Source organism: Caulobacter sp. Root343, assembly GCF_001425745.1.
In the GTDB taxonomy this organism is placed as follows: Bacteria; Pseudomonadota; Alphaproteobacteria; order Caulobacterales; family Caulobacteraceae; genus Caulobacter.
Map to the genome: position 1 here is coordinate 54,400 of NZ_LMDF01000005.1, position 109,988 is coordinate 164,387.

Sequence of the window (109,988 nt, forward strand, 5' to 3'; positions counted from 1 at the left end):
GGTCCTCGGTCTTGACCCGCTCGCCGACGTATTCGGCCAGGTGCCGGGTCTGGGTGTCGGCGGCGCTCTCGCGCACGAACACGAAGGCCGCCGCGGTGGCGACGCCGGTCACGGCGATCGACAGGATCGCCACCATGGTCAGCAGTCGCCGCGCCAACGGCGCGGTCACCCCAGCGATCGCTTCGGGATTGTTGTTCAAATCCACTCCCTGGCCGCCGCCCTCGCGGCCATCGTCCCCAAAACCTCGAACTCAAAAAGCTAAGTTACCGACAACGTCCCAACCGATCGGCTTTTCCGCCGCGACGCAACAGTCTATAGCCTGCCGGTCCGCGCCGCTTCCTGGCCCTGTGCGCCAGATCGCCACAGGCGCGCCACCGCCAGAGGAACATCCCCGAAATGGCCAAGATTAAAGTCGCCAACCCCGTCGTCGACATGGACGGGGACGAAATGACCCGGATCATCTGGAAGCTCATCAAGGATAAGCTGATCTTCCCGTACCTGGATCTCGAACTCGACTACTACGACCTGTCGGTCGAGAATCGCGACGCCACCAACGACCAGGTGACGATCGACGCCGCCGAGGCGACCAAGAAGCACGGCGTCGCCGTCAAGTGCGCGACCATCACGCCGGACGAACAGCGCGTCACCGAGTTCAATCTCAAGAAGATGTGGAAGTCGCCGAACGGCACGATCCGCAACATCCTGGGCGGCGTGATCTTCCGCGAACCGATCATCTGCCAGAACGTGCCGCGCCTGGTGCCGGGCTGGACCCAGCCGATCATCGTCGGCCGTCACGCCTTTGGCGACCAGTACAAGGCCACCGACTTCCTGTTCCCGGGCAAGGGCACGCTGTCGATCAAGTTCGTCGGCGAAGACGGCCAGACCATCGAGCACGAAGTGTTCAAGGCTCCCGGCTCGGGCGTCGCCATGGGCATGTACAACCTGGATGAGTCGATCCGCGACTTCGCCCACGCCTCGTTCGCCTACGGCCTGAACCGCAACTATCCGGTCTATCTCTCGACGAAGAATACGATCCTCAAGGCCTATGACGGCCGCTTCAAGGACATCTTCCAGGAGATCTTCGACGCCGAGTACGCCGACAAGTTCAAGGCAGCCGGCATCCACTACGAGCACCGCCTGATCGACGACATGGTCGCCTCGGCGCTGAAGTGGTCGGGCGGTTACGTCTGGGCCTGCAAGAACTACGACGGCGACGTGCAGTCGGACATCGTCGCCCAGGGCTTCGGCTCGCTGGGCCTGATGACCTCGGTGCTGATGACCCCGGACGGCAAAACGGTGGAAGCCGAGGCCGCCCACGGCACCGTCACCCGCCACTACCGCCAGCACCAGAAGGGCGAGAGCACCTCGACCAACTCGATCGCCTCGATCTTCGCCTGGACCCGCGGCCTGGCTCACCGCGCCAAGCTGGACAACAACCAGGCGCTGGCCGACTTCGCCCACACCCTGGAAAAGGTCTGCGTCGACACCGTCGAGAGCGGCTTCATGACCAAGGACCTGGCCCTGCTGGTCGGCGACAAGCAAGGCTGGCTGACCACCGAGGGCTTCCTCGACAAGATCGACGAGAACCTGAAGAAGGCGATGGCCGCCTAAGGCGACCTACCGCTCGGAATCGAGAACGCCCCCGGGGATGACCCCCGGGGGCGTTTTTCGTTCAGGGGCTCAGCGCTGGACCATGGCTCCGGCGAAATCGATCACGCACATCGAGCCCCATTGGCGGTGCTCGCCGCAAGCGACCCCGGCGGCGCTGTAGCCCGACGAGAAGATGTTGCGTCGGTGACCCCGGCCGGCGACGCGGCTGTCGATGACCAGTTGGCGGACGATCGCTCGCGCATCGTCGTGGCCGTACGAGATATTCTCGGCGCAAAGGCCGGCGTACACGCCGTTCTCCCGCAGCCTCGCGCCCAGGCCGCCAGCCGGGCCGTGGCCGACATCGCCCCGGGCGCCTTGCGCCTGGGCGTGCTGGCGCGCGGCGGCGTCGAGACGGCGGTCCGCCTTCAGTGGAGCCAAGCTCTGCTGGCGCTCCAGGAAGTCGATCGCCTCCTCCACCGCCCCCGACTCCTCCTGCTCGATCACCCAGTCGGGCGCGCGGCGCAGTTCGCGGGCGTAGTCGTCGGGATGGGCGCGGACATGGTTGATCTCGGCCAGGACGGCCTCGTCCAGACTGCCGGCGTGGGCGATGGCGGGGATCAGAAAAGCGGCCAAAACGGCGGCGGCGCGCGACAGCGCCTGGGGACGGCACAACACGTGTCGTTACTCTCGATACTGACGTCCCCCGAGGATCGCCAATACCAGTCCGAGGCCAACCGCGCGAGGCGCGCGTTGTCGCGGCGGAACAATCGCCAGGCGATAATTGACAAATACAACCGTGAAGCGTTCAATCGCACGCAAGTCGACGTCGCTTCCGCGAGGTCGCCTTCCCTGATCCGCCGTCGAGAACTCCTCCCCGACCGGATCCCCTTCCACGCCGCCTCCGCCCCCGGAGGCGGCGTTCTTTTTGGGGCCACGCCCCTACCGCCCCCAACGCGCGAGCGCCCTTGCGGCGTGCGGGCGAATGCTTGATCTATGGCCGCGTTAACCTTTCGGAGGCGGCATGACCCTGCAGAAGCGGATCTGGGACCTGATCGTTCTGGCGATCTTCGTCTTCGCCGCCGCTTTCGCGACGGCGCCCTGGTTCGCCTTCCGGGCCCTGAAGGCCGCCGCCCAGTACGAGGACGTGCAAGCGATCGGCGAGCTGGTCGACTTTCCGGCCGTGCGTCGCAGCCTGACCGGCCAATTGATCGCCGACGCTCCGGCCGCTCGCCCGGAATCGCCCTCGATCTGGCGCGACCCCCTCAGCGTGTTCAAGAAGGCCATCGAGCCGATCGCCCCGCCCGAGCCCAAGGTCGACCGCTACCTGACCGTGGCCGGGGTCTCGGCCCTGACCCGCGGCTACGCCCCCGGCAAGGCCCCGCCGGCGATGACCCGCGACGGCTCGCTGACCGGTCAGGTCAGGGACACGATCAAGGGCCCCTATCCCGGTATCGCTTATTGGGACCCGAACCGCGTGCGCATTTCGGTCAAGCGTCCGGACGGCAGCGGCAAGGTCACGATCTTCACCTTCGAGCGCAAGGCGCTGTTCACCTGGAAGCTGGTGCACATCCGCTTGCCGGGCGACGAGCGGCAGGGCTAAAGCCCACCGCGTGACCACTCTCGTTCTCGACGTCCTCTCCCGGGTCTGGCCGTTCTTCCTGCTGGTCGGGGCGGGCCTGGCGCTGACGCGTCTGCGCCTGCTGGATGCGCGGATGACCCAGGGCCTGTCGGCCTATGTCTACTGGGTCGGCTTTCCGGCGCTGCTGATCCATTCGCTGTCGCGGCTGGGACGTCCTGGCCCGGAGCTCCTGACGGGCCTGGCCGCCTATACGGGCGCGGGCTTGGCCGTGATGGCCGTGATCGTCGCGGCCGGGCGCCTGCTGGGCTGGAACAAGGCCGAGCGGGCCGGAGCCGGCATGGCGTCCGGCGTCGGCAACAGCGCCTTCCTGGCCCTGCCGATCACCGCCGCCGTCCTGGGGGCCGAGACCGCCCGCCTGGTGGCCGGCGTCGTCGCCATCGACTTCGTGGTCATGGCCGCCACCGGCGTGGGCCTGCTGGGCTGGGCGGCGGGCCGCTCGGTCTGGCGCTCGACCCTGCAGGCGTTCCGCAACCCCGTGGTCGCCGCCGCCCTCGCGGGCCTTGCCCTCGCCCTGCTGGATCTGGCCTTGCCCGAGCCCCTGGACCGCGCTGTCGGCATGGCCGCCGCCTCGGGCAGCCCGGTCGGCTTGGTCGCGCTGGGCGCGGCCCTGGGCCTGCGCGAGACCGAGGGCGAGGCCTCGCCCGCCGCCGGACCGGTCGTCGTGGCCGCCGTCGCCAAGCTGATCGCGTTCCCGTTGCTGGCCTGGCTGGCCATCGGCCTCACTCCGGCGCCGATCGCCTTCCGCGCCGGCGCGACCCTGCTGGCCGCCGCGCCCACCGCCGTGAACGTCTTCATCCAGACCCGCGCCTACGGCGTCTTCGCCCGAGGCGCGGCGCGCACCGTGGCCCTGACCACCGCCCTGTCGCTGGTCACCCTGGCCGTGGCGGCGCTGCTGCTGCGTCCCCTCATCCGCTAAATCGCCACCCCAAGTTGTCCGCGCGTTTGACACCGCTTCCCTCGGCCGATAGATGCGTTTGCGAGTCATTCGCGTTCGCATAGAGGCCTTGCATGTCCCCCTCCTTCCGCGCTCTCCTGCTGGCCGGCGCCGCCCTCGCCGCCGCCGGTGTTTCCAGCCTCGCCCAGGCGGAGGAAATCGGCGCGGACACCGCGGAGGCCAATCAGGTGGACCACGTGGTGATCACCGGCGCGCGCACCCGCACCTCGGCGGTCACGGGCCTGGACATGAGCCTGCGCGAGACGCCGCAGTCGGTGACCATCATCAATCAGGACCGGATCCGCGACTTCGCCCTGACCGACGTGAATCAGCTCTTGGCCCAGGTCACCGGCGTCAATGTCGAGAAGGTCGAGACCGACCGCACCTATTACAACTCGCGCGGCTTCGACATCACCAACTTCCAGGCCGACGGCATTGGCCTGCCGCTGATCTGGGGCATCCAGTTCGGCGACCTCGACACGGTGCTGTTCGAGCGGGTCGAGACGGTGCGCGGCGCCAACAGCATGATGACCGGGACCGGCAATCCGTCGGCGACGATCAACTATGTCCGCAAGCGCCCGACCAACACCTTCCAGGCCTCGGCGGCGGCGCAGTACGGCTCGTGGAACGATTACCGGCTCGAGGCCGACATCTCGGGCCCGCTGAACGCCTCGGGGACCCTGGCCGGCCGGGTGATCTACGCCAACCAGGACCGCGACAGCTATCTGGACCACTACAAGGTCAACCGGAACGTCTACGGCGCCCTGCTGGCCTGGGACGCGACGCCGAAGCTGACCGCCACGGTCGGCTGGTCGATGCAGGACAACCGCGCGCGCGGCAACAACTGGGGCGCCCTGCCGCTGGTCTACAGCGACGGCGCGCGGATCGACTATCCGCGCTCGGCCTCGACCGGGGCCGACTGGACCCACTGGAACGTCCGCGATCAGACCGCCTTCGCCGAGCTGGCCTGGCGCTTCGACAACGGCTGGCAGGTCAAGACGATCGGCACGTTCAAGCGGTTCGAGGAGAACGCCAAGCTGCTCTACGCCTACGGCAATCCCGACAGGACAACCGGCCTCGGCGTCAGCGGCATGGCCGGCGTCTATCCGTCGATCTACGAGAACTACATCCTCGACGCCTACGCCTCGGGCCCGTTCCAGCTGTTCGGCCGCACCCACCAGCTGGTGATCGGCGGCCAGACCTCACGCTCGCATGGCTTCGAGTACGAGGACTTCTCGGCCGACGCGATCGTCTATCCCGCCGTGCAGGACTGGGGCCGCGTCCAGGTGGCCGAGCCGACCTTCCCCGGCGCCTATCTGGCCTCCAACCAGGTGGACCGCCTGAGCCGCTTCTACGCCGCCGCCCATCTCTCCGTGACCGACAAGCTGAAGGTCGTGGCCGGTTTCAACGCCCTGAAGCTGAAGTCCAAGGGCTTCTCGTACGGCGTCGACACGCCGCGCGACGAAGACAAGGTCAGCCCTTATGTCGGCGCGGTCTACGACCTGAACGCCAACGTCTCGCTCTATGCGAACTACACCGACATCTTCAATCCGCAGTCGGAGATCGACGTCAACCACCAGACCCTGGCCGCCGCCCATGGCAAGAGCTACGAGGCCGGTTTCAAGAGCGAGTGGTTCGACAAGCGCCTCTACGTGACCGGCGCGGTGTTCACCTCGCGCCAGGACGGCTTGGCCGAATACGCCGGGACCTTCCCCGACACGCTGAAGAACTACTATGCGGGCGTCGACACCAAGGCCAAGGGCTACGAGTTGGAGGCGGTCGGCGCGATCAACGACCAGTGGCGCGTCAGCCTGGGCTGGACCGACCTGTCGATCAAGGACGACGAGGGGAACAAGGCCCGCGTCTACACCCCGCGCAAGACGCTGAAGGCCTCGACCACCTACACCATTCCGTCGCTGCGCAACCTGACCCTGGGCGCCCAGCTGCGCTGGCAGGACGCGGTCGAGACCCAGGACATCGTGGTGATCCGGCAGAAGGCCTATGGCGTGCTGGACCTGATGGCGGGCGTCGACGTGACCGACCAGGTGCGCGCGTCGCTGAACGTCAAGAACGCCACCGACAAGACCTACCTGACCAGCCTGATGTGGACCCAGTCGTACTACGCCGCGCCGCGCAGCGTGTCGGTGCGCCTGGATTACGCCTTCTAGGAGCCGGCCATGGACGCGCGCATCCCGCCCGCCCTCGCCAGCCAGACTCGCCCGGCCGCGCCCCGGCGGGTTGTCCGGCCGCTACTGGGCATTCTCCACCGCTGGGTGGGACTGCTGATCGCCGGCTTCCTGTTCGTCTCGGGCGTCACGGGCGCGGTCATCTCGTGGGACCACGAGCTGGACGACCGGCTCAATCCCCACCTGATGCACGCCCGCACCGACGGCCCGCGCCTGCCGCCGCTGGAGCTGGCCAAGCGCATCGAGGCCCGCGACCCGCGCGTCCAGGTCACCTACATCCCACTGGATCCCGAGCCCGGCGAGACCTACGCCTTCGGGGTCGAGCCCAAACGCGATCCGGCCACCGGCAAGCTGTTCGCCCCGGGCTACAACCAGGTGTTCCTCGATCCGGTCACCGGGGTCGAGCAAGGCCGGCGGCAGTGGGGCGCGGCCTGGCCGATCACCTCCGAGACCTTCGTCTCGTTCCTCTATGTGCTGCACTACACCCTGCACATCCCGGCCATGTGGGGCATCGACCGCTGGGGCGTCTGGCTGATGGGCGTGATCGCCGTCCTCTGGACGATCGACTGCTTCGTCGGCTTCTACCTGACCCTGCCCTCGCGGGCGTCGGCCCAAAGCGGCAAGAGTGGCAAGTCGGGCAAGAGCTTCGTCAGCCGCTGGAAACCGGCCTGGCAGATCAAGACCAAGGCCAGCGCCTATCGGATCAATTTCGACATCCATCGCGCCTTCGGCCTGTGGATCTGGGGCGTGCTGTTCACCGTGGCCTTCACCGCCTTCTCGCTGAACCTTTACAGCGAGGTGTTCTATCCGGTGTTGTCCAAGGTCTCGAAGACCACCCCGGGCCCGTTCGAGCTGCGCACGCCCGCGCCGCTGGACCAGCCGATCCTGGCCAAGAAGACCTATGCCGAGGTGATCGCGACGGCCAAGGCCGAGGCGGCCAAGCGCGGCTGGACCACCCCGGCCGGCGGGGCCTTTTACTCGCCCGCTTACGGTATCTACGGTGTTGGCTTCTTCGAGCCGGGCGGCGACCACGGCGCGGCCGGCGTCGGCCCGCCCTATCTCTATTTCGACGGCCAGACCGGGCAGTTGGCGGGCCAGCGCCTGCCCTGGGTGGGCACGGCCGCCGACATCTTCGTCCAGGCCCAGTTCCCGCTGCACTCAGGCCGGATCCTGGGCCTGCCCGGCCGGATCCTCATTTCACTGACCGGCCTGGTCGTCGCCGCGCTCAGCGTCACCGGCGTGGTGATCTGGTGGAAGAAACGCAAGGCGCGGGTGGGGCGGGGCGCGAGGGGCTGACAACCGCCGGCGACTGCTGACAGCTTTCGCCGGCGGCCGGCTTAGGGTGGCGTCCGGAGGAAACGCCCATGATCAGCTACATCACCATCGGCGCCAGCGATCTCGACCGCGCGGGCGCGTTCTATGACGCGGTGCTGGGCGCCTTGGGCTGCCCGCGCCTGTGGCGGCAAGGCGACTGGATCGGCTACGGCCCCGACGCGGACCACGCCACCGTCATGATCTGCGCGCCCGAGAACGGCCTGCCAGCCAAGGCGGGCAACGGCATCATGGTTGGGCTGAAGGCCGAAACGTCGGAACAGGTCGACGCCTTTTACGCGGCGGCGATGGCCCAGGGCGGCGCCTGCGCCGGCCCGCCTGGGCCGCGCCCGGCCTATGGCGAGGGCTATTACCTCGCCTATGTCCGCGATCCGGACGGCAACAAGCTGTCGGCATTCCTGAAAAGCTGAGGCTGCATCAAATCCACCTGTCATCCCGGAAGCCACGCAGAGGCTATCCGGGACCGCCGGAAGCTCAGAGCTTGTTGCGGTCCGGGCTCTCCGTTCCGCTGCGGCCGGGATGACAGGTGAGGCCAGCGAAGCGCCCTATCGCGTCGCCGGCCCTTGTCCCGTCAGCAGGCTGGAGCTCGGCGCGCCGCCGGCCTTGCCCTGGTCGCCGGCCTTCCAACCCGCCGGGCACGCGCCCAGGCGGTGATAACGGCGAGCCTGAACCACCTTGCCGCCGGCGGCCTGCAACGGCTGCAGGGCGAAGCGGACGGTGAAGTCGTCGGGCGTCTTGCGCGTCGTCGTCACATAGAGGCCGTAGCGCGCGCCACCGGCCTCGCAGCGGCTGACATGCTCGTCGGCGCTGTCCTTGGCGGCCTTGCCATAGGGCCGGCAGTCCTCGCCGTTCACCCGCGGCTCGACGCGCGAGAAGGAGCTGATCAGTTCCGGGTGCGCGCAGATGTCGATCGCGCCCGTCTTGCCGCCGGAGTCCTCGACGACCTCGACCCGCCACAGCGACGGCGGCGCCAGCGACTGGTCCTTCAAGGACGGCGCCTTGGCTTCGCCGTCCTTCGGTCCGCAGCCGGCGACGGCCAGCAATAGACCGGCGGCCAGGAGCGCCCTGCTCCATTGGCGAGTCGTCGAGATCATGCGCCCCTCCCACAAATGAACTACATTTGTAATTCAATAGAGGCGCAAGCCGGGGCTACGTCAAGCCAGCGCGTCACGACCATCGACGCGCGGGCGATGGACCGCCAAGACGAACACTTGCTGGTGGTCAAAATCTAGGCCGATGCGGCGCGTCAGCTATGGGTGGTCGGCTGCCGTTCGCGCGGACATCAAGCCCGCGGGGTCTGGGCCAGATACGCCGCCATCGCACGGGTGGTCTCCTCGGCGAGGCCTTTGTCGTCCAGCGGCAACATGCGTCGCCAGAGCAACGGGTTATAGAGCTTGTGCGCTTCGACGATCGTCACGCCGCTCAAGAGGGCGAAGGTGATGGCCCGTTCTGGATCCGCCGCGTCGATGCTGTCGCCGAACGGAGCCAGCGCGCCCACCAGGAGGCGCAGGTTGGCTTCGATCAGGTCGAGGGCGCGCTCTGAAAAGTCCGTGCCGCTCTGCGCCTCAAGGTATTGATCCAAGGCCCTCAGGAGCTTGGCGCGCCCGTTGTACTGGGCGACTAGCGCGCGCGCGACCGCGCCGAGCGCGATGTCCAGGGTCAATCCCGAAAGTCGTTCCGGTGAAAGTCCCGCCTGGTTCGCCTCGTGAGAGGCTTTCAGCAACTTCAGGAAGGCCGCGCGCAGCAGCGCGTCCTTGTCGGTGAACCGACGGTAGACGCTCCCCGTCGCCACACCCGCCCGTGCGGCGACCTCGGGCATGGTCACGGCCGCGAGCCCCCCCTCCTCCAGAAGGGCGAGGGTCGCGGCCAAAAGGCGTTCCATGGTTTCCCGACTGCGCGCCTGCTTTGGCGGTACGGAGCTCGAGATCATGCGGTTCCTGTTTCCGGCTTCCAGGCGGCGCCGCCTCGAGGCTTGCACTACACCTTGAAAAATGTGAAAGCAAATTCGCATTCATATTTTCGAGGCTCACTTGGAATCTTCAGGCGCCGTCGTCGCTCTCTCCGTCGTCATCGCCATGGCCGGCGTCGTAACCAGTCCGATCGAACGAAGGATTTTCGGAAGAGCGCTGTCCACGCGCCACAAGCTCCTCGCCTATGGCGGGACCATGGTGATGCTTTGGGCGCCGACCTTGGCCGCCATCTCGATCCGCGGCTGGCCGGCCTTGGCGGTTCCCGCCAGCCCGGCGACATGGCTTCCCGCGCGTCAGATAACGGAACCGGCGATAGGCGCCCTCGTGGCCGGCTACTTCGTTCTGGGCCTGTGGCCTCTGCTGCAAAGTCTGAGAGGCGAGCGCTGGCGCGGCGCCTATGCGGCGGCCATCCGCAAGCAGGGGGCGGCGTTTCCTGGAATCTTGCCGAACACCGGGTTGGAGTGCGCCGTCTTCGCCGTGCTGAGCCTGACGGCGGGCTTTTGCGAAGAGATCCTGTTCCGAGGCTTCATGATACGTTTCCTCGTTCAAGGCCCACCGCAGTTCGGCATGCTCGCCGCTCTGGTCCTCTCAAGCGCGGTATTCGGCTTGAACCACGCCTATCAGGGCGCCAAGGGCGTGGTCGGCACGGCGATCTCGGGTTTGGGCTTTGGCCTGGTGTTCGCGCTGAGCGGCGCCCTCCTGCCGAGTATCCTGCTGCATGCCCTGGTCAACCTGCAGGTCGCCTATGTATTGCGCCCGTCAAAGACGCTTAAGGCCGCCGTCGTCTCCAAGACGCTCGGCTGAAGTTCCGCTCAGGGTGGAAAGCGGAGCTCGGCGCTCCGCCCTTCTTACGGCTCGTGCTTTCTCCTCAAAATCAACCGTTACGATTGATCCGAAGTGTAATAGTTACGATTTGGAGGCGAAGATGCCTCAATGAACACCTTTGGCCGTCGCGCCCCTGCCGCTCCGCGCCGCGCCCCGGAACAAGCGACGTCCGGCGTTCTTGCTTCTTTTTTTTATTCGGTTGGATTGTTGCTGCTCGTCATACTCAGCAGCGCGATATTCTATTGGCAATTGACTGATCTAAGTTGGCTGGAAAAGTCGCCTTGGGATCTCAACCCTGGGGCCGCCTATGACATCGGAGCCTTCGACGCGCCCAAAGGGTGCGAGCCGGTTAGATGGACCGGCGGCGACTATATCGCGCGGGCGTGTGTCGCGAGTCGCCCCTTCTCCGATCCCAACCGCTTTGGCCTGTTTGAACCGCCCGTCGCAAGTCACCCGCCGCTGCACTATTATTGGATCGACAACGGGCCGAACGCCCTTCTGGTCGCTTGTCCAATGTGGGCCGCTTGCAAAGTCATACGGGTTGCAGAGCAGCGCTTTTCCCGGCGCGGGACTGCCGAGGTCCGCACGCCCGCCGCCCAGGCCGCCGCTCGCCGTCCCCCGCTGAGCTACATCATCGCACTCTCCGTCGAGGTCGGCGCCAGGGCATTGGTGGTCGGCCTCATCGCTTTTGCGGTCGTGGCCCGCGCCTTCAGGCTAGCCATATCCCACCGGTTCAGCGGACGTGGCGCCTGAGCTCTCAACATGGCCGCAGTGAGCTTAACCGAGCCTAACAGCATGGCGTCGCGTCTGCTCCCCACCGACAGACGGTAGACCAGCCGCGCATCACCGGATGCGTGAAGAGTCCAACTGGGATCGTTCGCGGACATTGTCGGTAGCGACGCTCCGGCCATTTCGGATGTGAAAAGGGGACGCCCTTCGGCGTCCCCTCGTCATTCCAAGACCCGGCGTCCAGCTCAGCCGGCCAGCGCCGCCTTGACCGCCGCCAGGCCTTCCTGGGCCTTGCTGTCGTCCGGGGCGCCGCCCTGGGCGAAGTCGGCCTTGCCGCCCGCGCCCTGGCCGCCCATAGCCAGCACGGCGGCCTTGGCCAGCTCGGCGGCGCTGAACTTGCCCGTCAGGTCGGCGGTGACGGCCACGGTGACGGCGGCCTTGCCGTCCGACGTGCCGACCAGGGCCACGACGCCCGAGGTCAGCTGCTTCTTGAACTCCTCGGCCACGCCGCGCAGCTCCTTGCCGCCGACGCCGTCCAGGACGCGGGCGATCAGGGCCACGCCATTGACGTCCTCGGGACCCGAGGCCGCGCCGCCGCCGCCCAGAGCCAGCTGCTTCTTGGCCTCGGCCAGTTCCTTCTCGAGCTTCTTACGTTCGGCGACCAGGGCGTCGACGCGCGACAGGACCTCGGCGACGGGGGTCTTGAACTGGTCGGCCAAAGCCTTGGCGACGCCGGCCTGGTCCAGCAGGAAGCGGCGAGCCGCCTCGCCGGTCAGGGCCTCGATGCGGCGGACGCCGGCGGCGACGCCCTGCTCCGAGACGATCTTGAACAGGGCGATGTCGCCGGTGCGGGCCACGTGAGTGCCGCCGCACAGCTCGACCGAATAGGCCTTGGCCTCGTCGTTCAGCGCCTTGCCCAGGGTCAGCACCCGGACGCTGTCGCCGTACTTCTCGCCGAACAGGGCCACGGCGCCGGCCTCGATGGCCTCCTGCGGGGCCATTTCCTTGGTCTCGGCCGGGACGTTCTGGCGGATCACCGCATTGACCTCGGCCTCGATGCGGTCGAGCTCCTCGGCCGTCAGCGGGCCGCCGTGGCTGAAGTCGAAGCGCATGCGCTCGCCGTCGACCAGCTGGCCCTTCTGGGCGACGTGCGGGCCCAGCACATGGTGCAGGGCGGCGTGCACCAGGTGGGCGGCCGAGTGGTTGGAGCGGGTGGTGTGGCGGCGCTCGGCGTCGACCGAGGCCACGACCTGGTCACCGACCTTGAGGTCGCCCGACAGCTCGACGCGGTGCACGTGCAGCTCGCCGGCCTGCTTCTGGGTGTCGATCACCCGGTTCTCGCGGCCGTTGGCCTCGATCACGCCGGTGTCGCCGGCCTGGCCGCCGCTCTCGGCGTAGAAGCTGGTGCGGTCCAGCAGCACCTCGACGGTCTGGCCAGCGCGGGCCGACTCGACCTCGACGCCGCCGTCGACGATCGCCTTCACGACGCCCGTGGTCTCGGTGTTCTCATAGCCGACGAAGGCGGTGGCGCCGGCCTTTTCCTTGATCGCGAACCAGGCGGCCGCGCCGGCCTGCTGGCCCGAACCGGCCCAGTTGGCGCGCGCCATCTGGCGCTGCTTTTCCATGGCCGCGTCGAAGGCGTCGGTATCGACGGTCAGGCCCTTGGCGCGCACGGCGTCCTGGGTCAGGTCCAGCGGGAAGCCGTAGGTGTCGTAGAGCTTGAAGGCGGTGTCGCCGTCCAGCACGCCGCCTTCCGACAGGTTGGCGGTCGCCTCGTCCAGCAGACCCATGCCGCGGCCCAGGGTGACGCGGAAGCGCTCTTCCTCCTGGCGCAGGGTCTCGACGATCGAGGCCTCGGCGCGGCGCAGTTCCGGATAGGCCTGGCCCATCTCGGCCACCAGGGTCGGGGCCAGGCGGTGCATCAGGGGCTCATTGGCGCCCAGCAGATAGGCGTGGCGCATGGCCCGGCGCATGATCCGGCGCAGCACGTAGCCGCGGCCTTCGTTCGACGGCGTCACGCCATCAGCCAGCAGGAACGAGGACGAACGCAGGTGGTCGGCGATCACCCGGTGCGACGGGGCCTCGGCTCCTTCGGCCTTGACGCCGGTCAGCTCGACGCTGGCGGCGATCAGCGCCTTGAACAGGTCGACGTCGTAGTTGTTATGCACGCCCTGCAGCACGGCCGCGACGCGCTCCAGGCCCATGCCGGTGTCGATCGAGGGCTTGGGCAGCGAGACGCGCTCGCCGCCGGCCAGCTGCTCGAACTGCATGAAGACGAGGTTCCAGATCTCGATGAAACGATCGCCGTCCTCGTCGGGGCTGCCCGGAGGGCCGCCAGCGATATGGGGGCCGTGGTCGAAGAAGATTTCCGAGCACGGGCCGCACGGGCCGGTGTCCCCCATGGACCAGAAGTTGTCGCTGGTCGGGATGCGGATGATCCGGTCGTCCGACAAGCCGGCGATCTTCTTCCACAGGTCCGCCGCCTCGTCGTCGGTGTGGTAGACCGTGACCAGCAGCTTGTCCTTGGGCAGGGCGAAGTCGCGGGTCAGCAGGGTCCAGGCGTGGTGTATCGCCTGTTCCTTGAAATAGTCGCCGAACGAGAAGTTGCCCAGCATCTCGAAGAAGGTGTGGTGACGCGCCGTGTAGCCGACATTGTCCAGGTCGTTGTGCTTGCCGCCGGCGCGGACGCACTTCTGCGAGCTGGCCGCGCGCGGATGCGGCGGGGTCTCGGCGCCGGTGAAGACGTTCTTGAACGGCACCATGCCGGCATTGACGAACAGCAGGGTCGGATCGTTCTGCGGCACCAGCGGCGCCGACGGCGTCACGGCGTGGTCGGCCTTGCCGAAGTAGTCGAGGAAGGTGCTGCGGATCTCGTTCAGGCTGGGCATGAGCGTCTCAAGTCTAGGCGCCGGCGAAGGGCCGGAAGTCGGGCGCTGCATAGCGCGGTTTTTCGCGAAGGGGAAACCGACTCGCAGATGGGGGCCCGGGATGGGGAGGAAAAGGGCGGCGGGCGCTACTCTGCTGTCATCCCGGACGGCCTGAAGGTCGATCCGGATCGCCACGAGCGCGGCGCTTCCGGCGGTCCCGGCTCTCCGCTTCGCTTCGGCCGGGATGACAGGGTCGGTTCACGCCTTCCCGCCCCTTCGGCCTCGCCCCCCACGAGTAAGACCCCACAAAAGAGTAGGCCGCCTGGCATGGGGTCCAGGCGGCCTGAAATCGCGGCCCCCGCGGCGGTCCGGCCGCGGGCGTGTTGAAGGCGGGGAACGCCCCGTGGTCGGGCGAAGGCCGCGAAACCCTTTGAAGAGGACTATTCCTCTTCGCCGTCCTCGGGGCCGCCGACCAGGAGCTCTTCCTCGATCTTCTGCGACGACTTGCGGACGGCGGCCTCGATGTCCTTGGCCACGTCGGGATTGCCCTTCAGGAACTCGCGGACATTGTCACGGCCCTGGCCGATGCGTTGGCTACCGTACGAGAACCACGAGCCGGCCTTGTCGATGATCCCGGCCTTGACGCCCAGGTCGATGACTTCGCCCAGCTTGGAGATGCCCTCGCCGTACATGATGTCGAACTCGACCTCGCGGAACGGCGGAGCCACCTTGTTCTTGACCACCTTCACGCGGACGTTGTTGCCGATGATCTCGTCCCGAACCTTCACCGAGCCGGTGCGGCGGATGTCCAGACGCACCGAGGCGTAGAACTTCAGCGCGTTGCCGCCCGTGGTGGTTTCCGGGCTGCCATACATCACGCCGATCTTGTGACGGATCTGGTTGATGAAGATGACGATGGTGTTGGCCTTGTTGATCGAGGCGGTCAGCTTGCGCAACGCCTGGCTCATCAGACGGGCTTGCAGGCCCGGCAGGCTATCGCCCATCTCGCCTTCGATTTCGGCCTTCGGCGTCAGGGCGGCGACCGAGTCGATCACCACGATGTCGACGGCGCCCGAGCGCACCAGAGTGTCGGTGATCTCCAGGGCCTGTTCGCCGTTGTCGGGCTGCGACACCAGCAGGTGGTCGAGATTGACGCCCAGCTTGAACGCATAGCCCGGATCCAGGGCGTGCTCGGCGTCGACGAAGGCGGCGGTGCCGCCGGCCTTCTGGACCTCGGCCACCACGTGCAGGGCCAGGGTCGTCTTGCCCGAGCTTTCCGGACCATAGATCTCGATGATCCGGCCCTTGGGCAGGCCGCCGATGCCGAGAGCGATGTCCAGGCCGAGCGAACCGGTGGAAACCGACTCCATCTCGACCTTGCCCTTTTCGCCCAGCTTCATCACCGAGCCCTTGCCGAACGCGCGGTCGATCTGGGCGAGAGCCGCCTCTAGCGCGCGTTGCTTGTCGCCTTCATCCTTGCCCACGAGTTTCAAAGCCGCCTGACTGGTCATTGTTGTCCGCCCTCTATCCCATGATTCCGGCCGTCCGATCGGCGCTTCCCGCGCCGCGTCCCAACGACCTGTGAACATGTTTAGGCGTACATGCTTTGTTCTAAGTTCGCAAGATGTTCTCACCCCCAGAAACGACCGTTTTTGTCGTAGGCCAAAAAGCCGCGAGGCACGGGCCGATATCGGCGCGCCCCGCAACTGCTCCTTAAGCCCGTTCGTGCCAGCGTGGCCGCGTCTTGGGGGACACCATCTTGTCGATCGATCCGCGTCGCCTTCTCGGCCTGGCGTTCGCCAGCGCCGACCTTCTCGTTGAGCTGCAGAGCGGCCGCGTGCGCCTGGCGCTGGGCGCGGCCCAGAAGGTCATGGGCCTGAACGAGGCGGGCCTGATGGGCCAGGCCTGGTCCGACCTGTTCCATCCCGACGATCGATCGCTGATGGACGCCATGGTGAGCTGCGCCGACGACGGCGTGCGGCGCGGGCCCGTGGTGCTGCGCCTGGCCGGCCAGGAGGAGCGCCACGTCCGCATCATCCTGCGCGCCCTGCCGGAGAACGACGGCCGCGTCTCGTGCGCCGCCACCGCCGCCCAGCCCACGGGCCCGTCCCTGCCCGCCGGCCGCCTGCCGCCGCGCGAGTCGTTCGACGACATCGCCAGGGGCCTGTTCGAGGCCGCCCGCGTCACCGGCCTGGAGCTTGAACTGGCCATGGTCGAGTTCGCCGGCCTCGGAGCCATGCGCGAAGGCCTGACACCCGGCGAGGCCGCCGCCCTGGACATCCGCGTCGCCAGCGCCATCCGCGCCGAGTCGCACGGCGGTTCGGCCGCCACCCGCCTGTCGTCCGACCGCTTCGCCCTGCTGCGGGCCAAGGACGACCGGCCCGAGAACATGATCAAGCGCCTGACCCGCATGGTCGCCGCCGAGGCCAGCGCCCATGTCGTGCCGCTGGAAGGCGGCGCCAGTTCGGCGCGCGCCATGCGGGCCCTGCGCTACGCCCTCGACGACTTCCTGCGCGAGGGCCTGAAGGACATGCCGCCGATGACGCTGTCGGAGGCGATGAACCGCTCCGTCAAGCGGACCCTGGCCCGCGCCGGCGCGCTGGGCGTGGCGGTCAGCCAGCGGCGCTTCACCCTGGCCTACCAGCCGGTGGTGTCGCTGACGACGGGGCTGGCCCATCACCACGAGGCGCTTGTCCGCTTCGAAGATGGCGGCAGCCCCTTCGCCCTGATCCGCATGGCCGAGGAATTCGACCTGATCGAGGAGCTGGACCACGCGATCGTCGAGCAGGTGGTCAAGAAGCTGGCCAACGATCCCGACGGCAAGCTGAGGCTGGCGGTCAACGTCTCGGGCCGCACGATCGGCAACGAGACCTTCGTCGACCATGTCGCCCGGCTGCTGGCCAAGCACGACGAGGCCAAGGGCCGGCTGATCTTCGAGATCACCGAGACCTGCGCGATCGACAACCTGGCCGTCGCCAACCAGCATATCCAGAGCTTGCGGGCGATGGGCTCGCTGGTCTGTCTGGACGATTTCGGCGCGGGCTCTTCGTCGTTCGCCTATCTGCAGCAATTGCAGCTGGACATCGTCAAGATCGACGGCCGCTATGTCCGCGAGCTGGCCGACAACGGCCGCGACGGGGCGCTGGTGCGGCGGCTCGTGGAGCTGTGCCGCGATCTGAAGATTCGCACGGTGGCCGAAATGGTCGAAACCATCGAGGTCGAGGAAATCGTCCGCCAGGCCGGCGTCGACTTCGCCCAGGGCTGGCTCTACGGCAAACCGGCCGACAAGCCCGGCCCCGCCCTGCGGCCCGGCCCGCCGGTCAAACCCGTGGCCCGCCGAGCGGGGGCTTCGGAGAGCTGGGGGTAAACGGATCTCTCCTCCCCATTAGGGGGAGGTGGATCGGCGCGAATACGCGCCGAGACGGAGGGGGTCGCGAAGCGCGCCGAGCTTGCGGCTGGCCCCTCCACCGGCGTTCGCCGGTCCCCCTCCCCCAGAGGGGGGGAGGAGAAACACTTTTTTGTATCCGCTAACTCAGGCCTTGCCGCCCTTGCCGACGATGTAGTCGTCGATCACCCGCTCCAGCGCCGTCAGCGGGGTCATGCCCGAGAGCAGGCCCGCGTCATGGAACTCGCGGATGTCGAACTTCTTGCCCAGGGCCTTCTGGGCCTTGGCGCGAGCCCGCAGCCAGGTGATCTTGCCGATCATGTAGCTGCAGGCCTGGCCCGGCCACACGACGTAGCGCTCGATCTCGGTGGTCGCGCCGCTCTCCTCGTCGCCCATGGTCTCGGCCATGTACTTGATGGCCTGCTCGCGGCTCCATTTCTTGTAGTGCATGCCGGTGTCGACCACGAGGCGGACGGCGCGGAACAGGGCGTCGTGCAGCATGCCCAGGTGACCGCGCGGGTCGGTCTTGTAGATGCCCATCTCGACGGCCAGCTGCTCGGCATAGAGCGCCCAGCCCTCGGTGTAGCCCGAGAAGCCGATGACCTTGCGGATCATCGGCAGGCCCTTGGCCTCGTTCGAGATCGACAGCTGCAGGTGGTGGCCCGGGACGCCCTCGTGGACCGTCAGGGTAGTTAGGGTGAACTTGGCCTGTTCCTTGGTGTCACGCAGGTTGATCCAGTAGATGCCCGGGCGCTTTCCATCCAGCGACGGCGAGTTGTAGTAGCCGCCCGGCGCGCCGGCCTCGATGGCCTTGGGCACGCGGCGGATCTCCAGCGAGGCCTTGGGCAGGACCCCGAAATAGGCGGGCAGCTGCTTCTGGATCCAGGCCGCCTTGACGTTCAGGTCCTTGATCAGCTGTTCCTTGGCCGCGTCGGTATTGTCGTAGACGTCCTTGCCCAGCTCGGCCATGCGCTCGCCGACGCTGCCCTTGGCCATGCCGATGCTCTTGAACAGCTTGTCGGCCTCGACCGAGATCGACTTCACCAGGTCGAGGCCCAGCTGGTGGATCTCGTCGGGGGTCATGGTCGAGGTCGTGTAGTTCTTCAACGACACGGCGTAGTAGTCGCCGCCGTCCTTCAGGCGCCAGCAGCCGGCGTCGTGCACGGCCTTGCCGCGGACGCTCTCCATCAGCGCGATCTGGCGCTTCAGGGCCGGCAGGACCGAGTTCTCGTAGACCTTCGAGGCCTCGCCCGCCCAGTCGCCGGCGATGTTCTTTTCCTTGGTCCGGCGGGCGATCGACTTGACCAGCGGCGCGTCGGCCGTGGGCGTGTCGGCGAAGGCCTTCATCTGGATCAGGGTCTTGTCGATGATGAAGTCGGGCGGGATCACGCCGTCGGCCATGTCCTGCTTGGCCAGGGCCGTCTCCTGGTCCATCAGACGGGCGAAGCCCTCCATCCGCGTCAGATAGGCGTCGGCGTCGGTCTTGGTCTCGATGCTGTGCTGGGTGTCCAGGAAGTCCGGCATCTGCTGATACGAGCCGGTCAGCTGGCTGAGCACGTAGGGCGCGCCCGAACCGCCGCCGCCGTAGGTGAACTTCTTGTTGCCCTCGTCCTGGACGGCCAGCACGAACTCGACGGTGTCGTAGTTGGCCGCGTCCATGCCCTTGAAGGCCCGGCGGTCGATGCTGTGCAAGGCGGCCAGCTGGCGGGCGGTCTCGACCTTGCCGGCCTCGACGGCGGCGAACGAGCGGTCGGTCAGCAGGCTCTTGGTCCAGGCCAGGTCGCCGCTGTCGAGGCCGAGGCCGGTCGCCGTCTCGGGCGACTGGCGCAGCTGCTTGGCCATGATCTCGTCGAACAGGGCGTTCAGCTTGGCGACCTCGCCTTCGCGGGCCAGGGCCAGCGAGGGCAGACCGCCCGCGGCGGCGAAACCCGCGGCGGCGGTGGCGAACATCATATGGCGGCGATTGAGCAAGGCTTTCCCTCCCAGGAGCCAAAACGGAGGACGAAGGCGTAAGGCCGTCACCCGAGTTGGCGAAATTAATTCCGAGTCATGCGACGAAATCCAGCTGTCTTTGGCTAGGCCCCAGCTGTCTTTGGCTAGGCCAAGGTCACGAACAGCTCGTTCTCGATCACCCATTGGCCGGTGACCTTCTTCCAGGTGGCCAGATAGGTCCCCGACTGTTCCGGCGCGTCGGTCCACGAGCCGACCCAGCGGCCGCGTTCGGCGGCGCGGGTCCCTTCGGCGTTCAGCGCGATGTCCTCGGTCGTGCGGACATAGGCGACGAAGCCCTTCTCGGCGAACTGCCCGGCGAAGGCGGCCAGCACGTCCTCGGCCCCCAGCAGCAGCGAACCGTCGCCGGCGATCAGCGTGATCCGCGGGTCGAAGAACGGCCGCAGGCGCGCGGCGTCCTTGGCGGCGATCAGCTTGTTGGTCAGCTTGCGGCGGGCGGCGATGGCGTCTTCGGGCTTCGTCATGATCTTCCCTGCTCGGCCAGCCCGTGTAGCTTGCCCCGCCCGTCCGCCGCAAACCCGAGTCGTCATGAGCGCTCCGACCCTGACCACCGCCCGCCTGACGATGAACCCGCCGACGCGCGCCGATTTCGAGGACAGCCGCGCCATGTGGGCCGACCCGCTGGTGATCCGCCACGTTGGCGGCCGGCCCTTCACCGAGGAGGAAAGCTGGACCCGGCTGATGCGGGCCCGGGGCCTGTGGGAAGTGCTGGGCTACGGCTATTGGGCGGTGCGCGAGACCTCGACGGGGCGCTATGTCGGCGAGGTCGGCTTCGGCGACCTGCGCCGTGACCTCGAGCCCAGCCTCTACGGCCTGCCCGAGATGGGCTGGGTGCTGGCGGCGTGGGCGCACGGCCACGGCTTCGGCACCGAAGCGGTCCGCGCGGGCCTGGCCTGGATCGACGAAGCCCTGACCCCGCCGGTGGTGCCCTGCATCATCGACGTCGAGAACACCCCGTCGATCGCGCTGGCCACCAAGGTCGGCTTCACCCTGAAGACCCACGCCACCTACAAGGGCGCGCCGATCGTGGTGATGGAGCGGCGGGTCTAGGGCTTACGCCCCTAGCCGGCCTCCGGCCGCCGCAACAGCCCGTCCAGCAGCGCCTTGAACGCCGGGACCGCCTTCAGCGCCGCCGCTTCCGGATCGTCGGCGTTGGCGATCCACAGGGCCGCGTCGGTGGAGGCCCCGCAGACCAGGCGCGCGGCAGCGTCGGGGTCGATGTCGTCCCGCACCACGCCCTCGGCCTGCAGGTGCTCCAGATTGGCGCGGATGGTGGCGATGCAGCCGTCGGCGCTGGGCCAGCCGGACGGGTCGCCCAGGATGGCCGGAGCGTCGCGCAGCATGATCCTCTGGATGTCCGGCTCCAGCGCCATCTCGATATAGCCGACGTTCTCCTGGACCAGGCCCAGCCAGCGGGTCGGGGCGGCGGCGGCGATCTTGGTCAGCCGCTCGGCCATCTCCGCGTCGATCTCCAGGACCACCGCCTCCAGCAGGCCCTTCTTGTCGCCGAAGTGGTGATAGAGCGCGCCACGCGTCAGGCCGGCCTCGGCCGTCAGGTCGTCCATCGAGGCCTCGGCATAACCCCTGTCGCCAAAGGCCTTGCGCGCCGCGGCGATCAGCTTAGCGCGGGTCTCGGCGATCATCTCGGGACGCGACCTGCGCGACATGAAATCCTCCGGCGAAAAGTGCGGGCAGCGTAGTTGACATACGCGGCGTATGTCACCACCTCGATTGGCATACGAGACGTATGTATGTCGTCAGAGCATGCGTCGCCAGCGCCGAAAGGTCAGACCGATGTCCAACCCCTACCGCGAGATCTTCCGGGCGCCGGGGACCAAGGGATTCGCCGCCGCCGGCTTCGTGGCCCGCCTGCCGATCGCCATGGCCCCGATCGGCATCGTCACCATGCTGTCCCAGACGGAGGGCGGCTACTGGCTGGCTGGCGCTGTGGCGGGGGTGTTCACCCTGACCAACGCCATCGCCGCGCCGCAGATCTCGCGGCTGGTGGACCGCCACGGCCAGAGCCGGCTGCTGGTCCCGACCACGATCATCGCTGTCCTCGCCTTCGCGGCCCTGATGCTGGCCACGCGGCTGAACTGGCCGAGCTGGACGCTGTTCGCCGCCGCCTTCGTCGCCGCGACCATGCCCAGCATGCCGGCCATGGTGCGGGCCCGCTGGACCGAGGTGTTCCGCGACAAGCCCGAGCTGAACACCGCCTTCGCCTTCGAATCCGCCGCCGACGAGCTCGTGTATATCGCCGGTGCCTCGCTGTCGGTCGGCCTGAGCGTGGGCCTGTTCCCCGAGGCGGGCGTGCTGGTCTCCACCCTGTTCCTGGCGGCCGGCATGACCGCCTTCGTGCTGCAACGAGCGACCGAGCCCAAGGTCACGGCCAACGAGACCGGCGCGCCGCACAGGTCGGCGATCCGGCTGCCGGCCGTGCAGATCGTCACCGCCGCCCTGGTCTTCGTCGGCGCGATCTTCGCCACCGCCGAGGTCAGCACCGTGGCCCTGACCAAGGACCTGGGCCAGCCCGGCGCGGCCAGCCTGGTGATCGGCGTCTACGCGATCGGCTCGTTCGTGGTCGGGCTGATCGTCGGGGCCCTGAATCTGCGCGCGCCCCTGCACCGCCAGCTGCTGGTGGCCCTGGCCGTGCTGCTGGTCACCACCCTGCCCCTGCTGCTGGCCGGCAGCGTACCGGCCCTGGCCGCGGCGATCTTCCTGAGCGGGGTGGCCATCTCGCCGACCTTCATCACCGCCTTCGGGCTGGTCGAGCGGCGCGTGCCGCCCGAGGTGCTGACCGAAGGCGTCACCTGGGTGATGACCGGGATCGGCATCGGCATGGCCCTGGGCGCCTTCGTGGCCGGCTGGGTGGTCGACACCTTCGGCGCGCGCAGCGGCTTCTGGGTGTCGATCGTCATGGCCAGCGCGGCCCTGGCCATCGTCGCCCTGGGTCAGCGGATCTTGGGCGAGGGTCGCGAGCGGTTGGCCTAATGGCGCCTGGCCTAGTGGGAAGTCGGCGCGTCCGGTGCTAGGACGCGCCCATGGTCCGCAAAGTCACCGCCAAGCTCGTCGCCCCCAAAGATCCCACCGCCGAGGCCGATCGCGCCTGGTTCGAGGCGCACCCCGAGCGCCTGTTCCGCCTGCGCGATCCGGCGCCGGTCGAGTTCAAGGATCCGCTGGGCGATGCTGGCGAGGGCTTTTCCTGGCGTGTGCTGATCGCCCGATTGCCCGACGGCGGCCGCCTGCGCCTGCCCATCTCGCTATCGTGGGAGCTGCACAACGACCACGCCAAGGACCAGCACCTGAAGATCCTGTTCGACCAGGTCGCCACGCCCGAGGCCAAGGCTCGGCTGGGCCAAACCTAGCTGGGCTAGTCCTCCCGGACCCAGAGCAGGGCCAGCATCCGCCAGCCCTCGGCGGTGCGGAGCAGCAGGGCGCGGTCGGCATAGGTCCCGCCGGTCACCGCGCGAAACGTCCAGGTCGCCGCGCCGAGGTCGCCGCGTCCCTCCTCCGCCCGCGACAGCACCGTGTTTCCGGCGGGAAAGCGCGTCCGCGCCCGTTCGGCGTAGCGGGCCTGCCAGTCGGCCACCGAGGCCGCGACCATCTCCTCGTCCTCGAGGGTGATCACCAGGGCGCGCGGATCGACGGCGGCGGCGAGGTCCTCGGGGCTCCAGGCGGCGTCGGCGCGCAGCTTCAGGTCCACCGTCGCCCGCACCCCCTCGGCGGCGGCGTCGCGGGGTTGATCGGCGCCGACCACCCGGCCGACGATCCGCCAGCGACACGCCAGCCGAGCCCACAGCGTATAGTCCCGCCGCGCGGTCCCGGCCTCGGTCCAGCGGCCCGTCACGATCGCCGTGCGAGGCCCCTCGCTGACCACCTCGGTCGCGAGATCCGGCGCGGCCCGGGCCGGTCGCGCCTTCCACGCCGCCCGTGTCTGGCCGGCGACGGCGCCGCCGGCGATCGCGTAGACGACGGTCGAGGGCTGGACGCGGTCGGCGATCGCCGGACCGTCGCCGCGGCGGAAAGCTTCCGCATAGGTCGCGATCGCTTGCGGCAAGGCCTCGCAGGCGGCGGGCGTGTCGAGCATGGCGGCGTCTCCGTGTCGCCCGACCCTATCGGCTGCATCGCGCTCGGGAATTTCGAAGTCTTCGGCCGATCATTTCATCAGGCGGAATTCTAGTCGCCGGTCAGCACCCGGTCGCACAGCGGGGCCAGCAGCGCCGCCACGGCTTCGGGCGGACGGTCGTCGACCCTCAGCGACTGGAACATCGGAAAGCCGGTCAGGGCGAACAGCAGGTCGACGACGTCGCGCTGGGCCGCCGGGTCACGGCCGCCGTGGCGCTTGACCAGCACGGCCAGCAACTCGCGCCGCCGCGCATTGCGGGCGGCCAGGCTCTGGGCCAGTTCCGGATCGGCGCCGGCCGCCGCGTAGAGCCCCGTAAGGCCCGCGTTCGAGCTCCAGAACCCGCAGAACACCGTCACCATCCGGGTCAGGGTCTCGCGAGGATCGGCCAGCGCCATGGCCTCGGCGATGGCCAGGAGCCCACCGGCGCTGGCCACCTCGTCGAGCACCGCCTCCAGCAGGCCGCGCCGCGAGCCGAACTGGTTGTAGACGGTCAGCCGCGTCACCCCCGCCGCCGCCGCCACGGCCTCCAGCGACAGGGCCGCGCCGCCGGGCTCGCGCAGCAGGCCGGCGGCGGCCGCGACCAGCCGCGCGCGGGTCTCCGCCGCCTTCGCCTCTCGCTTGGCGCTCGCATAGGACCTTGACGTTCCGCCTGCCTCAACCATCTCTATACAATCTGTATATCCAATATGAGCGCGTCGCCACGCGCCGTCGAACCGGGAGTCTAGCCGATGCCATTGCTGTTGATCATCGTCATTGCGCTTCATGTGCTCTCGTCCGTGTTCTGGGCGGGATCGACCTTCGTCATGGCCCGGGTCGGCGGGACCGAGGCGCCACGGCTGTTCCGGCCGCAGATGGGCGCGGCGGGAGTCTCGGTGCTGACCGGCGGCGCACTGTGGGGCTTGCTGCATCGCGGCGGTTTCGGGACGAGCGAGGCCGTGCTGGCGACCGGCGCCCTGGCCGCCCTCGTCGCCCTCGCCGTCCAGGCGGTGGGCGTGGGACGCGGCCTGCGCGCGGCGGACCAAGCCGGAACCGCGCCGGCCGTCGCGGTCCCCTACCGTCTCTCGGCCGGGCTGCTGATGATCACCATCGTCTGCATGGCGATCGCCCGTTACGTCTGAGGCCGATTGACGATGGCCGCGGATCGCGCACCTTTCGGGGCATGATCCGCACCGTCCTTCTCTGGGCGCTCGTCCTGGCCTTGGGCGCCTTCGTCCTGCAGTGGTTGGAGCAGCAGTTCCTGCTGCGCGTCTTCCCTTGGCGGATCTATGCCGGCCTGATCGGCGTCGCCTTCGCCGCCGGCGGCGTGTGGGTCGGCTGGAAGCTGGCGGCGCGCGGCCGTCCCGAGACCTTCCAGCGGAACGACGCCGCCCTCGCCGCCCTGGGCCTGACCGGCCAGGAAGTGAAGGTGCTGGAGCGCCTGGCCGCGGGCCGCTCCAACAAGGAGATCGCCCGCGACCTCGGCCTCTCGCCCAATACGGTGAAGACCCACGTCGCCAACCTCTATGGCAAGCTGGAGGTCGGCCGCCGCACCCAGGCGATCGGCAAGGCCCGCGAGCTGGCGCTGATCCCCTGAGCTTGACCGGGCGTCGATAGGGCGAAACTGTCGAACTCACCCTTTCGGGCGATACCGTTCCAGTGATGAGGACGGCAAGCCTGGGGACGCGTCGCAGGGGGCGGCGCGAAGGAGGAACACCATGCAACGCACTATCCTGACCTACGGCCTGATCTCGGGCGCGATCATCATTCTGGGCATGATCGCCACCATCGTCCTTTCGGCCCAGCACAGCCTGTGGCTGGGCTATCTGATCATGCTGGTCGGGCTGTCCTCGATCCTGCTGGCGGTGAAATCGCATCGCGACAAGGTGCTGGGCGGCGTCATCAAGTTCTGGCCGGCCTTCCTGATCGGCCTGGCCGTCGCCCTGGTGGCCGGGATCGCCTACGTGCTGATCTGGGAGGGCTATCTGGCCATCACCCACTACCGCTTCATGGACGAGTACACGGCCCACATCCTGGCCGCCAAGCAGGCGGAAGGCCTGTCAGGCGCGGCCTACGCCAAGCTGGCGGCGGAGATGGCCGAGATGAAGCGTAACTACGCCAACCCGCTGTACCGGATGCCGATGACCTTCGCCGAGATCTTCCCGGTCGGCCTGCTGGTCGCCCTGGTCAGCGCCGCCCTGCTGCGCAATCCGAGGTTCCTGCCGGCGCGGGTCTAGACCCGCGTCACCCGCACCGCCATCCACGGCCGGCCGGGCAGCGCCACGGTCGGCCGGTTCGGGTCGTGCAGGAAGTAGGCGTCCTGCTTGGCCATAACGAACGCGCCGTCGATCGGCGTCACGGTCATGGCCCAGGTGTCCAGCACCTCGACCCGGAACCGCTCGCCGCCCGTCAGCCCATCCTTGGGCAAGGACACCGCCCATTGCGTCAGCGCCGCCTCGCCGAAATAGCGCAGGTAGTACGACCCCGCCGCGCCGCCCAGGTGCTGGTCCCACCACTTGTCGATCGGCTCGAAGCCGGGTGTGGGCCCCGCCTCCATCACCGCCTTCAGGAAGGCCAGGCGCGGCGTGCTCTGGCCGTGCAGCCTGCCGCCCTTGGCGGTCCAGCCGTCGTCGCCTTTGTAGATCTCGCCGTGGCCGACATAGGTCCCGGCCACCAGGCCGTGCCAGAAGCGTTCGACCATGCCCTCGGGCGTCAGGTCGCCCCAGCGCTTGTCGATGTCGCCCTCGTAGCGGACCTCGTCATAGATCACCGGCTTCTTCCAGACGCTGCGCAGCAGCTCGGCCCGGGTGTCGTCCAGCACCGCCGCGCCGTTCTGGATGCTGGCGTGGCTGATCCACGGCCGGCCGTTGTCGTAGAGCTCCCGCCAGTTGTGGATCGAGCAGAGGCGGCGGTAGGGATCGTCGCGCCGGATCAGCTGGCCGATCCGCTCGAAGTCGGCGGCGGTCTTGGCCTTGACCAGGTCCCACTCGTTGGCGAGCGACCACCAGACATTCGAGAAGGCGGCGAACCGCGCGACCATGTAGCGGACATAGCGGTCGTCGCGGGCGGCGGTCATGGCGTGCCAGCCGCTCTTGTCGTCATAGGGGTGGAACAGGATCAGGTCGGCCTGGATGCCCAGCGCGCCCAGGCGCCGGACGCGGTCCTCCAGCCGGCGGAAATAGGCCGGGTTCAGGCGATCGAGGTCCCAGCCATCTCCGCGTTTTTCGAACGGGAAGATCGGCTCGGCCGCCACGTTCGGGAAGACGCACATCCGCACCTTGTTGAACGGCGAAGCCTTCAGTGTCGCCAGGGTCTGGTCGCAGAGGGCGTCGCTCTGCTGGGCCCAGGCATAGGCGGTGGTGCCGACCTGCCGGAAAGGCGTCCCGTCGGCATGGGCGAAGTGATAGCCGCCGGCGACCCGCAGCGGGCCGTGGTCGCCAGGGCGCGGCGCGAGCGCGGTGACCGCCCCGGTCTTGCCGTTCAGCGCCGCGACGGGACTGACGGTCCGCCAGCGCCAGAGGCCTTCGGTCGGTGGGCTGAAGCGGAGGCGGTATGTCCCGTCGCCGTCGTAGAAGCCCCGGACGGTCAGCGACGCCTTGCCGTCGGTGAAGACGGCCGACAGCGCGACGTCGAACGGCTCGCCGACGCTCGGCCCCTTCAGGACGATTTCATGGACGCCCCAGCGCGCGACGGTCGGTTCGGCGGCGCCCTTCTGGGCTTGAGCGGCGGGCGCGGCGAGGAAGGCCAGGCCCAGCCCGGCGGCTTCGCGGCGCGTTAGCGGTAAGGAGCGCATGGCGGGAGTAGCGCAGGCGAAGCGGTGATTCACAATCCTCCCGATCCTCCCCTTCTGGGGGCGGTGGCCCGGAAGGTCGGAGGGGGCAGCTCGGCCTATGCAGAGCAGCCCCCTCAATCGCTCCGCGACAGCTCCCCCAAAGGGGGAGCAGCTACAACGTCTAAGCCGCCTGCAGCTGCTGCTTGACCCGCTCGGCCAGGGTCTTGATGTCGATCGGCTTGGCCAGGAAGGTCACGCCCGTCTCGCCTTCCAGCAGGTCGCTGAACTCGGCCTCGGCATAGCCGGAGATGAACATCACCGGCGCGTTGCCCAGATAGCCGCGCGCCTTCTTCAGCAGGGTCGGGCCATCGATGCCGGGCATGATCACGTCGCTGATCAGCAGGTCGATCGTGCCGGCGTGCTCCTCGGCGATGAGCAGCGCCTCCTCGCCGTCGGCGGCCTCCAGCACCTCGTAGCCACGGGCGCGCAGCAGGCGGGCGGCGACGCTGCGGACGGCGTCCTCGTCCTCGACGAACAGGATGCGGCCGGCGCCCGACAGGTCGCGGGCGGCGCGCGGCTTGACCGGCTCGGCGGTGGCCTGGGCGGCCACGACACCGGCCGGGGCGTCATAGATCGGCAGGAAGATCCGGAAGGCCGCGCCCTCGCCCGGGCGGCTGTGGACGTGGATCCAGCCGTCGCTCTGCTTGACGATGCCGTAGACCGTGGCCAGGCCCAGGCCCGTCCCCTCGCCCACCGGCTTGGTGGTGAAGAACGGGTCGAAGATCTTGCCCATCACGTCCGGCGGGATGCCGGGACCGTCATCGCTGACTTCGATGAAGGCGACGTCGCTTTCGGCGGCCGGGAAGCCCAGACCGATGGCTTCGTCGCGGGTCAGGCGGGCGGTGCGGATGCGCACGATGCCGCCGCCCTTGGCCGCGCGCACGGCGTCGCGGGCGTTGACGGCCAGGTTCATGACCGCCGTCTCGAGCTGGCTCTTGTCGGCTCGCACGCGCGGCAGGTCGCGGCCGTAGTCGGTGATCAGCTTGACGTCTTCGCGCAGCAGGCGGCGCAGCAGGACCTCGAACTCGGAGATCAGTTCGCCCAGGTCCAGCACTTCGCGCTGAACGGTCTGCTTGCGCGAGAAGGCCAGCAGCTTGCGGACCAGGTCGGCGGCGCGCACGCCTGTCTGGCGGATCTCGTTGAGGCCTTCGTACGACGGGTCGCCGACCGGGTGACGGTGCAGCAGCTCGTCCAGGCGCAGCTGGATGGCGGTCAGCAGGTTGTTGAAGTCGTGGGCCACGCCGCCGGCCAGTTGGCCGATGGCCTGCATCTTCTGGGCCTGAGCCAGCTGCAGTTCCATCTGCTTCTGCTCGGACACGTCGATCATGTAGGCCACGACGCGGCCTTCGGCGCGGTAGAGATAGAGATGGACGATGCGCGTCTGGTCGCGGGCCAGGCGCACCTCGAACGGGCCGGCGCGGCCTTCGCTGAGACGGGTCTCGGCCTCGGCGCGCGAGGCGGCGTCGATCAGGTCGCCGAACATCACGCCGGCCTTCGCGCCGGTCATGGTGGTCAGGGCGGGATTGTTTTCCAGGATCCGCGACTTGAAGGGCTCGACGCCCTCCAGCAGGGCCGCGCCGAACGGCGAGGCGCCGGCGAAGGCGTCCAGCGTGGTGGGCGGCGGCGCCGCGCGCTCGGCCACGGGGACCGGGGCGGCCGTCTCGGCGACCGGCTCGGCGACGACGATCGGGGTCAGGCGGATCAGCAGGCGCCCGCCGGCCAGGCGCGAGACCCGGGCCGTATGGTCGAGATCGCCGGCGCGCAGCAGGCCCTCGGCCATCTCGCCCTTGCGGGCCTGGACTAGCGCCGCGAACAGGCTGGAGCCCGCCACGCCCTTGGGCAGGCGGCGCTGCTCGCCCATCGCCGCGCGCCAGGCTGGATTGGCGGCCAGCACGCGACCGTCGGCGGCGGCCAGGGCGGCCGGCTCGCTGAGCGCGTCGATGAAGCCCTCGGCCTGGTCGGCGTCGTTACCGCCGGCGGCCGAGCCCCGGATGGCCACCAGGCCCAGGATCGAGACGCCCGCTACGCCTAGCAGCAGCAGCAGGCCGGCCAGGGTGGTGGGTCCCGCCTTCAGCGCCGGAGCGGCCGAAAACGCCGCCGCCGCCACGAAGAACACCGCCGCGCCCGCCAGCCACGGATCGAAGCGCCGGCGCGGCGCGCCGGTCGAAGCTTTGTCCTGAAGCTGGAAATCGGCCATGGGCGGGATGCTTACCTTCGCTACGGTGAGGCTGCGACTCACCCGCAATCGGAGAAAGGATAGCCTTTCCCGAGCGGTAGGTCAGATTTGTTGCGGACAGGCTCTAGAGCGGACGCGCGCGGGGTCCTTGGCGTGATTGGGGCTTCTTGCCGTTCATGATGAAGCTGATCACCTTGGCGACGGCCTCGAAGTGTTCGACGGGGATTTCCTCGTCGATCTCGACGCTGGCGTAGAGGGCGCGGGCCAGGGGCGGATCCTCCAGCACCGGCACGCCGTGCTCCTCGGCGATGGCGCGGATCTTCAGGGCCAGCTCGTCCATGCCCTTGGCCACGCACAGCGGCGCGGGCGTTTCGCCGGCGTCGTATTTCAGCGCCACGGCGTAGTGGGTTGGGTTCATGACGACCACGGTCGCCTTGGGCACGGCCTGCATCATCCGCTGGCGCGAGCGCTGCATCTGGATCTGGCGGCGCTTGCCCTTGATGTGCGGGTCGCCGTCCGACTGCTTGTACTCTTCCTTGACCTCCTGGAGGGTCATGCGCATGCGGTTCATGAACCGCTGACGCTGGATGAACCAGTCGAAGGCGGCGGTGGCGACCAGGAAGATGATCACCATGATCAGCAGCTTCTTGGCGAGCTTCATCGCCTCCGGGATCATCGCCGCCACGTCCATGCCGACCAGGTTGCGGACCTCGCCGACATTGGGCTTCAGCACCATCCAGGCGATCAGGGCCGTGACGCCGATCTTCACGATCGACTTGGCGAACTGGATAAAGCCGTCCATGCCGAAGATGCGGCCCAGGCCCTTCATCACGTCCAGCTTGCTGAAGTCGGGCTTCAGCTTGTCGGGCGTCAGCATGAAGCCGGTCTGGGCGACATTGGCGATCACGCCCATCACGGCGCTGACCACCATCACCAGCACCAGCGGCGGCAGGGCGGCCATGGTCGCCCGCTTCATCACCACCATGGCCCCGCCGCTGGACAGGTCGGTAGTGCCGGCGTGGGCGATGAACGGAACCAGGGCGGAGGCCAGGTCGCGGGTCATCCAGCCGCCGGCGATCAGGATCACCGACACCGCGCCGGTCAGCGAGGCCAACTGCGAGATGTCCGCGCTCTTGACGACGTCGCCCTTGGCGCGGGCGTCCGACAGCTTCTTGGCTGACGGTTCTTCTGTTTTCGACTCGGGATCCGTATCGTCAGCCATGCCCGTCCCCTAGCTGAACACTTCGAGGAGTTCGCGGTAGCGGTCGGTCCAGACCATGGCGATGCCGCCGAGCGACAGGGCCAGCAGGGACAGGCCCAGGATCACGCTGAGCGGCGAGGCCACGAAGAAGATCTGGAAGGCGGGCATGACCCGGCCGACCAGGCCCGTGGCGAGGTTGAAGACCAGAGAGAACACGATCACCGGCGCGGCCAGCTGGACGCCCAGGGTGAACGACTGCGCCACCGTCCGCACCGCCAGGGTGACGGCGTCGTTGATCGGCACGGCGCGGGTGAACGGGAACAGGGTATAGGACTTGACGATCGCGCCGATGAACAGGTGATGCAGGCCCGTGGCCATCACCAGGGTCAGGCCCAGCATCGACAGGAAGCTGGCCACCGCCGTGCTGGAGCCCTGCATCGACGGGTTGGTGCTCTGGGCGAACGACAGGGTGGTCTGCATCGAGATGATCTCGCCGGCCGTGGTCAGCGACAACATGAACAGCCGCAGCACCGAGCCGATCATCAGGCCGATCAGGATCTCGTGGATCACCGCGCCGACCAGGCCGCCGAGGGTGGTCGGAATCGGCGGCACGCCGCTCTGGACCAGCGGGCCCAGCAGCAGGGCCAACAGCAGGGCGAACGACAGGCGGATGCGCGGCGGCACCGACTGCTCGCCGATGCCCGGCATGGTCATGACCATGGCGCCCACCCGCGCGAAGACGAGCGCGGCGACATAGACCTGAAAGTTGGTGGCGAAGGAGTTCAAAAGGGCCCCTTGCCTTCCCTACATGCCGGCGATGCGAGCGGCGATCTGGCGCATGAACTGGCTCATCAACGAGCCCATCAGCGGCAGGAAGATCAGCAGCGCGACGAAGATCGACACGATCTTGGGCGCGTAGACCAGGGTCTGTTCCTGGATCTGGGTCAGGGCCTGGAACAGGCCGATGGCGACACCGACGACCAGGCCGACGATCAGGCACGGCGCGCAGAGCTGAAGCGTCAGCCAGATCGCGTCGCGGCCGACATCAAGAACCTCGGCGCCCGTCATGCAAAGCCTCGTCGGAATCGGCCGTACTGGCCGCTTGGATTCGAGGCTGGAAGATGGGGCGAATATGGTTAACAGGGCGTTAGGGGTTGTTACCCGGACGGTAGGAAACCGGGGGCGCGACGCTCTGTCTCAATCGCTCCTTCCCTCCCCCCTTGCGGGAGAGGGTGGCCCGCGAAGCGGGTCGGGTGAGGGGTCGCGCCGTCCTATCGGACAAGCCTTCCGACCCCTCATCCGTCAGCTGCGCCGACACCTTCTCCCGCAAGGGAGAAGGAAGAAATCCTAGCGGATGCGGATGCGCACCGGCACCTGGATGTACGAGCCCGCGCGGCTCTTGCCGTCGGGGCCCAGCAGGTCCACCTGGAACTGCGAAGCCATGGTCAGGGCGGCCTGGCCGACGCCGAGGTCGTTGGGGCTTTCTTCCTGGACGGTGCAGGCGGTCAGGTGGCCGTCCTGCTTGACCAGACAGTTCAGAAGGGCGACGGCGACGCGCGGCTCGGAGACGGGGGTCAGCAGGTCCGACGGGGCCTTGGCCGGAGCGGCGTTGGCGACGACGGCGGCGGCGAGAGCGAGCGAAGCGATCACGAGTTCATCCCTTTACTTATCTTTTTGGCCGGCCTTTCCGCCGCCCATTTTCCGTGTCGGAGAGTGTTCCGTTTCGGATCAGGCGGCCTGGGCCTGCTTCAAACGTTGCAGGCCTTGTGCCGCCAGGTCGGTCAGCGAGCGCAGGCCCAGTTCCGAGAACACGTCGAAGGCGCAGGCCAGGGCCGCCCCGGCCCTCGCCAGGCGGCCATCGTCGCGGCCGGTGATCTCGACCCGGGCCTCATAGAGGCGGGCCAGGTTCATCTGGGCCACGGCCCAGCTGGCCGGATCGCGGCCGCCCGGCGCGGCCGACAGCTCCGCCTTGAAGGCCAGCTCGGCGGCGTCCAGCACCGCCAGGTCGGCGGTCAGCTCGGCGCAGCGGGCCAGGCTGAGGGCGCGGTTGTTGGCGACCACGGCGCGCAGGGCCAAGGCCGGCTGGGCCTTCAGCACCTGGGTCGAGCGATCATAGGCCGAGACGGCCTGTTCGAAGGCGCGCTCGCTGGTCGAGGCCTCGCCCAGGGCCTGCAGGGCCATGCCCAGCGAGGCGTGGGCGCGGGCCCAGTCCATCGGGCTGTGGTCGGCGACCAGCACGTCGACGGCCTCGCTCAGCGCTTCGACGCCGTCGGCGATGCGCGACAGCTCACCGTCCAGCTCGCCCAGCAGCACGAGGGCCGAGCCGCGCAGGCCTTCCAGGCGGGCCCAGGCCAGCGGTTCGAAATCGGGATCCAGCACGCCGGCGGCGGTCTTGGCTTCCGATACGGCCAGTTCGGCCAGGGCGCGGTCCTTCAGGCGCTCGGCGCAGGCCAGGATCAGCTCGATGCGCGCGGCGCGCTGGTCGGCCAACTGCAGACGGGCCGGACCGCCCTTCACCCGCTTGGCCGCCGCCAAGACGCGCAGCGGCGCCTCATAGGCCTGGACCGCGGTCAGGGCGCGCTCGACATTGTTCTCGGAGAGGGCTGCGCGGCCTTCGAGGCCGGCGGTGAGCGCTCCACATAGGGCGGTGCGTTGGCCAGAGGGCGTGCGAGCCAGGGTCGCCGAGGCGGCGGCCACCAGGCCCTCGTCGCCGAACAGGTCCGCGCCCAGCACGGCCAGCACGGCCTGCTCGCAGCGGGCGGCGGCCAGGGCGTCGTGGCGGCGCTCGGCCTCGAAGATCTTCACGGCGGCCTCGGCCTGGGCGGCGCCTTTTCTGAGCGCGGCGGCGTCGCCGCTGCGGCGGGCCAGCTCGCGCCAGACCACGGCCGCTTCCAGCAGGCGCGCGCCGCGATCCTTGGCCCCGATGCGGCCGGCGACCACGTCGGCCGAGCGGGCCTCGTTGGTCAGGAGCCGAACATCCAGAAGCTCCAGCAGCGACGTGTCGCCCCCGGTCAGCCCCTCGCGCCATGCCCCCTTGAAACCGCCTTCGGCATCGACGCCGAACAACCGCTTCAGATCCCGTCCGAACTCGAACATCGCTTCGCGCACTCCGCCTACGGAACGTCCCACGTCGGGACAGCCCGACGGAGGTTCAACGCGTCATCAGCAAAACCGGAGCCAGCGCTCTTAACAAGTGGTTAACAGGTGTTTACGGCGCGTTAACCATAAATATTTTCCATATCTTTACACCACAATCAAAACTCCACCCAGAATGGGTGAAGACGTGTTGAACTGGCACACTTCTTGCTTTGACGAATACAAGGGAAGCCTTGTGACGAAGCCAGCTCTTAGAACTTTGTTCATCGAACTGAAAATGACGTTAACCCTAAGTTTTAAGCTCCGGTTTACCTTTCGTTCACGGGCGCTCGCGTCCCTTCCCTCCCCGAGCGCCGACGAAGCGGTCTAGAAAGCCCGGATCGTCGCCGATTCCGGAGCTCGCCCATGGCCGCCGTCACCCTGTGGATCGCCAGCCTCTGCCGTCCCGATCCGGGCTACGGCGGCTGGGCCTATGTGCGGCGGATGGACGGCGAGACCGGCGCCACGGCGATCAAGGGCGCGGCCGGCGGCGAGCGCCGCACCAGCGCCGCCAGGATGAGCCTGACGGCCCTGACCGAGGCGCTGGACGGCGTCGCGGACCTACCCGCGGAGACGCCGGTGACGCTGCGCTTCCTTGATCCCGATCTGGCCGGCCAACTGGTGGCCTCGGACGGCGCCTACGCCACGGCCGAGCCAGAAGCCTGGGCCGCCGCCCGCGCGGCGCTGGCGGCCCGTGCCGTTCTGGAACTGGTCCCCGCCTCGCCCAGCGCCGCCGCCAACGGCTTCCTGGCCGCCTGGGCCGAGTTCGGCCTGGACACGGCCAAGTCGCGCGGCAGCTTCAAGGCCGCGATCCCGAAGCCGAACCTGCTGAAGTTCCCAGGGTAGAACCGCCCTCTCCTCTCCATTAGGGGGAGGTGGATCGGCGCGAATACGCGCCGAGACGGAGGGGGTCCGCGAAGCGGTGGTGAATTCGCCACCTCACAGGGCCCCTCCACCGCCCTCCGGCGGTCCCCCTCCCCCAGAGGGGGAGGAAAATCACTTACTCCCGGCAGGCCACGATCAGGTCGGCCGTCGCCGGATTGCAGGCGAACGGGATGTTGGCCAGGGTCGCCAGGCGGATCAGCGCCTTGACGTCGACGTCGTGCGGCTGCGGCGACAGCGGGTCGACGAAGAAGATCAGCACGTCCAGCCGATCCTCGGCGATCATCGCGCCCAACTGCTGGTCGCCGCCCAATGGCCCGCTCTTCAGCCGCACCAGATTGAGCTTGGGCATCGCCTCCAGGATCCGGCCGCCGGTGGTGCCGGTGGCGAACAGCGCCTTGTCCTTCAGGAAGTCCGCATGAGCCAGAGCCCAGTCGACCAGGGCGGCCTTCTTGTCGTCGTGGGCCACCAGGCCGATGGCGAGCGGAGCGGCGGTCATGGTTACGGTCCTGAGCTTGAGGTTCCGGCTGGTATAGCGCCTCGCCGCGCCGCCGCCAGCCCGGCGCCCTTCCCTCCGTGCGCCAGCCGTGACTACAATCACAAAATGAGATGACGTCTCAATTTATGAGACGCGAGCGCCGCCACGGGAGGAAGGCCATGCTCCAGATCGACCGTCGCGCCCTGGTCGCGGGCCTACCCCTGCTGGCGGCCGCGCCCGCCGCCTTCGCGGCCTCGCGCGGCGCTCGCCCGGGTCCGTTCCTGCTGGGCGCGGACATCTCGTGGATCCCCCAGGACGAGGCCGATGGCGCGGCCTACTACGTCGGCGGCCAGAAGCGGGACATCCTGGCGATCCTGGCCGACGCCGGCTTCAACGCCATCAGGCTGCGGGTCTTCGTCGACCCGGCCAACGGCTACTCCCGGAGCCGGCCCGTCGATCCCTGGTGCGGCAAGGACCAGACCGTGGCCATGGCCAAGCGGGTCAAGGCGGCCGGCCTGCATCTGACGATCAGCTTCCACTACAGCGACACCTGGGCCGATCCCCAGAAGCAGACAAAGCCCGCGGCCTGGAAGGACCTGCCGTTCGACGGCTTGGTGAAGGCGGTCGGCGACCATACCCGCGACGTGCTGGACGCCCTGAACAGGGCTGGCGCGCCGGCCGACATGGTGGTGGTCGGCAACGAGATCACCTTCGGCCTGCTGTGGCCCGACGGGCGCGTGCCCCTGCCGATGCGAACCGGCAATCCCAATACCGACGCGGTTCACCTGGACGTTCCCGAAGCTGGCGGTTTCGACAAGCTGGCCGCCCTGCTGAGCGCCGGCCTCGACGCTTCGCGCCAGGTCGCGCCCCAGGCCAGGACCAGCCTGCACAACCACCTGGGCCGCCATTGGCCGATCGTCAGGCACTGGACCGACAGCCTGCTGGCGCGCGGCGTGCGCTTCGACGCCCTGGGCCTCTCCTGCTACCAGCAGGCGGCCGAAGGCGACTGGGCCACGACCTTCGCGGGCTTCGCCGAGCGCTATCCCGACCACGGTTTCTTCGCGGCCGAGTATTCCAGCCGCAAGCGCTATTTAAACGACCTGGTTCACGACGCGCCGGGCCAGCGCGGCTGGGGAACTTTCATCTGGGAGCCGACCCGCCACCAGGAGGCGGTGTTCGACCAGGACGGCCACAACGCCGGCGAGGGCCCGCGTCCCAACCTGCTGTCGCAGGGCGTCAATGGCGCCGAGGCTCCGGGCGGCGCCAATGCGGTTCCCTCGCCCCGTCCCCAGCCCAGGACCCACGGCGGCCGCTACGACGCCAACGCCCTGCTGGATGTCTATCGCGGCCTGGCGCGGGACTATGGACTGCGGAAGGCTTAGGTCCGCAGCGGGTGGTTAGCGGACATCCGGGATTCCGGATCCACCGCAGGTCAGCCCTACCCCCGTTCCTTGGTCCGCTCGAAGCGCACCTTCGGATAGCGTTCGGCGACATAGCCGATCTCCCAGGACGACTTGCCCAGGAACACCGGGGCCTCGTCGATGTCCTGGCCCATGGCCGACTTGTGCTTGTCGACGAAGTCCTCGACGTCGGCGCGCTCGCCCGACAGCCAGCGCGCCTCGGCATAGGGGCTGGCCTCGAAGATGCACTCCAGCTGGTACTCGTTTGCCAGGCGGTCGGCCATGACCTCGAACTGCAGCTGGCCGACGGCGCCGACGATGAAGTCGCTGCCGATCATCGGGCGGAACAGCTGGGTGACGCCCTCCTCGGCCAGGCCTTCCAGGGCCTTCTTCAGATGCTTGGCCTTCAGCGGATCCTTGACCCGCACGCGGCGCAGGATTTCCGGAGCGAAGTTGGGCAGGCCCGCGAAGCGCAAGGTCCCGGTTTCGGACAGGCTGTCGCCGACCCGCAGGACGCCATGGTTGGGAATGCCGATCACGTCGCCGGCGAAGGCGTCCTCGGCCAGTTCGCGGTCGGACGCGAAGAACATGATCGGCGCGTTGACGCTCATCGCCTTGCCGGTGTTCTGGGCCTTCAGCTTCATGCCGCGCGTGAAGCGGCCGCTGGTCAGGCGCAGGAAGGCGATGCGGTCGCGGTGGTTGGGGTCCATGTTCGCCTGGACCTTGAACACGAAGCCCGAGACCTCGTTGTCGCCCGGCGCGACATGGGTCTCGGTCCCGGCCTTGGTCACCTTGGCCGGATGTGGCGGCGGCGCGTAGGCGCCGATGCCGCCCAGCAGCTCGGAGACGCCGAAGTGGCGCAAGGCCGAGCCGAAGAACACCGGCGTCATGTGGCCTTCCAGGAAGCTCTGGACGTCGAACGGCTTGCTGGCCTCGGACACCAGCGCAGCGCCCTCCTCGACCTCGGCCTGCTCCTCGGGGGTCAGGTACTGGACCACCGCGTTGGAGTTGATCGCGACCGGATCGGGATGGCCCTCCTCGTCGGTCGAGCTCTTCTTGGCGTAGGGGATGAATTTCTGGCCGCGCAGGTCCAACATGCCCTTGAATCGCCCGCCCGAGCCCGCCGGCCAGTACAGCGGCGCCGGGTCCAGGGCCAGCTTGGACGAGACCTCGTCCAGCAGCTCGAACGGGTCCTGGGCCTCGCGGTCCATCTTGTTGATGAAGGTGATGATCGGGATGTCGCGCAGGCGGCAGACCTCGAACAGCTTCAGGGTCTGGGGCTCGATGCCCTTGGCCGCGTCCAGCACCATGATCGCCGCGTCGGCGGCCGTCAGGGTGCGGTAGGTGTCTTCCGAGAAGTCCTCGTGGCCCGGCGTGTCCAGCAGGTTGAACATCAGGCCGTCATGGTCGAACGTCATCACCGAGGCGCTGACCGAGATGCCGCGCTCGCGCTCGATCTTCATCCAGTCCGACTGGGTCCGCCGCGTCTGGCCGCGGGCCCGCACCGCGCCGGCCGCCCGGATCGCCCCGCCCGCCAGCAGCAGGTTCTCGGTCAGGGTCGTCTTGCCGGCGTCGGGGTGGCTGATGATGGCGAAGGTGCGCCGACGGGCGGCTTCAGCGGCGGGGGAAGTGCTCATGGGCGGGGACTAGCCCCATCAGCTCTTTTTGTCACCCTCGGCGGGCGTCTTCTCCGTCGGTCCGCCGGCCGTCTTGGCGGCGGACGGCTCTTCGGGCATCGCCTTGAGCATGGCCTGGGCCGCGTCCGCCTCGGGACCGCCGTGCGGACTCCCGGCCAAGGGACGCAGGACGATACGAGCCGTGTCGTAATCCTTGGTCGCAACCAGAACCTGGCCGGCGTCCAGCCGCAGATGGCCGACTTGAGGGGCCAACAGCATGGCCCGCAGCCGGACATTGACCATGTTCTCGTTCAGAGGCTCCAGCCGCCGGGCCTCGGCATAGCCGTGCAGCACGCGCGGGTCGTCGGGATCGACCTTGAAGGCGCGCGCGAAGGCCTTGCCGGCTTCGGCGAGGATTTCCTTGCGGTGGGCCTCGTCGGCCTCGGCCGCCATCAAGCGGCTTTCGCCCAGGGCCACCAGGGCGTCCTTGTCCTTGGGATCGGCGGTCAGCAAAGCGTTCAAGGCCGCCTCGCCGGCGGCGCGATCGCCGAACTGGGTCTCGGCCTGGGCGCGGACCAGCTTGGCGAAGCGGTCGTCGGGATATCGGGCCGTCGCCGTCCTGATCGCCTCCAGCACCTTGGGCTGGTCGGCCTTGGGCACGCCCAGCTTCAGCCTTTGCCCCTCAAGCAACAGAGCGTCGGCGGACGGCGGCAGCGCGGTCACCGTCATCGGCGCCTCGACCGGCGTCGTCCGGGGCAGAGCGCCGGCGGGCAGCGGGTGATCCATATAGGCCTGCAGTTTCTTGCGCAGGCCTTCCATGTCGTCGCCATAGACCGCCCGCCAGGCCTCGGGCGGCTTCTGACCGCCGCGCACCGCCTCCAGATACGGGCCCAACTTCTTGCGGCGCTCGGGGTCCGACAGGATGTAGTGGGTCAGCAGCCAGGCCTCGGCGTAGTAGCTGAGGGTCTCCCACTTGCCCAGTTCAGCCGGCCGCTTGCTCAGCAGGTCGCCCATCGGGACCCAGGTCATGCCGGGCGCGGTCAGGCTGTAGGCCCGGCCCTTGTTGTAGCCGCCCACGACCAGCCGCTGGGACCCCAGGTCGGCGGTCATGTAATATTCGGCATAGCCCTCCACGAGCCAGGCCGGATAGGCGCTGGGATAATAGCGCAGCATGAAGTGGTGCACATATTCGTGCATCACCGTGTCGTCGCCGCGGTTCTGGTCGTTCTCGGAACCGGAGCCGTCGCGAACCGCCACGGCGAAGACCTCGGTCGGCGCGGGAATATAGATCCCGGCCGTGTTGTCGCGCGCCTGCGGGACGACGCGACGCAGCTGACCGATGTCCGCGACCAGATAGACCGGCAGCTTGATCAGGATCGTCTCGTCCTGGGGCCGGCCGTGCAGCCGGCGCAGCAGGGCGTCGAAATCCTCCAGCATCGAGGCGTATTCGCGCACCGACCGCTCGCTGCGGCCGTAGACGACGAAGTGGTCGCTCTCGGCGCGCCGCCACTCGGCCCGGGCCGGCGCGGCCGTCGTCATGAGGACGGCCGCCGCCGCGACCGCTACCCGCCAAACCCTCACGACGCTCTCCCCGTACGCGCAATCTTGAATTGAGATTAGGCGGGCGGGATGGCTCCTGGCAAGGCGGCGCGCGGCGAAACCCCGCGCCGCCTCCGCGTCAGAACTTCGCCGACACCCGGGCGTACCAGAGGCCGCCATCGGTGTCGTAGGGGGCGTTGCGCGAATAGATCAGCCCGCGCGAGGCCTGGAACGTCGCCTCGGCCGGATAGGTGTCGAACAGGTTCTCGGCCCCGACCGTCAGCTTGATCGCCGAGGTCAGCTCGGCGCTGACCGACAGGTCGACCAGGGTGCGGCCGCCGAAGGTCTGGATCAGGTCGGCGGTCCCGTTAGCCTGGGCGTCGGTCCACTCGCCCGACCAGCGGGCGCGCAGCAGGCCGCTGAACCGGCCCTTGGCGTAGTCGAAGGTGAGGTTGGCGGCGTTCTGCGGCAGGCCGTCTTCCAGATTGATGCGGGCCAGCTTCGAGACCTCGGTCAGCTTCGAGCGGGTGACCTTGGTGTCGTTCCAGTTCCAGGCCGCCGTGACCCCGGCCTTGCCGCCCCAGACCTGGCCGCGCCACGATCCGACCACGTCGACGCCCTGGGTGCGGGTGTCGAACGAATTGGTGAAGTAGCTGACGGTCGTCAGGCTGTCGGCGCCGGGCACGCCCTGGGCGACCAGTTGGGCGCGCAGGGCCGGGGTCACCGTGAAGTTGGGTGACACGGCGAAGCGGTTGTCGACGTCGATGCGGTAGTAGTCGACCGAGGCGGTGAAGCCGCCCTGGCGGAACACCGCGCCGAACGACAGGTTCTTGGACTCTTCCGGCTCCAGCGGCTTGCCGCCCAGCGCCACCGAGATCGGGTTGATCGGCGACAGCCGACCCGAGGTGAACAGCAGCAGGGTGGTGGTGTTCAGGCCCTGCGAGGTGCGGGTGTTGTTGATCTGACCCGCGGTCGGAGCGCGGAAGCCGGTCGAGACCGCGCCGCGCAGAGCGAAGTTCGGCGTGATCGCGTAGCGTGCGGCGATCTTGCCGTCGGTGGTCTGGCCGAACTCCGAGAAGTCCTCGTGGCGTACGGCGATGTCGGCGTCGAGCTTGTCGGTGATCGGCAAATCGAGATCGACATAGGCCGCGTAGCTGGTCTGGTCCCACGACCCGGCCTGGCTGGGCGCGTAGCCGGGGAAGCCGTTCGAGCCGCTGGGCAGGCCGGCCGGCGCGCCGGGGCCGACGTCCCACGAATAACGGTCGCCCGCCTCGATCTCGTAGGTCTCCTTGCGCGCCTCCAGGCCCAGGGCCAGGTTGGCCGGCTTGGCCAGGAACGACCAGGCGAGCGGCCGCGAAGCGTCCAGGTTCAGGGTCTTTTCCTCCTGGATCAGCGCGCCGGCGTCGAAGCGCGTCGGCGACTGCGGGCCGAACGAGGCGTTGATGCTGTTGCTCAGGACGTAGTCGACCTTGTCGCGGCCCCAGCCGGCCGAGGCGTCCCACGACCAGCCGAAGGCATCGCCGCGCAGGCCGCCGTTGACCGAGGCGTTGGTCTCGTCCTGGCCGAACTTCGGCGAGAAGCCAGCGGGGTACAGCTGGCTCAGCGACCAGCCGGGGAACGCCGGGCTGGTCCGGTACGAGGTGTCCGTCGACGGGTTGCGCCAGTTGAAGTCGGTGACGCCGCTCATGTCGCTGTAGGTGGCGAAGGCGTAAGCTTCGACCGCGTCGCCGACGGGCACTACCAGGTTCAGCGAGCCGCGCCAGACGGTACGGTCAGGCTGGCCCCAGCGCTGCACGGGGTTCGGAACCTTGATGCTGGGATTGGCGGCCTGGAAGGCGATGGCGTCGGGGCGCTGGCGGGTGCGCGAGGTGGCCTCCGCGTCGGTGTAGTCGATGGCGCCGACCAAGCTCCCACCCTGGCCGAAGGCGACGCCGTAACGTCCACCGATCTCGGTCTTTTGGCCATCGCCGGCGAAGTAGCGGCCGGTCTGGGCGTAGCCGTCGAAGCCGGTCTTGTCGGACAGGATGATGTTGATCACCCCGGCGATGGCGTCCGAGCCGTACTGGGCAGAGGCGCCGTCGCGCAGCACCTCGATCCGCTCGATGCCGCTGGTCCCCAGGGAAGCGAGATCCACGCCCTGCTGGCCGCGACCGCCCAGCACCGCCGAGCGGTGGCGGCGCTTGCCGTTGACCAAAACGAGGGTCTGGTCGGGCGAGAGGCCGCGCAGGGTGGCGGGGCGCACGAAAGCCTGGCCGTCCGCGGCCGGCAGGCGCTGGACGTTGAACGACGGCGTCGTGGCCGCCAGCTTGTCCATGATCTCGTCCGAGACCGTGTTCCTCAGCGCCTCCTGGCTGACGACGTCGACCGGCGCGGTCGACTCGAAGGCGGTGCGGTCGACGCGGCGGGTGCCGGTGACCACGACGGCGTCGACTTCAGTGGCGCCATTGGAAGACGCCGCCTGGGCCGCGACCTGGGCCTGGGCATGGCTGGAAAGGGCCAGGGCGAGCGCGCCCCAGGCGACCGTGGACAAAAGCTTCATCGTCAACCTGCACTGTTCAGTTCAGGGCGGGTTAGCGACGGGTCTTGTCAGGTCGGCGACAGGGACGCGTCGGTTCGATGAAGGCTCCGAACGGCGTTCCTCGAAACGGCGCGAGGTTCAGCCGGCCTTGGTCCTCTCGCGGATCGCCTTGAGCAGGGTCGCCGCCGTCTCGGCCGCCTTGCCGCCGTGCGGGTCGTTGGCCACCGGCTCCAGCAGCCGGATGGCGTCGTCGACACGGCCCCGCGCGGCCAAGGCTTGGCCGACGTTCAAGGTGATCTCCCGAACCTGAGGCGCCAGCTGCGCGGTCAGCTCCAGCACGTTCAAGGTGTTGTCGCTGGGATAGCCAGGCTCGCCCATCCGGGTTTTCGCGAAGTCGTAGAGCGTCTGGTAGGTGTCCGGCGCGGCCTTGTTGGCCCGGCCGAACAGCTTGGCGGCCTCGGCGGCCAAGGCCTTGTCGTTCCCCGCCCTGGCGGCGGCCAGACGGTTCTCGCCGGCCAGGCGCAAGGCTTCGGCGTCCTCGGCGTGGCTCGCCAGCCAGTCGTCGAGCAGCCTATTGGAGACCGCCATGTCGCCATAGCCGGCCTCGACCCGTGCAAGCGCCAGGGTCGCCAGCCGATCTCCGGGATACTTGGCCGCCTCGTCCCGCACCGTCTTCAACAGCTTTTCGCCGAACGACTTGGGCGGGGCGCGCTTGGCCAACTGGTTCTCGAGCAACAGGTCGCCCGCCGAGGCCGGCAGGTCGGTGACCGTCATCGGAAAATCGGGCAGCGCTTCCCGCACCAGGGTCTTGGTCGGGATCGCGCTGCGCAGATAGACCAGCATCACGCGGTCCAGGTCCTCGACCGCGATCCCGGTGGTCCGAGGCCAGGCCGACAACGGATCCTCGCCCTTGGCGGTGGCGGCGACATAGGCCGAGAGCTTCTTCTTCCGCTCGGGATCCGACAGCATGTAGTGCGTCAGCAACCAAGCTTGGCCGTAGTAGACGCCGGCCTGCGCGCGGGTCAGCTGACCGAGCCGCTTGGTCAGCAGGTCGCGCGCCGGAACCCAGGCGCCGTGCAGCAGGGCCGAAACCCGATTGCCGTTGGGCGCGCCGACCAGGGTCTTCCGGTCCTCGAAATCGGCGGTCATGAAGTATTCGGCGTAGCCTTCGATCAGCCACGCCGGATAGACGCCCGGATAGTGCTGCAGCATGAAATGGTGCACGTACTCGTGCAGCACCGTGTCGTCGGCCAAATCGCTCTGCTTGCGGACCGCCACGGCGAAAATGTCGTTGACGTCGGCGGCATAGACGCCCGCCACGTTGGGGTCGGCGTCCGGAAAGGCTCGACGCAGCTGGTCGGGACTGCGCACCAGATAGACGTCCAGCTTGCGCGCCGCATCGTCCTGGCCCGCGGCGCGGCCGTGGAACAGGCGCAGCAGCGCGTCGAAATCCTCGAGCTTGCCGGTGAAGGCGCGCAGGCTGGCCTCGCCTCCGTCGCTGTAGACCACGAAATGGGCGCTCTCGGCCTTTTGCCACCCGGCCTGCGCCCGGCCGCCGCCCAGCACCGCCAGCCCCAGCGCCGCGCCCAAGGCCACGCGGCCGAATCCGAAACCCATGACGCCCCCAAATCACAACTCGAGATTGAAAGTAGAGGATCGCGCCCGCCGTTAGCAAGTCGATGGCCGCCTAAACGGGCGCCGCGTCGCCCGAGAATGCGTCAAAAAGCCCCTATTCGAAGAATGGGTTTGGAGTCATGCTTCCCTTATCCCGCACCGGTGGCGTCAGATCATCGGACGGATGGAGGAAATCGAACGATGGCCCTGCTCGACCATCATCGCGCGCACGACCGGCGGCATCCCGCCGGCAGCGCTCTGTGCATCGGCCTCACCCTCGCCGGCCTCACGGTCCTGGCGGTGGTGATCAGCTGGATGATGACCCTGGTCTAAGCCGTCAGCAGGCTCTAGGCCGCCAAGCGCCGCCAGACCTGACGATCGGCTTCGACATTGGTGAGCGCGCCAGCCTTCTGGCGCTGCAATAGCGCGCCCATGATTTCCACGCTCAGCTGCGCATAGCGCACCTGCACGTCGTCCTTGAGGCAGCCACGGCCCGGCGCGATGAACAGGGCCGCGTTAATTTCCGGGGCCTTGGCCACGATCAGGGCCGCCAGGCGCTGGGCCCGCTCCAGATCCTTATGATGCAGCAGCGGCTCTTCGGCGAACAGCTCCTTGCCCAGTTCCACCACCGAGTTGATCGACAGCGCGGCGAAGCGGTCGCGCGTCATCGGCGGCGTCAGCTCGGCCGCGTCGAAACTCAGGACGACGTCGTTCATCAGGAAAAGCATGGCGGCTACTGAATGTGGGGCTCTGGCGTTGAAGCCCCCGCAGGATGGCCCGAACACGCTTTAGGTCGCGTTTAGGAGCAGGGTTAACGGCCCTCTAGAGTCGAGTTGTCCACGGATCTCGACCTATGCGCTTCACGCTTCCACCGGCTCGGTGAGGAAGTGGCGGCCATCGCGGTCCTCGATCTCGACCACCCAGACGTCCGGATCGATGCGGGCGGCGCGCTCGGCATAGGCGTCCAGGTCGGGCTCGAACTCGGACCGCACCGGCTGCATCCAGAAACGCTCGCCGTCGCCGCGGGTGGCCTCGCTGAACAGCCGCGCGGTCCCGGCCCGGCGGTCGACCACCTTGACCAGCACCGCCCCCGCCCGTGTGTCGCCCTTGCGGGCCACCATGGCGAAGGCCCCGCCCAGCTCGGCGCGGCGGATCAGCGCGCCGACCCAGATATCCGTCGAAAGAAGCATGCGCTAACCGAACCGCAACCACACGGGACGTAAAGTTCGCCCCTGAAGTCTCGAAGCATACGAGAAAACACCGCCTATGACGCACCAGAAAGGTAGCGTGGCGCGATGGATCGGGGTGTCGATTGGAATGGCCGGCTTGGCCATGCCTAGCGCGCTGCTTGCCGCCAACGCCGCCGACCAGCTTTACGAACGCACGCTGATGACAGCGGCCGACGGCCGCTGCCGCCTGTTCGCGCCGTCCGTCTCGGCGGCGCTGGACGCCTCGCGGGCCCAGGCGCGCGGCGCGACCCTGCGCTCGGGCGCCAGCGAGATCCAGGTCTCGGCCCTGGAACAGCGCGCCCGCGTCAAGGCCGCCGGCGCGGCCTGCAATTCCAAGGATCTGACCCTGGCCGCCTCGCGGGTGAAGACCGCGTTCGACGGCTATTCGCAGATGCTGAGCATGACCTATCCGGGCGACGTGGCGTCCTGGAAGGCCGAGCGCTCGGTCTCGGCGACCATTCCGGTCTGGCGCCTGTCGCAGCCGGCGACCTTCGGCGTCGACCGTCTGGTGTTCGGCCTCGCCGGCCACGCCAAGGCCCTGACCGTGGTGGCCACCTTCGACAATGGCCAGCGCCCCTATGCGGCGCGGATCATCGTCCGCGACACCAGCCGTACGCTCGGCCCCTATATCGACACCCGCGCCGGCCGGAACCTCAGCGGCAAGGTCGCGCCACGCAACGCCAGCCTGGTGTTCGCCGCCGAGACCCGCGCGGAAGCCCCGCTCACCCTGCTGCCGACCGGCGCCAAGACGGGCCTGGCCTTCCGCTTCCCGGCGGCGGCGGCCGACGCGATCGCCCAGCTGGACCCGCGCGAGGCGGTGACGGTTGAATTCGCCTTCACCGGCCGCGGCGACGAAGTGACCCGCAAGGCCTATGTCGAGGTCGGGGACTTCGCGGCGGGACGGGCGTTCTTGCGGTAGCGCTCCGCTAAAATCTGTCATCCCGGCCGCAGCGCAGCGGAGAGCCGGGACCGCCACAGGCTCGGAGCTTCCGGTGGTCCCGGATCTGCGCGCTACGCGCTTGTCCGGGGTGACAGCGTCTTAGAACTCTAGCGCGGCGCGAAGGCGATGATGTTGTCGCCCAGGAGCGGCGGCGGCGGCTCTTCGGTCGTCGGCGCTTCTACCGCCGGCTCGGGCTTGGCCTCGATGGTCACCGATCGCAGCGGGGCCAGCAGCACCGGCAGGCGCACCGAGACGCTGGTGCCCGCGCCCAGGCGGCTTTCGATGGTCATCTCGCCGCCGTGCAGCTTGGCGAAGGCTCGCACCAGCGAAAGGCCCAGGCCCGTGCCTCGGGCGCGTTGCTCGGCGCCGCCGGCCTGCTCGTAGGGGCGGCCCAGGCGTTCCAGGTCCTCGGGGCTGATGCCGACGCCGGTGTCGGCGACGATCAGCTCCAGCACCCCGTCATAGCCATGGGCCGTGACCGTGACCTGGCCGCCGCGCGGGGTGAACTTCAGGGCGTTGGAGACCAGGTTCAGCACGATCTGCTTCAGGGCCCGGCGGTCGGCGTCGACCTCCAGTTCGGCCGGCGGCAGCACGCCGCGCAGCTGGACGCCGGCCCCGTCGGCCTGGACGCGCAGCAGCCGCATGGCCGCCTGCACCGCCTCGCGGGCGTCGAAGATCCCGCGCTGCAGCTCGAAGCGCTCGGCCTCGATCTTCGACATGTCCAGCACGTCGTTGATCAAGTCCAGCAGGTGGCCGCCGCTTTCGTGGATCAGCTCGGCATATTCGGCGTAACGGTCGCTGAGCGGGCCGAACATCCGGGCGCGCATGATGTCCGAGAAGCCCATGATGGCGTTCAGCGGCGTGCGCAGCTCGTGGCTCATATTGGCCAGGAAGCGGGCGCGGCCGGAGGCCAGGGCCTCGGCGTCGGCGCGAGCCTGGTCCAGGGCGGTCTCGCGGTTGCGGTCGACGGTGACGTCGCGCAGCACGCCGACCAGCTGGTTCGGGGCCACGCGCACCAGGTCCAGGGCGACGATGCGCTCGACGCCAAGGGCAGGATTGAAGGTCAGGCTGGCCGAGCCCTCGCGGTGGGCCAGGGCCACGGCGGCGGTCAGGCGCTGGCGGTCGCCCGGCGCGGCCGCGCCGGTCAGGCCGCGATTGACCAGGTCGACGGTGGTGACGCCCGGCGGCGGCGCGCCGCGCACCGCGGTCACCTGGCCCTGCCCCTTGATGGCGATCGCCAGGTGCGGCAGGCCGTCCAGCAGGGTTTCCAGGCCGACGATCTCGGAGGCGTAACGGTCGTCGCGCGCGCCCTGGCGGCGGCGGCCGATCAGCAGGCCGGCGGCCAGGCCCAGGCCCGTGGTGACCAGGGCCAGAAAGCCCAGGACGAAGCCCAGCGGGCCCGTCGGCTCCGGCGGGGCCAGGCCGGACAGCTGGGTCAGGGCCGCGACGCAGCCGCCGATCAGGGCCAGGGCCGCGCCTTCGGCCAGGCGCCGAGGCTGGTTCAGGATCGAGGCGGCCGCGACCGGGGCCAGGCACCAGGCGGCCATGGCGCCGGAGACGCCGCCGGTCAGCACCGCCGCCAGCGCGCCGCCTACCGCCCACAGGACCAGCATGATTGATTGGCTGCGCTCGTCCTCGCGAGTCATGAACAAGGCCACCAGGGCCGGGACCGCGCCCGCGCCCAGGGCCGCCCAGACCGGCCAGCCGCCCGCGTCGGTGAACAGGGTCGCCGCGGCCGCCAGGCAGACAGCCGCCAGCCAGCCCAGGCGCCACGCGTGCGCGGGATCGAACCCGGCCGGACGTGCGGCGGGGCGTCTGATCGGGTCTGGAAGCGTCTCGAATTCCAAAGGCCGGCCGACTTCAAGCACGGTGGGGAGGATCACCGTCTTCAAAGCTTAACGCGGAGTGGCCGTTCCCCCAAGGCCGCACAATCGTCGAGCGACCTTTCCTGGTGGACGCGTTGTGGACGGAAACGGAATCGTAAGCGCCTTTCGGCATATTCCTGGGCTCAAGCCATCACGGACAGAATGTCCGGGAGCCTATAATGCCAGAACCGGCGTCCTTCGACGCTTCGATCGTCTCCGCCTACGCGGATCCCGACCCGGCCGATCGCCGGGCGGTCGCGCAGGAGCGTCGACGCGTGGCCCTGGACGATCGCAAGCGCTCGTTCCTGCGCATGGTCAGCCACGAACTGCGCACCCCGCTGAACGCCGTGATCGGCTTTTCCGAGATCCTGTCGCAGGAGCTGTACGGGCCGCTGGGCAATCCGCAGTACCAAGAATACGCCAAGATCGTGCACGACAGCGGCATGAAGCTGCTGAAGCTGGTCAACCAGATCGTCGAGCTGGCTCGGCTCGAGGGCCATGTCACCGACATCGAGATGAGCCCGGAGCCCCTGGACGAGGCGATCGAGGACGTGCTGGACGGCCTGCGGGGCGAGATCTCCCGCCGCGACGTCGTCGTCAACGTGGTCGGCGAAGGCGCCCTGCCGTCGGTGATCGCCGACAGCCGCGGCCTGCGGACCATGCTGTCGAACCTGCTGCAGAACGCCGTCACCCACTCGCCCGCCGGGGGAGTCGTGCACATCGGCGCGGCCAGGATCGGCCGCGAGATCGAGATCACCATCCGCGACCAGGGCCCCGGCGTGGAGAGCGCCGAGCTTCCGCGTCTGCTGCAACCGTTCGAACAGGGCGGCTCGACCCTGACCCGGGCCCACGAGGGCGCGGGCCTTGGCCTGCCGATCGTCGACCTGCTGTCGCGGGCCATGGGCGGCCAGCTGAAGCTGTCCTCCAGCCTGGGCGCGGGCTTCCTGGCGCGGCTGATACTTCCCGCCGCATAGCGCCGCGCTTGCCTTGAACCGGCGCGGCCCCTAATTGGCCCGCCATGACCAGCGCCATCGACGCCGCCCTCAATGACCTCGCCGACGAGTTCGAGCTCCTTGGCGACTGGGAAGAGCGCTATCGCTACGTGATCGAGCTGGGCAAGGACCTGGCCCCGCTCACCGACGCCGAGCGGTCGGAAGACAACAAGGTGCGCGGCTGCGCCAGCCAGGTGTGGCTGGTCACCCTGCCCCAGGCCGACGGAACCCTGGTGTTCAAGGGCGACAGCGACGCCCACATCGTCAGCGGCCTGGTGGCCATCATGCTGCGGCTCTATTCGGGCCGCGCGCCCGCCGACATCGTCGCCTTCGACGCCAAGGCCGCCCTGGACAGGCTGGGCCTGTCCGAAGCCCTGTCGTCGCAGCGCTCGAACGGCCTGAAGTCGATGGTCGCCCGCATTCAGCACGACGCGCGAGCCGCGCTTGGACAGACCAGCCTTGGCTGATTTTCGCGTCGCCGCGCTTTACCGCTTCACGCGGTTCGACGACCCGGCGGCGATCCAGGGCCCGCTGGCGGCGCTGTGCTGCGGGCTGGGCGTCAAGGGCACCCTGCTGCTGGCCCGCGAGGGGATCAACGGCACCATCGCCGGCCAAGACGCCGCCATCGAGACGGTGCTGGACCACATCCGCGCCCTGCCCGGCTGCGAAGGCCTCCAGCCCAAGACCGCCCGGGCCGAGCGCATGCCGTTCTACCGGATGAAGGTGCGGCTGAAGAAAGAGATCGTCACCTTGGGCGAACCCGATCTGGATCCCGCCGCCAACGCCGGGACCTATGTCGAGCCGCGCGACTGGAACGCCCTGATCGCCGATCCCGACGTGGTGGTGATCGACACCCGCAACGACTACGAGGTCGCCGTCGGCGCATTCGCCCGCGCGGTCGATCCCCGGACACCCAGCTTCTCGGCTTTCCCGGCCTGGTTCCGCGACTATCGCCAGACCCTGGAGGCCGAGCGCGGCCCCGACGCGCCGCCGCTGAAGGTGGCCATGTACTGCACCGGCGGCATCCGCTGCGAGAAGTCGACCGCCTTCCTGAAGTCCGAGGGGGTCGAGGACGTCTTCCACCTGAAGGGCGGGATCCTCGACTATCTGGAGCAGGTTCCCGAGCCGGAAAGCCTGTGGCGCGGCGAGTGCTTCGTGTTCGACGAGCGGGTGGCGGTCGGCCATGGCCTCGCGCCCGGGACCCACGTCCTGTGCCGGGGTTGCCGGATGCCCGTCAGCCCCGAAGGCCGCGCTTCGCCGCTCTATGTCGAGGGCGTTTCGTGCCCCGCCTGCCACGACCGGCGTGACGAAGACCAGAAGGCCCGCGCCGCCGAACGCCACCGCCAGGCGCTGCACTGCGAGACCCTGGGAATCGACCACGTCGGCGCGAGCTCGCCGGTCAAGACCGGCTGAACCCTTCGCCGCCGCCCCGCGTTGACCCGGCTCCCCTCCTTCAACACGGAGCCCCGCGATGCACACCAACGAAGATCACATCAAGCTGGTCAACGGCCTGCTCAAGACCACGATCGACAGCGCCGACGGCTACGCCGAGGCCGCCAAGGACGCCGAGAGCGCCCGCTACAAGGACCTGTTCGAACGCCGCGCCCAGGAGCGCCGCTCGGTGGCCTCCGAACTGGAGGAAGAGGTCCGCCGCCTGGGTGGCGATCCCAAGGACGACGGCACCGCCCTGGCCGCCGCCCACCGCGCCTTCCTGAACCTGAAGGACGCCGTCACCAAAGGCGACGAGGCGGTGATCAACGAAGTCGAGGCCGGCGAGGACTTCATCAAGGAAAAATACGAGAAGGCCCTGAAGGACACCGACGTCGATCCCCAGACCCGCGCCACGATCGAGCGGGCCTGGACCTCGGTCAAGTCGGGCCACGACCAGATGCGCGACATCAAGCACATGCTGAAGCACTAGACCGCAAAAGCCTGTCATCCCGGCCAGGCGCGAAGCGCGCCGAGCCGGGATGACAGTTTTCATGAATTTGCCTCCGCGCCTTCCCCATCGCATATGAGACCCATGGAAGACGCGTCGCGCCCCATTCTCGACGAGAGGCAGATCAACCTGATCGCCAAGGCCCTGGCCGAGCCGCGTCGGCGCCAGATCCTCAAGGAGATCGGCGCGAACAGCGAGCCGACCCCCTGCGGTGACGTCGCCCAGCACGTGACGGTCAGCGCCGCCACCTTCTCGCACCACATGAAGGAACTCGAGACCGCCGGCCTGATCCGCATCTGCCGGCAGGGCAAGTTCGCGTTTCTGGTCCTGCAGCGCGACGTCCTCAACGCCTACCTGGCCCAGCTCGCCGAGATCTGAATCGGGCCTTGGCGGCGTCGCGTCGGACCCGCCTCACTCACCAAGGAATGGTTACTTTTGGTTGACTAAATATAATCTTAGGTTGTCCACAGCTATCTCGCGGGAAATGACGAGTCGGCGCTAGCCGACGCCCCGCACGACGTGCACCGCTCCCTCTCTCAACCGGGGCGCGCCGCCCCAAGCGCGGAGAGTGGCCATGTACGTCAAGAACCTCACCTCGGGTGACGACATCTATGCCGGCGACGAAGGCGCTCCGGACAACGCCGACCTGGTCCATGGCGGCGACGGCGCCGACCAGATCGCCGGCGCCCTCGACGCCGACGCCCTGTATGGCGACGACGGCGACGACCTGCTGAACGGCGGCGCCGGCGACGACATCCTCGACGGTGGAAACGGCGACGACACGGCGATCTTCTCGGGCGCGGCCGGCGACTACGTGTGGAGCGGCGACAAGACTTCGGCGACCATCACCGGTCCTGACGGGACCGACACCCTGACCAATGTCGAGCATTTGCAGTTTGGCTCGACGATCGTCGATCTGCCGGCCCCCAACACCGCCCCGGGCGCGCCGACCGACGGCGACGGCGCGGCCAACCTCGTCGCCGAGGGCGCGGCCAGCGGCGCCATCATTTCGGGCCTCGCCTTGTCCGCGACCGATCCGGACGTTGGCCAGACCCTGAACTACAGCCTTCTCGATGATGCCGGCGGCCGCTTCGCGATCGATCCCGCGACCGGCGTGGTGACGGTCGCCAACGCCGGCCTGCTGAACTTCGAGACCGCGACGTCGCACCAGATCACCGTCCAGGTCAGCGACGGGACGGCGACCGCCTCGAGCAGCTTCACCATCGACATCGCCAACGTGGCGCCCTCCGCGCCGGCGGATTCCGACGCAGCCGCCAACACGGTGGCCGAGAACGCGGTCAACGGAACGGCCGTGGCCGGCCTGACGATCACCGCCGCCGACCCGAACGGCGGCGTGACCTACAGCCTGGCCGACGACGCGGGCGGCCGCTTCTCGATCAACGCCGCGACGGGCGTGGTCACCGTGGCCGACGCCAGCCAACTGGACTACGACGCGGCGACGTCTCACCAGATCGTCGTGCGCGCCAGCGACGGGACAAACAGCGTCGATACGGCCCTTTCGATCAACGTGACCAACGCCGCGCCGACGGTCCCGACGGACGCCGACGCCGCGGCGAACACCGTCGCCGAAGGCGCCGCCAACGGCGCTCTAGTCGGGATCACCGCCTCGGCGACCGAAGCCAAGACCGGCGCCGTGACCTACAGCCTGTCCGACACCGCCGGCGGCCGCTTCGCGATCGACGCCGCGACGGGTGTCGTCACCGTGGCCGACGCCTCGCAGCTGAACTTCGAAAGCACGTCCTCTCATCAGATCACGGTGCAGGCCAGCGACAGCCAAGGCGCGTTCAGCAGCCAGACCTTCACCATTGTCCTGACCAATGTCGCCAACGGACCGCCGGTCGATTCCGACGCCGCGGCCAACACGATCTCTGAAGCCGCCATCAACGGCGCCGCTGTGGCGGGTCTGTCCATCAGCGCGTCGGACATCAACGGCGGCCCGCTGACCTACAGCCTGTTGGACAACGCCGGCGGCCGGTTCTCGATCAACGCCGCGACAGGCGCGGTCACCGTGGCCAACGCCAACCTGCTGAACTTCGAAGCCGCGACCTCGCACCAGATCGTCGTCCAGGTCAGTGACGGCGCGGCGACCGCTTCCGGCGCCTTCACCATCGCGGTGACCAACGCCGCGCCCGCCGTCCCCACCGACACGAACGGCGCGGCCAACCGGGTCTCCGAGCACGCCGCGAACGGCGCGGTGGTCAGCGGCTTGACCATCGCCGCTCCGGACCCGCACGGCGGAACGGTGACCTACAGCCTGCTGGACAACGCCGGCGGCCGCTTCGCCATCAACGCCGCGAGCGGCGTGGTGACGGTGATCAACGCCGCCCTGCTGGACGCCGACACCCAGGCCAACCACACGATCACCGTCCAAGCCAGCGACGGGACCCTGACCAGCAGCGCCGCCATCGTCATCGACCTGATCGACGAGATCGACAGCTACTGGACCGGCACGATCTCGAACAACACCTTCACCGTTCCGGACGGCCAGGATTGGCAGATCGACGGCGGCGGCGGCATCGACACTTTGACCGGCGGCGTCGGCGACGACATCATCATCGGCGGCACCAGCGCCGACATCCTGGCCGGGGGCGGCGGCAACGACACCTTCCTGATCGGCCTCGGGGACGGCCTCGACACCTTCGACGGCGGCGCCGGCACGGACACCATCAAGGCCTCGGCCGCCGACGTCGTCATCGGCATCGGCTCCATCACCGGGATCGAAGCCATTTCCAGCGGCGGCTTCGCTAACGTGACCATCGCCGGGACCACCGGCCCCGACACTTTCGACTTTTCAGGCGTGACGCTCACCGGCATCGCCGCGATCACCGGCGGCAATGGCAACGACGTCATCACCGGCGGCGCCGGCGCCGACGTCATTCGCGGCGGCGGCCAGAACGACACGATCAACGGCGGCGGCGGCAACGACATCATCGACGGCGGAACCGAGAACGACACGCTCTATGGCGGCAATGGCGACGACACGTTTCTGGTCGGCCTGACCGCCGGCGTCGACAGCTTCGATGGCGGCGCCGGCTACGACACCATCCAAGCGTCGGCCAACAACGCCGTCATCAGCTACAGCGGCCTGACCGGGGTCGAGGCGTTTTCTTCGGGCGGCTTCTCGAACGTGTCCATCGCCGGCGCCGCCAACGCCGACATCATGAATTTCAGCGGCATCACGTTCACCGGGCCGATCTCGATCGGCGGCGGCGGCGGCGCCGACACCCTCACCGGCACAAGCGGCGCCGACACGCTCAAGGGCGACGCCGGGACCGACACGATCTACGGCATGGACGGCGCCGACGTGCTCGACGGGGGAACCGAAAACGACACGCTCTACGGCGGCAATGGCGACGACGTGCTTCTCGCCTCGGGCGGCGAGGACCTGTACGACGGCGGGGCCGGGTTCGACGAGGTCCGGGCCGCCGCCAACAACGCCTGGATCAACTTCACGAGCCTTAGCGGCATCGAAAAGATCAGTGGCGGCGGCTTCACCAATGTCGGGATCGGCCTGCTCAGCGCCGGGGCCTACGCCAACTGGGACTTCACCAATATCCAGCTCCAGGGCATCGCGCTGATCTCCGGCGGCAACCAGGCCGACGTCATCCTCGGCAGCAACGGCGCCGACACATTCTACGGCGGCAGCGGCGCGGACGATCTTCGCGGCGGCCTCGGCGACGACATCTTCACCTACACGAACGTGATGGACCGCTATGACATCATCGACGGCGGGGCCGGCTGGGACAAGCTGATCGCCACCCAGGCCAATTCGGCCATCGAGGTGGCCTCCATGACCGGCGTCGAGGAAATCTCCTCCGGCGGCTTCTCGGGCATCTCGTTCGTCAGCTCCACCGCCGCCAACACGATCGACCTGCGCAACGTGGCCGTGACGGGCGCCGTCAGCTTCAAGATGAACGGCGGCGACGACACCTTCTACGGGACCTCCGGAGCGGACGTCGTCGACGGCGGCACGGGCAATGACGTCATCGACACCGGCGGCGGCGACGACATCATCCAGATGAGCTTCAACAACGGCGCGGACATCGTCCACGGCGGCGCGGGCTACGACAAGATCGTCTACGGCGCCGGCGGCAACGTGAACATCATGTTCAATTTCGACGGGATCGAAGAGGTCCAGGGCGACGCGGGACACGTGGCGCTCGTGAAGATCGTCGGCACCGCCGGCGACGACGCCATCGACATGCGCGGCGTCGTCCTGAAGGACATCCAGTACATCACCGGCGACTACGGCAACGACACGATCCACGGTTCCTATGGCGCCGACTTCATCATGGGCGACCGCGGTTTCGACACGATCTATGGCGAGGCCGGCGACGACAAGATCTGGTTCACCGCCTATGGCGACACGGACGTGATCGACGGCGGCTCCGGCTACGACACGCTGATCGCCTGGAACGACGGCGTGATCATCGGCTTCAGCGCGATCACCAGCGTCGAGGCCATCTCCGCCGAGGGCCACACCAATGTCGGCATCGCCTTCACCGACGGCGCGGACAACTTCGACCTCACGAACATCGCCGTCACGGGGGTCGCCTACATCGACCTGAAGAACGGCAATGACATCTTCGTCGGTTCGACGGGAGCGGACCGCATCATCGGCAACCTGGGCTCCGACCACATGACGGGCGGCGCCGGGGCCGACGTCTTCGACTACAACGCCGCGGCCGAGGGCGACTGGGACGAGATCACCGATTTCGTCAGCGGCGTCGACAAGATCGACCTGTCCACGATCGACGCCGTCCCGGTCGGCGGCGGCGGCGGCAACGAGGCCTTCACCTTCCTCGGGACCGGCGCCTTTACCCACGTCCAAGGTCAGCTGCGCTACGCCGTCACCTCGAGCGGCGTCGTCTTCTCCGGCGACGTGAACGGAGACGGCGTCGCCGACTTCAACGTCACCCTGACCGGCGTCGCCTCGCTCAGCGCGTCGGACTTCGTCCTCTAGACGCGTCGCCGCCCATGCCGCGCGGCGCGGCGTGGGCGGTCATGTCGAGGCCACATCAGCTTGTATGGACAGGCTTTGTCGGCGCGGGTTTGAGCTGTCCCGCGCCGCTGGCCACAACCGTGCGACAGACACGGACGAAACCGTCACCGATGGCGGGTGACTACGCCGACGGCTTCGCCGGCTCGCCATACGCGACGAGGAATGTTTCGACCGTCGCGTCCGCGTGGCGTTCCAGTTCGGCTTGAGAGCGCGGGTTCTTGTTACCCGTGAACATCGCCTCGTTCATCGGGATCCAGAGCAACATTCCGAAGAAATGGCTCGCGGCCAAATACGGGTCGGGTGTCCTGAGAAGCCGTCGGTCGGTCAGCTGCTGGAAGCAGGTCGCCATCGAAGCGAGCATGCGCTCGAAGCCTTTTTCGTACCAGTCGCGGCCGAGCTGAGGCATTCGATCGGCATTGGCGATGATCAGGCGACGGAGCTTCAAGCGCTCCTCATCCATCAGCGTCGTCATGAAGCGTCGGGCGACCTTTCGCAGGCCTCCCGTCATGAATTCCGCCTCGGTGAGCAACGCGGCGACCGCGTCGAAAGCCTCCGTGGCCTGGGCGGCCGACGCGCGAATGACCTCGCCGAAGAGCGTCTCCTTGTCGACGAAATGCTTGTAGACCGTCTGTTTGGAGACGCCCGCCTTTGTGGCGATCTCCTCCATGCTCGTTCCGTCATAGCCCTGGCCGACGAACGCCACGGTGGCCGCGTGAATGATATCACGCTCCTTGCGCGCCGATCGGCTTTCGACATCAACCTTCATACCATCCTCAATCCGGTACTAGACGGTTCCGTTCCGCGCGTGATATGCCAAGCCTTAGTACTAGACCGGCTAGTACTGGACCTGAGGAGCGATATCGAACAATGGCTAGGATGATTTTCGTAAATCTGCCAGTGCGCGATCTGCCGGCGGCGACACGCTTCTACCTCGCGATCGGCGGCGCGTTGAATCCGCAGTTCTCGAACGACGACGCCAGTTCCGTGATGTTCTCGGACTCGATCGGGGTCATGCTGCTGACGCACGAGCACTATCGACAATTCACCGCGCGGCCGATCGGCGACCCCGGGCGCGAGAGCCAGATGCTCATCGCCCTCACCGCCGACAGCAAGGACGAGGTGAACGCCACGATCGAAAAAGGTGTGGCCGCGGGCGGCCGCGCCGATCCGAATCCAGCCCAGGATCTCGGTTTCATGTTCAACCGCCATATCGAGGACCCCGACGGGAACGTCTGGGAGATCCTTTGGATGGACCCCTCCGCCATGCAATAGCGGCCAGGCGCGCCGAACTTCGAGGAACAAGCGAGCGGCGCGCTTGATCTCCGCCTCCCCCAAATCATCCGATCGAAAGGCGAAGTGAGATGCCGAGTTCAGACCCCAAGGTCGACGCGTACGCCGAAGGCGTCGAAGCGTTCGCCAAGCCGATCCTGGCGCATCTGCGCGGCCTCATCCGGACGACCTGCCCGGAGGCTGTCGAAACCTTGAAATGGGGGATCCCCCATTTCGACTACCGGGGCGAGATGATGTGCATTTTCGCCGCCTATAAGTCCCATTGCGCCTTTTCCTTCTGGAAGAGCTCGCTGATGAGCGACCCACGGCTCAAGGCGAGCGTCGATCTGCCGGCGTCCAAGCGCTTCATGGGGAAGTTGACGACTCTCGCGGATCTCCCCGTCGACGCCGAGCTGACCGCTTGGATCCGCGAGGCCATGCTGCTCAACGAGCAAGGCGCGAAGGTCGCGCCCCGCAAGGCGCCCGCGCCCGCCAAGCCTGTCGTCGCGCCCCCCGTTTTCGTCGAGCGTCTCGCGGCTTCCCCGTCGGTCAAGGCCATATTCGAGAGCAAGTCAGCGTCGTTCCAGAAAGAATACAATGTCTGGATCGCCGAGGCGAAAACCGAAGCCACGCGCGACAAGCGGATCGACGAGGCGCTCGCCTGGATCGCCGAGGGCAAGGGCCGCTTCTGGAAATACGCGAAGGGCGGCTGAAAGCCGTCACAGGCTTTGTCGGTGCGGGCTAGCCGCGCCGGTGCAATCGGTGTCGCGACCGCTTCGACCTGTTTCTGGGACACTTCTAGCCTGTAGCGACACAGCTTGTAGAAAAACTCCGCTCTCCGCTCATTGAATCACTTCGATGATTATCTAAATGTCGAAGCGTTCGCCGTTCAGAGCGAACGGCCCCCAACGGGCCGAACGGAGAGAGATCATGAGCAAGCTTACTGGCAAGACCGCCGTCGTCACGGGCGCGTCGAAGGGCATCGGGGCCGCGATCGCCAAGGCCCTGGCCGCCGAGGGCGCGGCCGTGGCGGTCAACTACGCGTCCAGCCGCGAGGGCGCCGACAAGGTGGTGGCAGAGATCGTCGCCGCCGGCGGCAAGGCCATCGCCGTCCAGGGCTCGGTGGCCAATAGCGCCGACGTCACGCGGCTGTTCGACGAGACCCGGACGGCGTTCGGCGGCGTGGACATCCTGGTCAACAATGCCGGCGTCTACGCCTTCGCGCCGATCGAGGACTTCAGCGAGGCCGAGTACCGCCGCCAGTTCGACACCAACGTGCTGGGCGTGCTGCTGGCCACCAGCGAAGCCGCCAAGCGCTTCGGCCCCGACGGCGGCAGCGTCATCAACATCAGCTCGGCGGCCACCACCGTCGATATCCCCACCGCCTCGGTCTATACGGCCACCAAGGCGGCGGTGGACTCGCTGACCCGCGTGCTGGCCAAGGAGCTGGGTCCGCGCAAGATCCGCGTCAACGCCATCTCGCCCGGCGCGGTCGAGACCGAGGGCACCCACACCATGGGCATCATCGGCAGCGAGCTCGAGGCCCAGATGGTCGCCCAGACCCCGCTGGGCCGCATGGGCCAGCCGTCGGACATCGCGCCGGTGGCGGCCTTCTTGGCCTCGCCGGAGAGCTACTGGATCACCGGTGAGATCATCGCGGTGGCGGGCGGCAACCGCTAAGCCATCCGATAGTGCCGCGCCAGGCGCTGCAAGGCCAGTTTCAGCACGGTCTTGCCCGCCCGGCGCGGCAGTTTCAGCGAACGCTCGGCCGCCTCCAGGGCCGAGCCCATCAGGCACACCCGCTCCAGCATCTCGCGAAGACCGGGCCCGACGGCCGCGAGGGCCTTGGCGATCCGTTCGCGCGTGGCGTGGTCGCGCTCGGCGGGCGCCGCGCCCGGACCGCCGCGAGGGGCCCTCGGCGTCTGGTCCCAGCGCATGGTGACGCGGCCCAGGCTTCCCAGGCTCTCGAACTCCTCGCGAAGCCGTTCGGCGGCGGCGGCCTCGACCGGCGTCAGCCACGGCTGTCCGGCGGCGTCGCGGCGGCGCGCCAGCCAGGCGATCGGCGACTCCCCGAGGTTTCGCCGCACGATCCCGCCCCCCTCCTCCAGCCTGACCTCGGCTTCGATGACGCCCGGGCGGCCGGGCGGCGGAAGGATCGGTTCGGGTCGCGCCGTCATGGTCCAGCCGCCCTGCGGCCGTGGCTTCAGGGTCGCTTCCCGAGCCAGCATCCGGAACGCCGCCTCGTCCAGGGCCAGCATCACGCTGCGCCGACGGCTGGGACCCAGGCGCACGCCGTAGCCCAGGGCCTGGGCCTCGATCACCGCGCCGGGCCGCGACAGCAGCCGCATGGCGCGCTCGGCCAGGCGACGCGCCTCCAACGCCTCGTCGAGCATCTCGCTAGGGGCCGCCACGCTCATTGCGGGATCTCCTCGGCGTGGGCCGGGGCTTGCCGAAGGCAGGCCTCCAGCTCGGCGAGGCGGCGGTCGAAGGCGGCGTCCTCGCGCATGTCCTCGATCTTGCGACAGGCGTGGCCGCAGGTGGTGCGATCGCGGCCGAAGGCGAAGGCCACGCGATGCAGCGGCCAATGGAAGGTGATGTGAGTCAGGTAGATGGCCAGCTGCCGGGCGCGAACGGCGGCGTGCGAAGCGCGTCTGGGCGTCGAGATCTCGAGCGCCGGCACGCCGGTGGCCAGGGAAACGAGATGGGTGACAAAGCCGACCGTCAGGCGGTCGCGGCGGGGATCGGGCGTGATCGCCCAGATGTCCTCAAGGGCTTGAACCAACATGGCGTCCTCCTCCCCGGTCGCGAGAACGACCGGTGAACACCACTATAGGTTTATTTTCCCAAACAGAGGAAGATATTCCTATTATGCTCAAGCCTCGTCGCGCTAAGCCTTTGAAAAACTTGGAGGCGGATCGCCTCTATTCCCGCACCCAGACGGGCATTGAGGCGGTCGGAACGATCGCGCCCTTGCACGTCACCACCGCCGCCGCGAGCGCATGCGCGCGCCGCACCGATTCGTCGATCGTCAGGCCCGCCAGCCGCGACGACAGATAGGCGGCGTTGAAGCTGTCGCCCGCGCCCGTGGTGTCGACGGCCTTTACGCGACCCGGAGCCGGAGTCGCGGTCCGTCCGTCGGGCCGATGGACGTTGACCGCATGGCTCTCGTCGCGCGCTACCACCTCGGCCCCGGCCGCGGCCCATTCGCCGGCCAGGTCCTCGGCCTCGCGGTCGTAGAGCGGGCGGCTGTCCTCGCTGCTCAGCGAGACGTAGCGGCACGAGGGCACGACGCCGTCCAGGGCCGCGCGGGCGGCCTCGGCGTTCGGCCACAGGGCCGGGCGGTAGTTGAAGTCCAGGGCCACGGCCACGCCCAGCGAATGGACGTAGGCCAGAATGTCCTTCAGCCGCGCCCGGCCGATGTCGCCGATCACCGCCAGGGTCACGCCCGACAGGTAGACGAGGTCGCTGGCCTTGGCCGCCTCGATCAGCTGGTCGGCGGTGTGGGCCGAAAACAGGTCGCGGATCGGAGCCCGCTCGCGCCAGTAGTGGAACTTCCGCTCGCCGTGCTCGTCGAGCACGATGGCGTAGAGGCCCGGCAGGCGGTTCTCGACCTGGCGGACCAGGCGGGTGTCGATGGCTTCGCGGCGCATGGTGGCCAGCACGCCCTCGCTGAACGGGTCGCCCTGGCCCAGCGCCGTGCAGTAGGCGACCGCGTCGCCCAGCCGGGCCATGTAGATCGCCGTGTTGAAGGTGTCGCCGGCGAAGCCCATCCGGTACAGCGGCGCGCCGCCATCCCCTTCAGCCAAGGTTGGGGCCTCCGGCGACAGCTCGACCATGCATTCGCCGAGAACGGTGATCTTGGCCATCTGGTCTTCTCCCCCTCACATTTGTCATCCCGGCCAAGCGCGCGGCGCGCCGAGCCGGGACCGCCGGAAGCGCAGGGCCTGTGGCGGTCCCGGCTCTTCGCTACGCTTCGGCCGGGATGACAAGTCCTTACTTCTTCTTGTTCTGCCGTTGGCCCTGCTGGGCGATCCAGGCGTCGATCCGGGTCTCCAGCACCGACAGCGGCAGCGAGCCGTGCAGCAGCACCGCGTCGTGGAAGCCGCGTTCGTCGAACTTGTCGCCCAACGTCTTCTCGGCCCGCCGACGCAGTTCCAGCAGCTTCAGCTCGCCGACCTTGTAGGCCAGGGCCTGGCCGGGCCAGGAGACGTAGCGCTTCAGCTCGACCTCGATATTGACCGGCGATAAGGCCGTGTTGTCGGTGAAGCAGGCGCGGGCCTGGTCCAGGCTCCAGCCCTTCCAATGCACGCCCGTGTCGGCCACCAGGCGGCAGGCGCGCCACATCTCGTACGACAGCCGGCCGAACAGCTCGTAGGGGTCGCGGTAGATCCCCATCTCCTCGCCCAGCCACTCCGAATAGAGCCCCCAGCCCTCGCCATAGGCGTTGAAGTAGAGGCCGCGGCGGAACTCAGGGACGCCGACCTGCTCCTGGGCCAGCGAGGTCTGGATGTGGTGGCCGGGCGCGCCCTCATGCAGCACCAGGGCCGGCAGCTCATACAGCGGCCGCTGGTCCAGCTCCGAGGTGTTGATCATCAGCCCGCCGGCCCGGCCGACCTTGGGGTCGCCGCCGAAGTAGCGGCCGGTGGTGTAGCCCTTCTCGATGCTGGCCGGCACCGGTCGCACGCCGTAGGTCAGGCGCGGCAGGACGCCGAAATGGGCCGGCAGCTGGTCGTCGGCCCGCTTGGCGATCTCGCTGGATTTCTCCAGCAATTGTTGCCGGCTGGTGGCGTAGAACCGCGGATCCTTGCGCAGCATGGCGATGAAGGCTGGCAGGTCGCCCTGGAAACCGGCGGCCTTCATGGTCTCCTGCATCCGCGCCCGGATGCGGGCCACCTCGGCCAGGCCCAGGTCGTGGATCTGGTCGGGCGTCAGGGTGGTGGTCGTGTGCCGGCGGGTCAGGAAGGCATAGTAGCGCTTGCCGTCCGGCAGGTCCGAGGCCGCCAGGCTCCTGGCCGCGTGCGGCAGGTATTCCTCGGTCATGAACGTGACGAAGCCGGCGCGGGCCGGGGCGACCTTGTCGGTCAGCGCCTTCTCGCCCTCGGCGATCAGGGCCGCGCGGCCGGGGACGCTGTCGGGCAGCGCGCGCAGCGGGGCCAGCAGAGGGTCCTCGGCCAGGGGCGTGGCCGCCGTCCGCTGAGCCCGCTCCAGCACCGCCTGGGCGGTCGGGACGGCCTGGACGAAGCCGCTGGCGACGCCGCGACGGGCGTTGTCGATATTGGCGGCGTACCAGCCGGGCATGCCGTTCAAGAGGGCGATCCAGCGCCGGGCCTCGTCGGCGGTGCGCAAGGTCATGCCGCTGGCCCGGTACAGCATCATCACGTCGAAGCCGCCGTCGCTGCTGAACGGCATGCGGGCCTCGTCGAAGCTGGCGGCCTCGATCCGCTCGGCCAGGCTGAACAGCAGCAGATCGCGGGTCAGCCGCTCCTCGTCCGAGAGCCGCTTGGGGCGCACGGCCGTCAGTTCGGCCCGGATCGTCTTCAGCTTGGCCGTCCGGTCGGCGTCGGCGGCCGGCGAGACGTCGGGCAGGCGCCAGCGGGCGTCGGAGGAACCGCCGGAATCGGGATCCTCGCCCGGGTCGCCCAGCGCCTCGTAGCGCACGACCAGGTCGGTCAGGGTGGCGGAGGGTCCGGCCCATGCGGCCGACACCGTCAACGCGGCAAGACAGATGCCGGCCAGCCCGGCGCGCCATGAGCGGATGCGAGTCATGCGGCCGAGCTTAGGCCAAGCCCCGGCGCGGATCGACACGCGAATCGCCGGCCGGCGTGACCGGTCGGAAGCATCCAGAATTTCAGAGAAAACCGGGAATGGAGCGGGCGAAGAGATTCGAACTCTCGACCCCAACCTTGGCAAGGTTGTGCTCTACCACTGAGCTACGCCCGCCCATTCGCGAGATAAACAGTCGCTCCATTCTCCCAGGAATTCCGGAAGAATGGAGCGGGCGAAGAGATTCGAACTCTCGACCCCAACCTTGGCAAGGTTGTGCTCTACCACTGAGCTACGCCCGCATCGGCGAGGCCCAAAGGAGCGCCCCGCGACGAGGAGGCGGCTTATGGCAGAGCGCTTCGTGGTTTGCAAGAGCCCTTTGAGGGGTTGCGAAGCGGGTTTTTTCGGAGGCTTGATCCGCACGGGTTTTAGTCGAGTTTTTCTGGGGGCGGAGTTCTGGCGTTGCGTCTGTTCGTGTTCGGTCTGGGCTATGTCGGCGAAGCTTTCGCCAGCGCCTTGCGGGCCCGCGGCTGGGAAATATCGGCCACGGCGCGCGGCACCGAACAAGCGCAGGCTCTGCGCGCCCGGGGGATCGTTCCCGCCGATCCGGACGACCGTGACGCCATGGCCGCGGCCCTCGCCGGCGTGAACGCGGTCCTGGTCACCGCCCCGCCCGGCCCCGACGGTTGTCCGGCTCTGGAGTCGGTGATCCCGGCGCTCGCCCAGGCCCAGGCCTTTCCCGACTGGATCGGCTATCTCTCCACAACGGGCGTCTATGGCGATTTCGAGGGCCGCTGGGTGTTCGAGACCTCGCCGCTGAAGGCCCAGTCGGTCGAGGGCGCGCGCCGGGTCGGGGCCGAGCGCGACTGGCGCCAGGTCGGGCGCGGCATGGGCCTGACCGTCACGACCTTCCGCCTGCCCGGCATCTACGGCCCCGGCCGTAGCGCCCTGGACCGCCTGCGGGCCGGCGAAGGCCGCCGGATCGTCAAGCCGGGCCAGGTGTTCAGCCGCATCCATGTCGACGACATCGTCTCGGGCCTGCTGGCCTCGCTGGACCGACCGCGCGCCGGCGGGATCTACAACCTCGTGGACGACGAACCGGCCCCGCCGCAGGACGTGATGGAGCATGCCGCCAAGCTGCTGGGCGTCCCGGTCCCACCCGACCTGCCGTTCAACGCCCTAGGCATGTCGCCGGCCACGCGCCGTTTCTACGCCGAGAACAAGCGCGTCTCGAACGCGTGGGCGAAGGCGGAGCTGGGCTGGCGGCCGGTGTATCCGACGTATCGGGAAGGGCTGGCGGGGATTTTGGCGCAAGAAAACCTGTCATCCCGGACGGCCTGAAAGGCCGATCCGGGACCGCCGGAAGCACGGCGCTTGGAGCGATCCCGGCTCTTCGCTGCGCTGCGGCCGGGATGACAACCGAGGGAGATCATTCCTCGTCCAACGCCGGCATCCTCGGCGTGATCCCCACCGCCTCCAGCCCCGCCGCGTTGCGCAGCCGCGCGGCGCGGGCCAGGCGGCGGGAGACGAGGTCGCCCTCCTCCGGCTCGGCCAGGCCGCGGGCCTCGGCGACGGCGGCGACCAGGCGCTGCAGGTCCTGGGGGCGCGACAGGCGGTGGTCGCCGTCCTTGATCAGGCTGAAGACAACGTCGTCGCTGTTCAAGGCGTTGGCTAGTTCCAGGGCGTGGGTCCACGGCACGTCGGGGTCGGCCCCGCCCTGCAGCACCCGCACGGGAACATCGATCGGCACCGGTCCCGGAAGGATCGACCACCGCGCCCCGTCCTCCAGCAGGTCACGAGTGATGGCGTAGCCGCCGTCGTCGTACGCCGACGGCCGGATCCAGAAGCCGTCGCGGGCGATGGCGGCCTTGGCCTCGGGCGAGAGCTCCGGCGCCATCAGCTTCTCGGTGAAGTCCGGGGCCGGCGCGATCAGCACCAGCGCCTTCACTCGATCGGGTCGGGCGATCGCCGCCAGGCAGGCCAGCCAGCCGCCCATGGACGAGCCGACCAGGACCAGCGGCCCGTCGGTCAGCTCGTCGATCACCGCCAGAGCGTCCTCGCGCCAGCGGCTGATCGTGCCGTCCTTGAACGCCCCCTCCGACTCGCCGTGGCCGAAATAGTCGAAGCGGACATAGGCGCCGCCGGTCGCCTGGGCCTGCTCGGCCAGCACCTGCGCCTTGGTCCCGGTCATGTCCGAATGAAAGCCGCCCAGCCACACGACGGTCGGCCCCTCCCCGTCCACGCGCCGATAGGCGAGGTTCGAGCCGTCTTCACGCGCCAGGGCGCCCCGGGATTCGGTCATGGCGTCGCCTCGATCCTTTCGCTAACTAAACGCGTGCCCTTCGCCGAGAGTCGCGTGCCCGACCTACCCGCCGACTTCACCCTGCTGCAAGTCACGCCTGAACTGGAAACGGGCGGGGCTGAGCAGACGACGATTGATGTCGCTCACGCCGTCGTGGCGCAAGGCGGCAAGGCCCTGGTCGCGACCCGCGGCGGCCGCATGGCCTCGCGCCTGGAAGCCGACGGCGGCCGCCTGGCCCAGATGCCGGCCCAGACCAAGAACCCGCTGATCATGCTGGGCAACGCCGCGCGGCTGGTCGACCTGATCCGGCGCGAGAAGGTCAGCCTGGTTCACGCCCGCTCGCGCGCCCCAGCCTTCAGCGCCCTGTGGGCGGCCCACGCGACCAGGACGCCGTTCGTGGCCACCTATCATGGCGTCTACAACGCCAAGTCCAATCTCAAGCGCTGGTACAACGCGGTCATGACCAAGGGCGACCTGGTCATCGCCAATTCCGAATACACGCGCGAACACGTCATCAAGGAGCACGGCATCGCCCCCGACAAGGTGGTCGCCATTCCGCGCGGCGTCGACCTGACGCGGTTCGAACCCGGCGTGGTCGGAGCCGAGCGGGTCGAGGCCCTGCGCAAGGCCTGGGGCGTCGAGCCGGGCGAGCGTCGTCTCAAGGTGCTGCTGGCCGGCCGCCTGACCCGCTGGAAAGGCCAGGGCCTGCTGATCCAGGCCATGACCCTGCTGAAGGCGCGGGGCGAGAACCGGGTCCTGTTGCTGCTGGCCGGCGACGACCAGGGCCGCAAGAGCTATCGCGCCGAACTCGTCGCCGCCATCGCCGCCGCCGGCCTCGAGGACGCGGTCAAGCTGGTCGGCCATTGCGACGACATGCCGGCCGCCTATCTGCTGGCCGACCTGGCCATCGCGCCCTCTCTCGAGCCGGAGGCCTTCGGGCGCACGGCGGTCGAGCCGCAGGTGATGGGCCGCCCGGCGATGGCGTCCGACCATGGGGCGACGCGCGAGACGGTCGTGCCCGGCGAGACCGGCTGGCTGGTCAAGCCCGGCGACGCCGAGGCCTGGGCCGACGCTCTTCTGCAGGCCTGCGAATTCGGTGCGGCCAAACGCCAAACCATGGGACAAGCGGCGCGCGCCCGTGCGCGGCGGTTGTATTCGGTGGACGCGATGTGCGAAGCGACCCTCAAGGTCTATGCGCGGGTCCTTCAGGCCCGAAGTTCGGAGCGTTCGTCTTGAGCAAGGAGATCAAGAAGGTCCTGGTGATCAAGCTGGGCGCGCTGGGCGACTTCGTCCTGGCCCTGGCGGCGATGAAGAAGATCCGCGAGGCCCATCCGAAGGCCAAGATCACGCTTCTGACCACCCCGCCCTTCGAGGCCCTCGCCAAGCTCAGCCCCTATTTCAACACGGTCGAGACCGACGGCCGCCCCGGCGACTTCGGCGAGACGCTGGCGATGATCGGCCGGATCCGCAAGGCGCGCTACGACCGCGTCTACGACCTGCAGACCAACAGCCGGACCAACTGGTACTTCCAGCTGCTGCGCCCGTTCCCGCCGCAGTGGAACGGCATCGCCTTTGGCTGCGCCCTGCCGCAGAAGGGAACCGCCCGGCTGCGCATGCACACCCTGGAGCGCCAGGCCGACCAGCTGCGCGCCGCCGGCATCTGGCCAGACGCCCCGACCGAACACGGCAGCGCCCCGCCACCGGACCTGACCTGGATCCTGCGCAAGCACAAGGAGCCGCGCCCCGTCGCCGGCGGCGCCGCGCCCAAACCCTATGTCCTGTTCGTGCCCGGCGGCTCGGCCCACCGGCTCGAGAAGCGCTGGCCCGTCGAGAACTACGCGCAGCTGGGCGCGCTGCTGAAAGCGCGCGGCCTGGATATCGTGATCATCGGCGGCCCGCAGGAAAGCGCCATGGCCCGCCATATCCAGAAGGCCGTCGGCGGCGCGCGCGACCTGACCGGCCGCACCGACTTCGCCCAGCTGGCGGTGCTGGGCGCCAAGGCGACCCTGGCGGTCGGCAACGACACCGGCCCGACCCACCTGCTGGCCGCGGCCGGCGCCCCGACCATCGCCCTCTTCTCCGACTCCTCGGATCCCGACCTGTGCGGCCCGCGCGGCCACGTGGCGGTGATCCGCTCACCGGACCTGAAGGCCCTGCCGGTCAGCACCGTCGCCAGCGCGGCGGTGGCCCTGCTGCCGCGCTAGTACCCCGCGTACCGGCCCGGCTTGTGGTTGGCGATGATCACCGCGCTGAGCGCCACGGCGCTGGCGACGGACAGCAGGAGCTTGTCGAAGCTGATCGTGAAGAAGGCCGCGGCGATGACCAGGCAGTCGGCGGCCAGCTGCACCTTGCCGGCGCTGATCCCGCGCCGTTCCTGCAGATAGAGCGCCAGCACCCCGACGCCGCCGACGCTGGAGCGGTGACGGGCCAGGGCCAGAATCCCCATGCCGATGATCGTGCCGCCGAACACCGCCGAGAACACCGGGTCGATGTCGCCGACCTTCAGCCAATGCGGCATGCCCCAGGCGAATCCCGCCAGCAGCAGGTTGGTCGCCAGGGTCTTGGCGGTGAAGGTCCAGCCCAGGGTCCGCTGGGCCAGGACGTAGAACGGCAGGTTCAGCACGAAGAACACCACCCCGACCGGCCAGCCGCCCAGATAGGAGACGATCAGCGCCACCCCGGCCACGCCGCCGGTGACCAGGCCCGCGGCCTTCAGCAGGGTCAGGCCCACGGCGATGAAGCTGGCGCCGATCAGGAGGGCGTGGACGTCCTCGACGGCGGAGTGGCGATGCGGATTCATGAGGCGGCGGCAAGCGTTCTGATCAGGGGGAAACTCGTCCCGACCCCGCCGTTTCCGCCCCTCTATCCCCGAAAGACCCTTCGGGCGCCGTCCTGGATCAAAAAAACTGGACCCGGCGACGTCTCTTTGGTCGCCGTCGCTTGATACAGCGCGGCTGGCGGGTCATATATCACTTTCTCGCGGCGCGCCCAGCGCGGCGCGCACGTGTTCAGCCCTACCCTTATCAACAGTACCGGAGCCGTCCCTATTCGCCGTCCTATGCAAACGCCGCCCGTTAAAGACGGACCGCGTATCAACGATGAAATCCGCGTCCCGCGCGTCCTGCTGATCGACCAGAACGGCGAGAAGCAAGGCGAGATGCCGACCTCCGCCGCTCTGGAAGCGGCCGAAGAGGCAGGCCTGGACCTGGTGGAAATCGTTCCGAACGCCAATCCGCCCGTCTGCAAGATCTTGGACTACGGCAAGTTCAAGTTCCAGGAGCAGAAGAAGAAGAACGAGGCGCGCAAGCGGCAGAAGGTGGTCGAGCTCAAGGAGATCAAGCTCCGCCCGAACATCGACATCCACGACTACGAGGTCAAGGCCAAGGCCATGACCCGTTTCTTCGAGGAAGGCGACAAGGTGAAGGTCACCCTGCGCTTCCGCGGTCGTGAAATGGCCCACCCCGAGCTCGGCATGAAGCTGCTCCACAAGGTCAAGGCCGACTTCGATGAAGTCGCCAAGGTGGAGTACGAGCCGCGCATGGAAGGCCGGCAGATGATCATGATCCTGGCCCCGCGCTAGGATCTGAGGGCTTCTCCAGCCTCGTGACGCAAAGACGCCTCGGCCCTTGGCCGGGGCGTTTTTCTTTGCCGCCGCGTCGCGACCCGGTCTCCTGCCCCGGTCTTCTCCGGAAAGCCGCGTGAAGGCTTCGCCCGTGGCTCGACAGCTTGACCATGAACCCGTATTCCTACCCCCTCATATACCGGGGGTTGTTCATGCTGAAGTTGTTTGCGGGCGCAGCCATGGCCGCGCTGATCGGGTTGAGCGCGCCGAGCGCCGCCATGGCGTCCGCGCCGCTCGAAGCCTACGGCAGCCTGCCTTCGCTCGAGAGCGTCGTAATCTCTCCCGACGGCTCGGCTTTGGCCCTGATCGCCACGATCGACGACGAGCGGCGGATCATCGTCAAATCCTTGAACGGGCCCGTGCTGGCCTCGGCGGTCGTGGGACATCGCAAGGTTCGCAACGTCCAGTGGGCCGGCGTCGATCATGTCGTGATCGAAGCGTCGATCACGACCTCGATCAAGGACACGACCTATGTCGGCGAGCATTGGCAAGCCGTCGCCCTGAACGTCCGGACCGGGAGCTACATACAGCTGCCGAACGATGCGCTCGACACCCTCCTCAATATCGTCCAGGGCCGCCTGCAGCCGGGCGTCAGCGGCAAGAAAGCGGTCGTCTATACACCGCTCTACGTCACGGTCGCCGCCAACATGCAGAGCAAGAGCGGCCACCTGGATCTGTACAAGATCGATCTCGACACGGGCACGGCCACCCGCGTGCAGATGGGCGACAATCAGACCGGCGACTATCTCGTCAAATCCGACGGCGCCGTGCTGGCCAAGGCGAGCTACGAGAACAACGAACGCACCAACGACGCGACCTGGACCCTCTCGCTGCGTCGTGGGTCGTCCTGGCAAGACGTCGCCAAGACCACCGATGCCCGCAACACGCCTAGCCTCTGGGGGATTTCGCCCGATGGCCAGTCGGTGATCCTCGACACGTGGGACAAGCAGAACGCGCTGTGGCGCCCGACGCCCGTCACCCTCGCGGACGGCAAGGTCGGCGACTATATCGGTCCGCCCCGCAAGCAGGGCGCGCTGATCGACGAGGACGGCGTCGTCCTCGCCTTCACCTATCGCAGTGCGGGGCTGGCCGAATACGACTTCGTGGAACCGCGCTTGAAGGCGCTCTGGCCGGCGTACCGCAACGCCTTCAAGGGCCAGCAGGTCTCGCTCGTATCCTGGACGCCTGACTTCTCGAAGTTGGTCCTCTCCGTGACCAGCAGCAACTCCGCCGGCAGCTACTACCTCGCCGACACCAGGACCAAGCGCGTCGATCCGATCGGTTTGGCCTATCCCAAGATCACGGCGGCCGATGTCGCCAACGTGCGGATGATCGAATACCCGGCCGCCGACGGCCTGCCGATCCAGGCCATCCTGACGACGCCCAAGGGCCGGCCCGAAGCGAACCTACCGCTGGTGGTGCTGCCGCACGGCGGGCCGCAATCCCAGGACGACGTCACCTTCGACTGGCTGGCCCAGGGCGTAGCCTCGCGCGGCTATGCGGTGCTGCAACCGAACTACCGGGGTTCCACCAACACCGATCACGCCTTCATGGAAGCCGGCAACGGCGAATGGGGCGGCAAGATGCAAACCGACCTTTCGGACGGCGTCGCCTTCCTCGCGAAGGCTGGCGTGGTCGATCCCAAGCGGGTCTGCATCTTCGGCGCGAGTTATGGGGGCTACGCCGCCCTGGCCGGCGCGGCGCTTCAGAAGGGCGTCTATCGCTGCGCGGTGTCGGTGGCTGGTCCCAGCGACCTGGCCGGACGGCTGCACGACGAGATTCTCAAATACGGCGAGAAAAACGAACTCATCCGCTACCGCAAACGGGTCTACGGTGTGCAGAGCGCCAGCGATCCCAAGTTGAAGGCCATCTCGCCGGCCCTGCACGCCAACGAGGTCGAAGCGCCCGTATTGCTGATCCACGGCAAAGACGACACCGTGGTGCCCTTCAGCGAAAGCCAGAAGATGGCCTCGGCCCTCAAGAGCGCCGGCAAGCCCTATGAATTCGTCACCCTGAACGGCGAGGACCATTGGCTTTCCAACGGCGCGACGCGCAAGCAGATGCTGACCGCCGCCGTCGCCTTCATCGAAAAGCACAACCCGCCGAACTGAGGTCGCCAAGCCGAGGCTTCCGGCGTAAACCGCGCCTCCTATGTCCGAGCCCCGTCACAGCAGCCGCGCCCTCGCCGTCCTCCTCCTGGTTGTCTTCATCAACCTGGTGGGCTTCGGCGTGGTCATTCCGCTGCTGCCCTTCTACGCCAAGTCGATGAACGCCGCCCCGTGGCAGGTGACGACGATGTTCGCCGCCTACAGCCTGGGCCAGTTCTTCGGCGAGCCGTTCTGGGGACGCCTGTCGGACCGTATCGGCCGGCGGCCGGTACTGATCGTCACGATCCTGGCCAACACCCTGGCCTATGTCGCCCTGGCCTTCGCGCCGAACATCTGGATCGCCATGGCCGTGCGCCTGGTCGGCGGCTTCGGTGGCGGCAACATCTCGACGATCCAGGGCTACATGGCCGACGTCACGCCGCCCGAAAAGCGCGCGGGGCGTCTGGGCCTGCTGGGCTCGGCCTTCGGGGCGGGCTTCGTGATCGGGCCCTCGCTGGGCGGCGTCCTGGCCCACCCCGGCCTGGGACGCCTGGGATTCCAGATCCCGCTCTTCTTCGCCGCCGCCATGGCCGCCCTGGCGGCGCTGGGCGTCTTCCTGTTCGTGGCCGAGAGCCGCGCCCCCTCGGCGCCCGGCGTGCGCCAGCCCGGACGGCGCGAGGCCCTGGGCGCGGCCGCCGCCCATCCGGTGCTGTCGCGGGTGCTGCTGGTCACCCTGGTCTCGACCGGCGCCTTCGCGGGGATGGAGTCGATCTTCGGCCTCTGGACCAACGCCCGCTTCGACTGGGGGCCGCGCCAGGTCGGCTTCTGTTTCGCGGTCATCGGGGTGATCGCCTCTCTGGGCCAAGGCCTGCTGACCGGACGGCTGGCGCGCCGCTTTGGCGAAGGCCGCGTGCTGGCCACGGGGCTGTCGATCATCGCGGTCAGCCTGCTGATCACCCCCTTCGCGCCGTACCCGTCGCTAGCCATCGTCGCCGTCGGCTGCACCGCCTTCGGCCAGTCGCTGGTCTTCCCATGCGTGGCCGCCCTGATCTCGCGCGCCAGCCCGCCGGACCGTCAAGGCCAGATGCTGGGCCTGAACATGGCCGCCGGCTCGCTGGCCCGCATCGGCGGCCCGCTGCTGGCCGGACCGCTGTTCGGCCTGGCCGCCGGCGGTCCTTACTGGTTCGGCGCGGCCCTGATGGTCCCCGCCATCGGCCTGGCCCTGGTCATCGTGCGCCGGACCAAGGCGGTGGCCTGACGGCCTAAGCCCTTGCCTTGACCGAGTCTCTCCTGTAGTAACCCCGCCTTTCCGGAACCGCCTGGCCCATTGGCATGCCATGGCGGTTCGTCTTGCTATCCCAGAGGACGGGGCGAAAGCTCCGACGCGAAATGCCTAAGTTGAAGACCAAGTCGGGCGCCAAAAAGCGCTTCAAGATCACGGCCACGGGTAAGCTGAAAGCCGGCGTCGCCGGCAAGCGCCACCGTCTGATCGGCCACAACGGCAAGTACATCCGCCAAAATCGCGGAACGAAGGTGATGAGCGAGGCTGACGCCAAGACCATCCGTTCGTACCTGCCCTACGGCCTTTAAGAGGAGCGCTGACACATGGCTCGCGTCAAACGTGGCGTCACCGCCCACGCCAAGCACAAGAAGGTTCTTGAACAGGCGAAAGGCTTCTACGGCCGCCGCAAGAACACCATCCGCACCGCCAAGGCCGCCGTCGATAAGGCCGGTCAATACGCGTATCGTGACCGCAAGGTGCGCAAGCGCGCCTTCCGTTCGCTGTGGATCCAACGCATCAACGCCGGCGCTCGCATCGAGGGCTTCACCTACTCGCAATTTATCCACGGCCTGGACGTGGCGGGTGTGGTGATCGACCGTAAGGTCCTCGCCGACATCGCGGGCAACGACCCGGCTGCGTTCAAGGCTATCGCTGACAAGGTCCGCGCCGCCCTGGCCGCTTAAGGTCTTTTTCGGATCATCCGATCCGAGTTCGATCTGAAGAGCCCTCCGGTGCGAACCGGAGGGCTTTTTGCTGTCTTGAAACCTGTCATCCCGGCCAAGCGCGAAGCGCGCCGAGCCGGGACCGCGACAAGCTCCGAGCTTCCGGCGGTCCCGGATCGACCTTTCAGGCCGTCCGGGATGACAATGGAAGTGTAACCGCCTAGACGGATGCCCGTCATGACCGATCTCAACACCCTCGAATCCGACGTGCTGGCCCAGGTGGCCGGCGCGACCGACCTGCAAGCGCTCGACGCCGTCCGCGTGGCCGCCGTCGGCAAGACCGGCTCGATCTCGGGCCTGCTCAAGACCTTGGGCGCGATGAGCCCCGAGGAGCGCAAGACGCAAGGGGCGGCGATCAACGCCCTGCGCGACAAGGTCACCGAAGCCATCGCCCAGAAGAAGGCCGCGCTCGAGGCCGCCGAGCTGGACGCGCGCCTGGCCAGCGAGACCCTGGACCTGTCCCTGCCCGCGCCTCACCGCCGCAAGGGCTCCGTCCACCCGACCATGCAGACCATGGACGAGATGGTCGCCATCTTCGCCGAGATGGGCTTCGCCGTGGCCGAGGGTCCGGACATCGAGGACGACTTCCACAACTTCACGGCCCTGAACTTCCCCGAGAAGCACCCGGCCCGCGAGATGCACGACACCTTCTTCTTCAACACAAAGGAGAGCGGTGAGCGCATGCTGCTGCGCACCCACACCAGCCCCGTGCAGGTGCGGACCATGGTGTCGCAGAAGCCGCCGATCCGGATCATCGCGCCGGGCCGCACCTATCGCGTCGACAACGACGCCACCCACACGCCGGTGTTCCACCAGGTCGAGGGCCTGGTGATCGACAAGGGCATCCACATGGGCCACCTGAAGTGGACCCTGGAGACCTTCCTGGCCCGGTTCTTCGAGACCGACGCGGTGACCACCCAATTCCGGCCGCACCACTTCCCGTTCACCGAGCCGTCGGCCGAGATGGACGTGCAGTGCGACCGCTCGGGCGGCGAAATCAAGATCGGCCAGGGCACGTCGTGGCTCGAGATCCTGGGCTGCGGCATGGTGCATCCGAACGTGCTGCGGGCCTGCGGCATCGATCCGGACGAGTACCAGGGCTTCGCGTTCGGCCTGGGCGTCGATCGCCTGGGCATGCTGAAGTACGGCATGCCGGACCTCCGCGACATGTGGTCGTCGGACGTCCGCTGGCTGGCCCACTACGGCTTCAGCGCCTTCGCCGCGCCGAACCCCGCCAGCGGCCTGAGCTGATGCAGCTGCCCGCCAGCGCCTTCACGGCGGTCGACTGGGACGCCATCGTCCCGACGCTGCATCCGGGAGAGACCGGCCAGGCCGAGTGGCGCACGCTGAATGTCGGCGACATGCGCTTGCGTCGCGTCGACTATTCGCCCGGCTACCTGGCCGATCACTGGTGCGACCGCGGCCACGTGATCTTCGTGCTGGAAGGCGAACTGACCAGCGAGCTGAAGGATGGTCGCACGACCACCCTGACGGCCGGCATGAGCTATCACGTCTCCGACTTCGGCGACCCCGCCCACCGCTCGTCGACCTCGGTCGGCGCGAAACTGTTCATCGTGGACTGACCCTGATGACCCAGAAGAGCTTCCAACCCGGCGGCCGCCCCGGCCGCATCCCGACCGATCCGATGGCCACGACCTTCGAGAACGTCGACATCTCGCTGTTCGACCTCTATCGCAACAATCTCTGGAACAGCGGCGATCAGGTCCTGAACGGCCGCACGTTCATCGGCTGCCAGATCGAAGGTCCGGCGGTGATGACGGTGCTGCCCGGCGTCACGTTCGACGGCACCGACTTCGGCCTGACCGACGGCGACATCCGCAACCTCGTCCTGCGCCCCGCCGGTCCGCGAAAGGTCATCGGAACGATCCCCGTCCAGGACTGCAAGTTCATCAACTGCGTCTTCCACGGCGTGGGCTTCACCGGCCCCGAGGCCTTCCTGCAGCAGATCCTGAGCCTGGAAATCGCGAAATGAAGTTCACCCTGTCCTGGCTCAAGGACCACCTCGAGACCACCGCCACCGTCCCCGAGATCGTCGCGGCCATGACCATGGCCGGGCTCGAGGTCGAGCACGTCATCGATCCGGCGACCAAGCTGGCGCCGTTCACGGTCTGCAAGATCGTCGAGGCCGCGCGCCACCCCAACGCCGACCGCCTGCAGGTCTGCCAGGTCGACACCGTCGATGGCCGCAAGGAGATCGTCTGCGGCGCGCCGAACGCTCGCCCGGGCCTGACCACCATCTACGCCCCGATCGGCGCCTATGTGCCCGGCCTGGACGTGACCCTGGTCGAGAAGCCGGTGCGCGGCGTCGTCTCGAACGGCATGCTCTGCTCGGCCGGCGAGCTGGAATACGCCAGCGAGAGCGACGGCATCATGGAGCTGCCCGACGCCCTGCCGGTCGGCACGCCGGCCGTCGACGCCCTAGGCCTGGAAGCCGTGATTGACTTCGAGGTCACGCCGAACCGTCCCGACTGGCTGGGTGTCGCCGGCATCGCCCGCGATCTGGCCGCCGCCGGCGTCGGCAAGCTGAAGGACCTGTCGATCGCCGCGATCGCCGGAAGCTATCCGTCGCCGATCACCGTCAAGGTCGACGGCGACGCCTGCCCGGTGTTCGCCGGCCGCTATATCCGCGGCGTCAAGAATGGCCCCTCGCCCAAGTGGCTGGCCGACCGCCTGACTGCCATCGGCCTGCGCCCGATCAGCGCCTTGGTCGATATCACCAACCTGATCAGCTACGACCGCGCCCGGCCGCTGCACGTCTATGACGCCCACAAGCTGGTCGGGACGCAGATCTCGACGCGCCTGGGCCGCCACGGCCTGAACGGCGACGAGCACCTGATCGCCCTGGACGGCAAGACCTACGAGCTGACGCCCGAGATGTCGGTGATCGCCGACGCCAGCGGGGAACGCCCGATCGGCCTGGGCGGGGTGATGGGCGGTGAGAGCACCGGCTGTTCGGACGAGACCGTCGAGGTCTTCGTCGAGAGCGCCTGGTTCGACCCGATCCGCACGGCCCAGACCGGCCGCGCCACCGGCATCGCCAGCGACGCCCAGTACCGCTTCGCCCGGACGGTGGACACCGGCTCGCTGGTCCCCGGCATCGAGCTGGCCACCAAGCTGATCCTGGAGCTGTGCGGCGGCGAGCCGTCCGAGATCGTGGTCGCCGGCGAGGCTCCGGCCGCGCCGGGCCCGATCCTGTTCGACCCGGCCTATGTCGGCCAGCTGTCGGGCCTGGAGATCGCGCCCGAAAAGTCGCTGAAGATCCTGACGGACCTCGGCTTCAAGCTGGACGCGCCCAAGGACATCTCGCCGACGGAGTTCGCGACCCACGCCGAGGCCGCGGTCTGCGTGACCCCGCCGACCTTCCGCCGCGACGTCGCCGGCAAGGCCGACCTGGTCGAAGAGGTGGCCCGCATCGCCGGCTACGGCGCCCTGCCCTCGACGCCGCTGCCGGAGGCGCCGCGCGCGGTCGGCGGCGTGCTGACCGCCAAGCAGGCCCGCGCCCGCGTGGCCCGTCGTGCGCTCGCCGCCGCCGGCTACGCCGAGGCGGTGACCTTCAGCTTCACCAGCCGCAAGACCGCCGCGCTGTTCGGCGGCGGTCAGCCGGAGCTGCTGCTGGCCAATCCGATCGCCTCGGAACTGGACTGCATGCGCCCGTCGCTGCTGCCCAACCTGATCGAGGCGGCCGGCCGCAACGCGCGCCAGGGCTTCCCCGACGCCGCCCTGTTCGAGGTGGGCCCGACCTTCCACGGCGACCGCCCGAACGACCAGCGCACCGTGATCTCGGCCATCCTGGTCCCCAAGGCCCCGCGTGGCTGGGACAAGGCCGCGCAAGGCGACGTCTTCACCGTCAAGGCCGACCTGATGGCGCTGCTGGAGGAGCTGGGCGCGCCCGTCGCCTCGCTGCAGACGGCGCAAGGCTCGGCCTCATCCTGGTGGCATCCCGGCCGCTCGGCCCGCCTGCAGCTGGGCCCCAAGGCAGTGATGGCCGAGTTCGGCGAGATCCACCCGGCGGTGCTGAAGGCCCTGGACGTGACCGGCCCGGTCTACGGCTTCGAGATCACCCTGGAGGCGATCCCCGAGCCGAAAAAGAAGGCCATCAAGTCGCGTCCGGCCTTCTCGCCCTCGCCGCTGATGCCGCTGACCCGCGACTTCGCCTTCGTGCTCGAAAAGGCCAAGCCGGCCGGCGACCTGGTCAAGGCCGCGGCCGGCGCCGACAAGGCGCTGATCACCGCCGCCCGCGTGTTCGACGTCTATGAAGGCCCCGGCGTGCCGGAAGGCTTCAAGTCGGTGGCCGTCGAAGTCGTCGTGCAGCCGCGCGAGGCCACCCTCACCGACGCCGAGATCGAGGCCTTGTCGGCCAAGGTCGTGGCGGCGGCCGAGAAGGCCGGCGGCAAGCTGCGGAGTTAACCTCCCTTCTCCCCTGCGGGAGAAGGTGGCAGCCGCCAGGCTGACGGATGAGGGGTCGCGCTGGCGGCCCCTTTTTCGCGCCCCCCCCCCCCCGGGAGAGGGGCGAGGCTCAGAAGGCCGGCACCACCGCGCCGGCATACTTCTTCTCCATGAACGCCTTGACGTCCGGACTGGTCAGGGCCGCTGCCAGTTTCTTGACGCGCGGATCGTCCTTGTTGTCCGGACGGCCGACCAGGTAGTTCACATAGGGGCTGGTCTTGTCTTCGATGATCAGCGCGTCCTTGGACGGGTTCAGCTTGGCGTCGAGGGCGTAGTTGGTGTTGATCACCGCCAGGTCGACCTGGCCCAGCACGCGCGGCAGGGCCGGCGCCTCCAGCTCCTTGAACTTCAAGTTCTTCGGATTGCCGGTGATGTCGCGGATCGTCGACAGGGCGTTGTTCGGGTCCTTCAGGGTGATCACGCCGTTCTTGGCCAGCAGGATCAGCGACCGGCCCTCGGTGCTGCCGTCGTTGGGGATGGCCACCGTGGCGCCGTTCGGCACTTCGGCGATCGACTTCCACTTGGACGAATAGGCGCCGATCGGCTCGACGTGGACGCCCTGGATCGGGATCAGGGTCGTGCCCTTCTCTTTGTTGAAGTTCTCCAGATAGGGCAGCGTCTCGAAATAGCTGACGTCGATGCGCTTCTCGGCCACCTGGGTGTTGGGCTGGACGTAGTCGTTGAAGACCTTGATCTCGAGCTTCAGCCCCTCGGCCGCCAGCTTGGGCTTGATGAACTCCAGCACCTCGGCGTGCGGGATGGCGGTGGCGGCCACGGTCAGGGTGCCGGGCGCGCTGGCCTTGGGCGTCTTGGGACCGCAGGCGGTGAGCGCCAGCACGGCGAGGCTGAGGGCGACGAAGGCGCGGCGGGCGACCATGAACGGCTCCATAAATCGATCTGACGGGTAGGGTTTTGCCCGCTCAGCCGTCAGGGAGGAAATCAGATTTCCTGGCAGCCCGTCGAGCGCTTGCCGTCTCCATGGTCTCAGATCGCTTGACCCCGCTCCCGAACAGGTCGCTTGGATGGGGATGGCCAAGGAAACCGTCCACATCGTGCAAGCCTATGTCGCCGGGCGCGGCAAGGGCCTGAAGGCCGAGCAGCAGATCGGTTGCAAGACGGCCGAAGAGGCGCGCCGCAAGGCCGAACGCCTGGCCCCGCTGCGCGAAGGCGTCGTCGCCTTCTCGGCCAGCGCCGACGTCGAGCTGGGCGACTATGACGAGAACCCCGACATCCTGTTCAAGGCGGGCCGCCTGCCGCACCCGTTCGACCAGGCTTAGGTCGCATCGATATCGGCAGGGCTTTTGAAATCCCAAAAAACTGCCTTCCTGGGCCTTGTGCCCAGGACCCAGGGTTCAGGAACAGTTGCGTCAGGGATTCAGACCTTGGCCGAGCCGCCGCGAGAATCCGACAATCCGAGTTCGCCTCCGGCATGGGTCCTGGGCACAAGGCCCAGGAAGGCAAAGCTATCTGTCGAGGGTGACTGTAGATTCGCCTTCAATCCTCGTCGTTCGCTGCTTCGGGAACGTCCGGCAGGCCATGGATGACCCAGTTGGCCACGAAGTCGGGCGTGTCGCCTTCCAGGCTGGTCACGCCGGGTCCGGCCGCCACGATGGCCGAGGTCTGCGGCGGCAGGGTGTAGGTGTCGCCGTCGTGCGCGCCCAGCAGGTCCAGCACGATGCCCTCGTCGAGCGTGGCGTCGATGACCACGCCGAAGAACTGCTGGCGCTCCTGAACGTCCCCGTCGTCGTCGAGGAAGGTCAGGTTCATCAGCAGGGTCTTGCTGATCAGGGTCGCGGCGAAGTCGGCGTCCCAGTGGGTGTCTTCGGGGGTGTCTTCGGGGGCGGTGTCGTCGGTCATCGATCTTCCATTGTCATCCCGGGCGGAGCGAAGCGCAGACCCGGGACCGCAAAGAACACGGCGCTTGTCGCGGTCCCGGCTCGGCGCGCTGCGCGCTTGGCCGGGATGACAGTTCTTAGCGGTGCGAAACCCGGCGCACCACCGCGTCGCCGACCATCTGCAGCGCCTGGACCAGCACCAGCATCAGCACCACGGTGACGATCATCACGTCGGTCTGGAAGCGCTGGTAGCCGAAGCGGATGGCCAGGTCGCCCAGGCCGCCCGCCCCCACCACGCCGGCCATGGCGGTGTAGGAGACCAGGGCCACGGCCGTCACGGTCGCGGCGGCGACCAGGCCCGGCAAGGCCTCGGGCAGCAGCGCGCCCAGCACCACCTGACGCCGCTTGGCGCCCATGGCGAAACTGGCCTCGATCACGCCCCTGTCGACCTCGCGCAGGGCGGTCTCGACCAGGCGGGCGAAGAACGGGGCCGCGCCCACCACCAGCGGCGGAATGGCCCCGGCCACGCCCAGAGAGGTGCCGACCAGGGCCACGGTCAGCGGGATCATCACGATCAGCAGGATGACGAACGGCACCGAGCGCAGGATGTTGACCAGTAACGACAGCGCGCCGTTGGCCAAGCGGTTCTCCAGCATCTGGCCCTTGCCGGTCAGGAACAGGACGACGCCCAGCGGCAGGCCCAGGGCGATGGTCAGCACCATCGAACCGCCCAGCATGGCCAGGGTGTCGATGGTCGCCTGACCGATCTCGGACCAGTCGATATTCGAGACGCTCATCGGGCGGTCTCCCCGGAAAGGTCGTCGACGCGCACGCCGGCGGCCTGGAACTGGGCGATGGCGGCGCCGATGTCGCCGCCGGTCAGGGCCAGGGTCAGCTGGCCGTAGGGGGTCTCGCGCAGGCGGTGGATGCGCCCGCCCAGGATCGAGTAATCGACGCCGGTGGTGCGGGCCACCTCGCCCAGCACCGGCTTGTAGGTCGCCTCGCCCCTGAAGGTCAGGCGCACCACGCGCCCCGTCAGAGCGGCGTCGGCGGCCGGCTCGCCATCCGCCTCGCGGACGAAGCGGCGGGCGGTGTCGCTGGCCGGATGCAGGAAGACGTCCTCGACGGCCCCGGTCTCGACCACGCGGCCGGCCTCCAGCACGGCGACGCGGTCGCAGACGCGGCGGACCACGTCCATCTCGTGGGTGATCAGCACGATGGTCAGGCCCAGCTCGCGGTTCAGGCCCGAGACCAGGTCGAGGATCTGCTCGGTAGTCTCCGGATCGAGCGCGCTGGTGGCCTCGTCGCAGAGCAGGATCTTGGGGCCGGTGGCCAGGGCCCGGGCGATGCCGACCCGCTGCTTCTGGCCGCCCGACAGCTGGGCCGGGAACTTGTCGGCATGGGCGGTCAGGCCGACCCGCTCCAAGAGCTCGGCGGTGCGCGCCGTGACCTCGGCGGCCGGGCGACCGGCCAGCTTCAGCGGGAAGGCGACGTTCTGGGCGACCGTCTTGCCCGACAGCAGGTTGAAGTGCTGGAAGATCATCCCCACCCGGCGGCGCAGGGCCCGCAGGCCGTCGACGCCCAGGGCCGCCACGTCATCGCCATCGACCACGACGCGGCCGCCGGTCGGCGTCTCCAGGCCGTTGATCAGCCGGATCAGGGTCGACTTGCCGGCGCCCGACGCGCCGATCACGCCGAACACTTCGCCGGCCTGCACCGACAGCGAGACCGCGCTGAGGGCCGCATTGCCCCCTGCCGCATAGGTCTTGGAAACAGCCTCGAAGGCGATCACGTCGTTTCGGGTCCCTGTGGTCTGGCGTCGCGCGAAGGCGCGGGGGCGTCGAAGGCGGGCAGGATTATGCGCGCGGACGGCTCAGGGGAACGATTATCTGTCGGGTCGGCGCGGTTTTACGCCACGACCTCGGCCAGGACCTGGTGAATGCCGGCCAGCAGGGCCGCGGCCGTCACCGGCTTGGCCACGTGCAGGTCGGCGCCGGCCGCCACGGCCTCTTCGCGATGATGGGTCATGGCGTTGGCGCTGAGCGCCACGATCGGTGTGCGCCGGCGATCGCCGCGCGCGGCCTCGACGCCGCGAATGGCCTGGATCGCCGTCAGCCCGTCCATCACCGGCATCTGGATGTCCATCAGCACGACGTCGTACGGCGCGTTCTTGAACGCTTCGACGGCCAGGGCGCCGTTCTCGACGATCTTCAGATGCGCGTCGTACGGCCCCAGGATCAGGTCGACGACCTTCTGGTTGGTCGGATGATCCTCGGCCAACAGCACCCTCAGCGGCCTGTCGCCGAAAGACGGCGCGACCTGGTCGGCGACGGCCTCGCCGCCATCCGGAACCCGCGCCAGCGGGACGACGGCCCGGAACCGGCTGCCCCGCCCCGGCGCCGACTCCGCCGTCAGCTCGCCGCCCATCATCTCGATGATGCCGCGGCTGATCGAGAGGCCCAGCCCCGTGCCACCAAAGGCGCGCGTCACGCTGGCGTCGCCCTGGTTGAAGCGCTCGAACAGTCGGTCGGCCATCGCCGCATCGAAGCCGATCCCGGTGTCGACGACCTCGATCACCAGCCGGGCCGGATCACCGTCCAGCACCTGGATGTCGACCGCCACCCGTCCCTGGCGCGTGAACTTCACGGCGTTGGAGAGCAGGTTGTCCAGCACCTGGCGGATGCGGATGTCGTCGCCCACGAAGCCGCCGTGCGCGCCCGGGCCGAAGCGAACCTCGAAGGCCAGGCCCGAAGCCTCGGCCTCCAGCCTGTGCATGTCCAGCGAACCGCGCAGGGCGTGGTCGAGGTCGAAGGCTCGGCTTTGCAGGACCAGCCTGCCGCCCTCGATGCTGGTCACGTCGAGGATGTCGGAAACCAGCCGCTCCAGGCTCTCGCCGGAGGTCTGGATCAGGTCGACCATGGCCCGTTGATCGCTCGTCAGCGCCGTCCTCGACAGCGCCGTGGTCACGCCGATCACGCCGTTCAGCGGCGTGCGGATCTCGTGACTGACATTGGCCAGGAAGTCGCTCTTGGCCTGGTTGGCGGCCTCGGCGGCGGCGCGGGCGGCGGCCATCTGGGCCTCCACCGCCTGCCGATCCGTGACGTCGCGGGCCACGGCGAAGGTCAGGTCGCCCGACCGCCGGGTCCGCCACTCCAGCGTCCGATAGACGCCGTCGCTGCGGCGATAGCGATTGACGAAGCCGCGCACCTCGTCGTCTCGCCACAGCTGCTGCATCGCCTCGCGGGTGGGCTCCAGGTCGTCGGGATGGATCAGCGGCAGGAACGACTGGCCCTTCAGGGTCTCGATCGGATAGCCCAGCGTCTCTTCCCAGCACTGGCTGAGCTCGATCAGCTCGCCGTCCAGGCTGGCGATGCACAGCATGTCCAGCGACATGTCGAAGAAGCTTTTCAGGTTCCGGGCGGCTTCCTGTCGCGCCGCCGCGGCGGACTGCTCGCGCGCCTGGCTCAGCGCCAGGCGGGCGTCGGCGCGATGGCGACTGATGGCGATGGCCGCCAGGTCGGCGGCGGTCTCGATGAACGCGATGTCCTCGGTGGACGGCTTGCTGGGCTGGCCCTGGTAGATGGCGAAACTGCCCAGCGCCTCGCCCTCGGCGAAGATCGGCTGCGACCAGCAGGATTCCAGGCCGGCCGCCGCCGCCAGATGGCGATAGTCGTCCCACAGCGGATCGGTGGCGATGGTCTCGACGATCACCCGCTGTCGCAGATAGAGCGCCGTGCCGCACGAGCCGGCCTTGGGACCGATCAGCGTTCCGGCGATGGCCTGGTTATAGGCCTCGGGCAGGTTGGGCGCGGCCCCATGGGCCAGGCGCTCGCCGGTCTCGTCGAGCAGGAGGATGCTGCACAGGATGCGGGGATCCTGAGCCTCGACCGCCCGCACGATGGCGTCCAGAACCGTCGACAGATCCTTGCCGGCGGCGATCAGGGTCATGATGCGGTTGAAGGCGTCCCGAGACGATGACCGATCGATCGGCCAGGACGGTTCGGGACGATAGACTTTGACCATCCAACAGCTCACCGATGTGACGTCTGGGGCTAGGCGTACAGTTGCGCCTATGGGTTCGTCCACCAAGACAAATCAGCACACCGTCCCCAATCAGGGCTGACGCGCCACCGCCCCGCCCTTCATCACGAACACCGGCTTTTCCAGGGTCGTCACGTCGGCCAGCGGATCGCCGGCCACCGCGATCATGTCGCCATAGCGCCCGACGGCCACCTGGCCAACGTCCTTGCTCCAGCCCAGGGCCTCGGCGGCGGTGATCGTCGCGGCCTGGATGGCCTGCAGCGGCGTGGCCCCATAGCGGACCATCACGGCGAATTGCTTGGCGTTGTCGCCGTGCGGATAGACCCCGGCGTCGGTGCCGTAGATCATCTTCACCCCGGCCTTCAGCGCCTTCTTGAAGTTCTGGCGCTGGACCTCGCCGATGTCGCGATCCTTGCGGAGGTTGTCCTCCAGCACGCCGTTCTTCTTGCCCTCGGCCTGGGTGTAGTCGGTATTGTAGATGTCCATCGAGAAGTAGGTCCCGTGCTGGACCGCAAGCTTGATGCCCTCGTCGTCGACCAGGCTGGCGTGCTCGATGGTGTCGATGCCGGCCTTGATGGCCTCGCGGATGCCCGCCGCGCCGTGGGCGTGGGCGGCGACCTTCAGGCCGGCCATGTGCGCCTCGTCGGCGATCGCGTGCATCTCGTCATAGGTCAGCTGCTGCTGGCCCGGTTCGTCGCCGCGCGAGAACACGCCGCCCGTCGCGCAGATCTTGATCACCTGGGCGCCGTACTTCTTCAGGGTCCGGACGACCTTGCGCGCCTCGTCGGGGCTGTCGACATTGTAGGGGCTCTTCTCGTCCATCGACGGCGGGAAGAAGGTCGAGTCGCAGTGGCCGCCGGTCGCGCCGATCGCGTAGGTCGCGGTGACCACGCGTGGTCCCGACACATAGCCCCCGTCGATCGCCTCGCGCAGGCCCACGTCGTCGAAGTCGGCCGAGCCGACGTTGCGGATGGTGGTGAAGCCCGCCTCCAGCGTCTTCTTGGCGTTGGCGACCTGGACCACGCTCCAGAAGCGGTCGCTGTATTGCAGGCTGTTGTAGCCGCCGATCTCGGCGAGGCCGTCGATGTGGGTGTGCATGTCGATCAGGCCCGGCAGCAGGGTCGCGCCGGGCAGGTCGATCAGCTTGGCCCCGGTCGGGACGGCGTCGCCCTTCTTGCCAATGCTGGTGATGCGCCCGTCGGTGACGATCACCAGCGGGTTGTCGACATACTTGCCCGTCGCCACGTCCAGAAGCCGGGCGGCGCTGACCGCCTCGACCTCGGCGGCGCTGGCCGCGCCAACAGCCGAAGCGCCCGCCAGCAGGCCCGCGACCAGCGCCGCGGCCTTGATCCCCTTACCCATGCGATCCGTCCCCAATCAAACTTGGCTCATTCAAACTTGAGCGGGGACGCTAGCACGGCGTGGTGGGGCGTCGAGCCTAGTTCGGGGTGACCGGGCTTCCGGACTGCATCACCTCCTGGGCGCGCTGAGCCATGCCGCGCTGCGCCTTGCGCTGGTCTGCGGTCGTGCAGACCTTCACCGGGAAGTGGCTGCCGGTCGGGATCTCCTTGCGGCAGACCAGGCCATCCTTCTTCTTCTCGGCGACCGGCGCGGACGCCTCGGTCGGCGCGGGCTGGGCCGCTGGTTGGTCGGAAGCGCTCCCGGAAATCGCCTGGGCCGAGACAGACGTCGCCAGAGCCATGGACAGCACAGCGACGGACGCGAAAAGACGCATGACACCCTCTAGGTCACAAAAAACGCGGCGATAGGGCCGGGCGCGACGGAACACGTCAAGTTAAGACGCCTCCATCCGCGACAAAGCCGGACGTTGAGTCGCTGAAAGCGCCGCCGCGGCCATCACGCCCGCCGGCGCCCATGGATCAGGCAACCCCAAAGCTACACAATATATAGAATCAGTATCTGCGGAACCTATACGCGACATCTCCGCTATTCCCACAGTTTCGCTTGAACAACTTGACCATAAGCCTCCCCGAAACAGTGAAGTCTACGGAGATGTAGCCATGATGAATAGCAAAGCTGTTCTTATTGCAGCCGCAATCGGCACGGTCACGCTTGGCGGCGCTCAAGCGGCGCTGGCTCAATCGGATCCGCAAGTCCTGTCCGACAAGGCCCTCTACAATATGGCCCAGGGCGACAACTGGATCGCCACCAACCAGCAAAAGCGTGTCGTCGCCGCCGCGCCGACGATCCAGAACCGCTTCAACCTGGCCACGGGCTATCAGCGCACCGGTCGCCTCGAGACCGCCAAGACGCAGTACCAGGCCCTGGCCAACGAAGGCGAAGGCACGGTCATGGAGCAAGGCTGGCGCAGCCGGAACTTCGACGTCGGCCTCGAGTCCGCCGATCGCCTGCTCTACATCGACTGGCTGCAGAACGGCGCGCGCCGCGGTTCGGGCGCCGCCTCGGCCGCGACCGCCGGCACGAACGTCTCGGCCACTGTCGGCGGTACGGGCGAGTATGAAGTCACCGACGAACAGGCCCGCGCCCTGGACCGCCAGGCCCGCGCCCAATAGCGCGCCTATCCGCCGCCCCCTCCTCGACCCCGGCCAGCCGATGGCTTATGGGGTCGGGGATACGGGGACGTGGCGGAATCGGTAGACGCGCCGGACTTAAAATCCGTTGGAGTAATCCGTGTGGGTTCGAGTCCCACCGTCCCTACCAAAATGGGCCCTACCGAAATTGGGCCCACCAAGCTTCGCCGTTCGAGCGAGACCTGATGCTCAGGCCCATCGACTCGCGTAGCCTCGCGGCATGGCCGATGTCGCCTCATCGCCGATCGAGCGGGCCGCTCGCCTGACGCCGCGCGAGCGTGAATGCCTGACCTTGGTCGGGCGCGGCTTTTCTTCCAAGGAAATCGCCCAGCGGCTGGGCATCTCGCCGGCCAGCGTGGACGTCCGCGTCGGCAAGGCCTGCGAGCGGCTGGGCGTCACCACCCGGCGCGAGGCCGCGCGCCTGCTGGCCGCCGCCCAGGATCCGCAAGGTGAAATAGACCCGGCCGGGCATAGTGATTTTCCCGCCTACGAAACATCCCCACTGACGCCGGCGGCCCGCTCGCCCTCCCCTGACGACCACGAGGGGGAGAGGCATGAACCAGGCGCCAGCCAACGATACGGGATCGACCCCGGTGATGACGCCCGCGATCCGCGAGGCGTCGCGCCAGGCCGTCGACACCCGCCGCTTCCGGACGCGGTTTCCACCGTTGTCGGAGACGAGACACGATCTGCCGAGGATGACGTGGGAACACCTTCAGCGACAGCTTACCGACCTTTCGCCCTGCGCCTCGGAAGAGGTGGCGGCGATGCTGCGTCCCTTGAAACGGGCCAGCGCCGGCAAGCCGCCCGAGATGGTCTTGCGCGAACTTTTGATCGTGGTGGCGATCCTGCTGGACGAAGCCCCCCGCCTGGATGGCGAGGGAGGCTGACCCATGACCTAGGGCCTTTCTCCAGTCTGGCCGTGATGGCGCTGTTCGCCATCGTGGCCGCCATCCTGATCAGCGGCCTGCTGATGGCGGCGCATAGTTTCCTGATCGCCATCCAGGACTGGCTGTGGCGCGTCTTCGCCCACCACCGCTGACCTTTCCGACAATCGAACGAGACAGCAACGCGCCGGGGCACGCCGGCGCGGCGGGAGAGCCTTGCATGCAACGCAAGATCATCGGGGCGCGCGTCGCCCAGGAACTGTTCGCCGTGGAGACCGCGGTCGAGACCACCTACGGCGCGATGGCCCAGTTCGCCGGCCTGTTGGCCAACGCCCGGACCGCGGCCAATCTTTCGGCCGTCTACGGCCAGGACGTCATGGAGGACGTCAACGCCGCCATGACCCACCTGCTCCAGGCCCGTCGCGCCCTGGTCAAGGCCCACGGCGGCCTGGCCGAGGTCCGCGACCAGGTCGGCCTGCGCCACATAGCCTTCGGCGTTCAGGACAAACCACCGGTGGAGGAGACGACCGGGCGACTACGCGTCGTGGGGGAATAAGCATTTATCCGAGAAATGGGCGTTCCTAGACGCCTCGACTCTCATCAGGATCACGGCGGCGTCACGTAGGACGGAGGCCGCCGTGTTCCATCAGCTGCTCGGCCAGGCGTTCCTGGCCCTGATGCTCCTCGTCTGCGGCTGGGCCCTCTGGCGCGGCGACAAGCCCGAACGCCTGGCCGCCGCGGCGATGGTCGCCGCCTGGATCGGCACCTCGTTCGTCCTGGACCGCCGCTTCAAGGACATCCAGTGGGCCACCCTGGGCGTGGACTTCGCCCTGCTGGTCGTGTTGATCGGCCTGTCCCTGGTCTTTCGCCGTCGCTGGTTGCTGGCGGCCAGCGGCTTTCACCTGCTAGGGGTGGCCACGCACGGCGCGATGATCATCGATCCCAAGGTTCAAGCCACGCCCTATATCGTCGCCCTCGGCGTCTGGAGCTGCGCCACGGTGGCCAGCCTGGCCGTCGGCATGGCCGCCCTCACCCGTTCCCGCGCGGCCGTTCGATGAGCCGTTTCCTCCCCCAACCGTTGCGTCCGAGTATCTGACCATGGCCGAAGACAAGACCCCCGATCCCGTCGACATCCACGTGGGCCGCCGCCTGCGCATGCGCCGCAAGGACCTGGGCTATTCCCAGCAGGCCCTGGCGGACGCCCTGGGCCTGACCTTCCAGCAGGTGCAGAAGTACGAGGGCGGCTCCAACCGGATCAGCGCCAGCAAGCTGCACGCGACGGCGATGTTCCTGAAGACGCCGATCGGGTTCTTCTTCGAGGGCCTGGACGATCCGGAAGGCGCCGACACCACCGCCGCCGACCTGGCCAACGAGATGGCCGACTTCTGGTCCCTGCCCGGCGGTCCGGACCTGGCCCGCGCCTACGCCACCATCCAGTCGACCGGCATGCGCAAGCACCTCGTGGACCTGGCCAAGGCGGTGGCGGGGGAGGAGTAATCTCCCATTCTCCCTCTCCCCTTGCGGGAGAGGGTGGCCCGCGAAGCGGGTCGGGTGAGGGGTCGAAGATGATATCCGCCGCGAACGGCGGCCACCGCTAGGCGCCAAGCCGACAGGCTTATCGACCCCTCATCCGTCAGCTTCGCTGACACCTTCTCCCGCAAGGGGAGAAGGAGAGATACCCTAATCCGCCAGCAGCTCGATATTGCTGGCCCCGGCCTCGGTCAGGGCGGTAATCAGCTCGGCGACGGCGGCGTCCAGCTCCTCGGCGTCGCGACCGCGCAGGACCAGGTTGGCGCCGTAGACGTCCGGCGGGGCGAAGAACGGGTAGCTGCCCAGCGACATGTCCGGATGGGCCTTGGCCACCGCCTCCAGCGGCGCGGCGATCGTGCCCTCGCCGGTGCCGGTGACCCGCACGGTCTTGGCCAGCACGACCGCGCCCGTGCGCAGGCGAGGACCGACGTCCTCCAGCATGCCGCGCATGATCGCCGGCACGCCGGCCAGCACGAAGACATTGTCCTTCTGGAAGCCGGGCGGCCCCTGGACCGGGTTCTTCACCAGGCTGCCGCCCTCGGGCACGTGGGCCATCCGGCGGCGGGCGGCGTTGGGTTCGCCCCAGCGCTCGCGCAGCATGGCCATGATCTCGGGATGCTCGGGGGCGGTGACGCCAAACGCCTTGGCGATCGAGTCGGCGGTGATGTCGTCGTGGGTCGGGCCGATGCCGCCGGTGGTGATCACGTAGTCGTAGCGGGTGCGCAGCGCGTTGACCGCGTCGATGATCTCCTGCTCGACGTCGGGCACGACCCGCGCCTCGCACAGGTCGACGCCGTAGGTGGCCAGGTACTTGGCGATGGCCGAGAGGTTCACGTCCTGGGTGCGGCCCGAGAGGATCTCGTCGCCGATGATCAGCACGGCGGCCGTGACGCGCTCGCCCGTTCCGCCCTGGGTGGTCGCCATCGCTTCGATCCCTTACACCGCTCGTCGTTCGCTTCCGACTTAGGCCCCGCATGCTGCTCCCGCAACCGCTCGTTCATGGCCGGCTGGTCAGTCGCTACAAGCGCTTCTTCGCCGACCTGGTGCTGGACGACGGCCGCGAGATCACCGCCCATTGCCCCAATCCCGGGGCCATGCTGGGCGTGCGCGACCCGGGCCAAGGCGCCTGGGTGTCGTGGTCCGACGATCCCAAGCGCAAGCTGGCCTGGACCCTGCAGATGGTCGAGCAGGGCAATGCGCTGGTCGGCGTCAACACCCTGCTGCCCAACCGGCTGGTCGCCGAAGCCCTGGCCCAAGGCGCGATCCCGGAGCTGGCCGGCTACGAGACGATCCGGCCGGAGGTGAAGTACGCCGAGGCCAGCCGCGTCGACTTCCTGCTGAGCCATCCGGACCGTCCGCCCTGCTGGCTGGAGGTCAAGAACTGCCACTTCTCCCGCACGCCGGGCCTGGCCGAGTTCCCCGATTGCAAGGCCGAACGCTCGACCCGCCACCTCTCCGACCTCGCCGCCCAGGTCGCCGAGGGCCACCGCGCGGTGGTGCTGTTCGTCGTCCAGCGCGAGGACTGCGAGACCTTCAGCGCGTGTGCGGACTTGGATCCCGCCTTCGCGCGCGGGCTGGACGCGGCGGTGCAGGCGGGGGTGGAGGTGCTAGTCTATGCTTGCGAGATGAGCACCGAGACCATCCGGATGGCGCGGCGGATCACTTGGCTGGCCGAGCCCTAGAGGCTTGCCCCTCTTGGACAGACTGATAAACTAGAGCGCGAGTTTGCGGTGGGGCGCATGTTTTCTTCAAGAGTTCTGATCGGCGCCTTTGCGCTGGGCGCGACCGCGACGGCCTCTCTGGCGTGGGCTCAATTCGGCGCCGCCAACTATGGCGACGTATGGCTAGAATCGTCCGCGGCCCAGAGGGCGACTCTCTTCGACAACTACGTTGGAGATCTTCGTCTTCGGGCTCAACCGTCTTCCGGCGATCACCCGATGATTACTCGTTACAAGGTCAACCAGCTCGCATGTCTCGATAGCGGGAAGGTCGATTTCGACGCCATCAACAAGGTCGTGGGCCAGTACTACGCCCACCCCCGCTTCAAGTGCATGACGCCGGAGATCGTTAGTTCCATCGCCATCGAATCCATCTGCCGGCCTTATCTGAGCAGGGATCCCGGCTACATGCTCCCCCCCTTGCCCGCGCCTTGCCCGTCGGTGTCTCCGCAAGAATAGTCCGCTCACCTAACAGCGATTTAAGCTGCAATCGGCGTGGTGTCGGTTACCCATGCGTTGCTCGCGTGAGGGGATCGCATGAAGAAGACTGTACTGGCCGTGGCCGTGCTGGCGCTCGCCCTCTCCGGCTGCGGCCGCGCCGATCCCAACAAGCCCGAAAGCGGCTTCATGACCGGCCTGCGGGCGGTGTTCGCGTTCAAGGCCTGCACCGGCGAGCTCGAGGAGCGCTTCGGCCTGAAGGCGGTCAACAGCGTCACCTCCAACGACATGAACCCCGTGCCGGCCGGTCGGCCGGGCGAGTGGGACGTCAAGTTCACCGCCGATGTCACCGAGAAGGAAACCGGCCGGGTCACGCGCTACAAGGGCGTCTGCCATGTGCGGCGCGATCGGCCGACCATGTTGGACGCCGCCTTCGTCAAGGAGGTCCGGCCCGCGACCAACACCGTGCGGCGGATCACCCCTTGAGGCCGTTGCGGGCGCGCGGCGGTTGAAAATCCGTGCTATGGTCGCGACATACGCCTTTCGTTTGACCTCCTCGCCGCTGGCAGCGGCGGCGACCGCTGAGTAGAGCATGACCTTGGATAACGCCCTCGAGATCGAAGCCGAGACCCGCACGGGCCAGATCAAGATCCACAAGTCGGAAGACTTCGAGGGCATGCGCAAGGCCGGCAAGCTGGCGGCCGAGTGCCTGGACATGCTGATCCCGTACGTCCAGCCGGGCGTCTCGTCCGACGAGCTGGACCGGCTGGCCCGCGAGTTCATCCTCGACCACAAGGCCCTGCCCGCCTGCCTCTATTATCGCGGCTATCCCAAGACGGTCTGCATCTCGCGCAACCACGTGGTCTGCCACGGCATTCCGGGCGAGTGGAACCTGAAGGAAGGCGACATCGTCAATATCGACGTCACCGTCATCGTCGACGGCTGGCATGGCGACACCTCGCGGATGTACGGCGTCGGCGAGGTCGGGCCGCGCGCCCGTCGCCTGGTCGAGATCACCTATGAGGGCATGAAGCGCGGCCTGGACGCGGTGAAGCCCGGCGCGACCCTGGGCGACATCGGCCACGCCATCCAGAGCTATGTCGAGGCCCAGCGCTGCAGCGTCGTGCGCGACTTCTGCGGCCACGGCCTGGGCAAGGTGTTCCACGACGCCCCCAACATCCTGCACTTCGGCCGCCCCGGCCAGGGCGCGGTGCTGAAGCCGGGCATGTTCTTCACCGTCGAGCCGATGGTGAACCTGGGCAAGCCGGCCGTGAAGGTGCTGAACGACGGCTGGACCGCCGTGACCCGCGACAAGTCGCTGTCGGCCCAGTGCGAGCACTCGATCGGCGTCACCGAAGACGGCTACGAGGTCTTCACCGCCTCGCCGGCGGGACTGTTCCAGCCGCCGATCCTGGGCTGAGCCCACGCGACTTCCCTGTCGAGGAGGACGCCCAGTGAAGCCCGCGCTCCGCCTGTTTCCGCTGGTCTTTCTGCTCTGCGCGCCGGCGGCCCGGGCCAAGGCGCCGGACAAGTCCGCCGCGCCGCCGACCCTGGCGAGCGAGCCGGCCATGCAGCTGGGCGTCTTCGACGGCACGGGCCGAGCCTGCGCCGGGCAACTGAGGATCACGCCCCGCCAGCTGACCTGGAAGACGCCGTTCAGCCCCTGCGCCGCCTCGGCCTACACCCTGGTGGAGCGCCGCCAGACAGAGCGCCGCGTCCATTGGGTCTATCGCTTGAAGACCCCGTCGAAGCGCTGCCTCTACAAGACCGTGTCCCTGGAGAAGATGATCCAGGAGGACGGCTGGGTCGGCTGGAACGCCTCCGGCTTCTGGGAGAAGCCCTACCGGACGAATACGTACGGGGAGCTCAACTGCTATCTGGTGAAGCTGGACTAGCGCCGTTGCGATCGCCGTCGAGCGACGATCCCTTCTGGACAACCCCAAGCTGCTAGTCTCAACTTCTCCCTCTGGAAGGGAGGGGCGATCTTGGTCAGCGGCAAGTCGTTGAGCGTGACGGAGGTCGAGGAGACCGCGCCCGTCGTCCGCCGGGCTCCCGGTCAGGCCAGCCATCAGGCGGGCCACCGCGAGCGCCTGCGCCAGCGCGCCAAGCTGGGCGGTCTGGTCGCCCTGCCCGATTACGAGCTCTTGGAGCTCTACCTGTTCCGCACCTATCCGCGCGGCGACGTCAAGCCGCTGGCCAAGGCCCTGCTGACCCGGTTCGGTTCGCTGGGCGGGGTGCTGGGCGCGACGATCGAGGAGCTGGCGACCGTGCGCGGCGTCGGCGAGGCGGCGGCCATGGACCTGAAGCTGCTGCACGAGGCCACCTTGCGGGCCGGGCGCGACAAGATCGTCAGGCGGCCGATCATCTCGTCGTGGAGCGCCCTGCTCGGCTATGTCCGCGTCGCCCTGGCCAACGAGTCGCGCGAGCAGTTCCGGGTGCTGTTCCTGGACAAGAAGAACCAGCTGATCGCCGACGAGGTGATGAACCGCGGCACCGTCGACCACGCCCCGGTCTATCCGCGCGAGGTGATGCGGCGAGCGCTGGAGCTGTCCAGCAGCAACCTGATCATCCTGCACAACCATCCGTCTGGCGACCCGACGCCCTCGCGCCCGGACATCGACATGACCAAGCAGATCGTCGAGGCCGGCAAGGCGCTGAAGATCACCGTTCACGATCATTTGGTGGTTGGCCGCGAAGGTGTCGCCAGCTTCAAGGCCTTAGGATTGCTATAGCGATGACCGCCCCCACCTCGCCTGGACCGCTTCACCGCGCCGCGGCCTTCGTCTGGTTCGCCGTCTGGATGGGCTCCCTCGCGCTTCCGGTCGCCGAGCTCGAAGGCAATCCTCCCGAACAGGTGTGGGGATTCTACGTGCTGATGAGCGGGTGGCTGGGCCCGTTGACTGGCCAGTTCGGCTGGTTCGCCAATATCGCCTTCCTTGTAACGATAGGGCGTCGGTTCGCTTCCGTGACGGGAGGCCGGTTCGACGTGGTGTTAGCCCTCGTATCGCTGGCCTGCGCGGGCAACGCGCTGCTCTGGCGCGCCATGTACGGCGACGTGGGCTCGACTCCCATCATCTCGTTCAGCGCCGGTTTCTATGCCTGGCAGGTTGCCATCGTTGGTTCTGCCGTCTCGGCGATCCTGAGCTTGCCGCAAGCTACGAGCGATGTGCTTCCCGAAGCGGGATGAGGCTCAACGCGAGCCGCGCCAAGGCAAGGCTATCTATTTCCCCGACGATCTCGCCGCTTCACTTGACGGGCCGGAACTAAACCATGAGCGTCCCCACTCCAGTTCGCTCCGGAGTGTTCCCATGCGTCGCCTGCTCACCGTTCTCCTCGGCTCGGCCGCCCTGCTCAGCGGCGTCGCTCACGCCGCCGACAAGAAGGCCCCGGACAAGCCCGGTGACGTCCCCAAGGCGATCAAGACGCTGCACGACGGCTTCCTGACCCTCGACACCCACCTGGACACGCCCGAGCACTTCAAGCGCCCGGGCTGGTCGATGCTGGACCGGCACGTGGTTACCGAGGACGGCACCCAGGTTGACCTGCCGCGCATGAAGGCCGGCGGCCTGGATGGCGGGTTCTTCGTGATCTACACCGGCCAGGGCGAGCTGACGGCCGAGGGCTATCGCTTCGCCCGCGACTTCGCCCTGGAGCGGGCGACCGAGATCCGCGAGATGGTCGCCGCCCATCCCGACCAGTTCGAGCTGGCCTACACCGCCGACGACGCGGTCCGCATCAACAAGGCCGGCAAGACCTTCGTCTTCCAGAGCATCGAGAACTCCTGGCCGATCGGCGAGGACCTGACCCTGCTGCAGACCTTCTACAAGACCGGCGTGCGGATGGCCGGCCCGGTCCACTTCCGCAACAACCAGTTCGGCGACAGCTCGACCGACAAGCCGATCTGGCATGGCTATTCGCCGCTGGGCCTGCGCTGGCTGGCCGAGGCCAACCGCCTAGGCATCCTCGTCGACGTCAGCCACGCCAGCGACGACGTGGTCGAGCAGTCGGTGCAGCTGTCCAAGGCCCCGATCATCGCCTCGCACTCGGGCGCCCGGGCGATCTTCGACCATCCGCGCAACCTGAACGACGGCCTGATCAAGAAGATCGCCGACAGCGGCGGCGCGATCTGCATCAACTCGGTCTATCTGATCAATGGCGCGGCCAGCCCCGAGCGCAAGGCGGCGATGGAGGCCCTCGGCCGGCCGCCCGAAGAGGGGACCGAGGCCGAGGTGAAGGCCTGGATGCTGAAGAAGGCCGCCGTCGACAAGCAGTATCCGCCGGTCCGGGCCAACTTCGACACCTTCATGGCCAGCATGCTGCACACCCTGAAGATCGCCGGGCCCAAGGGCGTCTGCGTCGGCGCAGACTGGGACGGCGGCGGCGGCGTCGAGGGCTTCGAGGACGTGGCCGACCTGCCCAAGATCACCGCCCGCCTGAAGGCCGAGGGCTACAGCGACGCCGACATCCAGGCCATCTGGAGCGGCAACGTGCTGCGCCTGGTGGCCGGAGCCCAGGCCTACGCCAAGAGCGTGGCCAAGCCCTGATTTTCCAGCGGAACTTCTTCCATCCAACTCGTGTCATCCCGGAAGCTTCGCAGAGGCTGTCCGGGACCCAGGCGCCGGTGCAGTGCGGTCGCCCCTGGGTCCCGGCTCTCCGCTTCGCTGCGGCCGGGATGACACATGAAGGGGTCTTGCTGGGGAGCTCCGCCATACGCCTACCGGAGAACGTCGTTCTCGATTAGGTTGCTCCCAGGCTTGGCCTGGGAGATCTCCAGATGGGTCGCGTCACCCTCATAGTCCTGTTCCTGCTGGCCAGCCTGGCGCTGGCGCCCGGCGCAAGGGCCGCCAGCTTCGATTGCGCCAAGGCCGGTACGGCCACCGAGAAGGCCATCTGCCGCGATCCGGCGCTGTCGAAGCAGGACGAGGCGGTGGCCGCCGCCTTCAAGGCCGCGCTCACCCTGTGGCCGGCCGGGAACTGGCCGACCTATATCCGCACCGAACAGCGCAATTGGCTGAAGGACCGCGACGGCATCTGCAAGGGCGACGTCGCCTGCCTGAAGCGCGACTACGAGCTGCGGCTGGGCTATCTGACACGGCCGAGCCTGAAGTGGACGGGCCGCTATGTCGCCGGCAATTGCCCCAAGGACGGCATCTTCTTCGACGTCTCGCCGCGCTATCCCGACGACGGGCTATCGATCGACATCTATTATTGCCCTGATCCGAAGGGGAACATGCTGCAGCAGGTCAGCGGCAAGCCCGACGCGGCGGGGCGGCTGGACTACAAGGAGGTGAGCGGCTGCACGCTCACCCTGGTCTTCACCCAGGACACCGTCACCGTGCCCGGGGGCGGGACCGGCTCCTGCAAGCCCATGTTCGACGCGCGGGTCTTCCGCCGCGACCCGGCCCGCTCGCCCTTCCTGCTGGAGGACTGACCGATGGCCCGCCTCGCCGCCGCCCTGCTGGGCCTGATCGTTGTCGCCTTCCTATCATCCTGGGGGGCCAGTCCGGCCGCCGCCGCCAGCTTCGACTGCGGCAAGGCGCGGACCAAGGTCGAGAAGCTGATCTGCGCCGACCCTCAACTCTCGCGCCAGGACTCCGAACTGGCCGTCGCCTATGGCGAGGCGCTGAAGGTCTGGGACGGCAAGATCGCGGCCTATGTGAAAATGACCCAGCGCGGCTGGGTCGGCAGCCGGGCCCTGTTGCCACCGGACAAGGGCATGGGCGGCATCCTGTGCACCGACGACGAGAGCCGCCTGCCCTGCCTGCGCCAGATCCACGCCGACCGCATCGCGGCGCTGAAGAATCCCGGCTTCCGGCTGAGCGGCGTCTACGTGCGCGGCCAGGACTTCCTGCGGATCAACGCCGCGCCGACCGGCCTGAACTTCGCCTACGCCCTGGCCAACGCCGCCGCGACCCAAGGCTTCTCCGACGACGCCAAACCGGTCCGGATCGCCCCGGGCCAGACGGCCGTGGCCTTCCCCCTGACGGGCGAGGGACCCGACGCCTGCCGGCTGGACGCGGTCTTCACCGCCGACGCCGTGGTCCTGACCCAGAAGGGTCCGTGCTCGGGCGCCAAGCTCGCCGGGCGATGGACGCGAGACCAGGCCCGTGACCCCGAGGCGGAGCTGTTCTAGCGCGCGGCGCGCTTGCTCCACGCATCCCACGCCCGCCAAACCATCAGCAGAACGAACACCGCGCCGTAGATCAGCGGCGGCCGGTGGTCGGCCTTGACCAGCAGGTAGTAGTGCACGACCCCCAGCGGGACGATCACGTAGATCAGCCGATGCAGCCGGCTCCACGCCGCCCGGCCCATGCGGATCACCCAGCCGTTGGTCGAGGTCACCGCCAGCGGGATCAGCAGGGTGAAGCCCAGCATTCCCAGGGTGATGAACGGCCGCTTGAGGATGTCCTTCCACAGCTGGTTCCAGTCGAAGAACAGGTCGACGCCGATGTAGCTGGACAGGTGCAGCACGATGTAGCTGAACGCGAACAGGCCGATGGTCCGGCGAAACCGCACCAGTCGCGGCGCCTTCAGGATCCGCGCCGCCGGCGTGATCGCCAGGCCGACCAGCAGCAGCCGCAGCCCCCAGACGCCCAGCTCGCGGATCAGCTTCTCGATCGGATTGGCGCCGAGGTCGCCGTTGAACCCTTTCCAGGCCACCCAGACCAGCGGCGCGAAACAGGCCAGCCAGACGAGGGCGTAGATCAGGTTGCCCCGGAGCTTGGAGGGGCGTTTGCGGGGCGGGTTAGCCAAGGCTTTCCCCCTCCCCGGCCCAGATCGAACCCGCGAGCATTTGAGCGGTAGGCGTCGTCCAATGGCGCGACCACCCCAGATTCACCGGATGAATCTGGGTCCCGGCCTTCGCCGGGAAGGTCGGATTTAGAGAAGTCATCAATAGAACCGCTTCAGGTCCATGCCCTTGTACAGATCGGCCACGTACTCCCCATACCCGTTGAACGGCAGGGTCTCACGCCGGCGGAACTCGCCGATGCGGCGCTCGGTGGCCTGGGACCAGCGGGGGTGGTCGACGGCCGGATTGACGTTGGAATAGAAGCCGTATTCGCGCGGCGCCAGCTTGTTCCAGGCGGTGACCGGCTGGTTCTCGACCAGGCTGATGCGCACGATCGACTTGGCGCCCTTGAAGCCGTACTTCCACGGCGCGACCAGCCTCAGCGGCGCGCCGTTCTGGTTGGGCAGGACGTCGCCATACAGACCCACCGCCATCAAGGTCAGCGGGTGCATGGCTTCGTCGATCCGCAGGCCTTCGCGATAGGGCCAGTCCAGGGTGTTCCAGCCCTGGCCCGGCATTTCCGACGGCCGCATCACCGTCTCGAAGGCGACGAACTTGGCCTTGGACGTCGGCTTCACCGAGGCGATCAGGTCCTTCAGTGGAAAGCCGACCCACGGGATCACCATCGACCAGCCCTCGACGCAGCGCATGCGGTAGATGCGCTCCTCCAGCTTGTTTCCCTTGATCAGGTCCTCGATCCCGACCGTGCGCGGGGCCTCGCAAGCCCCGTCGATGCGCACCGTCCACGGACGCGGCTTGAACCGGTCCGACTTCTCGGCCGGATCGCCCTTGTCGACGCCGAATTCATAGAAGTTGTTGTAGGTGGTGATGTCTTCCTTCGGGGTCAGCTTCTCGGTGGTCGAAAAGCCCTTGGTGAAGGCCAGGCCCGCCCGGGCCTCCCCCGCCGCCGCGCCGGCCAGGCCCACGCCCGCCAGCCCCGCCATCAGCGTTCGGCGCTTCATGTAGAGGCCGTGGTCGGTGACGTCGTTGTCGGTCAGGTCGGCGGCGTGGCGGATCAGCATGGGGACGCTCCGAAGGGGTACGTCACAGATACGTCAGCGCGCGCCGTTTGGTTACGGCCGCGCGCGATTATTCCGCGCCTTGACGCGCGTTTTGCCGGAGCGCCTGGCGTGGCGCGTAGATCCGGGTCAGGCCCTGCGCCAGCACCGCCCGCTCCGACGGCGACAGGGTCGCGGCATAGGCGGCCAGGGCGGCCTCGACATTGGCCCGCGCCTGGATGTCCAGCGTCCGCGCGTTGGTCAGGCGCTTGCCGACCTCGGCGGGGTCGAAGCTCGGATTGGTCAAGGCCGCCAGCGCCGCCTGGCGCTCGGTGCGGGCCTGGCGGGTGATCGGCTGGTTCTTCTGGTTGGCGGCGCGCAGGGCCAGGCGCAAAGCCTTTCGACTCTGGGGCGAGAGCTGGTCGCCGGCGGTCCACAGCGGAGGCCGGGCCAGGCGCTCGCCGTCTTGCGGCGGCGGAGCCGGGAATTGGGCCGGCGCCTGCGCCGGGGATTGGGCCGGACGGACGGCGGGCGTGGCGCGCGACGGCGTGGCCGGGTCAGCGGCGGGCGGCGGGGCCTGCCAGACCGGCGGCGCATAGGCCGGCGCAGCGGCGAGCGCGGGCGGTGGCGGCGCGACCGGGGGCGGGCTGGACAGCCGCACATAGGTGACGCCGGCCACGCCGCCGATCAGGAACACGTTGAGGGCCGCCGAGACGATCAGGCCGACCAGCAGCGGACGAGGCAGGCTCATAGCTCGGCGGGCTCCTCGATGGCGTCCTGCAGGTCGTTGGACATGTCGACGGCCGTGACCGTCTCGACCCTGCCGTTCGCCATCTGAGTGGCGGCTGCCGGCGCAGCGACGGGCAGCGCGTGGCCGCCGACGGCGACTCCGGCCAGCACCCCGGCGAAGGCGGCGGCCGATAGGCCCAGGGCCGCGCCGAGGCCGGCGATCCAGCGGCCGGCGGTGTTCGGGGCTGGCGGCGCGGCGGCGATCAGCCGGCCCAGCAGGGCGGCGTCGACGCTCTGGGCCGGCGCGAGGTCGAGCAGGCGGTCCAGGTGGGCGGCGGCGTCCAGCACGGCCGAGAGACGCTCGGGCTGGGCGGCCAGCAGGGCGCGCGCGGCCTCGCGCTCGCCTTCGGGCCAGCGCGCGATCTCGCCGCCATAGGTTTCGGCCAAGGCCTCGAACCGCCCTTCGGACATCTCTGGCGACATCATGACCACGCCTCCTTGCTCATCCCGCCCCCCGCAGATCGGCCAGCGACGCCTTCAGCGTCCGACGCCCGCGGGCCAGCAAGCTCTCCAGCGCCTCGACGCTGATCTCCATCAGTCCGGCGGCCTCGATATTGCCCAGGCCCTGGTGATGGCAAAGCACGATCGCCTCGCGCTGGCGAGACGGCAGGGCCGCCAGCGCCGCCTCGACCCGCCGCGACAGCTCCGCGCCCAGCAGGCCGGCGTCCGGGGCCGGCCCGGTGTCTACCTGCTCGGGCGGCGCGTCGGTCGCGATCTCGCGGCGGCGGCGCAGTCGGTCGTAGCAGAGATTCAGGGCCACGCGGTGCAGCCAGGTGTCGAACCGCGCCCCGCCCGGCTTCCAGGCCCGCGCCTGCTTCCAGGCGCGCAGGAAGGTCTCCTGGGCCACGTCCTCGGCCTCGCCGGGATCGTTCAGCATGCGCCGGGACAGGGCGAGGATGCGCGGCAGACGTCGGTCCAGCAGCGTGCGGACGGCGGACGGGTCGCCCCGTCCCACCCCCGCCAGCAAGGCTTCGTCGGGATCGTTCCCGTCGGACGCCAACCGTCAACCTACCGCGCACGTCGCCATCAGACCCCGACCTTGGCCTTGCCCTTCTTGGCCTGCAACTCCTCGAGCGTCAGGATGCCGTCGTTGTTGGTGTCCATCCGCTTGTAGCGCCAGGCCAGCACCTTGTTGGCCTCGGCCCGCGACAGCGAGCCGTCCTTGTCGGCGTCGAAGCGCGAGAACAGCTTCTGGCCGCGCTTGCCGGCCTTGGTCGCCTGAGCGTCGACCTTGGCGTTGCCTTCGCGGAAGGCGGCGAATTCCTCGGGCGAGATCTTGCCGTCCTTGTTGGTGTCCAGCCGCGCGAACAGCTTGTCGCCGTTGGCGGCCTGGAACTGCTCCAGGGTCATGCCGGAGGGGGCCTGAGCCGAAGAGGATTGACCTGAAGCCGAAGCGCTGGAGGCGGATTGCGCCAGAGCCGGCCCGGCCATCGCCAGCACGGCGCCGGCGGCGATCAAGGTGCGTATGATCATCAGTGTGAGGTCTCCAAAAGGATGGATGGCTCGTCCCATGCAGATTGAACGCGCGGATGCGTGGATTCCGTCGTTGGCGCGCTGGAGATATCTAAACCCCCAAAACCCCGTGTCATCCCGGAAGCCTCGCAGAGGCTGTCCGGGATGACACGTCGAGATGGGTGAATAGATGGCAGGAGTACGCCCCTACCCCGGCGCCTTGACGATCGCCTCGTAGGCCGCGCGCGCCTCGACCTTGGCCTTGGCCAGCTTCGGCTTCAGCGTCCTGAACTGCCCAACGTGCCCGGCCTTGGCCATCAGCGCCTTGAAGGCCTTGGGCTCGGCCTCGACGTCGTGGCCGTCCTCCAGGGCGACCTTGATCAGCTGGGAGAGGTCCTGTTCCAGCCGCCAGGCGGCTTCCAGCCGAGCCAGCGCCCCGTCGTCGGCCAGGCCCGCCGCGCGTAGGGCCGCCAGCGCCTCGCCGGTGTTCTGGGCCAACGGGCCGCCGGCGGCCGCGTGGGCCAGCTGCAGAAACTGGGCGGCGAATTCGATGTCGACCAGGCCGCCGGGATCGAGTTTCAGGTCCCAGTCGCCCTTGCCCGGCCGCTCGCGCTCCATCAGCTCGCGCATCTCGACCACGTCGGCGGCGGTCCTGGCCCAGTCGCGCGGTCGACGCAGGGCGGCCTCGATCGCCCCCTCGGCCCGCGCCTGGAACGCCGGCGAGCTGGCCCAGACCACCCGGGCGCGGGTCAGGGCCAACAGCTCCCAGGTCTCGGCCTCGCGCTCGTAATAGTCCCCGAAGGCCGCGAAGCTGACCGCCACCGGCCCCTTGGTGCCGGAGGGCCGCAGCTTCAGGTCGACCTCGTACAGCGTCCCCTCCCCGGTCGGCGCCGACAGGGCCGAGGTCAGGCGCTGGGTGAAGCGGGCGTAGAAGACGTCGGCGCTCCAGCCCTTGACCGCCGACATCGAGGCCGGCTCGTCGGCCACGTAGAGGGTCATCAGGTCGAGGTCCGACTTGGCGGTCATCTCGCGCGAGCCGGCCTTGCCCAAGGCCACCACCGCCACCTGGCCGGGGAAGGCGCCGCCCAGCCGCTCGGTCTCGGCCAGGGCCGCCGGGGCCAGGCCGCCGATGATCAGGTCGGCCAGCTCGGCGAAGGCGCGGCCGATGTCGCGGGCGTCGGCGGTGCCGCTCATCACCCGCACCCCGATCCGGAAGCTCTGGTCGCGAAACAGCCGGCGGGCGGCGTTCATCGCCCCCTCGAAGTCCTCGGGATCCCAAGGCGCGACGGCGGGGGTCTCGATCGGACCGAAGAAGGCCGGATCCAGCAGGGCGTCGAGGGCCGTCGGCCGTCGGGCCAGGGTGGTGGCCAGGCGCGGGGCGAAGGCCATGACCTCGACGATCAGCTCGAACAGCCGCGGCTGGGCCAGGAACAGCGACTGGATCTGCACGCCCGACGACAGGCCGGCGAAGAAGTCGGCGAAGCGGTTGAAGGCCTGGTCCGGCGCGCCGGTGGCGTTGGCCGCGTCCAGCAGGCGCGGGGCCAGGCGGGTGAACAGCTCGCGGCCCCGCTCGGTGCGGGTGGCGGCGATGTGGCCGTGATGCCAGCCGCGGATGGTGGCCGCGACCCGCTCGGGGCTGGAGAAACCCATCCGCTTCAGGGTGGCCAGGGTCTCCGGATCGTCCTCCACCCCGGTGAACACCAGGCTGCCGAACCGCGACGACAGCTCCTCCTCGCCGGCGAACAGGCGGCCGTAGCGCAGGTTGACGCCTTTCAGGATCTTGCCGACGGCGGCGTCGAAGCCGCGCAGATTGTCGTGCCCCCACAGGGCGGCGACCTTTTTGCGCTCGGCGTCGGACTCCGGGAGCTTGTGGGTCTGGTCGTCGGCGATCATCTGGGCGCGGTGCTCCAGCGCCCGCAGATCCTTGTAGGCCTCCGTCAGCCAAGCGGCGTCCTCGGGGGTGACGTGGCCGGCCTCGGCCAGGGCGGCCAGGGCGTCGAGGGTGCGCGGGCTGCGCAGGTCGGGCTGGCGGCCGCCCAGGATCAGCTGCTGGGTCTGGACGAAGAACTCGATTTCGCGGATGCCGCCGCGCCCCAGCTTCAAGTCCGCGCCCTTGGCGGTCAGGCGGTCGTCGACCTTGTAGGTGTGGATCTGGCGCTTGATCGAGTGAATGTCGGCGATGGCCGCGAAGTCCAGGTTCCGCCGCCAGATGAACGGCTGCAACGCCTCCAGGAAGGCCGCGCCCTCACCCAGGTCGCCGGCCGCGATCCGGGCCTTGATGTGGGCGGCCCGCTCCCAGTTCTGGCCGACGCTCTCGTAGTAGTCCATGGCCGCATCGACTGGCATGGCCGGCGGGGTCGAGGACGGATCGGGGCGCAGGCGCAGGTCGATGCGGAAGACATAGCCGTCGCCGGTCCGCTCCTGCAGCACCCGGCCCAGATGGTTGGCGATCCGCACCGCCACGGCTTGGGGCTCGTGCCCCTCGGCGACCGGCAGTTTCTCCGGCGCGTAGAAGATCGAGAAGTCGATGTCGCTGGAATAGTTCAGCTCGAACGCGCCGTGCTTGCCCATGGCGATGCAGAACAGGCCCGGCGCGGGGCCGGCCTCGCCCTCTCCGATCCGGGCCAGCGCGCCGCGATCGACCTCCTGGCGAACGGCCTGGGCCAAGGCGGCGCGCAGGGTGGCGTCGGCGAAGCGGGTCAGGGCGCCGGTCACCTGGTCCAGGTCCCAGACGCCGCCCAGATCGCAGAGGGCGGTCAGCAGGTGCAGGTCGGCCTTCAGCTCGCGCAGGACCCGGCGGGCGGTCTCGAAGTCGGGCTCGGCGGCCACGGCCTCGGCGGCGGCCAGGACCTGGGCCAAGGTCTGGTCCGGATCGCCATCCAGGATGCTCGGCAAGCGCCGGCCGTCGCGTCGCGCCAGGCCGGCCAGGTAGGGCGAGGCGGCGAAAACCGGGGCCAGCGCCGCCCAGGCCGCGTCGACGCCGCCCATGGCCTCACCCGCCCGCTTGGCGATCGCCTCATGGGCCCGCTCGGCCGCCTTGGCGTCCAGGACAGGCCCGCATGGGGCCAGGCGGGCGCCAAGCGGAGCGCTGGGAGAGCCAGGGAGCGGTCGAGTCATGCGGGCACGGTGGCCCGCCTTGCGGCCCCGATGCAAGACTCGCGCTTGACGTAGGAATTTACAGTTGTAACCATCAGCATCGAGGAAACGGCAGGAACCGCATCCGACGATGATCGAGCTCTTCGCCCTCGCCCTGATCCGGGCCCAGATCGCCGCCGCCGCCGCGGTGCTGCTGGTGGTGTTGCTGCGGCCGTCGGCGCGCCAGCTGTTCGGCCCGCGCCGCGCCTATGGCCTGTGGGCCATCGTGCCGGCCGCCGCGGCCGCCGCCTTCTTCCCCAGCCTGGCCGAGACCATGGACATCGGCTCGCCAGCCCAGCCGCTGGGCGTCTGGGCGTCCAAGCTGGTTTTGCTGTGGCTGGCCGGCTGCGCGATCGCCACGGCGGTCCTGGCCCTGCGCGAGCACCTGTTCCGCCGCCGCGTCCATCAGGGGGTCGCCGGTCCCGCCGTCATGGGCGCCCTGTGGCCGCGCATCGTGCTGCCGTCCGACTTCGCCGAGCGGTTCGACGCGCGCGAGCGGTCGATGATCCAGCTGCACGAGCGCACCCACATCAATCGCGGCGATCCGATCGCCAACCTGGTCATCGCCGCCATGGGGGTGCTGGGCTGGTGCAACCCGATGATCGCCCTGGCTTCGCACCTGGTCCGCATCGACCAGGAGCTGGCCTGCGACGCCACCGTCGTGGCTCTGCGCGGCGATATCCGCGCCGACTACGCCAAGGCGCTGATGAAGGCGCAGATGAGCGTCTCGGTCTCGCCGCTGTCCTGCGGCTGGGCCACCCATCCGCTGATCCTGCGCGTCTCGCTGCTGAACCGCCGCGAGCCCAGCCTGGCCCGCGACATCGCCGGCTTTCTGACCATGACCTTCCTGACGGTGGCGACGATGGCGCTGGTCTGGAGCATCGCCCCGCGCGGGCCGGACGCCAACGACCTGCGCCCCGGCCTGGCCGCGCAGATGGACCCCTATACCGGCGCGATCGTCTGGGTCCAGGCGGACCGGTAGGGCCAACCCGTCTTCCCCCTCCGGGGGAGGAGGGCCGAAGGCCCGGAGGGGGCGAGTAGCGGATTACTCACCTCACTTGCCCCACCTGACCGCCCCCCACCTGACCGCCCCCACCTGACCGCTACGCGGTCGTCCGCCCCCGGAGGGGGCGGAAGGAGCCTCCCCCTACTCCACCCGCGGCAGCACCAGCGCCACGCGCAGGCCCGGGCCCATGCCGTTGAATTCGCCGGGCCCCTCGGCCAGCTCCAGCCGGCCGCCGTGCGAGGCGGCGACGGCCTGGACCAGCGACAGGCCAAGGCCCGCGCCGGGCTCGCTGCGGCTGTTCTCCAGGCGCACGAAGCGCTGGACGACGCGGGCGCGGTCGGCCTCGGGCACGCCAGGGCCTGTGTCGGTGACCGAGAACTCCAGCTCGCCGGACGAGGTGCGGCGAGCCCGCAGCATGATGGCCCCGCCCTCGGGCGTATATTTGATGGCGTTGTCGAGGATGTTGGCCAGGGCCTGGGCCAGGAACTCGCGGTTGCCCTTGATCGGCAGGGCCGGAACGATCTCGGCCTTGAAGTCCAGGCCCTTGTCCTCGCACGACAGCTCGTAGAGCTCGGCCATGTCGGTGGCCAGTTCCGAGGCGTCGAACGTGCGCTGGTCGGGGGCCGAGCCGGCGGCCTGCAGGCGGGCGATGGCCAGCACGGCGTTGAAGGTCTTCAGCACCCCGTCGGCGTCCATCAGCGCCGTCTCCAGCGCGGCCACCGGATCGCCCTTGCCGTTCTCGGCGTCGATCAGGGCCACCTCCATGCGCGCCCGCAGACGGGTCAGCGGCGAGCGCAGGTCGTGGGCGATGGCGTCGCCGGCGTGGCGCAGGCCGCCCATCAGCCGCTCGATCCGGTCGAGCATGTCGTTCAGGCCCTCGGCCAGCTCGTCGTATTCGTCACGCGTGCCCCGCACCCGGGCCCGGGCGTGCAGGTCGCCGGCCCGCACGTCGTTGACCACGTCGACCAGCCCTTGCATCGAGCGGCTGACATTGCGGCTGATCAGGATCCCGCCGGCCATGCCCAGCAGGATGACCAGCGCCCCGGCGCCCCACAGGGCGCGGACGATCTTGCGGACATAGGCCTCGGAGGCGTCGACGTCGGCCCCGACGAACAGGATCTCGCCATGCTCCAGCCGCTGCTGCACGCCCTTGGCCGCGGCCTTGACCTCGGCCCCGTCCAGGTCGGTCTCGGTGACCTTGAAGCTGGCCCATTCCGGACCGTCGCCCTCGAAATTGGCGACCGGCGACTCCTCGATCGAGCCCGAGATGCGCTTGCCGTTCTTGTCGGCCAGGAAATAGAGGAACGGCCGCTCGCCCGTCGCCCGCTCGACGATGGTCTGGTTCAGGGCGTCGACGCCGCCTTGGCGGTAGGCCGCCTCCAGGCTCTCGAACTCGCGGCTGATCTCGGCCTGGGCGCGACGGTTCACCTCGCCGGCCGTGGCCACGTAGATATAGCCCAGGAAGGCGCTGGCGGCCGCCGCGAACAGGGCCAGGAACAGCAGGGTCAGCCGGAACGGCGTGGTGCGGAGAAGGCGCGGCAGACGCATGGGCTAAGTCTTCTTGCCGAGCAGCGCGGCGACGTTTCGGCGGTTGTCGAGGATACGAAGGATGATGATGCCGTTCCCGTCGGCTAGTGATCGATAGACGATCGTCCAAGGACGGACGCTGAAGCTGTGAGGATCACCCGCGAGGTCGGGGCGAAACCGCCCCAGATGCGGTCGCTTGGCGAGCCGTTCGCTCGCCCGGTTGAGCCGCGCCATGATAGCCTCGGCGCGTTCTGCTCCGTTATCGGATGCGATCCACAAATAGATGCCCCGGATATCACGCCGGGCGCTGGGGGATCTGACAACCGTGGGAGCGCCCATCAGCCCTTCTGGGTCTTCTCGAATTCGGCGCGAGCATCGGCCAACATTTCTTCAAAGTCCCAGGGCTCGACCTTACCCTCGGCGACCTCATCAAGCGCCTCTTGGATCAGCTCGTTGAGCCCATCGCGGTTTCGCTCGAACCAAGCGTCCTCTTCGGCCTGCGTCAGCGGCGGGCCGTACAGGTCCGACAGGTCGTCCTCATCCGCCTCGGGTTTGGCCGGCTTGTTCATGGTCTGATCCTACCACGCCCTCGCGTAACCGCCTACGGATCGAGCCGGTAGCCGGCGCCGCGCACGGTCTGCAGCATGGCCCGGTCGAAGCCCTTGTCGATCTTCGAACGCAGGCGCGAGATGTGCACGTCGATGACGTTGGTCTGCGGGTCGAAGTGGTATTCCCAGACCTTCTCCAGCAGCATGGTGCGGGTCACCGACTGGCCGGCGTGGCGCATCATGAACTCCAGCAGCTGGAATTCGCGCGGCTGCAGGTCGATCTCCCTGCCCTGGCGATGGACCGTCCGGTTGATCAGGTTCATCTCCAGCTCGCCCACCTTCAGGGTGGTGGCGACGGCGCCGGTCTCGCGGCGGCGCGACAGGGCCTCGACGCGGGCCATCAGCTCGGGGAAGGCGTACGGCTTGACCAGGTAGTCGTCGGCGCCGGCGCGCAGGCCGACGACACGGTCGTTGATCTCGCCCAGGGCCGACAGGAACAGCACCGGGGTCTGGTCGCCCTCGCGGCGCAGGGTCTCGACCACCTGAACACCATCAAGCTTGGGCATCATGCGGTCGACGATCAGCACGTCGTAGCCGCCCTTCTGAGCCTCGCCGAGCCCCGCCTCGCCATCGGGCGCGTGCTGGACGTCGTAGCCGGCTTCCTTGAGGCCGTGCGCCATGGCGGCGGCGGCCTCCAGATCGTCCTCGATAATCAAAATACGCATCAGTGAGCCCCTCATGCGCGAACACAGCGGTGGAACGATCGACGTTCTCCCGATTCTGGTCGATCGCGCGATAGTTGCTCCTCGAATACCGGTTTCGGAGAGCGGCGTAACTTAAACCTTCGACAGATACGAAAAAGCCCCGCTCCGGCGGACCGGAGCGGGGCTGGATCGTTCGACCAAGGAGCGCCTTACGGGGCGATCTTCAGCGGCACGAAGACCGGGCGGTTCTGGCGGATGATCTTGACCAGGACGCTGGTGCGGCCGGCCTTCTTGGCGTTGGCCACCGCGGCGTTGACCTCGGCGACGTTGGTGACGGGAGCGCCGTTGATGTTCGACAGGACGTCGCCCTTGGCCAGGCCCTTCTCGCCGGCGTCGCTGTCGCCCTTCACGCCGGTGACCAGCAGCCCCTTGATCTCGCTGTCGATCTTGTAGGTCTGGCGCGAGGCCGGATCGATCGCGCCCAGGGTCAGGCCCAGGGAGTCGACCCGCTGGCTGGCGGGCTTGTCCGGGGTCGGGGTCGTACCGCCGTCCTGATCCTGATCGTCGTCGTTCAGGCCCAAGGCGTTCTCGGCCGGACGGGTGCCCGACTTGACGTCGACCGTGCGCGGCTTGCCGTCGCGGATGACCGTCATCCGGATCGTCTCGCCCGGACGGGCCTTGGCCACTTCGCGGGTCAGTTCCGAGCGGTTGGCGACGGGCGTGCCGTTGACGGCGGTCAGGATGTCGTCCGGCAGCAGGCCCGACTTGGCGGCGGGACCGCCCGGGACCAGCTCGGCGACGATCGCGCCCTTCACGTCCTTCAGGCCCAGGGCCTCGGCCGACTCGGCGCTGAAGTCCTGGATGGTCACGCCGATATAGCCGCGCACCACCTTGCCGGAAGAGATCAGCTGCTTGGCGGTCGCCTCGGCGATGTCGGCCGGGATGGCGAAACCGATGCCGACCGAGCCGCCCGACGGCGAATAGATGGCGCTGTTGACGCCGATCACGCGGCCGTAGATGTCGAAGCTGGGACCGCCGGAATTGCCACGATTGATCGGCGCGTCGATCTGGATGTAGTTCACGAACGAGGACGTGACGTCCTGCAGGTCGCGGTTATAGGCCGAGATGATGCCGGCGGTCGCCGTGCCGCCCAGGCCGAACGGGTTGCCGATCGTGATCACCCAGTCGCCGACCCGCGGCTTGGCCTGGTTCTCGAAGTTCACATACGGGAAGTCGGCGCCCTTGGCTTTCGGATCGACGACCTTGATCACCGCCAGGTCCGTGCCCTCGTCGCGGCCGACCAGGGTGGCCTTCAGCTCGCGGCCGTCCTTCATCACCACCTGGATGTCGTCGGCGTCGGCCACGACGTGGTTGTTGGTGACGATGTAGCCGTCGGCCGAGATGAAGAAGCCCGAACCGGCCGACTGTTGCTTCGGCGTGGCGGGGCTGTCGCCGTCGTCGTCCTGGCCTTGGCCGGGAGCCGGCTTGCCCTTCTGGCCGCGCGGCACGATGTCGAAGCCTTCCAGGCCCGGGATGCGCAGCGCCTGGGGCGAGGCCTTGGACGTCACGTTGATCTGGACGACGGCGGGCGAAACCTTCTCGAAGATGTCGGCGAACGACAGCGGCGCGCCCGGCGGCGGCGCGAAGGCCGGGGCGCCGGCCACCGCGGCGCGGACCGCCGGAGCCTCGGCGGCGCCCGCCGTACCCATACGCATGCCGACCCCGGCCAGAGCCGCGCAGGCCACGCCCGCGCCCGCGACGGCGCCTACAATGAATCCCGACTTCCTAGCGGTCATTCGTCTTTCCTCATCCGCGCGGTCCGCGCGGCTCCTTCGCATCACCCCGCGCGCCCGGCGCGCGGTCACAGTCGATCTGAGAACCTAGTCCCGACAATAAAAGGTGCAATGGTTCTCGAATTATCTTTCCGTCATCCGCAAGGCGCTTCTTGCGGCCCCTTTTCGGCGCAATCGTGTCAATCGTCTTCCAGCAAACGCCTCAGACGGTCTTCCTCGTCCTGCGAAAGCTCTGTCTGCTCCGTTTCGCGGCGCCGCAAAAGGCCGAACATCAGTCCGCCTCCTAGCAACAATACGCCGGCTGGAGCCAACCACAGCACGGCGTTGCCGGCCGAGAACCTCGGCTTCAGCAAGACGAACTCGCCGTAGCGCTGCACGAGGAACGCACGGATTTCGCGATCGCCGCGCCCCTGCTTGACCTGTTCGCGGACAATTCGCCGCAGGTCGCCGGCCAGCTGGGCCTCGGAATCGTCGATCGACTCGTTCTGGCAGACCAGGCAGCGGACTTCCTTGAAGAGCTCGCGGGCCCGGGCTTCCTGGGCGGGGTCGGACAGGCGCTCCGACGGTTCCGAGGCGCTGCCCATCAGGGCGACGGCGGCCAGGGCGACGGCGAGGGCGCGGACACGTCCTTCTTCCCCCTTCGGGGGAGGAGGGCCAAAGGCCCGGAGGGGGCGAGTGATCCAGCGGAGCAGGGTTCGAAGAGCCCCCTCCACCGCCGTTCGGCGGTCCCCCTCCCCCAGGGGGGGAGGAAGAAAGATATCGTTCCCCCTCACGACACCACCT

The 109,988-nt window shown here is 68.5% G+C and carries 112 protein-coding genes, 3 tRNA genes and 2 pseudogenes (2 of these 117 only partly in view); 59 read left to right on the top strand and 58 right to left on the bottom strand.

Annotated elements, in window-relative coordinates; translation table 11 throughout:
• Window positions 1-199, bottom strand: partial view of an ATP-binding protein gene (locus tag ASC70_RS04310; RefSeq protein WP_369815101.1) — the start only. Its footprint begins 2,288 nt before the window's first position; 199 of the gene's 2,487 nt are visible here — the first part of the coding sequence; its start codon is at window positions 197-199; the stop codon falls past the left edge of the window.
• Between the two features lie 197 nt (window positions 200-396).
• On the opposite strand from ASC70_RS04310, the gene ASC70_RS04315 reads away from it, so the two are divergent.
• A complete protein-coding gene (locus ASC70_RS04315) occupies window positions 397-1,611 on the top strand; it encodes an NADP-dependent isocitrate dehydrogenase (protein WP_056046786.1) in 1,215 nt (404 codons plus the stop codon).
• Window positions 1,612-1,680: 69 nt separating this feature from the next.
• Here the strand turns inward: ASC70_RS04315 and ASC70_RS04320 are convergent, their stop codons facing one another.
• Complete coding sequence (locus tag ASC70_RS04320) at window positions 1,681-2,265, bottom strand: CAP domain-containing protein (RefSeq protein ID WP_082539883.1); 585 nt, start codon at window positions 2,263-2,265, stop codon at window positions 1,681-1,683.
• 346 nt (window positions 2,266-2,611) lie between these two features.
• On the opposite strand from ASC70_RS04320, the gene ASC70_RS04325 reads away from it, so the two are divergent.
• The 5 genes from ASC70_RS04325 to ASC70_RS04345 all read left to right on the top strand — a co-directional run bounded on the left by ASC70_RS04325 (window position 2,612) and on the right by ASC70_RS04345 (window position 8,091).
• Window positions 2,612-3,190, top strand: a complete 579-nt coding sequence (locus ASC70_RS04325) for a DUF2939 domain-containing protein (RefSeq protein WP_056046790.1) — start codon at window positions 2,612-2,614, stop codon at window positions 3,188-3,190.
• 10 nt (window positions 3,191-3,200) lie between these two features.
• Window positions 3,201-4,145 (top strand): AEC family transporter, encoded by a 945-nt coding sequence (locus ASC70_RS04330; protein WP_056046792.1) that lies wholly within the window; start codon window positions 3,201-3,203, stop codon window positions 4,143-4,145.
• Between the two features lie 92 nt (window positions 4,146-4,237).
• Window positions 4,238-6,331, top strand: a complete 2,094-nt coding sequence (locus ASC70_RS04335) for a TonB-dependent siderophore receptor (protein ID WP_056046794.1) — start codon at window positions 4,238-4,240, stop codon at window positions 6,329-6,331.
• A 9-nt stretch (window positions 6,332-6,340) separates the two neighbouring features.
• Window positions 6,341-7,645, top strand: coding sequence for a PepSY domain-containing protein (locus ASC70_RS04340; RefSeq protein ID WP_082539882.1), 1,305 nt, complete (start codon window positions 6,341-6,343; stop codon window positions 7,643-7,645).
• Between the two features lie 68 nt (window positions 7,646-7,713).
• The gene (locus ASC70_RS04345) at window positions 7,714-8,091 is read left to right on the top strand and encodes a VOC family protein (protein ID WP_056046796.1); all 378 of its coding nucleotides are present in this window, start codon (window positions 7,714-7,716) and stop codon (window positions 8,089-8,091) included.
• A gap of 135 nt (window positions 8,092-8,226) precedes the next feature.
• On the opposite strand, the gene ASC70_RS04350 is transcribed toward ASC70_RS04345, so the two are convergent.
• Both ASC70_RS04350 and ASC70_RS04355 read right to left on the bottom strand, forming a co-directional pair.
• Window positions 8,227-8,775 carry a hypothetical protein gene (locus ASC70_RS04350; RefSeq protein WP_056046798.1) on the bottom strand — a complete coding sequence of 183 codons (549 nt, stop codon included), beginning with the start codon at window positions 8,773-8,775 and terminating at the stop codon, window positions 8,227-8,229.
• A gap of 188 nt (window positions 8,776-8,963) precedes the next feature.
• Window positions 8,964-9,611 carry a TetR/AcrR family transcriptional regulator gene (locus ASC70_RS04355; protein ID WP_056046799.1) on the bottom strand — a complete coding sequence of 216 codons (648 nt, stop codon included), beginning with the start codon at window positions 9,609-9,611 and terminating at the stop codon, window positions 8,964-8,966.
• A 145-nt stretch (window positions 9,612-9,756) separates the two neighbouring features.
• On the opposite strand from ASC70_RS04355, the gene ASC70_RS04360 reads away from it, so the two are divergent.
• Both ASC70_RS04360 and ASC70_RS24785 read left to right on the top strand, forming a co-directional pair.
• Complete coding sequence (locus ASC70_RS04360) at window positions 9,757-10,455, top strand: CPBP family intramembrane glutamic endopeptidase (RefSeq protein WP_156396116.1); 699 nt, start codon at window positions 9,757-9,759, stop codon at window positions 10,453-10,455.
• Window positions 10,456-10,584: 129 nt separating this feature from the next.
• Window positions 10,585-11,229, top strand: coding sequence for a hypothetical protein (locus tag ASC70_RS24785; RefSeq protein WP_156396117.1), 645 nt, complete (start codon window positions 10,585-10,587; stop codon window positions 11,227-11,229).
• 221 nt (window positions 11,230-11,450) lie between these two features.
• Here the strand turns inward: ASC70_RS24785 and alaS are convergent, their stop codons facing one another.
• Together alaS and recA are read right to left on the bottom strand one after the other, a co-directional pair.
• Complete coding sequence (gene alaS, locus ASC70_RS04370; protein WP_056046805.1) at window positions 11,451-14,093, bottom strand: alanine--tRNA ligase; 2,643 nt, start codon at window positions 14,091-14,093, stop codon at window positions 11,451-11,453.
• Between the two features lie 419 nt (window positions 14,094-14,512).
• Entirely contained in the window at window positions 14,513-15,583 is a 1,071-nt protein-coding gene (gene recA / locus ASC70_RS04375; RefSeq protein WP_047405018.1) for a recombinase RecA, read from the bottom strand.
• A 248-nt stretch (window positions 15,584-15,831) separates the two neighbouring features.
• Between recA and ASC70_RS04380 the strand changes: the two genes are divergently transcribed.
• A complete protein-coding gene (locus ASC70_RS04380; protein ID WP_082539881.1) occupies window positions 15,832-17,439 on the top strand; it encodes an EAL domain-containing protein in 1,608 nt (535 codons plus the stop codon).
• A gap of 165 nt (window positions 17,440-17,604) precedes the next feature.
• On the opposite strand, the gene ASC70_RS04385 is transcribed toward ASC70_RS04380, so the two are convergent.
• Complete coding sequence (locus ASC70_RS04385) at window positions 17,605-19,428, bottom strand: DUF885 family protein (RefSeq protein WP_056046808.1); 1,824 nt, start codon at window positions 19,426-19,428, stop codon at window positions 17,605-17,607.
• A gap of 125 nt (window positions 19,429-19,553) precedes the next feature.
• The gene (locus tag ASC70_RS04390) at window positions 19,554-19,931 is read right to left on the bottom strand and encodes a nuclear transport factor 2 family protein (RefSeq protein WP_056046810.1); all 378 of its coding nucleotides are present in this window, start codon (window positions 19,929-19,931) and stop codon (window positions 19,554-19,556) included.
• 64 nt (window positions 19,932-19,995) lie between these two features.
• Between ASC70_RS04390 and ASC70_RS04395 the strand changes: the two genes are divergently transcribed.
• Window positions 19,996-20,517 (top strand): GNAT family N-acetyltransferase, encoded by a 522-nt coding sequence (locus tag ASC70_RS04395; RefSeq protein ID WP_056046812.1) that lies wholly within the window; start codon window positions 19,996-19,998, stop codon window positions 20,515-20,517.
• A gap of 11 nt (window positions 20,518-20,528) precedes the next feature.
• Here ASC70_RS04395 and ASC70_RS04400 read toward each other — a convergent pair whose 3' ends face one another.
• Complete coding sequence (locus ASC70_RS04400) at window positions 20,529-21,134, bottom strand: TetR/AcrR family transcriptional regulator (protein WP_056046814.1); 606 nt, start codon at window positions 21,132-21,134, stop codon at window positions 20,529-20,531.
• 127 nt (window positions 21,135-21,261) lie between these two features.
• Here ASC70_RS04400 and ASC70_RS04405 point away from each other — a divergent pair, with 127 nt between their 5' ends.
• Both ASC70_RS04405 and ASC70_RS04410 read left to right on the top strand, forming a co-directional pair.
• On the top strand, window positions 21,262-22,458 hold the full coding sequence (locus ASC70_RS04405; protein WP_056046816.1) for an MFS transporter: 1,197 nt from the start codon (window positions 21,262-21,264) through the stop codon (window positions 22,456-22,458).
• Between the two features lie 50 nt (window positions 22,459-22,508).
• Window positions 22,509-22,832: a hypothetical protein gene (locus ASC70_RS04410; protein ID WP_056046818.1), complete on the top strand. Its 324-nt coding sequence runs from the start codon at window positions 22,509-22,511 to the stop codon at window positions 22,830-22,832.
• 5 nt (window positions 22,833-22,837) lie between these two features.
• On the opposite strand, the gene ASC70_RS04415 is transcribed toward ASC70_RS04410, so the two are convergent.
• Entirely contained in the window at window positions 22,838-23,554 is a 717-nt protein-coding gene (locus ASC70_RS04415; RefSeq protein WP_056046820.1) for a hypothetical protein, read from the bottom strand.
• A gap of 89 nt (window positions 23,555-23,643) precedes the next feature.
• On the bottom strand, window positions 23,644-24,255 hold the full coding sequence (locus ASC70_RS04420) for a TetR/AcrR family transcriptional regulator (RefSeq protein ID WP_056046822.1): 612 nt from the start codon (window positions 24,253-24,255) through the stop codon (window positions 23,644-23,646).
• Between the two features lie 66 nt (window positions 24,256-24,321).
• Here ASC70_RS04420 and ASC70_RS04425 point away from each other — a divergent pair, with 66 nt between their 5' ends.
• The 3 genes from ASC70_RS04425 to ASC70_RS04435 all read left to right on the top strand — a co-directional run bounded on the left by ASC70_RS04425 (window position 24,322) and on the right by ASC70_RS04435 (window position 25,806).
• Window positions 24,322-24,711 (top strand): hypothetical protein, encoded by a 390-nt coding sequence (locus tag ASC70_RS04425; RefSeq protein WP_082539880.1) that lies wholly within the window; start codon window positions 24,322-24,324, stop codon window positions 24,709-24,711.
• Window positions 24,712-24,752: 41 nt separating this feature from the next.
• Window positions 24,753-25,166: a response regulator transcription factor gene (locus ASC70_RS04430; protein ID WP_056046826.1), complete on the top strand. Its 414-nt coding sequence runs from the start codon at window positions 24,753-24,755 to the stop codon at window positions 25,164-25,166.
• 121 nt (window positions 25,167-25,287) lie between these two features.
• A complete protein-coding gene (locus ASC70_RS04435) occupies window positions 25,288-25,806 on the top strand; it encodes a DUF4199 domain-containing protein (RefSeq protein ID WP_056046828.1) in 519 nt (172 codons plus the stop codon).
• Here the strand turns inward: ASC70_RS04435 and ASC70_RS04440 are convergent.
• From ASC70_RS04440 to ASC70_RS04470, 7 genes are all read right to left on the bottom strand, one after another.
• Window positions 25,803-27,362 carry a DUF5605 domain-containing protein gene (locus ASC70_RS04440; protein WP_056046830.1) on the bottom strand — a complete coding sequence of 520 codons (1,560 nt, stop codon included), beginning with the start codon at window positions 27,360-27,362 and terminating at the stop codon, window positions 25,803-25,805. The genes ASC70_RS04435 and ASC70_RS04440 overlap by 4 nt on opposite strands.
• Window positions 27,363-27,522: 160 nt before the next feature.
• Window positions 27,523-29,598, bottom strand: a complete 2,076-nt coding sequence (gene cckA, locus ASC70_RS04445) for a cell cycle histidine kinase CckA (RefSeq protein WP_056046832.1) — start codon at window positions 29,596-29,598, stop codon at window positions 27,523-27,525.
• A gap of 103 nt (window positions 29,599-29,701) precedes the next feature.
• Window positions 29,702-30,799, bottom strand: coding sequence for a flagellar biosynthesis protein FlhB (gene flhB, locus ASC70_RS04450; RefSeq protein ID WP_056046835.1), 1,098 nt, complete (start codon window positions 30,797-30,799; stop codon window positions 29,702-29,704).
• A gap of 9 nt (window positions 30,800-30,808) precedes the next feature.
• A complete protein-coding gene (gene fliR / locus ASC70_RS04455; protein WP_056046837.1) occupies window positions 30,809-31,564 on the bottom strand; it encodes a flagellar biosynthetic protein FliR in 756 nt (251 codons plus the stop codon).
• Window positions 31,565-31,582: 18 nt separating this feature from the next.
• A complete protein-coding gene (fliQ, locus tag ASC70_RS04460; protein WP_047407179.1) occupies window positions 31,583-31,846 on the bottom strand; it encodes a flagellar biosynthesis protein FliQ in 264 nt (87 codons plus the stop codon).
• A gap of 279 nt (window positions 31,847-32,125) precedes the next feature.
• Complete coding sequence (locus ASC70_RS04465; protein WP_047407181.1) at window positions 32,126-32,428, bottom strand: hypothetical protein; 303 nt, start codon at window positions 32,426-32,428, stop codon at window positions 32,126-32,128.
• 78 nt (window positions 32,429-32,506) lie between these two features.
• Window positions 32,507-33,886, bottom strand: a complete 1,380-nt coding sequence (locus ASC70_RS04470; RefSeq protein ID WP_082539879.1) for a hypothetical protein — start codon at window positions 33,884-33,886, stop codon at window positions 32,507-32,509.
• 393 nt (window positions 33,887-34,279) lie between these two features.
• Here ASC70_RS04470 and ASC70_RS04475 point away from each other — a divergent pair, with 393 nt between their 5' ends.
• A complete protein-coding gene (locus ASC70_RS04475) occupies window positions 34,280-34,759 on the top strand; it encodes a hypothetical protein (protein ID WP_056046841.1) in 480 nt (159 codons plus the stop codon).
• Window positions 34,760-34,913: 154 nt separating this feature from the next.
• Here the strand turns inward: ASC70_RS04475 and ASC70_RS04480 are convergent, their stop codons facing one another.
• Entirely contained in the window at window positions 34,914-35,294 is a 381-nt protein-coding gene (locus tag ASC70_RS04480) for a methylglyoxal synthase (protein ID WP_047407186.1), read from the bottom strand.
• Between the two features lie 158 nt (window positions 35,295-35,452).
• Between ASC70_RS04480 and ASC70_RS04485 the strand changes: the two genes are divergently transcribed.
• Window positions 35,453-36,655: a glycosyl hydrolase 53 family protein gene (locus tag ASC70_RS04485; protein ID WP_056046843.1), complete on the top strand. Its 1,203-nt coding sequence runs from the start codon at window positions 35,453-35,455 to the stop codon at window positions 36,653-36,655.
• Between the two features lie 56 nt (window positions 36,656-36,711).
• On the opposite strand, the gene ASC70_RS04490 is transcribed toward ASC70_RS04485, so the two are convergent.
• From ASC70_RS04490 to ASC70_RS04505, 4 genes are all read right to left on the bottom strand, one after another.
• Complete coding sequence (locus tag ASC70_RS04490) at window positions 36,712-38,310, bottom strand: peptide chain release factor 3 (RefSeq protein ID WP_056046845.1); 1,599 nt, start codon at window positions 38,308-38,310, stop codon at window positions 36,712-36,714.
• A gap of 18 nt (window positions 38,311-38,328) precedes the next feature.
• On the bottom strand, window positions 38,329-39,870 hold the full coding sequence (locus tag ASC70_RS04495; protein WP_156396118.1) for a hypothetical protein: 1,542 nt from the start codon (window positions 39,868-39,870) through the stop codon (window positions 38,329-38,331).
• Window positions 39,871-39,967: 97 nt separating this feature from the next.
• Complete coding sequence (locus ASC70_RS04500; protein ID WP_056046848.1) at window positions 39,968-42,367, bottom strand: TonB-dependent siderophore receptor; 2,400 nt, start codon at window positions 42,365-42,367, stop codon at window positions 39,968-39,970.
• Between the two features lie 117 nt (window positions 42,368-42,484).
• Entirely contained in the window at window positions 42,485-43,963 is a 1,479-nt protein-coding gene (locus ASC70_RS04505) for a DUF1570 domain-containing protein (protein WP_056046850.1), read from the bottom strand.
• Between the two features lie 198 nt (window positions 43,964-44,161).
• On the opposite strand from ASC70_RS04505, the gene ASC70_RS25430 reads away from it, so the two are divergent.
• Window positions 44,162-44,293 (top strand): hypothetical protein, encoded by a 132-nt coding sequence (locus ASC70_RS25430; RefSeq protein WP_235519244.1) that lies wholly within the window; start codon window positions 44,162-44,164, stop codon window positions 44,291-44,293.
• Window positions 44,294-44,307: 14 nt separating this feature from the next.
• Here the strand turns inward: ASC70_RS25430 and ASC70_RS04510 are convergent, their stop codons facing one another.
• Together ASC70_RS04510 and ASC70_RS04515 are read right to left on the bottom strand one after the other, a co-directional pair.
• The gene (locus ASC70_RS04510) at window positions 44,308-44,688 is read right to left on the bottom strand and encodes a hypothetical protein (protein WP_056046853.1); all 381 of its coding nucleotides are present in this window, start codon (window positions 44,686-44,688) and stop codon (window positions 44,308-44,310) included.
• A 132-nt stretch (window positions 44,689-44,820) separates the two neighbouring features.
• Window positions 44,821-45,150, bottom strand: a complete 330-nt coding sequence (locus tag ASC70_RS04515) for a DUF1491 family protein (RefSeq protein WP_047407202.1) — start codon at window positions 45,148-45,150, stop codon at window positions 44,821-44,823.
• A 76-nt stretch (window positions 45,151-45,226) separates the two neighbouring features.
• Here ASC70_RS04515 and ASC70_RS04520 point away from each other — a divergent pair, with 76 nt between their 5' ends.
• Window positions 45,227-46,108, top strand: coding sequence for a hypothetical protein (locus ASC70_RS04520; protein WP_056046855.1), 882 nt, complete (start codon window positions 45,227-45,229; stop codon window positions 46,106-46,108).
• Between the two features lie 128 nt (window positions 46,109-46,236).
• Here ASC70_RS04520 and ASC70_RS04525 read toward each other — a convergent pair whose 3' ends face one another.
• Window positions 46,237-47,976 carry a HAMP domain-containing sensor histidine kinase gene (locus ASC70_RS04525; protein ID WP_056048389.1) on the bottom strand — a complete coding sequence of 580 codons (1,740 nt, stop codon included), beginning with the start codon at window positions 47,974-47,976 and terminating at the stop codon, window positions 46,237-46,239.
• A 197-nt stretch (window positions 47,977-48,173) separates the two neighbouring features.
• Here ASC70_RS04525 and ASC70_RS04530 point away from each other — a divergent pair, with 197 nt between their 5' ends.
• The 6 genes from ASC70_RS04530 to ASC70_RS04555 all read left to right on the top strand — a co-directional run bounded on the left by ASC70_RS04530 (window position 48,174) and on the right by ASC70_RS04555 (window position 55,909).
• Entirely contained in the window at window positions 48,174-48,968 is a 795-nt protein-coding gene (locus tag ASC70_RS04530) for a sensor histidine kinase KdpD (protein WP_056046856.1), read from the top strand.
• Window positions 48,969-49,012: 44 nt separating this feature from the next.
• Window positions 49,013-49,453 (top strand): SufE family protein, encoded by a 441-nt coding sequence (locus tag ASC70_RS04535; protein ID WP_056046858.1) that lies wholly within the window; start codon window positions 49,013-49,015, stop codon window positions 49,451-49,453.
• Entirely contained in the window at window positions 49,446-50,399 is a 954-nt protein-coding gene (locus tag ASC70_RS04540) for a rhodanese-related sulfurtransferase (protein ID WP_056046859.1), read from the top strand. Before ASC70_RS04535 ends, ASC70_RS04540 begins: the two co-directional genes overlap by 8 nt.
• A gap of 58 nt (window positions 50,400-50,457) precedes the next feature.
• Window positions 50,458-50,907, top strand: coding sequence for a PA2169 family four-helix-bundle protein (locus tag ASC70_RS04545; RefSeq protein WP_056046861.1), 450 nt, complete (start codon window positions 50,458-50,460; stop codon window positions 50,905-50,907).
• Between the two features lie 93 nt (window positions 50,908-51,000).
• A complete protein-coding gene (locus tag ASC70_RS04550; protein WP_156396120.1) occupies window positions 51,001-51,303 on the top strand; it encodes a helix-turn-helix transcriptional regulator in 303 nt (100 codons plus the stop codon).
• A 196-nt stretch (window positions 51,304-51,499) separates the two neighbouring features.
• Entirely contained in the window at window positions 51,500-55,909 is a 4,410-nt protein-coding gene (locus ASC70_RS04555; protein ID WP_056046865.1) for an S-layer family protein, read from the top strand.
• A gap of 160 nt (window positions 55,910-56,069) precedes the next feature.
• Here the strand turns inward: ASC70_RS04555 and ASC70_RS04560 are convergent, their stop codons facing one another.
• Window positions 56,070-56,714: a TetR/AcrR family transcriptional regulator gene (locus ASC70_RS04560; RefSeq protein ID WP_047407219.1), complete on the bottom strand. Its 645-nt coding sequence runs from the start codon at window positions 56,712-56,714 to the stop codon at window positions 56,070-56,072.
• A 131-nt stretch (window positions 56,715-56,845) separates the two neighbouring features.
• Between ASC70_RS04560 and ASC70_RS04565 the strand changes: the two genes are divergently transcribed.
• From ASC70_RS04565 to ASC70_RS04575, 3 genes are all read left to right on the top strand, one after another.
• Window positions 56,846-57,220, top strand: a complete 375-nt coding sequence (locus tag ASC70_RS04565; RefSeq protein WP_369815099.1) for a VOC family protein — start codon at window positions 56,846-56,848, stop codon at window positions 57,218-57,220.
• An 89-nt stretch (window positions 57,221-57,309) separates the two neighbouring features.
• Entirely contained in the window at window positions 57,310-57,930 is a 621-nt protein-coding gene (locus tag ASC70_RS04570; protein WP_056046868.1) for a DUF1801 domain-containing protein, read from the top strand.
• 217 nt (window positions 57,931-58,147) lie between these two features.
• Window positions 58,148-58,897 carry a glucose 1-dehydrogenase gene (locus ASC70_RS04575; protein ID WP_056046870.1) on the top strand — a complete coding sequence of 250 codons (750 nt, stop codon included), beginning with the start codon at window positions 58,148-58,150 and terminating at the stop codon, window positions 58,895-58,897.
• Here ASC70_RS04575 and ASC70_RS04580 read toward each other — a convergent pair.
• From ASC70_RS04580 to ASC70_RS04605, 6 genes are all read right to left on the bottom strand, one after another.
• Window positions 58,894-59,610 (bottom strand): DUF6456 domain-containing protein, encoded by a 717-nt coding sequence (locus tag ASC70_RS04580; protein WP_162247191.1) that lies wholly within the window; start codon window positions 59,608-59,610, stop codon window positions 58,894-58,896. The two genes, ASC70_RS04575 and ASC70_RS04580, sit on opposite strands and share 4 nt — an antisense overlap.
• 20 nt (window positions 59,611-59,630) lie before the next feature.
• Window positions 59,631-60,002, bottom strand: coding sequence for a helix-turn-helix domain-containing protein (locus ASC70_RS04585; protein WP_047407254.1), 372 nt, complete (start codon window positions 60,000-60,002; stop codon window positions 59,631-59,633).
• Between the two features lie 136 nt (window positions 60,003-60,138).
• On the bottom strand, window positions 60,139-61,083 hold the full coding sequence (locus ASC70_RS04590; RefSeq protein WP_056046875.1) for a sugar kinase: 945 nt from the start codon (window positions 61,081-61,083) through the stop codon (window positions 60,139-60,141).
• A gap of 127 nt (window positions 61,084-61,210) precedes the next feature.
• On the bottom strand, window positions 61,211-62,983 hold the full coding sequence (locus ASC70_RS04595) for a DUF885 family protein (protein ID WP_056046876.1): 1,773 nt from the start codon (window positions 62,981-62,983) through the stop codon (window positions 61,211-61,213).
• Between the two features lie 99 nt (window positions 62,984-63,082).
• Window positions 63,083-63,157 (bottom strand) — tRNA-Gly (locus tag ASC70_RS04600).
• A 50-nt stretch (window positions 63,158-63,207) separates the two neighbouring features.
• Window positions 63,208-63,282 (bottom strand) — tRNA-Gly (locus ASC70_RS04605).
• Window positions 63,283-63,442: 160 nt separating this feature from the next.
• On the opposite strand from ASC70_RS04605, the gene ASC70_RS04610 reads away from it, so the two are divergent.
• On the top strand, window positions 63,443-64,321 hold the full coding sequence (locus ASC70_RS04610; protein ID WP_056046879.1) for an SDR family oxidoreductase: 879 nt from the start codon (window positions 63,443-63,445) through the stop codon (window positions 64,319-64,321).
• 88 nt (window positions 64,322-64,409) lie between these two features.
• On the opposite strand, the gene ASC70_RS04615 is transcribed toward ASC70_RS04610, so the two are convergent.
• Window positions 64,410-65,282, bottom strand: a complete 873-nt coding sequence (locus ASC70_RS04615) for an alpha/beta fold hydrolase (protein WP_056046881.1) — start codon at window positions 65,280-65,282, stop codon at window positions 64,410-64,412.
• 54 nt (window positions 65,283-65,336) lie between these two features.
• Between ASC70_RS04615 and ASC70_RS04620 the strand changes: the two genes are divergently transcribed.
• Both ASC70_RS04620 and ASC70_RS04625 read left to right on the top strand, forming a co-directional pair.
• Window positions 65,337-66,518 (top strand): glycosyltransferase family 4 protein, encoded by a 1,182-nt coding sequence (locus ASC70_RS04620; protein WP_056046883.1) that lies wholly within the window; start codon window positions 65,337-65,339, stop codon window positions 66,516-66,518.
• Entirely contained in the window at window positions 66,515-67,486 is a 972-nt protein-coding gene (locus ASC70_RS04625) for a glycosyltransferase family 9 protein (RefSeq protein ID WP_056046884.1), read from the top strand. The genes ASC70_RS04620 and ASC70_RS04625 overlap by 4 nt, the downstream gene beginning before the upstream one ends.
• Here the strand turns inward: ASC70_RS04625 and ASC70_RS04630 are convergent.
• Window positions 67,483-68,082 (bottom strand): YitT family protein, encoded by a 600-nt coding sequence (locus ASC70_RS04630; RefSeq protein ID WP_056046886.1) that lies wholly within the window; start codon window positions 68,080-68,082, stop codon window positions 67,483-67,485. The two genes, ASC70_RS04625 and ASC70_RS04630, sit on opposite strands and share 4 nt — an antisense overlap.
• Before the next feature lie 258 nt (window positions 68,083-68,340).
• Here ASC70_RS04630 and infC point away from each other — a divergent pair, with 258 nt between their 5' ends.
• The 9 genes from infC (at window position 68,341) to pheT (ending at window position 77,423) form a co-directional block, all read left to right on the top strand.
• Entirely contained in the window at window positions 68,341-68,862 is a 522-nt protein-coding gene (gene infC, locus ASC70_RS04635; protein WP_047407280.1) for a translation initiation factor IF-3, read from the top strand.
• Window positions 68,863-69,056: 194 nt separating this feature from the next.
• Entirely contained in the window at window positions 69,057-71,015 is a 1,959-nt protein-coding gene (locus ASC70_RS04640; RefSeq protein WP_056048391.1) for a S9 family peptidase, read from the top strand.
• 40 nt (window positions 71,016-71,055) lie between these two features.
• Entirely contained in the window at window positions 71,056-72,249 is a 1,194-nt protein-coding gene (locus ASC70_RS04645; RefSeq protein WP_056046888.1) for an MFS transporter, read from the top strand.
• Window positions 72,250-72,380: 131 nt separating this feature from the next.
• Complete coding sequence (rpmI, locus tag ASC70_RS04650) at window positions 72,381-72,581, top strand: 50S ribosomal protein L35 (protein ID WP_018061454.1); 201 nt, start codon at window positions 72,381-72,383, stop codon at window positions 72,579-72,581.
• Window positions 72,582-72,596: 15 nt separating this feature from the next.
• A complete protein-coding gene (rplT, locus tag ASC70_RS04655) occupies window positions 72,597-72,956 on the top strand; it encodes a 50S ribosomal protein L20 (RefSeq protein ID WP_047407297.1) in 360 nt (119 codons plus the stop codon).
• Between the two features lie 216 nt (window positions 72,957-73,172).
• Complete coding sequence (gene pheS / locus ASC70_RS04660; RefSeq protein ID WP_056048394.1) at window positions 73,173-74,246, top strand: phenylalanine--tRNA ligase subunit alpha; 1,074 nt, start codon at window positions 73,173-73,175, stop codon at window positions 74,244-74,246.
• Entirely contained in the window at window positions 74,246-74,578 is a 333-nt protein-coding gene (locus ASC70_RS04665) for a DHCW motif cupin fold protein (protein WP_047407300.1), read from the top strand. Before pheS ends, ASC70_RS04665 begins: the two co-directional genes overlap by 1 nt.
• 5 nt (window positions 74,579-74,583) lie before the next feature.
• Window positions 74,584-74,988: a hypothetical protein gene (locus ASC70_RS04670; protein ID WP_052196742.1), complete on the top strand. Its 405-nt coding sequence runs from the start codon at window positions 74,584-74,586 to the stop codon at window positions 74,986-74,988.
• Complete coding sequence (gene pheT / locus ASC70_RS04675; protein ID WP_056046890.1) at window positions 74,985-77,423, top strand: phenylalanine--tRNA ligase subunit beta; 2,439 nt, start codon at window positions 74,985-74,987, stop codon at window positions 77,421-77,423. Before ASC70_RS04670 ends, pheT begins: the two co-directional genes overlap by 4 nt.
• A gap of 109 nt (window positions 77,424-77,532) precedes the next feature.
• On the opposite strand, the gene ASC70_RS04680 is transcribed toward pheT, so the two are convergent.
• Window positions 77,533-78,351 carry a MetQ/NlpA family ABC transporter substrate-binding protein gene (locus tag ASC70_RS04680; RefSeq protein WP_200939244.1) on the bottom strand — a complete coding sequence of 273 codons (819 nt, stop codon included), beginning with the start codon at window positions 78,349-78,351 and terminating at the stop codon, window positions 77,533-77,535.
• Window positions 78,352-78,490: 139 nt separating this feature from the next.
• Between ASC70_RS04680 and ASC70_RS04685 the strand changes: the two genes are divergently transcribed.
• Window positions 78,491-78,739 (top strand): hypothetical protein, encoded by a 249-nt coding sequence (locus ASC70_RS04685; protein ID WP_082009197.1) that lies wholly within the window; start codon window positions 78,491-78,493, stop codon window positions 78,737-78,739.
• A gap of 217 nt (window positions 78,740-78,956) precedes the next feature.
• Here the strand turns inward: ASC70_RS04685 and ASC70_RS04690 are convergent, their stop codons facing one another.
• From ASC70_RS04690 to ASC70_RS04715, 6 genes are all read right to left on the bottom strand, one after another.
• Window positions 78,957-79,319: a hypothetical protein gene (locus tag ASC70_RS04690; protein ID WP_056046891.1), complete on the bottom strand. Its 363-nt coding sequence runs from the start codon at window positions 79,317-79,319 to the stop codon at window positions 78,957-78,959.
• 115 nt (window positions 79,320-79,434) lie between these two features.
• Window positions 79,435-80,094, bottom strand: coding sequence for a methionine ABC transporter permease (locus ASC70_RS04695; protein WP_056046893.1), 660 nt, complete (start codon window positions 80,092-80,094; stop codon window positions 79,435-79,437).
• Window positions 80,091-81,089, bottom strand: coding sequence for a methionine ABC transporter ATP-binding protein (locus tag ASC70_RS04700; protein ID WP_056046894.1), 999 nt, complete (start codon window positions 81,087-81,089; stop codon window positions 80,091-80,093). The genes ASC70_RS04695 and ASC70_RS04700 overlap by 4 nt, the downstream gene beginning before the upstream one ends.
• A 116-nt stretch (window positions 81,090-81,205) precedes the next feature.
• Window positions 81,206-83,320: an ATP-binding protein gene (locus tag ASC70_RS04705; RefSeq protein WP_235519249.1), complete on the bottom strand. Its 2,115-nt coding sequence runs from the start codon at window positions 83,318-83,320 to the stop codon at window positions 81,206-81,208.
• Window positions 83,321-83,410: 90 nt separating this feature from the next.
• Window positions 83,411-84,700 carry an amidohydrolase family protein gene (locus ASC70_RS04710; RefSeq protein ID WP_056046896.1) on the bottom strand — a complete coding sequence of 430 codons (1,290 nt, stop codon included), beginning with the start codon at window positions 84,698-84,700 and terminating at the stop codon, window positions 83,411-83,413.
• A gap of 76 nt (window positions 84,701-84,776) precedes the next feature.
• A complete protein-coding gene (locus ASC70_RS04715) occupies window positions 84,777-85,073 on the bottom strand; it encodes a hypothetical protein (protein ID WP_056046898.1) in 297 nt (98 codons plus the stop codon).
• A gap of 286 nt (window positions 85,074-85,359) precedes the next feature.
• On the opposite strand from ASC70_RS04715, the gene ASC70_RS04720 reads away from it, so the two are divergent.
• The 7 genes and pseudogenes from ASC70_RS04720 to ASC70_RS04750 all read left to right on the top strand — a co-directional run bounded on the left by ASC70_RS04720 (window position 85,360) and on the right by ASC70_RS04750 (window position 88,274).
• Entirely contained in the window at window positions 85,360-85,872 is a 513-nt protein-coding gene (locus ASC70_RS04720; RefSeq protein WP_156396122.1) for a hypothetical protein, read from the top strand.
• A gap of 63 nt (window positions 85,873-85,935) precedes the next feature.
• Window positions 85,936-86,020: transfer RNA gene (locus tag ASC70_RS04725), tRNA-Leu, on the top strand.
• A gap of 90 nt (window positions 86,021-86,110) precedes the next feature.
• Window positions 86,111-86,254 (top strand): annotated as a pseudogene (locus ASC70_RS25880) (helix-turn-helix transcriptional regulator); the annotation flags it as partial.
• 190 nt (window positions 86,255-86,444) lie between these two features.
• Window positions 86,445-86,780, top strand: a complete 336-nt coding sequence (locus ASC70_RS25440; protein WP_056046904.1) for a hypothetical protein — start codon at window positions 86,445-86,447, stop codon at window positions 86,778-86,780.
• Window positions 86,781-86,997: 217 nt separating this feature from the next.
• Window positions 86,998-87,333: a hypothetical protein gene (locus tag ASC70_RS04740; protein ID WP_056046907.1), complete on the top strand. Its 336-nt coding sequence runs from the start codon at window positions 86,998-87,000 to the stop codon at window positions 87,331-87,333.
• Between the two features lie 82 nt (window positions 87,334-87,415).
• Window positions 87,416-87,835 (top strand): hypothetical protein, encoded by a 420-nt coding sequence (locus ASC70_RS04745; protein ID WP_056046909.1) that lies wholly within the window; start codon window positions 87,416-87,418, stop codon window positions 87,833-87,835.
• 40 nt (window positions 87,836-87,875) lie between these two features.
• Entirely contained in the window at window positions 87,876-88,274 is a 399-nt protein-coding gene (locus tag ASC70_RS04750) for a helix-turn-helix domain-containing protein (RefSeq protein WP_047407319.1), read from the top strand.
• Between the two features lie 183 nt (window positions 88,275-88,457).
• Here ASC70_RS04750 and ASC70_RS04755 read toward each other — a convergent pair whose 3' ends face one another.
• Window positions 88,458-89,231: a competence/damage-inducible protein A gene (locus ASC70_RS04755; RefSeq protein WP_056046911.1), complete on the bottom strand. Its 774-nt coding sequence runs from the start codon at window positions 89,229-89,231 to the stop codon at window positions 88,458-88,460.
• 50 nt (window positions 89,232-89,281) lie between these two features.
• Here ASC70_RS04755 and sfsA point away from each other — a divergent pair, with 50 nt between their 5' ends.
• From sfsA to ASC70_RS04795, 8 genes are all read left to right on the top strand, one after another.
• The gene (gene sfsA, locus ASC70_RS04760; protein ID WP_056046913.1) at window positions 89,282-89,989 is read left to right on the top strand and encodes a DNA/RNA nuclease SfsA; all 708 of its coding nucleotides are present in this window, start codon (window positions 89,282-89,284) and stop codon (window positions 89,987-89,989) included.
• Window positions 89,990-90,037: 48 nt separating this feature from the next.
• Window positions 90,038-90,484 carry a hypothetical protein gene (locus tag ASC70_RS04765; protein WP_156396123.1) on the top strand — a complete coding sequence of 149 codons (447 nt, stop codon included), beginning with the start codon at window positions 90,038-90,040 and terminating at the stop codon, window positions 90,482-90,484.
• Between the two features lie 78 nt (window positions 90,485-90,562).
• On the top strand, window positions 90,563-90,949 hold the full coding sequence (locus tag ASC70_RS04770; protein WP_056046917.1) for a hypothetical protein: 387 nt from the start codon (window positions 90,563-90,565) through the stop codon (window positions 90,947-90,949).
• Between the two features lie 106 nt (window positions 90,950-91,055).
• Window positions 91,056-91,883, top strand: a complete 828-nt coding sequence (gene map, locus ASC70_RS04775) for a type I methionyl aminopeptidase (RefSeq protein WP_056046918.1) — start codon at window positions 91,056-91,058, stop codon at window positions 91,881-91,883.
• 34 nt (window positions 91,884-91,917) lie between these two features.
• A complete protein-coding gene (locus ASC70_RS04780; protein ID WP_056046920.1) occupies window positions 91,918-92,358 on the top strand; it encodes a hypothetical protein in 441 nt (146 codons plus the stop codon).
• A 114-nt stretch (window positions 92,359-92,472) separates the two neighbouring features.
• Entirely contained in the window at window positions 92,473-93,195 is a 723-nt protein-coding gene (gene radC / locus ASC70_RS04785) for a DNA repair protein RadC (RefSeq protein ID WP_369815108.1), read from the top strand.
• Between the two features lie 2 nt (window positions 93,196-93,197).
• Window positions 93,198-93,650 (top strand): hypothetical protein, encoded by a 453-nt coding sequence (locus ASC70_RS04790; RefSeq protein WP_056046924.1) that lies wholly within the window; start codon window positions 93,198-93,200, stop codon window positions 93,648-93,650.
• A gap of 121 nt (window positions 93,651-93,771) precedes the next feature.
• The gene (locus tag ASC70_RS04795; protein WP_056046926.1) at window positions 93,772-95,007 is read left to right on the top strand and encodes a dipeptidase; all 1,236 of its coding nucleotides are present in this window, start codon (window positions 93,772-93,774) and stop codon (window positions 95,005-95,007) included.
• Window positions 95,008-95,036: 29 nt separating this feature from the next.
• Here the strand turns inward: ASC70_RS04795 and ASC70_RS25445 are convergent.
• Window positions 95,037-95,144 (bottom strand): annotated as a pseudogene (locus tag ASC70_RS25445) (hypothetical protein); the annotation flags it as partial.
• Window positions 95,145-95,237: 93 nt separating this feature from the next.
• On the opposite strand from ASC70_RS25445, the gene ASC70_RS04800 reads away from it, so the two are divergent.
• Window positions 95,238-95,894 carry a lysozyme inhibitor LprI family protein gene (locus ASC70_RS04800; RefSeq protein ID WP_056046928.1) on the top strand — a complete coding sequence of 219 codons (657 nt, stop codon included), beginning with the start codon at window positions 95,238-95,240 and terminating at the stop codon, window positions 95,892-95,894.
• Between the two features lie 3 nt (window positions 95,895-95,897).
• Entirely contained in the window at window positions 95,898-96,596 is a 699-nt protein-coding gene (locus ASC70_RS04805) for a lysozyme inhibitor LprI family protein (protein WP_056046929.1), read from the top strand.
• Here the strand turns inward: ASC70_RS04805 and msrQ are convergent.
• The 7 genes from msrQ to ASC70_RS04840 all read right to left on the bottom strand — a co-directional run bounded on the left by msrQ (window position 96,593) and on the right by ASC70_RS04840 (window position 103,609).
• Window positions 96,593-97,297: a protein-methionine-sulfoxide reductase heme-binding subunit MsrQ gene (msrQ, locus tag ASC70_RS04810; protein ID WP_056046932.1), complete on the bottom strand. Its 705-nt coding sequence runs from the start codon at window positions 97,295-97,297 to the stop codon at window positions 96,593-96,595. The two genes, ASC70_RS04805 and msrQ, sit on opposite strands and share 4 nt — an antisense overlap.
• Window positions 97,298-97,354: 57 nt before the next feature.
• Window positions 97,355-98,275, bottom strand: coding sequence for a protein-methionine-sulfoxide reductase catalytic subunit MsrP (msrP, locus tag ASC70_RS04815; protein ID WP_056046934.1), 921 nt, complete (start codon window positions 98,273-98,275; stop codon window positions 97,355-97,357).
• Window positions 98,276-98,342: 67 nt separating this feature from the next.
• On the bottom strand, window positions 98,343-99,002 hold the full coding sequence (locus ASC70_RS04820; protein WP_056046936.1) for a periplasmic heavy metal sensor: 660 nt from the start codon (window positions 99,000-99,002) through the stop codon (window positions 98,343-98,345).
• Window positions 98,999-99,466 carry a hypothetical protein gene (locus ASC70_RS04825; protein WP_056046938.1) on the bottom strand — a complete coding sequence of 156 codons (468 nt, stop codon included), beginning with the start codon at window positions 99,464-99,466 and terminating at the stop codon, window positions 98,999-99,001. The genes ASC70_RS04820 and ASC70_RS04825 overlap by 4 nt, the downstream gene beginning before the upstream one ends.
• Window positions 99,467-99,482: 16 nt before the next feature.
• On the bottom strand, window positions 99,483-100,040 hold the full coding sequence (locus ASC70_RS04830; RefSeq protein WP_056046940.1) for an RNA polymerase sigma factor: 558 nt from the start codon (window positions 100,038-100,040) through the stop codon (window positions 99,483-99,485).
• A 26-nt stretch (window positions 100,041-100,066) separates the two neighbouring features.
• Window positions 100,067-100,513 (bottom strand): EF-hand domain-containing protein, encoded by a 447-nt coding sequence (locus tag ASC70_RS04835; RefSeq protein WP_056046943.1) that lies wholly within the window; start codon window positions 100,511-100,513, stop codon window positions 100,067-100,069.
• 186 nt (window positions 100,514-100,699) lie between these two features.
• Window positions 100,700-103,609 (bottom strand): bifunctional [glutamine synthetase] adenylyltransferase/[glutamine synthetase]-adenylyl-L-tyrosine phosphorylase, encoded by a 2,910-nt coding sequence (locus tag ASC70_RS04840; protein WP_056046944.1) that lies wholly within the window; start codon window positions 103,607-103,609, stop codon window positions 100,700-100,702.
• A gap of 109 nt (window positions 103,610-103,718) precedes the next feature.
• On the opposite strand from ASC70_RS04840, the gene ASC70_RS04845 reads away from it, so the two are divergent.
• Window positions 103,719-104,609 carry a M56 family metallopeptidase gene (locus ASC70_RS04845; protein WP_047407350.1) on the top strand — a complete coding sequence of 297 codons (891 nt, stop codon included), beginning with the start codon at window positions 103,719-103,721 and terminating at the stop codon, window positions 104,607-104,609.
• A 165-nt stretch (window positions 104,610-104,774) separates the two neighbouring features.
• Here ASC70_RS04845 and uczS read toward each other — a convergent pair whose 3' ends face one another.
• The 7 genes from uczS to ASC70_RS04880 all read right to left on the bottom strand — a co-directional run.
• Complete coding sequence (uczS, locus tag ASC70_RS04850; RefSeq protein ID WP_056046946.1) at window positions 104,775-106,181, bottom strand: two-component system sensor histidine kinase UczS; 1,407 nt, start codon at window positions 106,179-106,181, stop codon at window positions 104,775-104,777.
• A 3-nt stretch (window positions 106,182-106,184) separates the two neighbouring features.
• Window positions 106,185-106,499, bottom strand: a complete 315-nt coding sequence (locus tag ASC70_RS04855; RefSeq protein ID WP_056748868.1) for a type II toxin-antitoxin system RelE/ParE family toxin — start codon at window positions 106,497-106,499, stop codon at window positions 106,185-106,187.
• The gene (locus ASC70_RS25820) at window positions 106,499-106,729 is read right to left on the bottom strand and encodes a hypothetical protein (protein ID WP_056046950.1); all 231 of its coding nucleotides are present in this window, start codon (window positions 106,727-106,729) and stop codon (window positions 106,499-106,501) included. Before ASC70_RS25820 ends, ASC70_RS04855 begins: the two co-directional genes overlap by 1 nt.
• A gap of 32 nt (window positions 106,730-106,761) precedes the next feature.
• Window positions 106,762-107,433, bottom strand: a complete 672-nt coding sequence (gene uczR / locus ASC70_RS04865) for a two-component system response regulator UczR (RefSeq protein WP_056046952.1) — start codon at window positions 107,431-107,433, stop codon at window positions 106,762-106,764.
• 188 nt (window positions 107,434-107,621) lie between these two features.
• Window positions 107,622-109,208 carry a Do family serine endopeptidase gene (locus ASC70_RS04870; RefSeq protein ID WP_056046955.1) on the bottom strand — a complete coding sequence of 529 codons (1,587 nt, stop codon included), beginning with the start codon at window positions 109,206-109,208 and terminating at the stop codon, window positions 107,622-107,624.
• Between the two features lie 176 nt (window positions 109,209-109,384).
• Window positions 109,385-109,789 carry a cytochrome c-type biogenesis protein gene (locus ASC70_RS04875; protein ID WP_056048403.1) on the bottom strand — a complete coding sequence of 135 codons (405 nt, stop codon included), beginning with the start codon at window positions 109,787-109,789 and terminating at the stop codon, window positions 109,385-109,387.
• A 185-nt stretch (window positions 109,790-109,974) separates the two neighbouring features.
• Window positions 109,975-109,988, bottom strand: the end of a protein-coding gene (locus tag ASC70_RS04880) for a heme lyase CcmF/NrfE family subunit (protein WP_056046958.1). It continues 1,969 nt past the right edge of the window; 14 of the gene's 1,983 nt are visible here — the last part of the coding sequence; its start codon lies off the right edge, out of view; it ends in the stop codon at window positions 109,975-109,977.

What these genes read in the sequence shown, in the direction of transcription:
- ASC70_RS04315 (WP_056046786.1), top strand. Translation starts at nt 397, where the DNA reads ATGGCCAAGATTAAAGTCGCCAACCCCGTCGTCGACATGGACGGGGAC.
- ASC70_RS04325 (WP_056046790.1), top strand. Translation starts at nt 2,612, where the DNA reads ATGACCCTGCAGAAGCGGATCTGGGACCTGATCGTTCTGGCGATCTTC.
- ASC70_RS04335 (WP_056046794.1), top strand. Translation starts at nt 4,238, where the DNA reads ATGTCCCCCTCCTTCCGCGCTCTCCTGCTGGCCGGCGCCGCCCTCGCC.
- ASC70_RS04340 (WP_082539882.1), top strand. Translation starts at nt 6,341, where the DNA reads ATGGACGCGCGCATCCCGCCCGCCCTCGCCAGCCAGACTCGCCCGGCC.
- ASC70_RS04345 (WP_056046796.1), top strand. Translation starts at nt 7,714, where the DNA reads ATGATCAGCTACATCACCATCGGCGCCAGCGATCTCGACCGCGCGGGC.
- ASC70_RS04350 (WP_056046798.1), bottom strand. Translation starts at nt 8,775, where the DNA reads ATGATCTCGACGACTCGCCAATGGAGCAGGGCGCTCCTGGCCGCCGGT.
- ASC70_RS04355 (WP_056046799.1), bottom strand. Translation starts at nt 9,611, where the DNA reads ATGATCTCGAGCTCCGTACCGCCAAAGCAGGCGCGCAGTCGGGAAACC.
- ASC70_RS04360 (WP_156396116.1), top strand. Translation starts at nt 9,757, where the DNA reads ATGGCCGGCGTCGTAACCAGTCCGATCGAACGAAGGATTTTCGGAAGA.
- ASC70_RS24785 (WP_156396117.1), top strand. Translation starts at nt 10,585, where the DNA reads ATGAACACCTTTGGCCGTCGCGCCCCTGCCGCTCCGCGCCGCGCCCCG.
- alaS (WP_056046805.1), bottom strand. Translation starts at nt 14,093, where the DNA reads ATGCCCAGCCTGAACGAGATCCGCAGCACCTTCCTCGACTACTTCGGC.
- recA (WP_047405018.1), bottom strand. Translation starts at nt 15,583, where the DNA reads ATGACCAGTCAGGCGGCTTTGAAACTCGTGGGCAAGGATGAAGGCGAC.
- ASC70_RS04390 (WP_056046810.1), bottom strand. Translation starts at nt 19,931, where the DNA reads ATGACGAAGCCCGAAGACGCCATCGCCGCCCGCCGCAAGCTGACCAAC.
- ASC70_RS04395 (WP_056046812.1), top strand. Translation starts at nt 19,996, where the DNA reads ATGAGCGCTCCGACCCTGACCACCGCCCGCCTGACGATGAACCCGCCG.
- ASC70_RS04400 (WP_056046814.1), bottom strand. Translation starts at nt 21,134, where the DNA reads ATGTCGCGCAGGTCGCGTCCCGAGATGATCGCCGAGACCCGCGCTAAG.
- ASC70_RS04405 (WP_056046816.1), top strand. Translation starts at nt 21,262, where the DNA reads ATGTCCAACCCCTACCGCGAGATCTTCCGGGCGCCGGGGACCAAGGGA.
- ASC70_RS04410 (WP_056046818.1), top strand. Translation starts at nt 22,509, where the DNA reads ATGGTCCGCAAAGTCACCGCCAAGCTCGTCGCCCCCAAAGATCCCACC.
- ASC70_RS04415 (WP_056046820.1), bottom strand. Translation starts at nt 23,554, where the DNA reads ATGCTCGACACGCCCGCCGCCTGCGAGGCCTTGCCGCAAGCGATCGCG.
- ASC70_RS04420 (WP_056046822.1), bottom strand. Translation starts at nt 24,255, where the DNA reads ATGGTTGAGGCAGGCGGAACGTCAAGGTCCTATGCGAGCGCCAAGCGA.
- ASC70_RS04425 (WP_082539880.1), top strand. Translation starts at nt 24,322, where the DNA reads ATGCCATTGCTGTTGATCATCGTCATTGCGCTTCATGTGCTCTCGTCC.
- ASC70_RS04430 (WP_056046826.1), top strand. Translation starts at nt 24,753, where the DNA reads ATGATCCGCACCGTCCTTCTCTGGGCGCTCGTCCTGGCCTTGGGCGCC.
- ASC70_RS04435 (WP_056046828.1), top strand. Translation starts at nt 25,288, where the DNA reads ATGCAACGCACTATCCTGACCTACGGCCTGATCTCGGGCGCGATCATC.
- ASC70_RS04440 (WP_056046830.1), bottom strand. Translation starts at nt 27,362, where the DNA reads ATGCGCTCCTTACCGCTAACGCGCCGCGAAGCCGCCGGGCTGGGCCTG.
- cckA (WP_056046832.1), bottom strand. Translation starts at nt 29,598, where the DNA reads ATGGCCGATTTCCAGCTTCAGGACAAAGCTTCGACCGGCGCGCCGCGC.
- flhB (WP_056046835.1), bottom strand. Translation starts at nt 30,799, where the DNA reads ATGGCTGACGATACGGATCCCGAGTCGAAAACAGAAGAACCGTCAGCC.
- fliQ (WP_047407179.1), bottom strand. Translation starts at nt 31,846, where the DNA reads ATGACGGGCGCCGAGGTTCTTGATGTCGGCCGCGACGCGATCTGGCTG.
- ASC70_RS04475 (WP_056046841.1), top strand. Translation starts at nt 34,280, where the DNA reads ATGGCCGCCGTCACCCTGTGGATCGCCAGCCTCTGCCGTCCCGATCCG.
- ASC70_RS04480 (WP_047407186.1), bottom strand. Translation starts at nt 35,294, where the DNA reads ATGACCGCCGCTCCGCTCGCCATCGGCCTGGTGGCCCACGACGACAAG.
- ASC70_RS04485 (WP_056046843.1), top strand. Translation starts at nt 35,453, where the DNA reads ATGCTCCAGATCGACCGTCGCGCCCTGGTCGCGGGCCTACCCCTGCTG.
- ASC70_RS04490 (WP_056046845.1), bottom strand. Translation starts at nt 38,310, where the DNA reads ATGAGCACTTCCCCCGCCGCTGAAGCCGCCCGTCGGCGCACCTTCGCC.
- ASC70_RS04500 (WP_056046848.1), bottom strand. Translation starts at nt 42,367, where the DNA reads ATGAAGCTTTTGTCCACGGTCGCCTGGGGCGCGCTCGCCCTGGCCCTT.
- ASC70_RS04505 (WP_056046850.1), bottom strand. Translation starts at nt 43,963, where the DNA reads ATGGGTTTCGGATTCGGCCGCGTGGCCTTGGGCGCGGCGCTGGGGCTG.
- ASC70_RS25430 (WP_235519244.1), top strand. Translation starts at nt 44,162, where the DNA reads ATGGCCCTGCTCGACCATCATCGCGCGCACGACCGGCGGCATCCCGCC.
- ASC70_RS04510 (WP_056046853.1), bottom strand. Translation starts at nt 44,688, where the DNA reads ATGCTTTTCCTGATGAACGACGTCGTCCTGAGTTTCGACGCGGCCGAG.
- ASC70_RS04515 (WP_047407202.1), bottom strand. Translation starts at nt 45,150, where the DNA reads ATGCTTCTTTCGACGGATATCTGGGTCGGCGCGCTGATCCGCCGCGCC.
- ASC70_RS04520 (WP_056046855.1), top strand. Translation starts at nt 45,227, where the DNA reads ATGACGCACCAGAAAGGTAGCGTGGCGCGATGGATCGGGGTGTCGATT.
- ASC70_RS04530 (WP_056046856.1), top strand. Translation starts at nt 48,174, where the DNA reads ATGCCAGAACCGGCGTCCTTCGACGCTTCGATCGTCTCCGCCTACGCG.
- ASC70_RS04535 (WP_056046858.1), top strand. Translation starts at nt 49,013, where the DNA reads ATGACCAGCGCCATCGACGCCGCCCTCAATGACCTCGCCGACGAGTTC.
- ASC70_RS04545 (WP_056046861.1), top strand. Translation starts at nt 50,458, where the DNA reads ATGCACACCAACGAAGATCACATCAAGCTGGTCAACGGCCTGCTCAAG.
- ASC70_RS04550 (WP_156396120.1), top strand. Translation starts at nt 51,001, where the DNA reads ATGAGACCCATGGAAGACGCGTCGCGCCCCATTCTCGACGAGAGGCAG.
- ASC70_RS04555 (WP_056046865.1), top strand. Translation starts at nt 51,500, where the DNA reads ATGTACGTCAAGAACCTCACCTCGGGTGACGACATCTATGCCGGCGAC.
- ASC70_RS04560 (WP_047407219.1), bottom strand. Translation starts at nt 56,714, where the DNA reads ATGAAGGTTGATGTCGAAAGCCGATCGGCGCGCAAGGAGCGTGATATC.
- ASC70_RS04570 (WP_056046868.1), top strand. Translation starts at nt 57,310, where the DNA reads ATGCCGAGTTCAGACCCCAAGGTCGACGCGTACGCCGAAGGCGTCGAA.
- ASC70_RS04575 (WP_056046870.1), top strand. Translation starts at nt 58,148, where the DNA reads ATGAGCAAGCTTACTGGCAAGACCGCCGTCGTCACGGGCGCGTCGAAG.
- ASC70_RS04580 (WP_162247191.1), bottom strand. Translation starts at nt 59,610, where the DNA reads ATGCTCGACGAGGCGTTGGAGGCGCGTCGCCTGGCCGAGCGCGCCATG.
- ASC70_RS04585 (WP_047407254.1), bottom strand. Translation starts at nt 60,002, where the DNA reads ATGTTGGTTCAAGCCCTTGAGGACATCTGGGCGATCACGCCCGATCCC.
- ASC70_RS04590 (WP_056046875.1), bottom strand. Translation starts at nt 61,083, where the DNA reads ATGGCCAAGATCACCGTTCTCGGCGAATGCATGGTCGAGCTGTCGCCG.
- ASC70_RS04595 (WP_056046876.1), bottom strand. Translation starts at nt 62,983, where the DNA reads ATGACTCGCATCCGCTCATGGCGCGCCGGGCTGGCCGGCATCTGTCTT.
- ASC70_RS04615 (WP_056046881.1), bottom strand. Translation starts at nt 65,282, where the DNA reads ATGACCGAATCCCGGGGCGCCCTGGCGCGTGAAGACGGCTCGAACCTC.
- ASC70_RS04630 (WP_056046886.1), bottom strand. Translation starts at nt 68,082, where the DNA reads ATGAATCCGCATCGCCACTCCGCCGTCGAGGACGTCCACGCCCTCCTG.
- infC (WP_047407280.1), top strand. Translation starts at nt 68,341, where the DNA reads ATGCAAACGCCGCCCGTTAAAGACGGACCGCGTATCAACGATGAAATC.
- ASC70_RS04640 (WP_056048391.1), top strand. Translation starts at nt 69,057, where the DNA reads ATGCTGAAGTTGTTTGCGGGCGCAGCCATGGCCGCGCTGATCGGGTTG.
- ASC70_RS04645 (WP_056046888.1), top strand. Translation starts at nt 71,056, where the DNA reads ATGTCCGAGCCCCGTCACAGCAGCCGCGCCCTCGCCGTCCTCCTCCTG.
- rpmI (WP_018061454.1), top strand. Translation starts at nt 72,381, where the DNA reads ATGCCTAAGTTGAAGACCAAGTCGGGCGCCAAAAAGCGCTTCAAGATC.
- rplT (WP_047407297.1), top strand. Translation starts at nt 72,597, where the DNA reads ATGGCTCGCGTCAAACGTGGCGTCACCGCCCACGCCAAGCACAAGAAG.
- pheS (WP_056048394.1), top strand. Translation starts at nt 73,173, where the DNA reads ATGACCGATCTCAACACCCTCGAATCCGACGTGCTGGCCCAGGTGGCC.
- ASC70_RS04665 (WP_047407300.1), top strand. Translation starts at nt 74,246, where the DNA reads ATGCAGCTGCCCGCCAGCGCCTTCACGGCGGTCGACTGGGACGCCATC.
- ASC70_RS04670 (WP_052196742.1), top strand. Translation starts at nt 74,584, where the DNA reads ATGACCCAGAAGAGCTTCCAACCCGGCGGCCGCCCCGGCCGCATCCCG.
- pheT (WP_056046890.1), top strand. Translation starts at nt 74,985, where the DNA reads ATGAAGTTCACCCTGTCCTGGCTCAAGGACCACCTCGAGACCACCGCC.
- ASC70_RS04680 (WP_200939244.1), bottom strand. Translation starts at nt 78,351, where the DNA reads ATGGAGCCGTTCATGGTCGCCCGCCGCGCCTTCGTCGCCCTCAGCCTC.
- ASC70_RS04685 (WP_082009197.1), top strand. Translation starts at nt 78,491, where the DNA reads ATGGCCAAGGAAACCGTCCACATCGTGCAAGCCTATGTCGCCGGGCGC.
- ASC70_RS04690 (WP_056046891.1), bottom strand. Translation starts at nt 79,319, where the DNA reads ATGACCGACGACACCGCCCCCGAAGACACCCCCGAAGACACCCACTGG.
- ASC70_RS04695 (WP_056046893.1), bottom strand. Translation starts at nt 80,094, where the DNA reads ATGAGCGTCTCGAATATCGACTGGTCCGAGATCGGTCAGGCGACCATC.
- ASC70_RS04705 (WP_235519249.1), bottom strand. Translation starts at nt 83,320, where the DNA reads ATGGTCAAAGTCTATCGTCCCGAACCGTCCTGGCCGATCGATCGGTCA.
- ASC70_RS04710 (WP_056046896.1), bottom strand. Translation starts at nt 84,700, where the DNA reads ATGGGTAAGGGGATCAAGGCCGCGGCGCTGGTCGCGGGCCTGCTGGCG.
- ASC70_RS04715 (WP_056046898.1), bottom strand. Translation starts at nt 85,073, where the DNA reads ATGCGTCTTTTCGCGTCCGTCGCTGTGCTGTCCATGGCTCTGGCGACG.
- ASC70_RS04720 (WP_156396122.1), top strand. Translation starts at nt 85,360, where the DNA reads ATGATGAATAGCAAAGCTGTTCTTATTGCAGCCGCAATCGGCACGGTC.
- ASC70_RS25440 (WP_056046904.1), top strand. Translation starts at nt 86,445, where the DNA reads ATGAACCAGGCGCCAGCCAACGATACGGGATCGACCCCGGTGATGACG.
- ASC70_RS04740 (WP_056046907.1), top strand. Translation starts at nt 86,998, where the DNA reads ATGCAACGCAAGATCATCGGGGCGCGCGTCGCCCAGGAACTGTTCGCC.
- ASC70_RS04750 (WP_047407319.1), top strand. Translation starts at nt 87,876, where the DNA reads ATGGCCGAAGACAAGACCCCCGATCCCGTCGACATCCACGTGGGCCGC.
- ASC70_RS04755 (WP_056046911.1), bottom strand. Translation starts at nt 89,231, where the DNA reads ATGGCGACCACCCAGGGCGGAACGGGCGAGCGCGTCACGGCCGCCGTG.
- sfsA (WP_056046913.1), top strand. Translation starts at nt 89,282, where the DNA reads ATGCTGCTCCCGCAACCGCTCGTTCATGGCCGGCTGGTCAGTCGCTAC.
- ASC70_RS04770 (WP_056046917.1), top strand. Translation starts at nt 90,563, where the DNA reads ATGAAGAAGACTGTACTGGCCGTGGCCGTGCTGGCGCTCGCCCTCTCC.
- map (WP_056046918.1), top strand. Translation starts at nt 91,056, where the DNA reads ATGACCTTGGATAACGCCCTCGAGATCGAAGCCGAGACCCGCACGGGC.
- ASC70_RS04790 (WP_056046924.1), top strand. Translation starts at nt 93,198, where the DNA reads ATGACCGCCCCCACCTCGCCTGGACCGCTTCACCGCGCCGCGGCCTTC.
- ASC70_RS04795 (WP_056046926.1), top strand. Translation starts at nt 93,772, where the DNA reads ATGCGTCGCCTGCTCACCGTTCTCCTCGGCTCGGCCGCCCTGCTCAGC.
- ASC70_RS04800 (WP_056046928.1), top strand. Translation starts at nt 95,238, where the DNA reads ATGGGTCGCGTCACCCTCATAGTCCTGTTCCTGCTGGCCAGCCTGGCG.
- ASC70_RS04805 (WP_056046929.1), top strand. Translation starts at nt 95,898, where the DNA reads ATGGCCCGCCTCGCCGCCGCCCTGCTGGGCCTGATCGTTGTCGCCTTC.
- msrP (WP_056046934.1), bottom strand. Translation starts at nt 98,275, where the DNA reads ATGCTGATCCGCCACGCCGCCGACCTGACCGACAACGACGTCACCGAC.
- ASC70_RS04820 (WP_056046936.1), bottom strand. Translation starts at nt 99,002, where the DNA reads ATGAGCCTGCCTCGTCCGCTGCTGGTCGGCCTGATCGTCTCGGCGGCC.
- ASC70_RS04825 (WP_056046938.1), bottom strand. Translation starts at nt 99,466, where the DNA reads ATGATGTCGCCAGAGATGTCCGAAGGGCGGTTCGAGGCCTTGGCCGAA.
- ASC70_RS04835 (WP_056046943.1), bottom strand. Translation starts at nt 100,513, where the DNA reads ATGATCATACGCACCTTGATCGCCGCCGGCGCCGTGCTGGCGATGGCC.
- ASC70_RS04840 (WP_056046944.1), bottom strand. Translation starts at nt 103,609, where the DNA reads ATGACTCGACCGCTCCCTGGCTCTCCCAGCGCTCCGCTTGGCGCCCGC.
- ASC70_RS04845 (WP_047407350.1), top strand. Translation starts at nt 103,719, where the DNA reads ATGATCGAGCTCTTCGCCCTCGCCCTGATCCGGGCCCAGATCGCCGCC.
- uczS (WP_056046946.1), bottom strand. Translation starts at nt 106,181, where the DNA reads ATGCGTCTGCCGCGCCTTCTCCGCACCACGCCGTTCCGGCTGACCCTG.
- ASC70_RS04855 (WP_056748868.1), bottom strand. Translation starts at nt 106,499, where the DNA reads ATGGGCGCTCCCACGGTTGTCAGATCCCCCAGCGCCCGGCGTGATATC.
- ASC70_RS25820 (WP_056046950.1), bottom strand. Translation starts at nt 106,729, where the DNA reads ATGAACAAGCCGGCCAAACCCGAGGCGGATGAGGACGACCTGTCGGAC.
- uczR (WP_056046952.1), bottom strand. Translation starts at nt 107,433, where the DNA reads ATGCGTATTTTGATTATCGAGGACGATCTGGAGGCCGCCGCCGCCATG.
- ASC70_RS04870 (WP_056046955.1), bottom strand. Translation starts at nt 109,208, where the DNA reads ATGACCGCTAGGAAGTCGGGATTCATTGTAGGCGCCGTCGCGGGCGCG.
- ASC70_RS04875 (WP_056048403.1), bottom strand. Translation starts at nt 109,789, where the DNA reads ATGGGCAGCGCCTCGGAACCGTCGGAGCGCCTGTCCGACCCCGCCCAG.